The sequence below is a fragment of the Streptomyces rubiginosohelvolus genome (assembly GCF_014649875.1).
GTDB classification, from domain to species: domain Bacteria; phylum Actinomycetota; class Actinomycetes; order Streptomycetales; family Streptomycetaceae; genus Streptomyces; species Streptomyces rubiginosohelvolus.
In genome coordinates this window covers 1,413,460-1,527,819 of the sequence record NZ_BMTW01000001.1, presented here as the reverse complement: position 1 = coordinate 1,527,819, position 114,360 = coordinate 1,413,460, and the positions used below count along the sequence as shown (strand labels likewise).

General features: G+C 71.9%; 90 protein-coding genes, 9 tRNA genes, 1 other RNA gene, 1 pseudogene and 1 riboswitch (2 of these 102 cut by a window edge). Of the genes and pseudogenes, 51 read left to right on the top strand and 50 right to left on the bottom strand.

Annotation, left to right across the window (positions count from 1 at the left end):
- The 6 genes from IE134_RS07265 to IE134_RS07240 form a co-directional block, all read left to right on the top strand.
- Positions 1-648, top strand: partial view of a hypothetical protein gene (locus IE134_RS07265; protein ID WP_179887479.1) — the 3' portion only. 210 nt of this gene lie to the left of the window's left edge; 648 of the gene's 858 nt are visible here — the last part of the coding sequence; its start codon lies off the left edge, out of view; the stop codon is at positions 646-648.
- Positions 649-760: 112 nt separating this feature from the next.
- Positions 761-1,621 carry a SigB/SigF/SigG family RNA polymerase sigma factor gene (locus IE134_RS07260; RefSeq protein ID WP_030707701.1) on the top strand — a complete coding sequence of 287 codons (861 nt, stop codon included), beginning with the start codon at positions 761-763 and terminating at the stop codon, positions 1,619-1,621.
- A 204-nt stretch (positions 1,622-1,825) separates the two neighbouring features.
- On the top strand, positions 1,826-2,869 hold the full coding sequence (locus tag IE134_RS07255; RefSeq protein ID WP_010056493.1) for a fatty acid desaturase family protein: 1,044 nt from the start codon (positions 1,826-1,828) through the stop codon (positions 2,867-2,869).
- Between the two features lie 125 nt (positions 2,870-2,994).
- Entirely contained in the window at positions 2,995-3,804 is an 810-nt protein-coding gene (locus IE134_RS07250) for an alpha/beta fold hydrolase (protein WP_030707699.1), read from the top strand.
- Positions 3,804-5,063 (top strand): PP2C family protein-serine/threonine phosphatase, encoded by a 1,260-nt coding sequence (locus IE134_RS07245; RefSeq protein ID WP_030707697.1) that lies wholly within the window; start codon positions 3,804-3,806, stop codon positions 5,061-5,063. The genes IE134_RS07250 and IE134_RS07245 overlap by 1 nt, the downstream gene beginning before the upstream one ends.
- Positions 5,060-5,419 carry an STAS domain-containing protein gene (locus tag IE134_RS07240; protein ID WP_010056489.1) on the top strand — a complete coding sequence of 120 codons (360 nt, stop codon included), beginning with the start codon at positions 5,060-5,062 and terminating at the stop codon, positions 5,417-5,419. Before IE134_RS07245 ends, IE134_RS07240 begins: the two co-directional genes overlap by 4 nt.
- Before the next feature lie 160 nt (positions 5,420-5,579).
- On the opposite strand, the gene IE134_RS07235 is transcribed toward IE134_RS07240, so the two are convergent.
- From IE134_RS07235 to IE134_RS07210, 6 genes are all read right to left on the bottom strand, one after another.
- A tRNA-Lys gene (locus IE134_RS07235) sits at positions 5,580-5,653 on the bottom strand.
- Between the two features lie 230 nt (positions 5,654-5,883).
- Positions 5,884-8,184 (bottom strand): DEAD/DEAH box helicase, encoded by a 2,301-nt coding sequence (locus IE134_RS07230; protein ID WP_373301883.1) that lies wholly within the window; start codon positions 8,182-8,184, stop codon positions 5,884-5,886.
- 209 nt (positions 8,185-8,393) lie between these two features.
- The gene (locus IE134_RS07225) at positions 8,394-8,975 is read right to left on the bottom strand and encodes a hypothetical protein (RefSeq protein WP_189429882.1); all 582 of its coding nucleotides are present in this window, start codon (positions 8,973-8,975) and stop codon (positions 8,394-8,396) included.
- A 157-nt stretch (positions 8,976-9,132) separates the two neighbouring features.
- The gene (gene crcB / locus IE134_RS07220; RefSeq protein WP_098895231.1) at positions 9,133-9,507 is read right to left on the bottom strand and encodes a fluoride efflux transporter CrcB; all 375 of its coding nucleotides are present in this window, start codon (positions 9,505-9,507) and stop codon (positions 9,133-9,135) included.
- Entirely contained in the window at positions 9,504-9,983 is a 480-nt protein-coding gene (locus IE134_RS07215) for a FluC/FEX family fluoride channel (RefSeq protein ID WP_126932562.1), read from the bottom strand. The genes crcB and IE134_RS07215 overlap by 4 nt, the downstream gene beginning before the upstream one ends.
- Positions 9,980-10,330, bottom strand: a complete 351-nt coding sequence (locus IE134_RS07210) for a metallopeptidase family protein (protein ID WP_006125792.1) — start codon at positions 10,328-10,330, stop codon at positions 9,980-9,982. The genes IE134_RS07215 and IE134_RS07210 overlap by 4 nt, the downstream gene beginning before the upstream one ends.
- Before the next feature lie 136 nt (positions 10,331-10,466).
- Between IE134_RS07210 and IE134_RS07205 the strand changes: the two genes are divergently transcribed.
- The 4 genes from IE134_RS07205 (at position 10,467) to IE134_RS07190 (ending at position 12,514) form a co-directional block, all read left to right on the top strand.
- Positions 10,467-12,152: a metallophosphoesterase family protein gene (locus IE134_RS07205; RefSeq protein WP_189429880.1), complete on the top strand. Its 1,686-nt coding sequence runs from the start codon at positions 10,467-10,469 to the stop codon at positions 12,150-12,152.
- Positions 12,153-12,232: 80 nt separating this feature from the next.
- Positions 12,233-12,305, top strand: a tRNA-Glu gene (locus IE134_RS07200).
- Between the two features lie 38 nt (positions 12,306-12,343).
- Positions 12,344-12,418 (top strand) — tRNA-Asp (locus tag IE134_RS07195).
- A 22-nt stretch (positions 12,419-12,440) separates the two neighbouring features.
- Positions 12,441-12,514, top strand: a tRNA-Phe gene (locus IE134_RS07190).
- A 41-nt stretch (positions 12,515-12,555) separates the two neighbouring features.
- Here IE134_RS07190 and IE134_RS07185 read toward each other — a convergent pair.
- From IE134_RS07185 to IE134_RS07175, 3 genes are all read right to left on the bottom strand, one after another.
- Positions 12,556-13,437 carry a cytochrome c biogenesis CcdA family protein gene (locus IE134_RS07185; protein WP_189429879.1) on the bottom strand — a complete coding sequence of 294 codons (882 nt, stop codon included), beginning with the start codon at positions 13,435-13,437 and terminating at the stop codon, positions 12,556-12,558.
- Positions 13,434-14,219, bottom strand: coding sequence for a DsbA family protein (locus IE134_RS07180; protein ID WP_030707688.1), 786 nt, complete (start codon positions 14,217-14,219; stop codon positions 13,434-13,436). Before IE134_RS07180 ends, IE134_RS07185 begins: the two co-directional genes overlap by 4 nt.
- 73 nt (positions 14,220-14,292) lie before the next feature.
- Positions 14,293-14,757 carry a hypothetical protein gene (locus tag IE134_RS07175; RefSeq protein WP_189429878.1) on the bottom strand — a complete coding sequence of 155 codons (465 nt, stop codon included), beginning with the start codon at positions 14,755-14,757 and terminating at the stop codon, positions 14,293-14,295.
- A gap of 133 nt (positions 14,758-14,890) precedes the next feature.
- Here IE134_RS07175 and hrpA point away from each other — a divergent pair, with 133 nt between their 5' ends.
- From hrpA to IE134_RS07160, 3 genes are all read left to right on the top strand, one after another.
- Positions 14,891-18,823, top strand: coding sequence for an ATP-dependent RNA helicase HrpA (hrpA, locus tag IE134_RS07170; protein ID WP_189429877.1), 3,933 nt, complete (start codon positions 14,891-14,893; stop codon positions 18,821-18,823).
- A 128-nt stretch (positions 18,824-18,951) separates the two neighbouring features.
- Positions 18,952-19,026: transfer RNA gene (locus IE134_RS07165), tRNA-Asp, on the top strand.
- Positions 19,027-19,179: 153 nt separating this feature from the next.
- Positions 19,180-19,410: a DUF6274 family protein gene (locus IE134_RS07160; protein ID WP_189429876.1), complete on the top strand. Its 231-nt coding sequence runs from the start codon at positions 19,180-19,182 to the stop codon at positions 19,408-19,410.
- A 581-nt stretch (positions 19,411-19,991) separates the two neighbouring features.
- On the opposite strand, the gene bldC is transcribed toward IE134_RS07160, so the two are convergent.
- Together bldC and IE134_RS07150 are read right to left on the bottom strand one after the other, a co-directional pair.
- Positions 19,992-20,198 carry a developmental transcriptional regulator BldC gene (bldC, locus tag IE134_RS07155; protein ID WP_003949541.1) on the bottom strand — a complete coding sequence of 69 codons (207 nt, stop codon included), beginning with the start codon at positions 20,196-20,198 and terminating at the stop codon, positions 19,992-19,994.
- 656 nt (positions 20,199-20,854) lie between these two features.
- The gene (locus tag IE134_RS07150; protein ID WP_189429875.1) at positions 20,855-21,700 is read right to left on the bottom strand and encodes a DUF8083 family protein; all 846 of its coding nucleotides are present in this window, start codon (positions 21,698-21,700) and stop codon (positions 20,855-20,857) included.
- Between the two features lie 175 nt (positions 21,701-21,875).
- Here IE134_RS07150 and IE134_RS07145 point away from each other — a divergent pair, with 175 nt between their 5' ends.
- Positions 21,876-22,967, top strand: coding sequence for a Leu/Phe/Val dehydrogenase (locus IE134_RS07145; RefSeq protein WP_030707678.1), 1,092 nt, complete (start codon positions 21,876-21,878; stop codon positions 22,965-22,967).
- A 281-nt stretch (positions 22,968-23,248) separates the two neighbouring features.
- Positions 23,249-23,506 (top strand): DUF3073 domain-containing protein, encoded by a 258-nt coding sequence (locus IE134_RS07140; RefSeq protein WP_006125824.1) that lies wholly within the window; start codon positions 23,249-23,251, stop codon positions 23,504-23,506.
- A 138-nt stretch (positions 23,507-23,644) separates the two neighbouring features.
- On the opposite strand, the gene purM is transcribed toward IE134_RS07140, so the two are convergent.
- From purM to purS, 9 genes are all read right to left on the bottom strand, one after another.
- The gene (purM, locus tag IE134_RS07135; RefSeq protein WP_030707677.1) at positions 23,645-24,718 is read right to left on the bottom strand and encodes a phosphoribosylformylglycinamidine cyclo-ligase; all 1,074 of its coding nucleotides are present in this window, start codon (positions 24,716-24,718) and stop codon (positions 23,645-23,647) included.
- 60 nt (positions 24,719-24,778) lie between these two features.
- Positions 24,779-26,305, bottom strand: coding sequence for an amidophosphoribosyltransferase (gene purF, locus IE134_RS07130; RefSeq protein ID WP_030076797.1), 1,527 nt, complete (start codon positions 26,303-26,305; stop codon positions 24,779-24,781).
- A 331-nt stretch (positions 26,306-26,636) separates the two neighbouring features.
- Positions 26,637-27,476 carry an META domain-containing protein gene (locus tag IE134_RS07125; RefSeq protein ID WP_078614300.1) on the bottom strand — a complete coding sequence of 280 codons (840 nt, stop codon included), beginning with the start codon at positions 27,474-27,476 and terminating at the stop codon, positions 26,637-26,639.
- Between the two features lie 111 nt (positions 27,477-27,587).
- Positions 27,588-28,385, bottom strand: coding sequence for a maleylpyruvate isomerase family mycothiol-dependent enzyme (locus IE134_RS07120; protein ID WP_189429873.1), 798 nt, complete (start codon positions 28,383-28,385; stop codon positions 27,588-27,590).
- A 10-nt stretch (positions 28,386-28,395) separates the two neighbouring features.
- On the bottom strand, positions 28,396-29,346 hold the full coding sequence (locus IE134_RS07115) for a M23 family metallopeptidase (protein ID WP_098895235.1): 951 nt from the start codon (positions 29,344-29,346) through the stop codon (positions 28,396-28,398).
- A gap of 39 nt (positions 29,347-29,385) precedes the next feature.
- Positions 29,386-29,892 (bottom strand): ArsR/SmtB family transcription factor, encoded by a 507-nt coding sequence (locus IE134_RS07110; protein WP_030707670.1) that lies wholly within the window; start codon positions 29,890-29,892, stop codon positions 29,386-29,388.
- A gap of 112 nt (positions 29,893-30,004) precedes the next feature.
- Positions 30,005-32,254, bottom strand: a complete 2,250-nt coding sequence (gene purL, locus IE134_RS07105; RefSeq protein ID WP_189429870.1) for a phosphoribosylformylglycinamidine synthase subunit PurL — start codon at positions 32,252-32,254, stop codon at positions 30,005-30,007.
- The gene (gene purQ / locus IE134_RS07100) at positions 32,251-32,931 is read right to left on the bottom strand and encodes a phosphoribosylformylglycinamidine synthase subunit PurQ (RefSeq protein ID WP_030707667.1); all 681 of its coding nucleotides are present in this window, start codon (positions 32,929-32,931) and stop codon (positions 32,251-32,253) included. Before purQ ends, purL begins: the two co-directional genes overlap by 4 nt.
- The gene (gene purS, locus IE134_RS07095) at positions 32,928-33,179 is read right to left on the bottom strand and encodes a phosphoribosylformylglycinamidine synthase subunit PurS (protein ID WP_010056446.1); all 252 of its coding nucleotides are present in this window, start codon (positions 33,177-33,179) and stop codon (positions 32,928-32,930) included. The genes purQ and purS overlap by 4 nt, the downstream gene beginning before the upstream one ends.
- Before the next feature lie 420 nt (positions 33,180-33,599).
- Here purS and IE134_RS07090 point away from each other — a divergent pair, with 420 nt between their 5' ends.
- The 8 genes from IE134_RS07090 to IE134_RS07055 all read left to right on the top strand — a co-directional run bounded on the left by IE134_RS07090 (position 33,600) and on the right by IE134_RS07055 (position 38,415).
- Entirely contained in the window at positions 33,600-33,935 is a 336-nt protein-coding gene (locus tag IE134_RS07090; protein ID WP_030707665.1) for a histone-like nucleoid-structuring protein Lsr2, read from the top strand.
- Between the two features lie 183 nt (positions 33,936-34,118).
- Positions 34,119-34,190, top strand: a tRNA-Gly gene (locus IE134_RS07085).
- Between the two features lie 79 nt (positions 34,191-34,269).
- Positions 34,270-34,342 (top strand) — tRNA-Gly (locus tag IE134_RS07080).
- Positions 34,343-34,471: 129 nt separating this feature from the next.
- Positions 34,472-35,530 (top strand): ABC transporter ATP-binding protein, encoded by a 1,059-nt coding sequence (locus tag IE134_RS07075; protein ID WP_098017881.1) that lies wholly within the window; start codon positions 34,472-34,474, stop codon positions 35,528-35,530.
- Positions 35,527-36,357 (top strand): ABC transporter permease, encoded by an 831-nt coding sequence (locus IE134_RS07070; protein ID WP_030707662.1) that lies wholly within the window; start codon positions 35,527-35,529, stop codon positions 36,355-36,357. The genes IE134_RS07075 and IE134_RS07070 overlap by 4 nt, the downstream gene beginning before the upstream one ends.
- 1 nt (position 36,358) lies before the next feature.
- Positions 36,359-37,699 (top strand): sensor histidine kinase, encoded by a 1,341-nt coding sequence (locus tag IE134_RS07065; RefSeq protein ID WP_098895236.1) that lies wholly within the window; start codon positions 36,359-36,361, stop codon positions 37,697-37,699.
- Positions 37,696-38,316 carry a response regulator transcription factor gene (locus tag IE134_RS07060; protein ID WP_030707658.1) on the top strand — a complete coding sequence of 207 codons (621 nt, stop codon included), beginning with the start codon at positions 37,696-37,698 and terminating at the stop codon, positions 38,314-38,316. Before IE134_RS07065 ends, IE134_RS07060 begins: the two co-directional genes overlap by 4 nt.
- A gap of 23 nt (positions 38,317-38,339) precedes the next feature.
- A tRNA-Gly gene (locus IE134_RS07055) sits at positions 38,340-38,415 on the top strand.
- 55 nt (positions 38,416-38,470) lie between these two features.
- Here IE134_RS07055 and IE134_RS07050 read toward each other — a convergent pair.
- The 6 genes from IE134_RS07050 to ffs all read right to left on the bottom strand — a co-directional run bounded on the left by IE134_RS07050 (position 38,471) and on the right by ffs (position 47,111).
- Positions 38,471-39,385 (bottom strand): phosphoribosylaminoimidazolesuccinocarboxamide synthase, encoded by a 915-nt coding sequence (locus tag IE134_RS07050; protein WP_030707656.1) that lies wholly within the window; start codon positions 39,383-39,385, stop codon positions 38,471-38,473.
- An 84-nt stretch (positions 39,386-39,469) separates the two neighbouring features.
- The gene (locus IE134_RS07045; protein ID WP_030707653.1) at positions 39,470-40,924 is read right to left on the bottom strand and encodes a N,N-dimethylformamidase beta subunit family domain-containing protein; all 1,455 of its coding nucleotides are present in this window, start codon (positions 40,922-40,924) and stop codon (positions 39,470-39,472) included.
- A gap of 260 nt (positions 40,925-41,184) precedes the next feature.
- Complete coding sequence (locus IE134_RS07040; RefSeq protein WP_098017872.1) at positions 41,185-42,903, bottom strand: M48 family metalloprotease; 1,719 nt, start codon at positions 42,901-42,903, stop codon at positions 41,185-41,187.
- A gap of 372 nt (positions 42,904-43,275) precedes the next feature.
- Complete coding sequence (purD, locus tag IE134_RS07035) at positions 43,276-44,526, bottom strand: phosphoribosylamine--glycine ligase (protein ID WP_189429868.1); 1,251 nt, start codon at positions 44,524-44,526, stop codon at positions 43,276-43,278.
- Between the two features lie 135 nt (positions 44,527-44,661).
- On the bottom strand, positions 44,662-46,956 hold the full coding sequence (locus IE134_RS07030) for a DNA polymerase III subunit gamma and tau (RefSeq protein ID WP_189429866.1): 2,295 nt from the start codon (positions 46,954-46,956) through the stop codon (positions 44,662-44,664).
- A 58-nt stretch (positions 46,957-47,014) separates the two neighbouring features.
- Positions 47,015-47,111, bottom strand: an RNA gene (gene ffs, locus IE134_RS07025) — signal recognition particle sRNA small type.
- 132 nt (positions 47,112-47,243) lie between these two features.
- Between ffs and IE134_RS07020 the strand changes: the two genes are divergently transcribed.
- Positions 47,244-47,331: transfer RNA gene (locus IE134_RS07020), tRNA-Ser, on the top strand.
- Positions 47,332-47,424: 93 nt separating this feature from the next.
- On the opposite strand, the gene IE134_RS07015 is transcribed toward IE134_RS07020, so the two are convergent.
- From IE134_RS07015 to IE134_RS07005, 3 genes are all read right to left on the bottom strand, one after another.
- Entirely contained in the window at positions 47,425-48,678 is a 1,254-nt protein-coding gene (locus IE134_RS07015) for a damage-control phosphatase ARMT1 family protein (protein WP_189429864.1), read from the bottom strand.
- On the bottom strand, positions 48,675-48,941 hold the full coding sequence (locus IE134_RS07010) for a hypothetical protein (protein WP_030707643.1): 267 nt from the start codon (positions 48,939-48,941) through the stop codon (positions 48,675-48,677). Before IE134_RS07010 ends, IE134_RS07015 begins: the two co-directional genes overlap by 4 nt.
- 72 nt (positions 48,942-49,013) lie before the next feature.
- Positions 49,014-49,574 (bottom strand): hypothetical protein, encoded by a 561-nt coding sequence (locus tag IE134_RS07005; protein WP_030707640.1) that lies wholly within the window; start codon positions 49,572-49,574, stop codon positions 49,014-49,016.
- A 162-nt stretch (positions 49,575-49,736) separates the two neighbouring features.
- Between IE134_RS07005 and IE134_RS07000 the strand changes: the two genes are divergently transcribed.
- The 3 genes from IE134_RS07000 to IE134_RS06990 all read left to right on the top strand — a co-directional run bounded on the left by IE134_RS07000 (position 49,737) and on the right by IE134_RS06990 (position 53,958).
- On the top strand, positions 49,737-50,321 hold the full coding sequence (locus tag IE134_RS07000; RefSeq protein WP_189429861.1) for a TetR/AcrR family transcriptional regulator: 585 nt from the start codon (positions 49,737-49,739) through the stop codon (positions 50,319-50,321).
- A gap of 227 nt (positions 50,322-50,548) precedes the next feature.
- Positions 50,549-51,736 carry an outer membrane protein assembly factor BamB family protein gene (locus IE134_RS06995; RefSeq protein ID WP_229823359.1) on the top strand — a complete coding sequence of 396 codons (1,188 nt, stop codon included), beginning with the start codon at positions 50,549-50,551 and terminating at the stop codon, positions 51,734-51,736.
- A 404-nt stretch (positions 51,737-52,140) separates the two neighbouring features.
- Positions 52,141-53,958 carry a lysyl oxidase family protein gene (locus IE134_RS06990; protein ID WP_030707638.1) on the top strand — a complete coding sequence of 606 codons (1,818 nt, stop codon included), beginning with the start codon at positions 52,141-52,143 and terminating at the stop codon, positions 53,956-53,958.
- Between the two features lie 87 nt (positions 53,959-54,045).
- On the opposite strand, the gene IE134_RS06985 is transcribed toward IE134_RS06990, so the two are convergent.
- Both IE134_RS06985 and cobN read right to left on the bottom strand, forming a co-directional pair.
- The gene (locus tag IE134_RS06985; RefSeq protein ID WP_030707636.1) at positions 54,046-55,161 is read right to left on the bottom strand and encodes a DUF4037 domain-containing protein; all 1,116 of its coding nucleotides are present in this window, start codon (positions 55,159-55,161) and stop codon (positions 54,046-54,048) included.
- Between the two features lie 82 nt (positions 55,162-55,243).
- Positions 55,244-58,849: a cobaltochelatase subunit CobN gene (gene cobN, locus IE134_RS06980; protein ID WP_189429858.1), complete on the bottom strand. Its 3,606-nt coding sequence runs from the start codon at positions 58,847-58,849 to the stop codon at positions 55,244-55,246.
- Positions 58,850-58,943: 94 nt separating this feature from the next.
- A riboswitch (cobalamin riboswitch) is annotated at positions 58,944-59,029 on the bottom strand.
- A gap of 186 nt (positions 59,030-59,215) precedes the next feature.
- Between cobN and IE134_RS06975 the strand changes: the two genes are divergently transcribed.
- From IE134_RS06975 to IE134_RS06965, 3 genes are read left to right on the top strand one after another with little or no spacing between them, the layout of a single operon-like run.
- Positions 59,216-60,526: a ferredoxin-like domain-containing protein gene (locus tag IE134_RS06975; RefSeq protein ID WP_189429855.1), complete on the top strand. Its 1,311-nt coding sequence runs from the start codon at positions 59,216-59,218 to the stop codon at positions 60,524-60,526.
- Between the two features lie 28 nt (positions 60,527-60,554).
- Positions 60,555-61,181, top strand: coding sequence for a precorrin-8X methylmutase (locus IE134_RS06970; RefSeq protein WP_030707630.1), 627 nt, complete (start codon positions 60,555-60,557; stop codon positions 61,179-61,181).
- A 2-nt stretch (positions 61,182-61,183) separates the two neighbouring features.
- Complete coding sequence (locus tag IE134_RS06965) at positions 61,184-62,698, top strand: precorrin-2 C(20)-methyltransferase (RefSeq protein ID WP_189429853.1); 1,515 nt, start codon at positions 61,184-61,186, stop codon at positions 62,696-62,698.
- Between the two features lie 62 nt (positions 62,699-62,760).
- Here the strand turns inward: IE134_RS06965 and IE134_RS06960 are convergent, their stop codons facing one another.
- On the bottom strand, positions 62,761-63,531 hold the full coding sequence (locus tag IE134_RS06960; RefSeq protein WP_030707626.1) for a cobalt-precorrin-6A reductase: 771 nt from the start codon (positions 63,529-63,531) through the stop codon (positions 62,761-62,763).
- Positions 63,532-63,548: 17 nt separating this feature from the next.
- Here IE134_RS06960 and IE134_RS06955 point away from each other — a divergent pair, with 17 nt between their 5' ends.
- Positions 63,549-64,658, top strand: coding sequence for a cobalt-precorrin-5B (C(1))-methyltransferase (locus tag IE134_RS06955; protein WP_030707624.1), 1,110 nt, complete (start codon positions 63,549-63,551; stop codon positions 64,656-64,658).
- Positions 64,659-64,754: 96 nt separating this feature from the next.
- Here the strand turns inward: IE134_RS06955 and IE134_RS06950 are convergent, their stop codons facing one another.
- Positions 64,755-65,399 carry a dihydrofolate reductase family protein gene (locus IE134_RS06950; RefSeq protein ID WP_098016452.1) on the bottom strand — a complete coding sequence of 215 codons (645 nt, stop codon included), beginning with the start codon at positions 65,397-65,399 and terminating at the stop codon, positions 64,755-64,757.
- Between the two features lie 157 nt (positions 65,400-65,556).
- Between IE134_RS06950 and IE134_RS06945 the strand changes: the two genes are divergently transcribed.
- The 3 genes from IE134_RS06945 to IE134_RS06935 all read left to right on the top strand — a co-directional run bounded on the left by IE134_RS06945 (position 65,557) and on the right by IE134_RS06935 (position 67,950).
- A complete protein-coding gene (locus IE134_RS06945) occupies positions 65,557-66,123 on the top strand; it encodes a flavoprotein (RefSeq protein ID WP_189429851.1) in 567 nt (188 codons plus the stop codon).
- Positions 66,124-66,187: 64 nt separating this feature from the next.
- A complete protein-coding gene (locus IE134_RS06940) occupies positions 66,188-66,658 on the top strand; it encodes a cation:proton antiporter regulatory subunit (RefSeq protein ID WP_010056578.1) in 471 nt (156 codons plus the stop codon).
- A gap of 2 nt (positions 66,659-66,660) precedes the next feature.
- Positions 66,661-67,950, top strand: coding sequence for a cation:proton antiporter (locus IE134_RS06935; RefSeq protein ID WP_189429848.1), 1,290 nt, complete (start codon positions 66,661-66,663; stop codon positions 67,948-67,950).
- Positions 67,951-68,064: 114 nt separating this feature from the next.
- On the opposite strand, the gene hemC is transcribed toward IE134_RS06935, so the two are convergent.
- Positions 68,065-68,997 carry a hydroxymethylbilane synthase gene (gene hemC / locus IE134_RS06930; RefSeq protein ID WP_030707615.1) on the bottom strand — a complete coding sequence of 311 codons (933 nt, stop codon included), beginning with the start codon at positions 68,995-68,997 and terminating at the stop codon, positions 68,065-68,067.
- Between the two features lie 192 nt (positions 68,998-69,189).
- Here hemC and IE134_RS06925 point away from each other — a divergent pair, with 192 nt between their 5' ends.
- On the top strand, positions 69,190-69,645 hold the full coding sequence (locus IE134_RS06925) for a tellurite resistance TerB family protein (protein WP_030707613.1): 456 nt from the start codon (positions 69,190-69,192) through the stop codon (positions 69,643-69,645).
- A 63-nt stretch (positions 69,646-69,708) separates the two neighbouring features.
- Here IE134_RS06925 and IE134_RS06920 read toward each other — a convergent pair whose 3' ends face one another.
- Complete coding sequence (locus IE134_RS06920; protein ID WP_030707611.1) at positions 69,709-70,782, bottom strand: PucR family transcriptional regulator; 1,074 nt, start codon at positions 70,780-70,782, stop codon at positions 69,709-69,711.
- 404 nt (positions 70,783-71,186) lie between these two features.
- Here IE134_RS06920 and IE134_RS06915 point away from each other — a divergent pair, with 404 nt between their 5' ends.
- The 4 genes from IE134_RS06915 to IE134_RS06900 all read left to right on the top strand — a co-directional run bounded on the left by IE134_RS06915 (position 71,187) and on the right by IE134_RS06900 (position 81,502).
- Positions 71,187-71,840, top strand: a complete 654-nt coding sequence (locus tag IE134_RS06915; protein ID WP_189429846.1) for a hypothetical protein — start codon at positions 71,187-71,189, stop codon at positions 71,838-71,840.
- Between the two features lie 101 nt (positions 71,841-71,941).
- Positions 71,942-74,056 (top strand): hypothetical protein, encoded by a 2,115-nt coding sequence (locus IE134_RS06910; RefSeq protein WP_098016455.1) that lies wholly within the window; start codon positions 71,942-71,944, stop codon positions 74,054-74,056.
- A 401-nt stretch (positions 74,057-74,457) separates the two neighbouring features.
- Positions 74,458-79,458 carry a DNA repair ATPase gene (locus IE134_RS06905; protein ID WP_189429843.1) on the top strand — a complete coding sequence of 1,667 codons (5,001 nt, stop codon included), beginning with the start codon at positions 74,458-74,460 and terminating at the stop codon, positions 79,456-79,458.
- 40 nt (positions 79,459-79,498) lie between these two features.
- Positions 79,499-81,502, top strand: a complete 2,004-nt coding sequence (locus IE134_RS06900) for an NAD-binding protein (RefSeq protein ID WP_050513539.1) — start codon at positions 79,499-79,501, stop codon at positions 81,500-81,502.
- Positions 81,503-81,568: 66 nt separating this feature from the next.
- On the opposite strand, the gene trpS is transcribed toward IE134_RS06900, so the two are convergent.
- Positions 81,569-82,669: a tryptophan--tRNA ligase gene (gene trpS / locus IE134_RS06895; protein ID WP_098016458.1), complete on the bottom strand. Its 1,101-nt coding sequence runs from the start codon at positions 82,667-82,669 to the stop codon at positions 81,569-81,571.
- 369 nt (positions 82,670-83,038) lie between these two features.
- On the opposite strand from trpS, the gene IE134_RS06890 reads away from it, so the two are divergent.
- The 4 genes from IE134_RS06890 to IE134_RS06875 all read left to right on the top strand — a co-directional run bounded on the left by IE134_RS06890 (position 83,039) and on the right by IE134_RS06875 (position 88,983).
- Positions 83,039-84,130, top strand: a complete 1,092-nt coding sequence (locus IE134_RS06890) for an LLM class flavin-dependent oxidoreductase (protein WP_030707603.1) — start codon at positions 83,039-83,041, stop codon at positions 84,128-84,130.
- A 5-nt stretch (positions 84,131-84,135) separates the two neighbouring features.
- Entirely contained in the window at positions 84,136-84,813 is a 678-nt protein-coding gene (locus IE134_RS06885) for an FMN reductase (protein WP_189429841.1), read from the top strand.
- A gap of 111 nt (positions 84,814-84,924) precedes the next feature.
- Entirely contained in the window at positions 84,925-85,347 is a 423-nt protein-coding gene (locus IE134_RS06880) for a universal stress protein (RefSeq protein ID WP_030585746.1), read from the top strand.
- Between the two features lie 147 nt (positions 85,348-85,494).
- The gene (locus IE134_RS06875; RefSeq protein ID WP_189429839.1) at positions 85,495-88,983 is read left to right on the top strand and encodes an ATP-binding protein; all 3,489 of its coding nucleotides are present in this window, start codon (positions 85,495-85,497) and stop codon (positions 88,981-88,983) included.
- 197 nt (positions 88,984-89,180) lie between these two features.
- Here the strand turns inward: IE134_RS06875 and IE134_RS06870 are convergent, their stop codons facing one another.
- The 4 genes from IE134_RS06870 to IE134_RS06855 form a co-directional block, all read right to left on the bottom strand.
- Positions 89,181-90,038: an ABC transporter permease gene (locus IE134_RS06870; RefSeq protein WP_030707595.1), complete on the bottom strand. Its 858-nt coding sequence runs from the start codon at positions 90,036-90,038 to the stop codon at positions 89,181-89,183.
- A complete protein-coding gene (locus tag IE134_RS06865; protein ID WP_030707592.1) occupies positions 90,035-91,006 on the bottom strand; it encodes a daunorubicin resistance protein DrrA family ABC transporter ATP-binding protein in 972 nt (323 codons plus the stop codon). The genes IE134_RS06870 and IE134_RS06865 overlap by 4 nt, the downstream gene beginning before the upstream one ends.
- A gap of 143 nt (positions 91,007-91,149) precedes the next feature.
- Positions 91,150-91,719: an NADPH-dependent FMN reductase gene (locus IE134_RS06860; protein WP_030707590.1), complete on the bottom strand. Its 570-nt coding sequence runs from the start codon at positions 91,717-91,719 to the stop codon at positions 91,150-91,152.
- A gap of 115 nt (positions 91,720-91,834) precedes the next feature.
- Positions 91,835-92,242, bottom strand: coding sequence for a hypothetical protein (locus IE134_RS06855; protein ID WP_030707585.1), 408 nt, complete (start codon positions 92,240-92,242; stop codon positions 91,835-91,837).
- 131 nt (positions 92,243-92,373) lie between these two features.
- On the opposite strand from IE134_RS06855, the gene IE134_RS06850 reads away from it, so the two are divergent.
- Positions 92,374-93,303 (top strand): hypothetical protein, encoded by a 930-nt coding sequence (locus IE134_RS06850; RefSeq protein WP_189429837.1) that lies wholly within the window; start codon positions 92,374-92,376, stop codon positions 93,301-93,303.
- Between the two features lie 78 nt (positions 93,304-93,381).
- Positions 93,382-93,627, top strand: a complete 246-nt coding sequence (locus IE134_RS06845) for a DUF2630 family protein (RefSeq protein ID WP_030707581.1) — start codon at positions 93,382-93,384, stop codon at positions 93,625-93,627.
- A gap of 45 nt (positions 93,628-93,672) precedes the next feature.
- Here the strand turns inward: IE134_RS06845 and IE134_RS06840 are convergent, their stop codons facing one another.
- Together IE134_RS06840 and IE134_RS06835 are read right to left on the bottom strand one after the other, a co-directional pair.
- A complete protein-coding gene (locus tag IE134_RS06840; RefSeq protein ID WP_030707580.1) occupies positions 93,673-94,098 on the bottom strand; it encodes an RNA-binding S4 domain-containing protein in 426 nt (141 codons plus the stop codon).
- A gap of 93 nt (positions 94,099-94,191) precedes the next feature.
- Positions 94,192-96,261 carry a PhoX family protein gene (locus IE134_RS06835; protein WP_189429835.1) on the bottom strand — a complete coding sequence of 690 codons (2,070 nt, stop codon included), beginning with the start codon at positions 96,259-96,261 and terminating at the stop codon, positions 94,192-94,194.
- A 294-nt stretch (positions 96,262-96,555) separates the two neighbouring features.
- Here IE134_RS06835 and IE134_RS06830 point away from each other — a divergent pair, with 294 nt between their 5' ends.
- Entirely contained in the window at positions 96,556-98,124 is a 1,569-nt protein-coding gene (locus IE134_RS06830; protein ID WP_189429834.1) for a VWA domain-containing protein, read from the top strand.
- Here the strand turns inward: IE134_RS06830 and IE134_RS06825 are convergent.
- Positions 98,058-99,350 (bottom strand): sensor histidine kinase, encoded by a 1,293-nt coding sequence (locus IE134_RS06825; RefSeq protein ID WP_189429832.1) that lies wholly within the window; start codon positions 99,348-99,350, stop codon positions 98,058-98,060. The genes IE134_RS06830 and IE134_RS06825 overlap by 67 nt on opposite strands.
- The gene (locus tag IE134_RS06820; RefSeq protein WP_189429953.1) at positions 99,347-100,000 is read right to left on the bottom strand and encodes a response regulator transcription factor; all 654 of its coding nucleotides are present in this window, start codon (positions 99,998-100,000) and stop codon (positions 99,347-99,349) included. Before IE134_RS06820 ends, IE134_RS06825 begins: the two co-directional genes overlap by 4 nt.
- Positions 100,001-100,182: 182 nt before the next feature.
- On the opposite strand from IE134_RS06820, the gene metG reads away from it, so the two are divergent.
- A complete protein-coding gene (gene metG, locus IE134_RS06815) occupies positions 100,183-101,796 on the top strand; it encodes a methionine--tRNA ligase (protein ID WP_189429830.1) in 1,614 nt (537 codons plus the stop codon).
- 85 nt (positions 101,797-101,881) lie between these two features.
- Here metG and IE134_RS06810 read toward each other — a convergent pair whose 3' ends face one another.
- Positions 101,882-102,673: a L,D-transpeptidase family protein gene (locus IE134_RS06810; protein WP_189429828.1), complete on the bottom strand. Its 792-nt coding sequence runs from the start codon at positions 102,671-102,673 to the stop codon at positions 101,882-101,884.
- Between the two features lie 237 nt (positions 102,674-102,910).
- Positions 102,911-104,704 (bottom strand): aspartate--tRNA ligase, encoded by a 1,794-nt coding sequence (gene aspS, locus IE134_RS06805; RefSeq protein ID WP_030707571.1) that lies wholly within the window; start codon positions 104,702-104,704, stop codon positions 102,911-102,913.
- Positions 104,705-104,868: 164 nt separating this feature from the next.
- On the opposite strand from aspS, the gene IE134_RS06800 reads away from it, so the two are divergent.
- A complete protein-coding gene (locus IE134_RS06800) occupies positions 104,869-106,986 on the top strand; it encodes an ATP-binding SpoIIE family protein phosphatase (protein WP_098894030.1) in 2,118 nt (705 codons plus the stop codon).
- Positions 106,987-107,128: 142 nt separating this feature from the next.
- On the opposite strand, the gene IE134_RS06795 is transcribed toward IE134_RS06800, so the two are convergent.
- From IE134_RS06795 to IE134_RS06785, 3 genes and pseudogenes are all read right to left on the bottom strand, one after another.
- Entirely contained in the window at positions 107,129-108,241 is a 1,113-nt protein-coding gene (locus IE134_RS06795) for an AI-2E family transporter (protein ID WP_126932542.1), read from the bottom strand.
- 65 nt (positions 108,242-108,306) lie between these two features.
- Positions 108,307-109,069, bottom strand: a pseudogene (locus tag IE134_RS06790) (pirin family protein).
- Positions 109,070-109,247: 178 nt separating this feature from the next.
- On the bottom strand, positions 109,248-109,715 hold the full coding sequence (locus tag IE134_RS06785; protein ID WP_006125898.1) for an SseB family protein: 468 nt from the start codon (positions 109,713-109,715) through the stop codon (positions 109,248-109,250).
- 168 nt (positions 109,716-109,883) lie between these two features.
- Here IE134_RS06785 and IE134_RS06780 point away from each other — a divergent pair, with 168 nt between their 5' ends.
- The 3 genes from IE134_RS06780 (at position 109,884) to IE134_RS06770 (ending at position 113,489) form a co-directional block, all read left to right on the top strand.
- Positions 109,884-111,710, top strand: a complete 1,827-nt coding sequence (locus IE134_RS06780) for an acyl-CoA dehydrogenase (RefSeq protein ID WP_032781543.1) — start codon at positions 109,884-109,886, stop codon at positions 111,708-111,710.
- A 155-nt stretch (positions 111,711-111,865) separates the two neighbouring features.
- Positions 111,866-113,164 (top strand): M18 family aminopeptidase, encoded by a 1,299-nt coding sequence (locus IE134_RS06775; RefSeq protein WP_030707567.1) that lies wholly within the window; start codon positions 111,866-111,868, stop codon positions 113,162-113,164.
- Positions 113,165-113,267: 103 nt separating this feature from the next.
- Entirely contained in the window at positions 113,268-113,489 is a 222-nt protein-coding gene (locus IE134_RS06770; RefSeq protein ID WP_030707566.1) for a DUF6458 family protein, read from the top strand.
- A 49-nt stretch (positions 113,490-113,538) separates the two neighbouring features.
- Here IE134_RS06770 and IE134_RS06765 read toward each other — a convergent pair whose 3' ends face one another.
- A protein-coding gene (locus IE134_RS06765) for an NHL domain-containing thioredoxin family protein (protein ID WP_098894032.1) crosses the window boundary here: on the bottom strand, positions 113,539-114,360 show its final stretch. It continues 996 nt past the right edge of the window; 822 of the gene's 1,818 nt are visible here — the last part of the coding sequence; its start codon lies beyond the right edge, outside the window; its stop codon occupies positions 113,539-113,541.

The window sequence follows — 114,360 nt, the reverse complement described above, 5'->3', positions numbered from 1 at the left end:
ACCGTTCTCGGCGTGGCGTTCCGATCGCGGCTCCTCGTCCTGATCGCGGGGATCGTCACGCTCGGATTCGCCGTCCTCTGGATGGTCCGGCAGGCGCAGGCCCAGGGCAGCCTGACCGTCACGGGCGACAGCGACGGGCTCGGCAGCGGCGTGGGCCTGGCCCTCATCGGCGGTCTCCTCATGCTGATCGGCTCGGCCGTCATGAGCGGGCGGGAACGCAGGGCGGTACGAAACGCCCGCCATGAACAGGAGCAGCGGGGGCAGGACGCTCTGGACCGCGAGGAGGACGCGGAGCGACACCGCACCGGAGTCGAGCAGTCGTACGGCACGGCCGCCCGGGACGGGGCCGCCGGAGGCGGCACCGACCGAGCCGGCGCGACCGAGGCGCGCCCCGGTACCGACGCCGGGCCCGCTCGGGGCACGCCGGTCGAGGGCGAATCCCAGCGGCGCTTCCGCCGGTCTCAGCAGCAGACGTCGGCAGCACCGCGCGGCCGGCCGGTTCCGGCGCGGGACGCCGGCGGCGGGGAGCCCGGACGGAGGGACACGGACCGGACGCAGTACGAGCAGAGCGACCGGGACACGGGAGCCCGTCCGCCCGATCAGGGCTCGCCGGGCAGGAGGTACCCGGACCGCGGAGACCAGCAGTAAGCCGCGCTGGTGTTCCATCTGTCCAGATCTGCGTACTCCGTCCGGATCCGGGTACGTGACCCCTGTGCCGACGGGTCTCCGCGGCGCCTTCTGGGGCAGGGGAACCATCGCAATGCCGATATCCACGACGGCTCCGGCCTCGGCCACCGACGCGCCCCTGGTGGCGCTCCCGCAGATCCGCGACCCCAGCAAGGTGGCGCCGAAGGACGCCCGCGCCCTCAGCTCCGTCTTCTTCGAACGGCTGCGGGTGCTGGAAGAGGGAACGCACGAGTACCAGTACGCGCGGAACACCCTGATCGAGACGAATCTGTCTCTGGTCCACTTCGCCGCGCGCCGGTTCCGCAACCGCGGCAGCGGCGAGATGGAGGAGATCGTCCAGGTAGGAACGGTCGGCCTGATCAAGGCGATCGACCGGTTCGACCTCAGCCGGGAGGTGGAATTCACCTCCTTCGCCATCCCCTACATCGTCGGGGAGATCAAGCGGTTCTTCCGAGACGCCACCTGGGCGGTCCACGTACCACGCCGCCTGCAGGAGCTGCGCGTCACCCTTGCCAAGACCAAGGAAGAACTCGCCGGACGGCTGGACCGGGATCCCACCGTCCAGGAACTCGCCCGCCATCTGGAGCTCAGCGAGGACGAGATCATCGAGGGTCTCATCGCGTCGAACGGATACACCGCGGGGTCCTTGGACATGCCCGTCGGGAGCGAACGGGACAGCGGGTCGACCGTCACCTACGGCGACGTCGAAGGGGACATCGATCCCGCCATCGAGCGGGTCGAGGATCTCCACGCGCTGGCGCCCCTGCTCGAAGACCTGAACGACCGCGACCGGTCCATCGTGGCCATGCGCTTCGGCCAGGAGATGACCCAGTCCGAGATCGGCCGACAGCTCGGCATCTCCCAGATGCACGTCTCCCGGCTCCTGACCCACCTCCTCGGACGGCTCCGCACCGCGATGCTGACGCACGGATGAATCCCGCGGAGTGAGCCTCGCGTAGCCGCGGAAGGCCCGCCGCCACGCCGGGCGGCAGCTCCGATCCGGAGGAGGGCGGCCGAGGCCGCGCCCCTCCACCCATCAGTCCAGCGACAGCGGTCACGTCCTCGGCTGTTCCGTTCCCACCACATCGCGGTGACCGCCCAACGGCTGCCCGGTGTCGGCCACGAGAGGTTCGTACTCATGACCGCAGAAGTCTCCGTCCGCCCCGAGCGGACGACCGGGAGCGATTTCGCCCGGCTGTCCAAGAGGATCGCCGACCACGGCCTGATGGCCCGACGACCCCGCTACTACGCGGTCCGTATCGTGGCCGTGAGTGCCCTGTACGTCGCCGGCTGGACCGCTTTCGTCCTCGTCGGCGCCTCCTGGTGGAACCTGGCCGTCGCCGTCTTCCTGGCCGCGGTCTTCGGCCAGGTGGCCCTGCTGGCCCACGACATCGCCCACCGCCAGGTCTTCCGGCTGCGCAAGGCCAGCGAGAGGTCAGGGCGCATCACCGCGAACATCGGCATCGGCATGGGCTACGGCTGGTGGCAGGACAAGCACACCCGCCACCACGCCAACCCCAACCACGAGACCCTCGACCCCGACATCGAGCCCGATCTGCTGGTCTGGTCGCAGGACCAGGCCCGCTCGGCCAAGGGCCTGCCCCGGCTGATCGGCCGCTCGCAGGCGTACCTGTTCTTCCCTCTCCTCACCCTGGAAGCCATCAACCTGCACGTGTCGGGCCTGCGGGCGCTGGCCGACCGTTCGCTCAAGCACCGGATGCTGGAGGGGTCCCTGCTCGTCGCGCACTGCGCGGCCTACCTGACGGCGCTCTTCCTGGTGCTGCCGCCCGGCATGGCGATCGCCTTCCTCGCCGTCCACCAAGGCCTCTTCGGTCTGTACCTCGGCTCCGTCTTCGCCCCCAACCACAAGGGCATGCCGATCCGGACGGGCAACGACCGGCCGGACTTCCTGCGCCGCCAGGTCCTCACCTCACGCAACGTCAGCGGCAACTGGTTCACGGACATCGTCCTGGGCGGGCTGAACTACCAGATCGAGCACCACCTCTTCCCGAGCATGCCCAGCCCCAACCTGCGCAAGGCCCAGATCGTCGTCCGGCGCTACTGCGAAGAGCTGGATGTCGCCTACCTGGAGACCAGCCTGATCGCCTCCTACCGGCAAGCACTCCGCAGCCTCCACCAGGCAGGCGCTCCCCTGCGCCGGACAGAGGCACGCCCCGCGTGACCGGTGATCCCTCACCCCGCCGACGCGGCCGCAACCGCGCGACGCTCCCGCCGGGCTCGGCCGTCAGCCCCGGTTGCGAGCTACGGGAGAAGCCCTCGCGCCGGGAGTCTGCCACGATGGCGCGCATGGACGTGCGGAGCAGGAACCATGTCAGGGTGACCGGGCGGGCCGGTGCGCCGGTGGTGATGCTGGCGCACGGGTTCGGGTGCGACCAGAACATGTGGCGTCTGGTGGTGCCTGCGCTGGAGCGGCACTTCACCGTCGTCCTCTTCGACCACGTCGGCTCGGGAAACTCGCAGCTGTCTTCCTGGAGCCAGGACCGGTACGGATCGCTGGACGGTTACGTCGCCGATGTCCTGGAGGTCGTCGGGGAGCTGGCGCTGGGGCCGGTCATGTTCGTGGGGCATTCGGTGAGCGCGATGATGGGCGTGCTGGCCGCCGCGCGCGAGCCGGAGGCGTTCGCCGGACTGGTGCTGCTCGCACCGTCTCCCTGCTTCATCGACGATCCGGCCACGGGGTACCGGGGCGGCTTCAGCGCCGCCGACATCGATGAGCTGCTGGAGTCGCTGGACGCCAACTATCTCGGCTGGTCGGGCGCGATGGCACCGGTGATCATGGGCAACCCGGATCGGCCCGAGCTGGGCGAGGAGCTGACGAACAGCTTCTGCCGCACGGATCCGGAGATCGCGCGCGTCTTCGCCCGGGTGACGTTCCTGTCCGACAACCGCGCCGACCTCGCGGCAGTGCGGGTGCCCACGCTGGTCGCCCAGTGCTCCAGCGATGCGATCGCACCGCCGGAGGTCGGCGCGTTCGTCCACGCCCGGATACCGGGAAGCCGGCTGGTCACACTGAACGCGACGGGGCACTGCCCTCAGCTGGCTGCCCCGGAAGAGACCGCTGCGGCGATCGCCGCGTTCGCCGGGGCGGCGCGGTGATGTGCGAGACGGGCGACGCGGCGGACAGCAGGGACCCGGCACCCGTGGATGAGGAGGCCCGCTTCTCCGAACTGCTGGAGGACAGTGCCGAGGACCTCTACGAGCACGCCCCGTGCGGCTACCTCTCCACCCTGCTGGACGGCCGGATCGCCAAGGCCAACACGACCCTGCTGGACTGGCTCGGCTACCGGCGCGGCGATCTGGTGGGCCGCATGGCCTTCTCCGACCTTCTGACCGTCGGCGGCCGGCTCTATCACGAGACCCACTTCGCCCCGCTGCTGCGGATGCAGGGCGAGATCAGCGGCATCGCCCTGGAACTCAAGGCGGCCGACGGCTCCCACCTGCCGGTCATGGTCACCTCGACAGTCAAGACCGGCAGCGACGGGCAACCCCTGCTGATCCGCACCACCCTCTTCGACGCCCGCGACCGCCGCGCCTACGAGACGGAACTGCTGCGGGCCCGCCAGGAAGCCGACCAGGAACGCGACCGCCTCAAGCTCCTGAACACCACCCTGCAGAAGACACTGCTGCCGCCCACGCTGGCCAACGTGCCCGGCCTGGACGTCGCCGCGCACTACCACATCGCCTCCGTCGACGAGGTCGGCGGCGACTTCTACGACCTGTTCCCCCTGGCCGCCGGGACCTGGGGCCTGTTCCTGGGCGACGTGTGCGGCAAGGGCGCCGCCGCCGCGGCCGTCACCTCCCTGGCCCGCTACACCCTGCGCGCCGCCGCCGTCTACGACCCGGACCCGGCCGCCGTACTCGCCAACCTCAACACCGTCCTCAACCACGAGTACCAGGGCACCGACCCCCGCTTCTGCACCGTCGTCTTCGGCCTCCTCACCCCCGACCCCGACCGCGGCGGCTTCCGCATCACGCTGGCCAGCGGCGGCCACCCCCCAGCCCTGCTGATGCGCGCCGACGGCACCGCCGACTACCTGCCCACCCCCGGCGGGCAGCTCATCGGCGCCCTGCCCGACGCCCACATCGCCACCACCACCGTCCACCTCGCCCCCGGCGACACGCTGCTCCTGCACACCGACGGCCTCACCGAAGCCCACACCACCGCCGCCGGAGGCGAGGACCGCTACGGCGACGAGGCCTTCCTCGACTTCGGCCACGACCTCGCCCCCACCACCGCGTCGGACACCATCGGCGCAGTCCGCGACCTGCTCCGCACCTTCGGCACCGGCGTGGACGACGACACCGCCGTCCTCGCCATCCACGTGCCCCGATCCCTCAGTGAAGAGCAGCAGTGACCCAGCACTTGACCCTCAGCACCCGCACCACCGCTGCCGGCACGGTCATGGAACTCGCCGGGGAACTCGACCACCACACCGCACCCCAGGTCCGCGACGCCCTGCCCGGGCTCGCCCTGCGCCCGGGACAACAGCTCGTCATCGACCTCAAGGGCATCACCTTCTGCGACTCCAGCGGAATCACCGCCCTGATCGCCGCCCGCAACCACGCCCTGGCCGCCGACGCGACCATCGCACTGGCCGCCCTCCCCGAACACCTCGCCCGGATCATCCGCATCATCGGCCTGGACCAGGTCTTCCCCACCCACCCCACCGCACAGCACGCCGAGGACGCCTGGCGAACCGTCTCGGATTGATCCGCCGGATCTCCCGTCCGAGTCACGCAGTGGTCGGCGTACAGCACCGCAGGACGTGCGCCTGACGCGGGAACCACATGGCGAAGCGCCCCCACCCGGACGGGACCGGATGGAGGCGCTTCTTCGCAGATGGCGGGCTTGCGCCCTGTCCTGCTGTCGGTAGGCCGTGTGGGACTCGAACCCACAACCAACGGATTAAAAGTCCGCTGCTCTGACCAATTGAGCTAACGGCCCGTGCAACATCACCCCCCGAGCATAGCCCGCCCGGTCCCGGCAGCCGATCCGGTATCGGTCTTGGGCCCGTCGCGCGCGTTGCGGGAGCCCGGCGTGGGCTCAGGAACAGGTGGGACGAGGGGGTCGGGAACAGCAACAGGGCCCGTACGTCACCGAGTCGGTTCGGTGGCGTACGGGCCCTGCCGGTCTGTCAGGCGGACCTGCTCGGCCGGAGGCCGGCCGGGCTGGGGTCAGCCGTTGCGCTTCCAGCGCGGCTTGTCGTCGCGGCGGCCGAACGAACCGGTGTTGGTGCCGGTGTTGGCGCCACGGTGGTCGTCACGGCGGCCGGTCGGGCGGTCGCTGCCGCCGGAGCGGAAGCCACCCGACGGGCGGTCGTCACGACGGTCACGGTTGAACGGGCGGTCGCTGCCGCCGGAGCGGTAACCGCCGGAGGGGCGGTCGTCACGGCGGTCGCGGTTGAACGACGGGCGGTCGTTGTCGCGGCGCTCGAAGGAGCGGCCGCCACGGTCGTCGCGACGGTCGTTGCCACCGGAGCGGAAGCCACCCGACGGGCGGTCGTCACGACGGTCACGGTTGAACGAGGGGCGGTCGTCGCGGCGCTCGAAGGAGCGGCCGCCACGGTCGTCGCGACGGTCGTTGCCACCGGAGCGGAAGCCACCCGACGGGCGGTCGTCGCGACGGTCGTTGCCACCGGAGCGGAAGCCACCCGACGGGCGGTCGTCACGACGGTCACGGAACGACGGACGGTCGTTGTCGCGACGCTCGAAGGAGCGGCCACCACGGTCGTCCCGACGGTCGTTGCCACCGGAGCGGAAGCCACCCGACGGGCGGTCGTCACGACGGTCGTTGCCTCGGTAGCCGCCACGGTCGCCACCGCGGTTGTCGCGGCGCTCGTAGTTGCCCCGCTCGTCGCGGCGCTGCTCGTCGCGGGCGGCCGGCTGCTCGGGGACGGAGATGGCGGCCACGAGGGCGGCCTCCGCCTCAGCGGTGACCTCGGCGACCGCGGCCTCCGGGTCGTCGCCCCGCTCGCGGGCGGCACGGGCGACCAGGCGGTCGGCCTCCTCGCGGAGCTCGACGGCGCGGCGCTGGACGCGCTCCAGCTGCTTCGTCAGGTCGGCGGCCTCGCGCTCGGCCTGCTTGGCGGCGTTGTTCGCGGAGTCGGCCTGGACCTCGGTGAGCGAACGGGCGCCGGTGATCTCGGCGACCTCCGGCTCGAAGACGCCCGCGCCCTGGACGATGTGGCGCGAGGCGTCGACGCCCGCGTCCTCCATCAGGCGGAAGATCTGGCGGCGCTGGTGCGGGAGCGCCAGCGAGACGACGACACCGGACTTGCCGGCGCGGGCGGTACGGCCCGAGCGGTGCAGGTAGTCCTTGTGGTCTCCGGCCGGGTCCACGTTCAGGACCAGGTCGATGCCGTCGACGTGGATACCGCGGGCGGCGACGTCAGTCGCGACGAGGGCGTTGACGTAACCCTTCTTGAAGTCCTCCAGGACCCGCGTACGGGCGCCCTGGGTCATGCCGCCGTGCAGCGCGTCGGCCTTCACGCCGGACTCGATGAGCTGCTCGGCGATGCGGTCGGCGCCCAGCTGGGTGCGGACGAAGATGATGGTGCGGCCCTTGCGGGCGGCGATGGCGGCGGTGACCGGCGCCTTGTCCTTCGGCTTCACGACGAGGACGTGGTGCGACATGGTCGTGACGTTGCCCTGGGCGCTGTCGACCTCGTGCGTGACCGGGTTGGAGAGGTAGCGCTTGACCAGCGTGCCGATCTCGTTCTCCATGGTGGCGGAGAAGAGCATCCGCTGACCGCCGGCCGGGACCTGGTCGAGCAGCTCGGTGACCTCGGGCAGGAAGCCCAGGTCGGACATCTGGTCGGCCTCGTCGAGGACGGCGACCTGGACGTCCTCCAGGGAGCAGGCGCCGCGGTTGATGATGTCGCGCAGCCGGCCCGGGGTGGCGACGAGAACGTCGACGCCGCGCTCCAGGGCGTAGATCTGGTTGCCCATCGACGTACCGCCGCAGACGACCTTCATCTTCAGGCCGAGCACGTCGCCGTACGGCTGGAGGGCGTCCGCGACCTGCATCGCGAGCTCGCGGGTCGGGGTGAGGATGACGGCGCGGGGCTTCTTCTTCTCGGTGCGGCCACCGGCCAGCGCGGCCAGGGTGGGCAGACCGAAGGAGAGGGTCTTGCCGGAGCCCGTACGGCCACGGCCGAGGATGTCCTTGCCGGCCAGGGCGTCCGGGATGGTCGCCGCCTGGATCGGGAAGGGGGTGGTGACGCCGTTCTGCGCGAGCTTGCGGACGATGCCCTCGGGCAGGCCCAGGTCGCCGAAGGTGACAGTCGGCTCGGTGGAGGCCTCGGACGCCTCGGCCTCGGGGGCCTCAGCAGCCTCGGGGACCTCTTCGGTCTTCTCGGCGGCCGGGGCGGTCGCACCGGCCGGGGCCTCGGTCACGGCGGACTCGACCAGCTCGGCGAGCTCGGCGTTGTCGACGTTCTCGGGCATGACGGTGCGGTCAGAACTGGAAATTGACATGCGAAATGCGAAACCTTCCGGAGTCTCGGCACGCGCCCATAACTCCGTGATTCGCAATTTCGACCGCCTCAATGCGGTCCAGCCACGGCAAGGGAGAGTACGCGCCACACGGCGCTCTTCTGTGTCGGCGCCGGGCAATGGGATCAAACGATCTACCACCATACGCACCCTCACCCACCTTGCGCAAACCACCCTCGCAGTGACGCCGACTACACCGGCCCCACCTGCGGCGATGCCTCCGGCGTCCGCAGCGGACCGACCGGCTTCGGCCCGCCCGTCCCCTGGGCCCGGAACTGCGCGGCGGGCGACGCCGACGGGGGCGGCTCCGGCGGGTCGGTGGGCTGCGGCTCGGGGTCCGGGTCCGGGGCGGGCGTCGGCGGGGCCGGCGGCTCCGGAGTGACCGGCGGCGGCTCCCCCGGCCCCGGGGTCGAGGGCGTCGGCGTGGGCCGCACCCCTCCGCCGCCACGGGTGGGCTGCCCGGGGGCGGCCGGTTCCGGGCGGGCGTCCTTGGTGGTGGCCGACGGCTTCGCACCGGAGGCGTCGGGGCGTGGGCTGCTGCCGGGAACGCCCCGGTCGGAGTGGGGGTGGGCGCCCCCGCCGCGTCCTCCGGACTGCCCGGAGCCGGGAATCGTGTTCCCGGCCGGATCGGTCTGGGCGCCCTTCGGGCCTGCGGACCGCGAGGGCCCCGGCCCTCCGGCGCCGTCCTCGCCGACGCTCATGCAGCCGGTGGACGCGGCGATCGTCAACGCGGTGACGGCTGCCCAGCGGACAGGGGCGGGGAACTGGCGCACGAGGGGCACCTCCGGGGCGAGGGAGCGGGAGCGTGGCGAGGGGTGGAGCCCGCGACGCCGGAGCGAGGCTTCGCACCGTGCCCAACTCCCCCGACCCCGCCGGAGACACGCCCGAAACCGCAACGCCCCGCACGTGCCCTCACCGCACGAAGCCCCGCTACCCCCCGAACCCGCCCGCCAGCTTCGCCCCCAGGAACACCGCGCCCAGCCCCGCCAGCAGGGACGCCAGCACATTGGCCGCGGCCAGGAAGGCGCGGCCCGTCTCGGCCAGGCGGAGGGTCTCGTACGAGAACGTCGAGTACGTCGTCAGCGCCCCGCACAGGCCCGTCGCCAGCAGGGCGTGCACCGGGGAGGAGACCGCGGCGCCGGTCAGCACGCCGAGCAGCAGGCTGCCCGCGATGTTCGCCGTGAAGGTGCCCCACGGGAAGACGTACGGGACGCCCGGGCCCTGGTACGTCTGCACCGCACGGTCCGTCAGATAGCGCAGGGGCGCGCCCACCGCGCCGCCGATCGCCACCAGCAGCCAGGTCACGCCGTGCGCCCCTCGGCCCGCGCGCCGGGTCGCCCGCCCCGGTCCAGCCAGGCCCGTGTCGCCACGGCCGCCGCCCCCACCGATGCGAGCGCGGCCACCGCCGTCGCCACCGTGTACGCCATCGCCACCGCGACCTCCTGACGGACCAGCAGGCCCGAGACGTCCGCCGCGTACGTCGAGAAGGTCGTGTAGCCGCCGAGCACCCCGACGCCGAGGAAGGGCCGCACCAGCGGGCGGGTGATCCGGCCCCGCTCGACGGTCAGCACCATCAGGACGCCGATGAGGGCGCAGCCGGTCACGTTGACGGCGAACACCGTCCACGGGAAACCGTGACCGGGCGTCGGCCAGAGCACCAGCGCCCCGTACCGGGCGAGGGCTCCGAGCGCGCCGCCGGCCGCGACCGCCGCCAGCACCCGGCCCTGCGGTGCGGACGGCGGGCCGGGCTCCGGCAGCTCCCGCGGTTCCTGCTCGCTCATCCGTACCCCAGGGCGTGCAGCCGCTCGTCGTCGATGCCGAAGTGGTGGGCGATCTCGTGGACCACGGTGATCTCGGTCTCCGCGACGACGTCCTCCTGGGTCTCGCACATCCGCAGCGTCGGGCCCCGGTAGATGGTGATCCGGTCCGGCAGCACTCCGGCGTACCACTCGCCGCGGTCGGTGAGCGGGGTGCCCTCGTAGAGCCCGAGCAGGTCGGGGTCGCCGGGGTCCGGTTCGTCCTCGACGAACACCGCCACGTTGTCCATCAGCCGCGTCAGCTCCGGCGGAATCCGGTCCAGAGCCTGGCTCACCAGCTCCTCGAACTGTTCGCGCGTCATCTCCAGCACCCGGCCATTGTCCCGTACGGGGGCCGGGTACGGGCAGATGGCCACCGCCCGGCATCGCGGCGACCGGGTCCGTACGGACGCATGACCGGTGGAGCCGCCCGGCATGGTGAAGGCCGTACCGGGGCATACGGGCCCAATGGTCCGCGTCCCGTTCCGTGCCGCAGCCGACCGCGTCTGGCACCGCCTCAGCCAGCTCGTCCGCCCGGCGTCCCGGAGCCGTACCGCCGCCCCGAAAGCCTCCCGCGCGACGGACCGAACCGGCGCGACGGGCCCCGCCGGGCCGAAGGCACCCCGCCCGGCGGTCCCCGGCGACCTGGCGGCTCCCGCCCGCAGCCCCTGGCTCCGCGCGCTGGGCATGCTCGCCGTCGTCGTGCTGGGGGCCTGGCTGGGACTGCTCGCCGTGGGGTCCATCCGTACGCCGGTCGGCCCCATGGACACCAACATGACGCTCCGCCCCTCCCTCACCGGCGGCAGCAAGATCAACGTGGCCCCGCTCGGCGCCCTGGAGCTGGACTCGCACATCGCGCCGCTGCGGCTCGACGTGGACGTGGACCGCCTCGACCCCGAGCGCTCCCAGGCCCTGGTCGACCAGCCGGAACGGTTCTCCGGCCTCCAGGACGAGGTGACCCGGGACGTCGCCGCCGGGACCAGGGAGCTGGCCGTGCGCTCCTGCGTCGCCGTGATCTCCGGCGCCACCGCCCTCGGCCTCGTCGTCTACCGCCGCCCCCGCCGCGCCCTGGCCGCCGGCGGGCTCGCCCTCACCCTGCTGGCCGCGTCCGGCGTCAGCGCGTACGCCACCTGGAACCCGAAGTCCGTGCTGGAGCCGAAGTTCTCCGGGCTGCTCTCCAGCGCCCCGTCGCTGGTCGGCGACGCCCGCTCGATCGTCACCGAGTTCGACATGTACCAGCAGGAACTGGCCCGCCTGGTCACCAACGTCACCAAGCTGTACGACGCGACCTCCACGCTCCCCGTCTACCAGCCCGACCCCGGCACCATCCGGGCCCTGCACGTCTCCGACATCCACCTCAACCCGGCGGCCTGGCACATCATCGCCTCGCTCGTCGAGCAGTACGAGATCGACGTGATCATCGACTCCGGCGACACGATGGACCACGGCTCCGCCGCCGAGAACGGCTTCCTCGACCCGATCCGCGACCTCGGCGCGCCCTACGTCTGGGTGCGCGGCAACCACGACTCGACCGTCACCCAGGACTACCTGGAGAAGTTCCGGAACGTCCGCGTCCTCGACGACGGCAAGGCGGTGGACGTCGGCGGGCTGCGGATCGCGGGCACCGGCGACGCCTCCTTCACCCCGGACCGGACCGGCCCCGGCGGCAACAAGGCGGCCGCCCAGCTGGAGGGCGCACGCCTGGCCACCGCTCTGCGCGACCAGGAGCGGGCGGGCACCCCCGTCGACATCGCCGTCGCCCACGACCCGAACACCGCCCGGGCGACCGACGGCACGGTCCCGCTGGTGCTCTCCGGCCACCTCCACCGCCGGATCAACGAACAGCTGAAGCTCGGCACCCGGCTGAAGGTCGAGGGCTCCACGGGCGGCGGCGGGCTGCGCGCCGTGCAGAACGAGAAGCCCGAGAAGGTGCACGCGTCGGTGCTCTACCTGGACCGCTCCACCCGCCGGCTCCAGGCCTGGGACGAGATCACGCTCGGCGGTCTCGGGCTGACGACCGCCGAGGTCAGCCGCCATCTCCCGGAGGAGAACCTGAAGAAGGACTCCCCCGGCTCGCCCTCCCCGTCGCCGTCGTCCGCGTCCTCGTCGCCCTCCGCGACCCGCTCCCCGGGCCGCCCGACCCCATCGCCGTAAACCGTTTTGGCGATAGCTCCACCCATCCCATATGCTTCTCACGTCCCCGACGCGCTGCAAAGCGAACCGGCGGGCCAATAGCCCTCATCGTCTAGTGGCCCAGGACGCCGCCCTTTCAAGGCGGTAGCACGGGTTCGAATCCCGTTGGGGGCACGTTTCACCGTGTGCGAGACTTGTTTCGCACATTGCTTGGTCCTGTGGAGCAGTTTGGAGTGCTCGCCACCCTGTCAAGGTGGAGGCCGCGGGTTCAAATCCCGTCAGGACCGCTTGCAGCCCCAGCGGCTGCGTGGCTGGGTAGCTCAGTTGGTACGAGCGATCGCCTGAAAAGCGATAGGTCGCCGGTTCGATCCCGGCCCCAGCCACTTCACGAAGGCCCCGTCCACCGGACGGGGCCTTCGCCGTGTCACACCTTCTCGGTCCCGGCGTGCTCCTCCTGCTCCTTCTCCGCCGCCGCTACGTCGGCATCGCGCCGCCGCCAGGCCCGTACACCCAGGACCAGCAGCGCCACGAACACCACCGCGACCAGCGCCGCACCGTCCGGCACCCGTTCGCCGAGCTTCTGCGCCCACTGCTCGACCGCGAACGAGTCGTCGACCCCGAGCAGGCCGGGCAGCGCGGTCGTCCCGTCGTAGACGAGGAACAGCGCGCCGAGGCCGATGAAGAACAGGCCCGACAGCAGCGATGTGGTGTGCAGCTGGAACCGGCCGCCGAGCTGGACGGTCCGGCCGCGCAGCCAAGTGCGACGGCCCAGGTCGAACCGCTCCCAGAGCAGGGCGAGGACGAAGAGCGGTACGGCCATCCCGAGCGCGTACACCGCCAGCAGCAGCCCGCCGTAGACCGGGCTGCCGCTGACCGCCGCGACGGTCAGGACGCTGCCGAGGATCGGGCCCGCGCAGAATCCGGCCAGCCCGTAGACCGCGCCCAGCGCGTAGACGGAGAACACGGTGGTGGGGCGGATCCGGCCGCTGAGCTCGGCCATCCGCCGGGAGGCGAAGCCGAGGCCGACGATCTGCGCGACGCCGAGCACGATGATCAGCCAGCCCGCGCCGGTGACGAGGGCGTCGCGGTGGCCGTAGAACAGCCGCCCGGCGTACGAACCGGCCGCGCCGAGCGGGACGAGGGTGGTGGCGAGCCCGGCGTAGAAGATGCCGGTACGGGCCAGCAGCCGGGAGGTGGAGTCGATGGAGTACGCGAAGAACGCCGGAAGCAGCAGCGCGCTGCACGGGCTGACCAGGGCGAGCAGCCCGCCGAGGAAGGCCGCGAAGTAGCCGATGTCGGCCGTCACTTGGCGGGCTCCCCTGCCTTGCCTGCGGCCCCCGTGGTCTTCGCCTGCTCGGCGGCGGCCTCGATGGCCCGGGTGAACGTCTCGTCCGGCTGGGCGCCCGCGATCGGGCGGCCGTTGATCAGGAACGACGGGGTGGACGTGGCGCCGATCCCGTACGCCTGCTCCTGGTCCTTCTTGACCGACGCGCGGGCCGCGTCGCCGTCGAGGTCCTTCATGAACCGGTCCAGGTCCTTCACCCCGGCCTCCTCGGCGAGCGCCTTCACCCGGTCCTTGCCGAAGCCCTTCTCCTTCGCCCCCTCGGCGTAGGCGGCGCGGTGGAACTCCCAGAAGCGGTTCTGCTGCCCGGCGGCCCAGGCGCCGCGCGCGGCGTTCTCGGACTCCTCGCCGAAGATCGGGAAGTTGCGCCACTCGATGCGCAGCGTGCCGTCCTTCACGTACTTCTGGATCAGCTCCGGCTCGGTGTCCCGGGCGAACTTGCCGCAGTAGCCGCACTTGAAGTCGGCGTACTCGATCAGGACGACCGGGGCGTCGGCCGGGCCGATGGCCAGCTTGTCGTCCGCGTCCCGGCGGGCGAGCTTCGCCAGCTCCGGGTAGACGCCCTCGTTCGGGTCGGCGGAGACCTCGGCGGCGGGGCCGGTGGCGGTGGTGTCCTTCGCGGTGTCGTCGGGGGCGGTGGCCTTGTACGAGGCGAAGCCGAGGAGACCGGCCGCGACGACGACCACCGCGCCGTAGACGAGGGGCTTGCGCGCGTTCGCGGTCTTCGTGTTCTTGGGCGTGGGCATGCGGCACTCCGTGCTGGTGATGCGGGAGAAAGGGCGGACGGTGCGGGGCGGGCGGGTGCCCGCCGGACGCCTCCTACACCCGCAGCACGGAGAGTTCGACCGGGGTCGGGGTGTACGGGAGGGGGGCGCGGGCCCGTATCCCCGGCGGCGGCTCGGCCGGCAGCGCGCCCGTCGCGACGGGCAGCCCCCAGGGCGCGAGCCCCGGCGCGTGGTCGTGGGCGGACCGGGCGCGGGAGGGAACGGCGGGCTCACCGTCGTGATCACGGAGCTTCCCGCAGCCGGGGACCGGGGCACGCCCGCCGGAGGCCTCGGCCACGGGGGCTTGGGCCGGGGCTTGGGCCTGGTGCTGCGCCCGGTCCGGAGCCGAGCCCTCGGCCCTGGCCTGAGCCGGGCCGTCCGCCTGGGCCGGGCCCTGCACAACGTGCGCCACCGGCGCGGAGGCCCCCGGACCGGCGGCGGCGACCGCCCCCGGCCCGCACAACAGCCCCAGCAGCGCCGCGAGCAGCGCCGTAAGGCTCCACCACTGCGTACGGGACACGGGACCGGGCCTTTCTCGCGCGAGCGGTGGTGACGGGGGCGTTCGACTGCCCGAAATGGTACGTGCCGCGTGACGCAGCCCGCGCGAAATGAGGTCGCCACTGGCCGGGCCCGGGTGAGATCCTGGGATCCGTATGTCTACTTCCTTCGCCGATCTCCAGTCCCAGCTCGGTCAGCTCTCGCTCCGCGACGCGAACCGGCTCGGCCGGCGCCTCGAAGGAGCGCGCCGCATCCGCAAGCCCGAGGCCCGCCAGTCCGTGCTGGACGAGATCGCGGCCGAGGCGGGCAAGGCGGCCGAACGGCTCGCGGCGCGCGCGGCCCGGCTGCCCGCCCTGTCGTACCCGGAAGAGCTGCCGGTCAGCCAGAAGAAGGACGAGATCCTGGAGGCGATACGCGACCACCAGGTCGTGATCGTCGCCGGGGAGACCGGGTCCGGGAAGACCACGCAGATCCCCAAGATCTGTATGGAGCTGGGGCGCGGCGTCCGGGGCATGATCGGGCACACCCAGCCCCGCCGGATCGCAGCCCGTACGGTCGCGGAGCGCGTAGCGGACGAGCTGAAGACGCCGCTGGGCGAGACGGTCGGCTGGAAGGTCCGCTTCACCGATCAGGTGAACCCGGAGTCGACGTATCTGAAGCTGATGACGGACGGCATCCTGCTCGCCGAGATCCAGACGGACCGCGAGCTGCTGGCGTACGACACGATCATCATCGACGAGGCCCACGAGCGGTCGCTGAACATCGACTTCCTGCTCGGCTATCTGGCCCGGCTGCTGCCCCGCCGCCCCGATCTGAAGGTCGTCATCACCTCGGCGACCATCGACCCGGAGCGGTTCGCACGCCACTTCGGCGAGGCGCCGATCGTGGAGGTCAGCGGGCGGACGTATCCGGTCGAGGTGCGGTATCGCCCGTTGCTGGAGGAGGACAGCGAGGACTCCGACCGGGACCAGATCACCGCCATCTGCGACGCCGTCGACGAGCTGGGCCACGAGGCCCCCGGCGACGTCCTGGTCTTCCTCTCCGGTGAGCGCGAGATCCGGGACACGGCGGACGCGCTGAACAAGCGCAACCTCAGACATACCGAGGTGCTCCCCCTCTACGCGCGTCTCTCGCACGCCGAGCAGCACCGCGTGTTCCAGCGCCACACCGGACGCCGCATCGTGCTGGCGACCAACGTCGCCGAGACCTCGCTGACCGTCCCCGGCATCAAGTACGTGATCGACCCGGGCAACGCCCGCATCTCCCGCTACAGCCACCGCACCAAGGTCCAGCGGCTGCCGATCGAGCGGATCTCCCAGGCCAGCGCCAACCAGCGCAAGGGCCGCTGCGGCCGTACGTCGGACGGCATCTGCATCCGGCTGTACTCGGAGGACGACTTCGTCACCCGGCCGGAGTTCACCGACCCGGAGATCCTGCGGACCAACCTGGCCTCCGTCATCCTCCAGATGACCGCCGCCGGGCTGGGCGACATCGAGAAGTTCCCCTTCATCGACCCGCCGGACCACCGCAACATCCGCGACGGCGTGCAGCTCCTCCAGGAGCTGGGGGCTCTCGACCCCGCCGAGAAGGACCCGAAGAAGCGGCTGACCCCGCTCGGCCGCAAGCTCTCCCAGCTGCCCGTCGACCCGCGCCTGGCCCGCATGGTCATCGAGGCCGACAAGAACGGCTGCGCCCGCGAGGTCATGGTCATCGCCGCCGCGCTCTCCATCCAGGACCCGCGCGAGCGGCCGGCGGAGAAGCAGACGCAGGCCGACCAGAACCACGCCCGGTTCAAGGACGAGACCTCCGACTTCCTGGCGTATCTGAACCTCTGGGCCTATGTCCGCGAGCAGCAGAAGGAGCGAGGCTCGTCCTCGTTCCGCCGGATGTGCAAGCAGGAGTATCTGAACTTCCTGCGCATCCGCGAATGGCAGGACATCTACGCGCAGCTGCGGACGGTCGCCAAGCAGATGGGCATCACCGTCGAGGAGCCCAAGGCGGAGGCGTCCATCCCCGAGCAGGCGGTGCACACCTCGCTGCTGGCCGGGCTGCTGTCGCACATCGGGCTGAAGGACACCGAGAAGAACGAGTATCTGGGCGCGCGCAGCGCCAAGTTCGCGATCTTCCCCGGCTCGGCGCTGTTCAAGAAGCAGCCCCGGTTCCTGATGTCGGCGGAGCTGGTGGAGACCTCCCGGCTCTGGGCGCGGGTCAACGCCAAGGTCGAGCCCGAGTGGATCGAACCGCTGGCCGGGCACCTGCTGAAGCGGACCTACAGCGAGCCGCACTGGGAGAAGGACCAGGCGGCGGTGATGGCGTACGAGCGGGTCACCCTCTACGGCGTGCCGATCGTCGCCCAGCGCAAGGTCAATTTCGGACGAATCGACCAGGAGGCCTCGCGGGATCTGTTCATCCGCAACGCCCTGGTCGAGGGCGACTGGCGCACCCACCACCAGTTCTTCCACGACAACCGCAAACTGCTCGGCGAGGTCGAGGAGCTGGAGCACCGGGCCCGGCGCCGCGACATCCTCGTGGACGACGAGACCCTGTTCGACTTCTACGACCAGCGGATTCCCGAGCACATCGTGTCCGGGGCGCACTTCGACTCCTGGTGGAAGCACAAGAAGCGCGAGGAGCCGGACGCGCTCGACTTCGAGCGCTCCATGCTCATCAACGAGAAGGCCGGGGCCGTCACCAAGGACGACTACCCGGACTCCTGGCGGCAGGGGAAGCTCAAGTTCAAGGTGACGTACCAGTTCGAGCCCGGCGCGGACGCGGACGGTGTGACCGTGCACGTGCCGCTCCAGGTGCTCAACCAGGTCACCGCCGAGGGCTTCGACTGGCAGATCCCGGGGCTGCGCGAGGAGGTCGTCACCGAGCTGATCCGCTCGCTGCCGAAGCCGATCCGCCGGCACTACGTCCCCGCGCCGAACTACGCCGACAAGTTCCTCGACCGGGCGGTCCCGCTCCAGGAGCCGCTGCCGCAGACCCTGGCGCGGGAGCTCCAGCGGATGGTCGGGGTCCCGGTCACGGCGGACGACTTCGACCTCTCCCGGGTCCCGGACCACCTCAAGATCACGTTCCGGATCGTCGACGAGCGGCGGCGGAAGGTCGCCGAGGACAAGGACCTGGAGGCGCTGAAGCTCCAGCTGCGCCCGAAGGCCCGCCAGGCGCTCTCCAAGGCCGCCGCGGCGACCGCGGGGCCCTCGGGGGAGTCCATCGAGCGCTCGGGCCTCACGGACTGGACGATCGGCACGCTGAACAAGGTCTTCGAGACCCGGCGGGCCGGTCAGCCGGTCAAGGCGTATCCGGCGCTGGTCGACCAGGGCGAGAGCGTGGCGGTGCGGCTCTTCGACACCGAGGCCGAGCAGCAGCAGGCGATGTGGTGCGGTACCCGGCGGCTGATCATGCTGAACATCCCGGTGAACCCGGCGAAGTTCGCGTCCGACCGGCTGAGCAATCAGCAGAAGCTGGCGCTGTCCCGTAATCCGCACGGCTCGGTGCAGGCCCTCTTCGAGGACTGCGCGACCGCCGCGGCCGACCGGCTGATCGCCGCGCACGGCGGGCCCGCGTGGGACGAGAAGGCGTTCCGGACGCTGTACGACAAGGTGCGCGCGGACCTGGTGGACCTCACCGTCCGCACGATCGACCAGGTGCAGCAGATCCTGGCCGCGTGGCAGGCCTGCGAGCGCCGGCTGAAGTCGACGAACAGCCTGGCTCTGGTGGCCAACGTCACGGACGTACGGGAGCAGCTGGCCCGTCTCGTACCGCCCGGTTTCGTTACGGCCACCGGGCTGCGCCGGCTGCCGGACCTGATGCGCTACCTCGTGGCGGCCGACCGGCGGCTCCAGCAGATGCCGACGGCCGTTCAGCGGGACACCACGCGGATGGAGAAGGTCCACGAGATGCAGGACGAGTACGCCTGGCTCCTCGAACAGTTCCCGCAGGGCAGGCCGGTGCCGCAGGAGGCCCTGGACGTCCGCTGGATGATCGAGGAGCTGCGGGTCAGCTACTTCGCCCACGCGCTGGGGACCGCGTTCCCCGTCTCGGACAAGCGGATCGTGAAGGCGATCGACGCCCTCGCGCCCTGACGCGGGGCCGCCGGAGGAGGCCGGGAGGTGGGTGACGGAGTCACCACCAGGAGTGAAGTCGACCTGGACCTCCCACCTCCTGTACAGTCTGGTTTCGCAGCAAGCCGCACGGCAAGCAGCGAAAACCTGGTCCTGTGGAGCAGTTTGGAGTGCTCGCCACCCTGTCAAGGTGGAGGCCGCGGGTTCAAATCCCGTCAGGACCGCAGTAGGAGAAAGCCCGGATCGTTTCGATCCGGGCTTTCTCGCGTCTTGACGGCTTCATCCGCCGCGGGTACCCCGTAGAAGCAGAGGCCGTATCCGTACCTTCGGCGCTTCTCGCGGCGAGGGACGGCCGGGCCCACCGGGAGGTGGCTCGTATGTCCGCGTCCGCAGCACGACATGAGACCCGCGCGCTGCTGCGCGCCCACCTGGCGGCCGCTTCCGCCTATCGCCATCTCACCCGGCACTGCGCGGTCTGCCATCGCCTCCTGCGCCTCGCCATGGAGCCCGGGGCGACCGCGGAGCCCGAAGGGGCGGCCGAAGACCCTCAGGAGGCCGGCGGCAACGAGGACGAAAGACCCACGGCAACACGACCATCGGCCGGGTGACTGCGCGTTCGGACAGTGGCAGGCTCGTAGTTGGCAAGCATCAGGTGATGTGACGGTAGTCACCGAAAGAGTTTTCAGACCGGGGGATTTTACGCCTCCCCTACAACTGGTGAATTTAATATGTGCAATTGCACGGGGTCCGTGGAGTTGCGGGGACCGTTCCGTCCGGGGCTGTCCCGCCGCGTCCGGGACGCTCACCCACACTCCCGCACAGACCCGCCCACAGACCCACGAACGCCCCCGTCGGCCCCCTGAAGCCGACCGACCGCCCGGTTCTGACTCCGGGCCGGTACGGGCGCGGGAGCGGCTCGGAGAGCCCGTCCAGGGACCGTCCGGGCGGTCCGGGAGCCGGCCGGAGAGGCCCTGTCCGGGCACAAAAAGATCGCGCTGGACCCGGCGGAGTCCAGCGCGATCGATACGACGAAAACCCGTGGAACACAGGTATGACGCCCGTTGGGGCAGGCGTCCGTCGAGTGGAGCTATGGGTGGGCGACTGGGGTTGGGGGACCTGTCAGCTGCCCGGATGTTGTGCGGTACTGCGGTACTGCTGTGCTGCTGTTATCGCTGGTCGGCAGGGGTGTTCAGGCCTCGCTGCGCTGCTGCGGAATACCCGCAAGCAGTGCGCGGACCTCTGCCTCGCGGTACCGGCGATGTCCACCGAGCGTGCGGATGGACGTGAGCTTGCCAGCCTTGGCCCAACGGGTGACCGTCTTCGGGTCCACGCGGAACATCGTGGCAACCTCAGCCGGGGTCAGCAGCGGCTCGGCATCAGGGGTGCGAGCGGTCATGAGCGGCCTCCTCGGGAGAACCGAACCTTCTCGGTTCTTTCCTCTAAATTCTGCACCTTGACCCGCGTTGCCCGAAATGGCGGACGCGGGCCGAGTCGGTTATAGGACGAACGGCTTGTCCTCGGCACTACAACTACACCATCCGTCCAGCCACGTCGGCCAAACCGATGGAATTGCCCTCCCAGGTGTTCATCAGCGACGGAAGCCGATGGACCATGCCATAGCGGACAGTCACGCACCAGTGACGATCAGTCACAGAGCGATCAGGAGTCGTCAGACCCCCCATAGAGTGCAATGTCGAGCATTCTGCCCTTACTTGGACAGAAGGAGCCCTCCCCGGACTCCTTGTCCTATTTTGGCATGAGGGTTAGGGATAGGCGCAAGGGCCCCGTTAGTGCTGTCCATCACGGTTGAGGCAAAGGCCCGGTTCGGGACGTAGGTCCCGGACCCAGCGGCGTACGCCCCTGCCCCACCCGTCCCATGAGACCTCACGGGTCACACGGAACGCCGGTTCACCGAACACCGGTTCACGGATCGTCCGTCGGTTCACGGCCCGCCCGCTCCGCCTCCTCCCTCCTCCTCGCGTCCCGGCCCTTCGTCCTGGATGAAGGATGCCCCGGTTCCGTCACCTTGATGCCGCTGTGGGCCTTTTCACGTCAATTGGTGAACTGGAGGTCCCGGATCGCCCGCCAGCGCTCCGCGAGCCGCGCGTACGCCTCCCCCGCGCCCTCGCTGTCGCCGTCCCGCAGCGCGGCGAGCCCCTCCGCCACATCCGCCGCCGACCGGTCCCCGGCGAGCCGGTCCGCCGGCAGCGCGTGGACGAGGCCCCCGTAGTCCAGCTCGACCAGCGAGCGCGGATGGAACTCCTCCAGCCAGCGCCCCACGTCCACCAGCCCCTCGGTCAGCGGCCCTTCCGGAACGCTCTCCCGCAGCGTCCGCAGCGCCCGCGCCAGCCGGCGCCGGGCCTCGACCATCGGCGTGCGGTACCGCAGGAGGGGTCCCGCCCCCTCGCCGTCCGCCGCCGTGTACTCCCGCTCCTCGTCGTCGAAGAGGACGAACCAGCGCACCGGGACCTGCCACACCGTGGTGCGGATCCACGGCCGCGCGTCCGGGTGGAGCCGCCGCCAGCGCTCGTGGTCCGCCGCCACCTGGCCGCGCACCACCGCGGACAGCACGGCGTCGAGCACGTTGGCCGGAAACATGCCCCCCAGCTCCTCCAGGGCCAGCCAGCCCCGCAGCCGGGTCCGCCACGGACAGACGCACACCACCCCGTCCAGCTCCGCCACGAACGCGTCGCCGCTCTCGTGCACGGGCACCCCGACCGGCGGCGTCGCCACCAAGTCGGCCAGCGAGCGGCGCAGTTCGTCCTGGGCCGTGGGGAGCTCCTCGCGTTGCGCGTAGCGCGCCCAGTGGCTGCGCTCGGGCTCGGCGAAGGCGGCGAGCGGCTCGTAGATCCGGAGGTAGGACGTGTAAGGGACGAGCACCGAAGACACCACCGACATGGAGCGCATCGTGTCACGGCCGATGACCCCCGGAGGGTGATCCTTCGCGCGGGGGCAGATACGCGCCGCCTGAGGACTTACGCTCTTGCCCATCGGACCGGCCGTGCCGGTCGGTCCGGGGTCCTCCCCACCCCTAGGAGGGCCTCCGCCGCTTCGTTCTTTGGGAGTCACCACAGTGACCGATGTGACTAGCGGGCACGTAGACGTACTGCAGACCCTGTTCCACTCGGATCAGGGGGGCCACGAGCAAATCGTGATCTGCCAGGACCGTGCCAGCGGCCTCAAGGCCGTCATCGCCCTCCACTCCACCGCCCTGGGCCCGGCCCTCGGCGGCACCCGCTTCTACCCGTACGCATCCGAGGCCGACGCCGTCGCCGACGCGCTGAACCTGTCGCGCGGGATGTCGTACAAGAACGCCCTCGCCGGCCTCGACCACGGTGGCGGCAAGGCCGTCATCATCGGCGACCCGGAGAAGATCAAGAGCGAGGAACTCCTCCTCGCCTACGGCCGGTTCGTCGCCTCGCTCGGCGGCCGCTACGTCACCGCCTGCGACGTCGGCACCTATGTCGCCGACATGGACGTCGTCGCCCGGGAGTGCCGCTGGACCACCGGCCGCTCCCCCGAGAACGGCGGCGCGGGCGACTCCTCGGTGCTCACCGCGTTCGGCGTCTTCCAGGGCATGCGGGCCTCGGCCCAGCACCTCTGGGGCGACCCGACGCTGCGCGGCCGCAAGGTCGGCGTCGCCGGGGTCGGCAAGGTCGGCCGCCACCTCGTCGAGCACCTGCTCTCCGACGGGGCCGAGGTCGTGATCACCGACGTCCGCGCGGAGTCGCTGCGCACGATCACCGACCTGCACCCCGAGGTCACCGTGGCGGCGGACACCGACGCCCTGATCCGTACCGAGGGCCTGGACATCTACGCGCCGTGCGCGCTCGGCGGCGCGCTGAACGACGACACCGTCTCCGTGCTCACCGCGAAGGTGGTGTGCGGCGCGGCCAACAACCAGCTGGCGCACCCGGGTGTGGAGAAGGACCTGGCCGACCGGTCGGTTCTCTACGCGCCCGACTACGTGGTCAACGCCGGCGGCGTGATCCAGGTGGCCGACGAGCTGCACGGGTTCGACTTCGACCGGTGCAAGGCGAAGGCGACGAAGATCTTCGACACCACGCTGGAAATATTCGCACGTGCGAAGGCGGATGGGATTCCGCCGGCCGCGGCGGCCGACCGGCTCGCCGAACAGCGGATGGCGGAGGCGCGCTCCCGCTGACCGCCCGGCCGCCCGTGACCGCCGACCGGCGAGACAAGACTCACGCCGGTCGGCGGGTCGTACCTCCACAAGAGGTTAAAATCGCAGTTGACCAGCGAGGACGGGGCTCCTCGCCGGTCCTGTGCCGGGGACCGGAATGCGGGCGGCGTACCGTATGGCCACGGAAGCAGGTACCGTTAAAGCTCTACGGGCGCGGTCTCTCTGTCGAGAGTCCGTCCTGAAACATGAACGCGTGTCAAGACTCTGGGGCCGTCGAGCCCCGTCACCGAGGGGGTCGAGCCATGGGGCGCGGCCGGGCAAAGGCCAAGCAGACCAAGGTCGCCCGCCAGCTGAAGTACAGCAGCGGCGGGACGGACCTGTCGCGTCTGGCCAATGAGCTGGGCGCATCGCCTTCGAGTCAGCCACCGAACGCAGAGCCGTTCGAGGACGACGACGAGGAAGATGACCCGTACGCACAGTACGCGGATCGCTACAACCAGGACGATGACGACGATCAGGACGACCAGTCCGGTCCGTCGTCACAGCGCCGCGGCGCTTGACCTCGCGCTGACACTTCAACCCGGTCCGGGCTTGCCCCGGGCCGGGTTCTGTGTGTCCCGGTCCGGGTTGCCCGTGGTGCGATCCGGTTTCCGTGCCGTGTGCGGTGGTGCGCCCGGCGCACCACCGCGTGACGGTGACTAGCGTGCGTAGGCCCCGGTCAGCTCGGCGCCCGTCGCGTGGTCGCCGCGGTCGGTGATCTCACCGGCGACCCAGGAGTCGACCCCGCGGTCGGCCAGCGTCGTCAGGGCCGCGTCCACCGAGTCGGCCGGGACGATCGCGATCATGCCGACGCCCATGTTGAGCGTCTTCTCCAGCTCCAGCTGCTCCACGTTCCCGGCCTTGCCGACCAGGTCGAAGACCGCGCCGGGCGTCCACGTGGAGCGGTCCACGGTGGCGTGCAGGCCGTCCGGGATGACCCGGGCCAGGTTGTTGGCCAGGCCGCCGCCGGTGACGTGGCTGAAGCCGTGCACCTCGGTCGTACGGGTGAGGGCCAGGCAGTCCAGGGAGTAGATCCGGGTGGGCTCCAGGAGCTCCTCGCCGAGCGTGCGGCCGAACTCCTCGACCTCGCGGTCCAGGGTCCAGCCGGCCCGGTCGAAGACCACGTGGCGGACGAGCGAGTACCCGTTGGAGTGAAGACCGGAGGACGCCATGGCGATGACGGCGTCACCCTTGCGGATACGGTCCGGGCCGAGCAGGCGGTCGGCCTCGACCACGCCCGTACCGGCTCCGGCGACGTCGAAGTCGTCCGGGCCCAGCAGGCCCGGGTGCTCGGCCGTCTCGCCGCCGACCAGGGCGCAGCCCGCCAGGACGCAGCCTTCGGCGATGCCCTTCACGATGGCCGCGACACGCTCGGGGTGCACCTTGCCGACGCAGATGTAGTCGGTCATGAACAGCGGCTCGGCGCCGCAGACGACGAGGTCGTCCACGACCATGCCGACGAGGTCGTGGCCGATGGTGTCGTACACGCCCATCTGGCGGGCCAGGTCCACCTTGGTGCCCACACCGTCGGTGGCGGAGGCGAGGAGCGGACGCTCGTAGCGCTTGAGCGCCGAGGCGTCGAAGAGGCCGGCGAAGCCGCCGAGTCCGCCGAGACCGGCGACCTCGGGGCGCTGGGTCTTCTTCACCCACTCCTTCATCAGCTCGACGGCGCGGTCACCGGCTTCGATGTCGACGCCGGCCGCCGCGTAGGAAGCACCTGTTGTCTCAGACATGGCCTGGGATCTTTCGTGTGGAGATACGGGGCTGGTGGGAGGGGCCGCGGTGCGTCCGGGTCACGGACGGCGCAGCGCGTCGGCCGCGGCGGTCGCCGCGGGGCCCGCCGCCAGCTCGGTCTCCAGCAGCTGCTTGCCGAGCAGCTCCGGGTCCGGGAGGTCCATGGGGTACTCACCGTCGAAGCAGGCGCGGCAGAGGTTCGGCTTGTCGATCGTCGTCGCCTCGATCATCGAGTCGATCGAGATGTACGAGAGGGAGTCGGCGCCCATGGAGGTGCAGATCTCGTCGACCGTCATGCCGTTGGCGATCAGCTCGGCGCGGGTGGCGAAGTCGATCCCGAAGAAGCAGGGCCACTTCACCGGCGGCGAGGAGATCCGGATGTGGATCTCGGCGGCGCCGGCCTCGCGGAGCATCCGGACCAGGGCGCGCTGGGTGTTGCCGCGGACGATCGAGTCGTCGACGACCACCAGGCGCTTGCCCTTGATGACTTCCTTGAGCGGGTTCAGCTTGAGCCGGATGCCGAGCTGGCGGATGGTCTGCGAGGGCTGGATGAAGGTCCGGCCGACGTAGGCGTTCTTGACCAGTCCGGCGCCGAAGGGAATGCCGCTGGCTTCCGCGTACCCGATCGCGGCGGGGGTGCCGGATTCCGGGGTCGCTATGACGAGATCCGCCTCGACGGGGGCCTCGGCGGCCAGTTTGCGGCCCATCTCCACGCGGGAGAGGTAGACGTTCCGCCCGGCGATGTCGGTGTCGGGGCGGGCGAGGTAGACGTACTCGAAGACACAGCCCTTGGGCTTCGCTTCTGCGAATCGCGAGGTGCGGAGACCGTTCTCGTCGATGGCGACGAGCTCGCCCGGCTCGATCTCGCGTACGTAGCTGGCGCCGCAGATGTCGAGCGCGGCGGACTCCGAGGCGACGACCCAGCCGCGCTCCAGGCGGCCGAGGACCAGCGGGCGGATGCCCTGCGGGTCGCGGGCGGCGTAGAGCGTGTGCTCGTCCATGAAGACGAGCGAGAAGGCGCCCTTCACATCGGGGAGCACCTTGGCGGCGGCTTCCTCGATGGTGAGCGGCTTGTCGTCCTCGTCGCGCTGCCCGGCGAGCAGCGCGGTCACCAGGTCGGTGTCGTTGGTCGCGGCGACCTGGGTGGCGCGGCCGTCCTTGCGCGGGAGGTCGGCGACCATCTCCGCGAGCTGGGCGGTGTTGACCAGGTTCCCGTTGTGGCCGAGGGCGATCGAGCCGTGCGCGGTGGCACGGAACGTCGGCTGCGCGTTCTCCCACACCGAGGCACCGGTGGTGGAGTAGCGGGCATGACCGACCGCGATATGGCCCTGGAGGGAACCCAGAGACGTTTCGTCGAAGACCTGCGAGACCAGTCCCATGTCCTTGAAGACCAGGATCTGGGACCCGTTGCTCACTGCGATGCCCGCGGATTCCTGTCCGCGGTGCTGCAGGGCATACAGTCCGAAATAGGTGAGCTTGGCGACCTCTTCGCCCGGAGCCCAGACACCGAAGACGCCGCAAGCGTCCTGGGGGCCTTTCTCTCCGGGGAGCAGGTCGTGGTTGAGTCGTCCATCACCACGGGGCACGGCACCGAGTGTAGGCGAGGTCGGCCACTGGTCCGAATTGGGGACCGGGGGGCAAACGCGCGGTGGAGCACGGGGAACGGGCCCGCCCGCCACCCGGGGCGGGTGATTCGCGGGACTTCGGTCGGTGACCCTGCGTGACGCCCGCCCGGAGGGCGCGGAGCGCCCGGGACGGACGCGGCGCTCCCTTCCGGGCCGAGCGGCTGGTTACCGACGGGTAGCCGCGCTGGGCGGCGGGCGGGCGGCCGTGGCGCTCGGTGAACCCGGCCGATCTTCGCCCGGGCCGCTGGCCGAACGCTCGTTTCGTGGTGAGCCTCACACCGAGGGGCCGGGTTCAGCCGTGCTCGGAGCTGTTTTCGGCCCCGGCGGGTGCGGCTGTGGCACCGATCCCCTTGCCGTCGTCGGCGGCGAGGGTGAGGGTGCTGCCCTTGATCGTGTACGTCTTCGTGCCCTTGAGGGCGGCGAGCACGGCGCGCTCCGTCTCCATCTCGGCCTCCGGGCACATCTTGCGAGTGCTGACCGTGGGCCCGAAGACGATTCGGGAGTCCTTGACCGTGGCCTTGCCGCTGAAGGAGTTGCAGCCGGCGTTGCCGCGTACGGTGCCGTCCTCGGCGAAGGTCAGGTGCGGCGTCCGCTCCTTCGGCAGGTCCGCCGGCACGGTGGTGGCGGTCTTCCCGTCGAGCAGCGTGTTCACCGTCCACTTGGTGCCCACCAGGTCGGCGGGCTTCTCCTCGCTGAGCGCCATGGTGTTCCCGCCTTCCGTGGTGAGGGTCAGCTTGTCGCCGGAGAGCTTCGCGGTGTGCTCGCCGCCCATGGCGTCGATGGCGGCCTTCTCGAACCTCTCGATCTTCACGTCGCACGCCATCTGCGTGGTGACGGGCTTGCCCAGGGTGATCCGGTCGCCCTTCACCTGCGCGTCCACGCTGATGTGGTTGCAGCCGAAGTCCGCGGTGGCGCGGCCCTTCGGGTCGATCTCCAGGCGGGCCCCCTCCGGGGCCTCGGTCTTCTTCCCGCCGACGGTCACCGAGTCGACGCTCCACGCCACGCCGGTGACGGGGACATCGCTCTGCGCGGTGTCCCCGCCGTCGCCGGATCCCTTGCCGGAGCCGGAACCCGACTCCGTACCGCAGGCGGCGAGGGCGAGGAGGGCCAGGACACTGACGCTGAGGGTCATCCGTTGTGTGTGCATGGCGATGTGACGGTACGAGGGTCCGATCCGGTTCCGCCCGCTCCGCTTCGGGGCGTACGCAACCGGATCACCCGGCTTCGCCGTCGGGCGCCCGGCTCAGCGCAGCAGCGGGAGCAGCGCGGCCAGGTCGGCCCGCTCCCCACTGGCGCTGACCTCGGCTTCTTCCAGGGCCCGCGCCCACTCCGTACGCCCGGTGGCGAGCCGGATCCAGGTCAGCGGGGAGGTCTCCACGACATTGGGCGGGGTGCCCCGGGTGTGCTTGGGGCCGCCGATGCACTGGACCACCGCGAACGGCGGGACCCGCACCTCGACCGAGCCGCCCGGCGCCCGGTCCGCGAGGGTGTCCGCCAGCAGCCGGGTGCAGGCGGCCAGGGCCTGCCGGTCGTACGGGATCTCCAGCCCGAGCGCCTCGTTCAGGTCGTCCGTGTGGACGATCAGCTCGACGGTCCGGGTGACCAGGTAGTCGGTCAGCCGCATGGAGCCGACCCGGGTGGGCAGCAGCCGGTCCCCCGTGCCGGAGGAGGGGACGTCCGCGAGGAAGGCCGCCTCCACCTCCCCGTACAGCGCGAGGAGGTCGGGGCGGTCGGCCGCCGGGGCCGGGGCTTCGGGGTCCCTGACGACCGCCGCGACGGCCGGCGGCCACTCCAGGAGGGTGGTCGCGGGCTTGGGTCCGGGCGGCTCCCGCAGGGCCAGGTCCCGGCTGACCGAGCCGAGCCCCTGCGCGATGTGCGCGACCAGATCACGCACCGTCCAGTCGCCGAGCCGGGTCGGTGAGGCGAGCTGCTGCGGCGTCAGCGCGGCGACGGCGTCGCGCACATGGGCGTACTGGGCGAGGACCGCCGTCCGGGTCCTGAGGTGGTCGTAGGCGCGCGGGCGCTTCTTGGCCGGAGGCATGGGGCCGAGACTAACCGGCGCCACCGACATCGCCGGGCCGGGCCGGTGCGGCCTGTTCCCCGACCCCACCGGCATCGCCCGGCCGGGCTTCCGCGACCCGCTCCTCGGCTTCGTCGATCCGCTCCTCCACGGTGAACGTCTCGCCGTTCGCCGGGACTCCGACGCCCCGCCAGGTGAACGGGACACCCCGGGCGTCGTCGAGGTCCGGGCCGTCCATCAGGTGGACGTGGAGGTGCGGTTCGGAGCTGTTGCCGGAGTTGCCCACGCTGCCGATCCGCTGACCGGCCCGGACGGTGTCCCCGGCCTTCACCCGGAGCGATCCGCGCCGGGCGTGCGCGTAGACGGCGTACGTGCCGTCGCCGAGGTCGAGGACCACGTGGTTGCCGACGACCCGGTGCGCGCCGGCGATCGAGCGGACGTTGCCCTCGATGAGCATCAGGTAGACGAAACCGGCCAGCGACGTGCGGCTCAGGTGGTCGCGCTGGCCGTCGCTCGCCCGCACGACCGTGGCGTCGGCCACCGCGAGCAGGGGGGCGCCGAAGGCCGGGAAGGCCTGGTTGCGGCGGAAGAGCGGCCAGAGCCAGCGGAACGCGGGCCGGGCCGGCGGCTCGCCCTCCCCCGTCTCCGGGTCGGCCACGATGTCGATCGCGTACGTCTGCCCGTACACGTGCGTCCCGTGGCTCGGCACCTTGTCCGCCGGGCTGTTGAGGGCGCTCCAGCGACCGGTGACCGGCGGGTCGACCTCGACCGGGGGCCTCGGCTCACCCCGGGGCGCGGCGGCCCGGGCCTGCAGGGCCATCGTCGCCACCATGAGGGCGAGCACGACCAGCGCGGGCAGGAAGGTGGTCGCCCAGCCCGGCCCGGGCAGATCCGTGACGAACTCCCCGATCATCAGCGCGAACAGGACCAGCCAGGACAGCCGCATGGCGGCCGGGACGGCTTTGCGGACGGACTCGGACATGGTCGTTTCCCCCTGATGTCGCGGAGACTCTCGTCGGTTTCAGGGCCGCGCCGCCGTCAGCACCACCAGCAGCGGCACGACCCGGGCGGGCGGCACCTCGTACTTGCCGCGTCCCGCCGCGTGCAGCCAGCCCGCGCCGGTCAGTTGGCGCAGGTGGTGGTAGATCTGGCCGGTGGTGCCGGCACCGTCGAGGGCGGCCAGTTCGGCGGCCGTCCTGAGGCCGCCGAGGATCTCGCGGAGCAGGCGCAGCCGGACCGGGTGGCCCAGCGCGGCGAACGACTCGGCGGCATCCGCCCAGTCCCCGTCGAACAGGGCCTCGGTGAAGGCGCCGTACTGCCAGCCGTACTGCTCACCGGTGGGCAGCCGGACCGAGCCCGTGTAGAGCACTCCCCCGTCGGCCCCGGCCTCCCCGGCGTCGGCGAGCTGCTGCTTCAGCCCTTCCAGCGCCCAGAAGTCGCCGTCGCCCAGCCGGGGGGACTCGGGGTCCCGCCGCTCCAGCGCCGTGAGCCGCCTCTCCAGCTCGGCGACCCGCTGCTCCAGCTCCATGACACCAATCTTACGTAATTACGTAATTTCCATCAAGAGGGTTCGGGAGAAGGCCGAAGCCCCCGCCCGGACGGCCCGGGAGGGGGCTTCGTGAAACGCCGGTCGGCGCGGCTCAGGCGAGCAGCGCGGGGATCGTCGCCTCGTGCGCCGTACGGAGCTCGCTCAGCGGGATGCTGAACTCGCCCTGGATCTCGATCTCCTCGCCGTCCACGACACCGATGCGGGCGACGGGCAGACCGCGCGCCCCGCACATGTCGGTGAAGCGGAGCTCCTCGCTGCGCGGGACCGCGACGACCGCGCGGCCTGCCGACTCGGAGAAGAGGAACGTGAACGCGTCCAGGCCGTCCGGCACGACCAGCCGGGCGCCCTTCCCGCCGCGCAGGCAGGACTCGGTGACCGCCTGGATCAGGCCGCCGTCGGACAGGTCGTGCGCGGCGTCGATCATGCCGTCGCGCGAGCCCGAGATGAGGATCTCCGCGAGCAGCTTCTCGCGGGGCAGGTCCACCTTGGGCGGCAGGCCGCCGAGGTGCTGGTGGACGACCTCGGACCAGGCCGAGCCGCCGAACTCCTCGGCCGTGTCGCCCAGCAGGTAGAGGAGCTGGCCCTCTTCCGCGAAGGCGACGGGCGTACGCCGGTTCACGTCGTCGATCACACCGAGCACGGCCACGACCGGCGTCGGGTGGATCGCCGTCTCACCGGTCTGGTTGTACAGCGAGACGTTGCCGCCGGTGACCGGGGTGCCCAGCTCCAGGCAGCCGTCCGCGAGACCGCGCGTGGCCTCGGCGAACTGCCACATGACGTCCGGGTCCTCGGGAGAACCGAAGTTCAGGCAGTCCGAGATGGCCAGCGGCTTGGCGCCGGAGGCGGCGACGTTGCGGTACGACTCCGCCAGCGCGAGCTGCGCGCCGGTGTACGGGTCGAGCTTGGCGTACCGGCCGTTGCCGTCGGTCGCCAGCGCCACGCCCAGGTTCGACTCGGCGTCGATGCGGACCATGCCCGCGTCCTCGGGCATCGCGAGGACGGTGTTGCCCTGCACGAAGCGGTCGTACTGGTCGGTGATCCAGGACTTCGACGCCTGGTTCGGGGAAGCGACCAGCTTGAGGACCTGCTCGCGCAGCTCGGCGGCGTTCGCCGGGCGGGCGAGCTTGCCCGCGTCGTCCGCCTGGAGCGCGTCCTGCCAGGACGGCCGGGCGAACGGGCGGTGGTAGACCGGGCCGTCGTGGGCGACCGAGCGCGGCGGGACGTCGACGATCTGCTCGCCGTGCCAGAAGATCTCCAGCTGGGAACCGTCGGTCACCTCACCGATGACGGTGGCGATGACGTCCCACTTCTCGCAGATCTCCAGGAAGCGGTCCACGTGCTGCGGCTCGACGATCGCGCACATGCGCTCCTGCGACTCGCTCATGAGGATCTCCTCGGGCGAGAGGGAGGAGTCGCGCAGCGGCACGGTGTCCAGCTCGACGCGCATGCCACCGGAACCGGCGGAGGCCAGCTCGCTGGTGGCGCAGGAGAGCCCGGCGCCGCCGAGGTCCTGGATGCCCGCGACGAGCTTCTCCTTGAAGATCTCCAGGGTGCACTCGATGAGGAGCTTCTCCTGGAACGGGTCGCCGACCTGGACGGCGGGGCGCTTGGCGGGGCCCGTCGACTCGAAGGTCTCGCTCGCCAGCACGGAGACGCCGCCGATGCCGTCGCCGCCGGTGCGGGCGCCGTACAGGATGACCTTGTTGCCGGGGCCCGACGCCTGCGCGAGGTGGATGTCCTCGTGCTTCATCACGCCGATGCAGCCGGCGTTGACCAGCGGGTTGCCCTGGTAGCAGGAGTCGAAGACGACCTCGCCGCCGATGTTGGGCAGGCCGAGGCAGTTGCCGTAGCCGCCGATGCCCGCGACGACGCCCGGCAGGACGCGCTTGGTGTCGGGGTGGTCGGCCGCGCCGAAGCGCAGCGGGTCGACGACCGCGACCGGGCAGGCGCCCATCGCGAGGATGTCGCGGACGATGCCGCCGATGCCGGTGGCCGCGCCCTGGTAGGGCTCGATGTACGAGGGGTGGTTGTGCGACTCGACCTTGAAGGTGACCGCGTACCCCTGGCCGACGTCGACGACGCCCGCGTTCTCGCCGATGCCGACGAGCATCGCGTCGTTGGCGGGGACCTTCTCGCCGAACTGCTTGAGGTGGACCTTGCTGCTCTTGTACGAGCAGTGCTCGGACCACATCACGGAGTACATGGCGAGCTCGGCGCCGGTGGGACGGCGGCCCAGGATCTCGCGGATCCGGGCGTACTCGTCCTCCTTGAGGCCGAGCTCCTTCCAGGGCTGCGCGGCGTCCGGGGTCTCGGCCGCGTGCTTGACCGTATCCAGGCTCATGCGTTGACCAGCTTCTTGATGATCGAGGTGAAGAAACCGAGGCCGTCGGTGCGGCCGGTGCCGATGAGCGGCTCCACGGCGTGCTCCGGGTGCGGCATCAGGCCGACGATGTTGCCCGCGGCGTTGGTGATGCCCGCGATGTCGCGGAGCGAGCCGTTGGGGTTGCCGTGCAGGTAGCGGAAGGCGACGCGGCCCTCGGCCTCCAGCTCGTCGAGCGTGCGCTCGTCGGCGGTGTACCGGCCGTCCATGTTCTTGAGCGGGACCCTGATCTCCTGACCGGCGCTGTAGTCCGAGGTCCAGGCGGTCTCCGCGTTCTCCACCCGCAACGTCTGGTCGCGGCAGATGAAGTGGAGGTGGTTGTTGCGCAGCATCGCGCCGGGCAGCAGGTGCGCCTCGGTCAGGATCTGGAAACCGTTGCAGATGCCGAGGACCGGCATCCCGGCCTTCGCCTGCTCGATGAGGGTTTCCATCACCGGCGAGAAGCGGGAGATGGCACCGGCGCGGAGGTAGTCCCCGTAGGAGAAACCGCCGGCCAGGACGACCGCGTCGACCTGGTGCAGGTCCTTGTCGCGGTGCCACAGGGATACGGGCTCGGCGCCCGCGATACGGACGGCGCGCAGGGCGTCCTGATCGTCGAGGGTGCCGGGAAAAGTGACGACGCCGATACGGGTGGTCACTTCTCCTCCTCCACCTTCACGACGAAGTCCTCGATGACGGTGTTGGCGAGGAACGTCTCGGCCATCTCGTTAATACGGGCGAGGGCGGCGTCGTCGACCGGCCCCTCGACCTCCAGCTCGAAACGCTTTCCCTGACGAACGTCCGCGATTCCCTCGAAGCCGAGACGGGGCAGTGCGCGCTGCACCGCCTGTCCCTGCGGGTCGAGGATCTCGGGCTTGAGCATGACGTCGACTACGACGCGTGCCACTGGCACTCCCGGTGTGGTGGTGTGGTGCGGCTGTCTCTCCGGGGGGTTCCCCAGACCCCCGCGGGTCCACTCAGCGTACCTGGCCAAAATTTCTACGCGGGTAGATATCGGGCGGGACGGCCCTGGTGAGGGCGGTGCGTAGATCACGTCCGTATATCGGCCACGACACCGCACGGAAAAGCTCTGGAAAAAACCCGCCCGGATTGCACACGGATTGCACACGGACACGCGCACGTAATTGGCTGGGCTTCACAATGCGGTACCCGCCGCTGTACAAATGATTACCGGGGAAAGCACCATTGCCCCGGGGACAACGGAACAGTCGACATCTCGTCGATCCGCTTCCGCCCGCCCGGCAGCCGGAAGGCCGGCATCCGCGCACGCAGAACGCGCCGGTGCCGCAGGAAAGGACCGATATCCGTGGCTCAGCGCGTTGTGGTGACACTCTCCGACGACATCGACGGGGGAGCGGCGGCGGAAACGGTGGCCTTCGCCCTGGACGGGAAGACGTACGAGATCGACCTCAATCCCGCCAACGCGAAGAAACTGCGGAAGACCCTGGCGCCTTACGTGGCCGCCGGCCGAAAGCAGACAAATGCCAGTAAGCACGGCAGGACGCCCACGGCCTACCGCCACACCTCCCTCGCCCCGGACCCGGCGGCCGTCCGCGCCTGGGCCCGCTCGCACCGGATGGACGTGCCGGCCCGCGGCCGCATCCCGAAGAAGGTCTACGAGGCGTTCGCCGCGGCGGGTTGAGCCGACGCCGTACGACGCCCCGTCAGGCGGCCCCGGGCGGACCGCCGGACGGCTCGTCGGCCGTCCTCGCGGACCCGCCCACCGAGCTCCGCGGGGAGCCGACTTGCGCGACACCCCCGCAGGTCGGATAGAGTCTGGAACACGCCGAGGGGCGAGGCCGCAAAGCCGAATCCCACGCAGCGTGCGGGTGTAGTTCAGTAGTAGAACAGCCCCCTTCCAGGGGGAAGGCGCAGTGTGCAATTCCTGTCACCCGCTCTGCACGACTCTTCTGACCACTTCGTGGGATCAGGTAGAGTGGTGCTCGCTCCACCGGTGAAAGCCGAGTGGCTGCACTGCGGACGTAGCTCAGTTGGTAGAGCGCAACCTTGCCAAGGTTGAGGTCGCCAGTTCGAACCTGGTCGTCCGCTCAGAGGCAAAGGCCCCGATCGTTTTCGATCGGGGCCTTTGGCGTTCTTCCGCCACCCCATGACGTTTGTCATGAGCAGTGATGACAGCGCGCACTGCTCCCGGGCCCGATCCGGCGGAACTCTGGAAGCATGACCAGCGACGACATTCTCAGCGACCGACGCGACGGTGGCACGTTCCCGCTCGCGGGAGCCGTGACGACGGAGACGGTGATCGCGGTGGACGGGGTTCGCCGCAGCTACAAGGACGGCTTCGAGGCCGTCTCCGGCGTCTCCTTCTCCGTCGCCCGCGGCGAGCTGTTCGCCCTCCTCGGGACGAACGGCGCGGGCAAGACCTCCACCGTGGAACTCCTCGAAGGACTGGCCCTCCCGACCTCCGGGACCATCAAGGTCCTCGGCCACGACCCGTACCGCGAACGCGCCGCCGTCCGCCCCCGTACCGGCGTCATGCTCCAGGAGGGCGGCTTCCCCTCCGACCTCACCGTGCTGGAGACCGCGCGGATGTGGTCGGAGTGCACCACCGGCGCCCGCCCCGCCGCCGAGGCCCTGGAGATGGTCGGCCTCAGCAGCCGGGCCAAGGTGCGGGTCAAGCAGCTGTCCGGCGGCGAGAAGCGGCGCCTGGACCTGGCCCTGGCCCTCACCTCGCGGCCCGAGGTGCTCTTCCTCGACGAACCGACCACCGGACTGGACGCCGAGGGGCGGCGCGACACCTGGGACCTGATCCGGGCGCTCCGGGAGTCCGGCACGACCGTCCTGCTGACCACCCACTACCTGGAGGAAGCCGAGTCCCTCGCGGACCGGCTGGCGATCATGCACCAGGGACAGATCGTGACGACCGGGACGACGGCCGAGGTCACCGCCGCGCACCCGGCCCGGATCCGCTTCACCCTCCCCGACGGCGTACCGGCCGCCCACATTCCGCTCTCGCTCCAGGCCGGGGCGGACGGGCAGCGGGTGGAGATCCGCACCCCCACGCTCCAGGAGTCCCTGCACGAACTCCTCGGCTGGGCCAGGGAGTCGGGCGTGGAACTGCTCGGGCTCGACGCCCGCTCCGCCTCGCTGGAGGAGGCGTTCCTGCAGATCGCGAACACCCAGCTCCGCTCGCGGGCCGACGACCCGCGCAGGGTGGGACCCCGGCACGGGTCCGCCGACGGCAGCACCCCGAACGAGACGAAGAAGGTGACGGCATGACCACGCCCACCGCCCTCGCGGACGGCCGCACGGCACCCGAGCGGTCCCCCTCCCCCTCCGGCCGGTCCGCCTCCTTCCGGCGGCTGAACGCCCTCGCCCGTGCCGAGCTGATCCTGCTGATCCGCAACCGGTCCGCGATCTTCGTGGCCCTGGTGCTGCCGATCGTGATGATCTTCTCGATCCGGGCCTCGCTCGAACAGATCGACCTCGCCGGCACCGGACTCTCCGTCGCGGGCGCCGCCCTCACCGGCGGTATCGGCATCGTGCTGGTCCAGGTCGTCTACATGAACCTCGTCACCGGTTACGTCACCCGGCGCGAGGAACTCGTCCTCAAGCGGCTGCGCACCGGCGAGGTCACCGACCGGGAGATCCTGATCTCCACGGCGCTGCCCTCCGTCGCGCTGGCGGTCCTCCAGAGCGTGCTGCTCGTCGTGGCGGGCGCGATCGCCTTCGACCTGTCCGCGCCGAAGCGGCCGGAGCTGTTCCTGCTGGGCCTGCTCGTCGGCTTCGTGATGATGTCCGCGCTCGCCGCCGCGACCTCCGCGGTGACCCGGACGGTCCAGACCTCGCAGCTCACCACGCTGCCGCTGTTCTTCGTCTCGCTCTTCGCCTCCGGGATCTTCGTCCCGCTGGACGTCTTCCCGGACAAGCTGGCCGCCGTCTTCGAACTGCTGCCGCTGACCGGCGTGATGACCCTCGTACGGCACGGCTGGCTCGGCGGGGTGGAGGGCGGCGACCTGGTCACGGCCGTCGTGGCGGCGCTGGCCTGGACCGCGTTCGCGGTGTTTGCTGTGCGACGGTGGTTCCGCTGGGACCCGCGGGGCTGACATGAAGGGGCTGAGGGGCGTGATCGGTCGGGTTCGGGGCTGGCGGCGCGGCTGGCACGAGCGCAGCAAGCTCCAGCGCATCGACCTCTACACCCGGGGCACGCTCGCCGGGCTCCCCTGGGTCTTCCTCGTCTCGTGGGGCCTGCTGCCGCTCCTCCCCGTGCTGGGTCAGGGCCCGGTGCCGGCGGGCCTCGCCGTGGCGTTCTTCGCGGTGAACACCGCCCTGTGCGTCCTGAGCAACCGCCATCTGGGAGCCGCGTTCGCCCACCACCGGGGCACGGAGACCTTCCCGGTGCGGCGACTGCGGTTCCCGGCGGCGCTGCTCGCGCTGTTGACCGGCCTGATGGTGGCGCTCGCGGCGACGGCCGACCTCAAGGACGCGGGTCTCGCCCTGCTGGTGCTGGACATGCCGCTGGCGTTCGCCATCCCGTACGTCCTCCTCGTCCCCGTCCGCACCTACCTGGTGCACTGCGCGGTCTACGCGGTGGTCCTGGTGGGGCTGCTGGCGGCCGTCGGGGTGCCCGCGGGGCTGCTCTTCGGCGCGGTCCTCTCGATGCTCGTCGTGATCCTGCTCGTGCTCTCCTCGGTCCGGCCGAGCGCCTGGAGCATGTCCGTGATGTGGCAGGCGGAGGAGGCGCGGGACATGCAGGCCCGCCTCGCGGTGGCGGAGGAGCGGCTGCGGTTCGGCCGGGACATGCACGACGTGCTGGGCCGGAACCTGTCGGTGATCGCCCTGAAGAGCGAGCTGGCCGTGGAACTGGCCCAGCGCGGGAACCCGGCGGCGGTGGACCAGATGGTCGAGGTGCAGCGGATCGCCCGGGCGTCGCAGCAGGAGGTCCGCGATGTCGTGCGCGGCTACCGGGAGGCCGATCTGCCCACCGAACTCATGGGCGCGCGGGGCGTGTTGCAGGCCGCCGGGATCTCCGTCACCGTCGAGGGTGCGGACGGCCCGGCCGGTATCGGGGCTCCGGTCGCCGTCCAGGCGGCGCTCGGCTGGGTGGTGCGCGAGACCGCGACGAACGTCCTGCGCCACGGCGATCCGACCCACTGCTCGATCCGGCTCACCCGGACGCGGGACGCGGTGGTCCTGGAGGTCGAGAACGACGGGGCCGGCGCCACGGATCCGCTCGGCGGCGGGGGCGACGGCGGCGGTTCGGGCCTGGCCGGGCTGCGCGAACGGCTAGGGGCGCTCGGCGGCACCGTCACCGCGGGACCGGCCGGGGACGATCTGTTCCGGGTGACGGCGACGGTGCCGCTCACGGCCGGCCGGCCGGAGCCGGGCGGCCGCCCCTCCCTCTCTCCCCCTTCCGATGCCCCTTCCGCCCTCCCGGAGGAACGATGACCACCGAGCGGCCTCTGCGCGTACTGCTGGCCGACGACGAGCACCTGATCCGAGGGGCGCTGGCCGCGCTGCTCGCCCTGGAGGAGGACCTCGTCGTGGTCGCGGAGGCGGCGAGCGGTCCCGAGGCCCTGGCGATGGCTCTGGCGCACCGGCCCGACGTCGCCGTCCTGGATCTCCAGATGCCGGGCGCGGACGGTGTGAAGGTCGCCACATCGCTGCGGGCCGAACTGCCCCACTGCCGCACCATGATCGTGACCAGCCACGGCCGCCCCGGGCATCTGAAGCGGGCCCTGGCCGCCGGCGTACGCGGATTCGTCCCGAAGACGGTCAGCGCCCGCAGGCTCGCCGAGATCATCCGTACCGTCCACGCCGGAAACCGTTACGTCGATCCGGAGTTGGCGGCCGACGCGATCTCCGCCGGGGACTCCCCGCTGACCGCCCGGGAGGCCGAGGTGCTCGAACTGGCGGCGGACGGGGCGCCGGTCGCGGAGATCGCCGAGCGGGCCTCGCTGTCCCAGGGGACCGTACGCAACTACCTCTCCTCGGCCGCCTCCAAGATCGGTGCGGAGAACCGGCATACGGCAGTGCGTCTCGCACGCGAGCGAGGATGGGTATAGTAGGCATCGCGCTTCGGCGTACTGCGGACGTAGCTCAGTTGGTAGAGCGCAACCTTGCCAAGGTTGAGGTCGCCAGTTCGAACCTGGTCGTCCGCTCCACGAGATGAAGGCCCCGGACCTTTCGGTCCGGGGCCTTCTCCGTGTCCGCGGGTCGTTACGCCCAGCTGGTGCCGGTCAGCACCTCGAACGCCTCGATGTACTTGGCGCGGGTCGCGTCCACGATCTCCTGCGGCAGCGCCGGGGGCGGCTGCTCGCTCTTCCGGTCCCAGCCGGAGGCCGGCGAGGTCAGCCAGTCGCGCACGAACTGCTTGTCGTAGCTGGGCTGCGCGCGGCCGGGCTCGTAGGTGGCGGCGGGCCAGAAGCGGGAGGAGTCCGGGGTCAGCACCTCGTCGGCGATGATCAGCCGCTCGGTCCCGTCCTCGGTGGTCTCGAAGCCGAACTCGAACTTGGTGTCGGCCAGGATGATCCCGCGCTCGTGCGCGATGTCCCGGGCCCGGCGGTAGACGTCGAGCGTGGTGCGCCGCAGCTCCGCGGCGGTCTCCACACCGACCTCGCGGGCGACGTCCTCGTAACTGACGTTCTCGTCGTGGTCGCCGACGGCCGCCTTGGTGGCCGGGGTGAAGATCGCGCCGGGCAGCTCGGACCCGTTGACCAGGCCTTCGGGGAGACCGATGCCGCAGACCGTACGGGTGGCGTCGTACTCGACGAGCCCGGAGCCGGTCAGATAGCCGCGGGCCACGCACTCGACCTCGACCATGCGCAGCGACTTGCAGATGAGGGTGCGGCCCGCCCAGTCGGCCGGGGCGCCCGGGGGCAGCTCGGTCGAGATGACGTGGTTGGGGACGAGGTCGGCGAGCTGGTCGAACCACCAGAGCGAGAGCCGGGTGAGAACGCGGCCCTTGTCGGGGATCTCGGTCGGCAGGACCCAGTCGTACGCGGAGATACGGTCGCTGGCGACCATCACGAGGTCGCCCGCCTCGTTCCGGTACAGGTCACGCACCTTGCCGGTGTGCAGGTGGGTGAGGCCCGGAACCTGTACGGGCTCGGGCTTTTCTACAAAACCGGACACGGTGCCTCCGCGTAGATTGATCCAGGAGCGGTTCCGATTGTCCCGTATCCGCAGCCCGTTCTTCGCCCGGGGCCCGGCCTTCGGTCAGTCGCGCTTGCAGATCCGGTCGAGCAGGTTGGCGGTGGCCCGCTGGATCCGCGGGTCGGTGTGTCCGGGGCGGTCCAGGGCCGGGGACCAGGCGAAGGTGCCGGAGGCGAAGACGAGGGCGCCGGAAGGGGCCTGGTAGAGCGAGGTCTCCTGGTGGCGGGTCGCGCCCTCGGAGTCCTCGTACGGGGAGTGCGCGAGCAGGATCCTGGTGTCGTGCTCGGGCAGGCTGGTGCGCGGGAAGTAGCGGTCGGCCTCGCCGGCGACCAGGCCCGGGATCTCGTCGCCCTCGACCGCGCCCGTGGAGTCCCAGAGCCAGTGCTCGGCGTTGCGCACGACGAGCGGGCGGGGATCGGGGACCCGGCCCGCGTACTGGATGCCCAGGAGCTGCTGCTCGGGCCGGTCCACCTCGCGCCACAGGGCGGACTTCCCGGGCCCCCGGCGCTTGCGGCAGGTCAGCAGCCGGTCGGGCTCGTTGGACGCGGAGGGGGCGAGGCCCACCTGCCAGTACATGGTGTTGGCGGAGAGGAAGACGAGCGAGGTACCGGAGTCCCGGGCGCGCTCGGCGGCCCGGCGCATCGGCAGTGACCAGTACTCGTCGTGGCCGGGGAAGACCAGGCCCCGGTAGCGGCTGGGGTCGACGCGGCCCGCGTGCAGGTCGCGGGCGTCGGCGTAGGCGAGGTCGTAGCCGTACCGCTCGGCCCAGCGGATGAAGTCGTACGCGTGCCCCACGTGCAGCGGCAGGCCCGATCCGGCGTACGGGCGGTCGAAGGAGATCGTGACGGCGGCGTCCTCCTCGCCGAGCAGCCGGCCCCGCTCGTCCCACGCGTGGTAGAGGCTGGCGCCGGTGCGGCCGTCCTCCGGGTAGAGGTTGTACGCCTGCCAGGTGATGTCGGGCAGCAGGAGCAGCAGATCGGCGGGGTGGTCGTGGCGCACGGTGAAAGGGATGTGCGAGCGGTAGCCGTCGGCCGTGGTCAGGACGGCCACATACGCGCCGACCGACCAGTAGCTCGGGATCTGGAGCCGCCAGGACATCCACCAGTGGTGGCAGGAGACGGTCCGGTCGGCGGCGAGCGGCGGGGGCTGGACGATGCCGGAGAGCCGCGGGCTCGTGGTGATCTTGGACGCCCCGTCGCCGCCGTAATGACCGATCCGGTAGACGTCGACGGAGAACTGCTGGGGCGGGTCCACGGTGATGTGGAAGTCGATGGCCTCGCCGGGGGCCGCCGCGCCGGGCGAGACGAAGCCCTTGATCTGGCGGTGCACGTCGTCGGCGGTCCGGGTGCCGCCGCCGGTGGAGCGGGCGAGGTCGGCGTACCAGGGGACGACCTGGCCGGTGTCGTCGAAGTAGGTCTCACTGCCGCGCAGCCAGGGCAGCGGGCCCTGGCCGAAGGGATCGCTCACCGCGTGCGCGAGGGCACCCGACTCCCACCGGCGAATCTGCTCCGCCCCCATGCCGCGCCCCTCCCTCGGATCACCCGCACGACTCGGGCGACCCCCCGGACAACTCTGGTGCGCCGAATGTCAGCGCCGATCCCCAGCACATCACATAACGCACGCAGCCCGTCACCCTTCGTCGCGAATTGACGGGAACGGAACCATTCCTTCCGAACAGCGCACTCCGCACTCCGGACGCCCCCTGTTCGGGCTGTGGCTTCGGGTCCGGGGCACGGCCTCGGGGCGGCGCGCCCCGGACCTGTACATCCCGTACGCGGTCACACCAGCCGGACCGGCTTGTCGGAGCGCACCCCCACCTCGGCCAGCCAGGACAGCAGCGGGTCCGGATCGCCGTCCTCCACGAGGCTGAGGACCGGAGCCGCGAGGTCCGCCCGCCGCTCACCGCCGACGAGCAGCGCGGGGCCGTCCAGCCAGTCCAGGCCGGGGGCCGCGCCCGCCGTGTCGACGGCCGCGCAGCAGACCATGGCCGCGACGTGGTCGGCGAGCAGTTCTGTGCCCGTACGCGGCGGCTGGAGCGGGAAGAGGGGCAGCGGGCCAGGACCCCAGAGGTCGAGGGGGTCGTCGGCCGGGCCGCTCCCCGCGGCTCCTTGCACCTGTCCGCCCTGCCCCTGGCCTCCGCCGTGTCCCGGGGCTTCGGCCTCCTCCCGGGCGACCGCGGCGCCGATGCCCGCCGCGAGCGCCTCGCCCGGGCCCCCGGGCCCGCCGGCACCGGACAGGTGCTCCATCACCCGGGCCAGCGTGGGGACGGCCGGGTCGGCGGCGGAGGCCCGGGGGACACCCAGGGTGTCCAGGACGCGGTGCAGCCGGGCCGCCTCGCTGCGCCACTTCCGGTCGACGACCTCGTCGGGATACTGCTGCCAGTCCACCGGCGCCCAGCCCGGACCGCTCTCGGCGGGGCCGCCGTGGAAGAGCCGGGCGGCGAGCAGGGACGCGGCCTCGTCGGCCACCCCGGGCTCCTCCAGCAGATCGCACGCGGGCCGCTCGCCCAGGCGCAGGGCGAAGCCGTCCGCCAAGCGGTCCCGGCGGGAGAGCTCGGTGAGCGCGGAGACGACCCCGGCGTCCAGCCGGGAGGGCCAGCGGCCCATCCGCCAGGCGGGCAGCGCCACCCGGGTCAGCAGCCGGTCCCAGCCGGCGTAGGCGAGACCGACCTGTTCCTGGGCGGCGATGCGCAGCCCGTAGTCGACCGTCTGGGCCCGCATGGACGCGGCGGCCGCCACACACCGCTCCATCTCGGCGGCATGGCCCCGGCAGGCCCGCAGCAGCAGCCGGGCGACCCAGCCGGCGAAGGCGAGCGGCGCCCCGCGCACCGGGCCCCGCCCTGGAGCGGCGGCATCGGCGATCGCGGCGTCCAGACCGCGGACGAAGCGGCGGGCGGCGGCTATGTCGGGATGCGCGGACGGGCCCGTGCCCGCCACGACGGGGGCGAGGACCGCGCGGAGCTCGGCGACCCGCATCCACCACAGGAACGGCGAGCCGATGACCAGGACGGGGGCGGTGTCCGCGGCCTCCGCCGAGGCTCCCGGGCCCTTCCGGAGCGAGGCTCCCGGGCCCTTCCGGAGCGCGCGGTGCGTCCGGTCCTCCAGCCAGCTGTCGCAGTCCGGGGTCAGCGCTATGGCCGAGGGCGCGGGCACGTCGAGCCGGTCCGCCAGGTCGCGGACCAGGCGGTAGAGGTCGGGGGCGCCTTCCTCCGGCACGGGGACGGTCGGACTCATGGCGGGCCGCGCGCGGGCCACGGAGACGGCGACCAGGACGGTCACCAGCAGCACGACGACCGCGACGCCGAGGAGCGTCCAGCGCACGGCGTCCCAGGCCGGACCGGCCAGATGCCCCTGCGCGTCCGCCGCGAACAGCACGACGGCGACGGCCGCGGGCAGGATCGCCACGGCCAGGGCCCTGCTGCGGATCCGCAGCAGGGCGAGCGCCCGGGCCTGCGCGGCCCGCGCACCCAGCTCCTCACCCACGTCGATACCGGACACGGCCGGACGTCACCCCCTCTGCCCTCATCGCGGCCCTCTTGGCCCTCGCGGCGGTGTAGCTCACTCCCCCACTGTGGCACCCGTCACCGACATCGCAATGCCGGTGGGCCAAGTGCCGGAACGCTTGCGCCGCACCCTAGTTGGGGGTCCGGCGGCCGTCATCCGGATAGCCCAGTCGTCACCCGATGGAATGGCTTTGGGCAAAGCTGCTGACGTGTTCGCGCCCATGGGGCAGGCCGGGGAACGGGCTGGTGGCACGGGACAGCCCCTCGCGCCTGCCGCGTACGCCGGTGGCGTGCGGGGGGGGCGGGTGCGAGGGGCTGCGGGGCCCGGGGGCGTGTGCGGGCTGCGGGAGGGCGACCCGGGGTGCGGTCAGCCCTGAGAGGCCTTCAGAGCGATGTCCGTACGGTGCTGGGAGCCGTCCAGGCGGATCCGGCCGAGCGCGGTGTAGGCGCGCTCCCGGGCCGCCGTGAGGTCCTTGCCGGTCGCGGTCACCGAGAGCACCCGGCCGCCCGCGCTGAACACCGCGTCACCCTCGGCGCGGGTCCCGGCGTGCAGGACGTACGCGTCGGGCGCATCCTGTGCCGCGACGTCCGCGAGCCCGTCGATCGGGTCGCCGGTGCGCGGGGTGTCCGGGTAGTTGTGCGAGGCGATGACCACGGTGACGGCGGCGTCGTCGCGCCAGTTCAGCGGCGGGAGGACGTCGAGGGTGCCGTTGGCGGAGGCGAGCAGGACACCGGCCAGCGGGGTCTTCAGCCGGGCCAGGACGACCTGGGTCTCCGGGTCGCCGAAGCGGGCGTTGAACTCGATGACCCGGACGCCGCGCGAGGTGATCGCGAGGCCCGCGTAGAGCAGCCCGGAGAAGGGGGTGCCCCGGCGGCGCAGCTCGTCGACGGTCGGCTGGAGGACGGTTTCGAGGACCTCGTCGACCAGCTTGGGGTCGGCCCACGGGAGCGGCGAGTAGGCGCCCATGCCGCCGGTGTTCGGGCCCTCGTCGCCGTCCAGGGCGCGCTTGAAGTCCTGGGCGGGCTGGAGCGGCACGACGGTGGTGCCGTCGGTGATCGCGAAGAGGCTGACCTCGGGGCCGTCGAGGAACTCCTCGATGACCACGCGGTCGCAGGAGAGCGCGTGGGCGCGGGCCACGTCCACGTCCTCGGTGACGACGACGCCCTTGCCGGCCGCGAGGCCGTCGTCCTTGACGACGTAGGGGGCGCCGAAGGCGTCGAGGGCCTCGTCGATCTCGGCGGGGGTGGTGCAGACGTAGCTGCGGGCGGTGGGGACCCCGGCGCCCGCCATGATGTCCTTGGCGAACGCCTTGGAGCCTTCCAGTTGCGCTGCTTCGCCGGAGGGGCCGAAGCAGGGGATGCCGGCCGCGCGCACGGCGTCGGCGACCCCGGCGACGAGCGGCGCCTCCGGGCCGACGACCACCAGCCCGGCGCCCAGCTCGGTCGCGAGGCGCGCGACGGCGTCACCGTCGAGCGCGTCGACCGGGTGCAGTTCGGCCACCTCTGCGATGCCGGCGTTGCCGGGGGCGCAGTACAGAGCGGTGACGTCGGGGTCGAGGGACAGAGAGCGGCACAGGGCGTGTTCGCGGGCGCCGCCGCCGATGACGAGGACCTTCACGGGATGCAGCCTAGCCGCCGGGCAGGGGGAGCCCCGACGGCCGCCGGTGGGTGGACGCACCGCCGGGCGCGGCGAGCCCGGTCGGCCGCCGGTGGGTGGCCGGAGGACGGCCGGCGCCTGAGGGTGGGGGCTGCCTCACTGCTCGTTGGCGAACTCGTCGATCACCGTGGCGCCGAGCTCGCGGACGATCAGGTCGTGGCCGGAGAGCGCGGAGTCGACGAGATCCGGATCGTCGTCCTCCGGAACGTCGTCCTCAGGGGAGACGGAGCGTGGCGGCTCGGCCCCGTACGAACTGCGAGAAGCCTCGGGGGCGGGCGCGGCATCCCGGCCCTGCGGCGGCGCGGCGGGAGGCGGCTGCTGGGCCGACGGGGCGGGCTGCCCCTGCGGCGCGGGCGCGGACTGCTGCGGGGGCGCGTGCTGGGGCCGGGGCTCGTACGCGACCGGCGCGGCGGGGGCCGCCGGGGCGGGCTGGTACTGCGGGGCGGGACGTCCGCCACCGCCACCGGCCTGCGGGGGCATCCCGCCGCCACCGGAGGGGTCGATGACCGCTTCGATGCGCCACTGGGCGTTGAAGCGCTCGGCGAGGGCCTGCTTCAGGACCTCCTCGCTGCCGCTGCTGGCGAAGTTGTCGCGGGCGCCCGCGTTGAGGAAGCCGAGCTGGAGCGTCGTCCCGTCGAACCCGGCGACCTGGGCGTTCTGGCTGAGCAGGATCCAGGTGAAGCGGCGGCGGTTCTTGACCGCCTCCAGGATGTCGGGCCACATGTTCCGCACCTGGGCGGCGCCCTGGGCCATGTTCTGCCCGCCCTCGGGCGCGGCCGGTGCGGCGGGAGCCGCCGGAGCGACCGGAGCCGCGGCGGGCGGCGGGGTGGCGGCGGGGGCCGGTCCGCTGCCGGGGGCGGACGCGGTGGGCCAGCCACCGGGCCGACGGGCCTGCTCCCCGGCTCCGGCTCCGGATCCGGCCCCTGCGGCGGCGGGCCAGGAACCGGGCCGCTGGCCGGACTCGGGGGCAGGCGCCGGGGGGGCCTGCGGGGCGGGCTCGGCGGGGGGCGGTGCGTAGGCGGCCGGGGCGGGGGGCGGTGCGTAGGCCGCCGGAGCAGCGGGCGGCGCCTCGCCCCGCGCGGCGGCACGGGCGGCGTCCGGACCGGCGGGGGCCATGGGCGCGGGGCCTTGGGCGGCATGACCCTGCGGCACATGGGCGTCGGGGCCCGGCACGTACCCCATGGGCGCGGCACCGACGGGCGGGGCTGCGAACGCACCGGCAGCGGCGGCCGAGGCCCCGCGCTCCAGCCGGTCGAGCCGGGCCTGCAGCGACCGCTCGTCGTCGTAGGCGGCGGGCAGCAGGACCCGGGCGCAGATCAGCTCGACCTGGAGGCGCGGCGAGGTGGCGCCGCGCATCTCCGTGAGCCCGTCGTTGACGAGGTCGGCGGCGCGGCTGAGCTCGGCGGCGCCGAAGACGGAGGCCTGGGCCTGCATGCGCTCGACGACGTCGGCGGGGGCGTCGATGAGCCCCTTCTCCCCCGCATCGGGCACGGCGGCGAGGATCACCAGATCCCGCAGCCGCTCCAGGAGATCGGCCACGAACCGACGCGGATCGTTGCCGCCCTCGATGACCCGGTCCACGACCTCGAAGGCGGCGGCCCCGTCGCCGGCGGCGAAGGCGTCGACGATCGAGTCGAGGAGGGAGCCGTCGGTGTACCCGAGGAGCGAGGTGGCCATGGCATACGTCACACCGTCGTCGCCCGCCCCGGCCAGCAGCTGGTCCATGACGGACATCGAGTCACGCACGGACCCGGCCCCGGCGCGCACGACGAGCGGAAGGACGCCGTCCTCGACCGGGCTGTTCTCCCGCCCGCACACCTCGGCGAGATAGCTGCGCAGGGTGCCGGGCGGCACCAGCCGGAACGGATAGTGGTGCGTACGCGACCGGATCGTCCCGATGACCTTCTCGGGCTCGGTCGTCGCGAAGATGAACTTGAGGTGCTCCGGCGGCTCCTCGACCACCTTCAGCAGGGCGTTGAAGCCCGCCGGGGTGACCATGTGCGCCTCGTCGATGATGTAGATCTTGTAACGACTGGAGGCGGGCCCGAAGAACGCCTTCTCGCGCAGATCACGGGCGTCGTCCACACCACCGTGGGACGCGGCGTCGATCTCGATGACATCGATGGACCCCGGCCCGTTCCGCGCGAGGTCCTGGCAGGACTGGCACTCCCCGCACGGGGTCGGTGTGGGCCCCTGCTCGCAGTTCAGACAGCGGGCGAGGATGCGCGCGCTGGTCGTCTTTCCACAGCCGCGCGGCCCGCTGAACAGGTACGCGTGATTGACCCGGTTGTTCCGCAGGGCCTGCTGGAGCGGGTCAGTGACATGCTCCTGACCGATGACCTCGGCGAACGACTCGGGGCGGTAGCGGCGGTACAGCGCAAGGGACGACACACCTACGAGGTTATCGGGGCGGACTGACACCCGACCCCACAGGCACCTCGCGGTGAACGCAAAGGGCCCCCCACGCACCCGCCAGAGCCAACCTACCCTTGCTGCCTTCCGGCCCTGGGGGAGTTCAGTCAGATAGCGCCACGTGAGGGGCTGACGCCCACCTTAGCGGATCCCCACCCCCTCCGGTCCACCCGCCCGCCCCCGGCGAACGACCTGCGGACCGTCTCCGGACGATCTCCGGGGATCGTGTTCGCGAGCACCCTCAAACGTCTTGTATTGTTTGCGGCGGAGGATTCGCCTAGTGGCCTAGGGCGCACGCTTGGAAAGCGTGTTGGGGGCAACCCCTCACGAGTTCGAATCTCGTATCCTCCGCCATTGCTCTCACCGGGCAATACGTCGAAGGCCCCCGCAGCTTGCTGCGGGGGCCTTCGACGTTCAGCGTGGGTGGCTCGGCTCGGGAGACCGGATCTACCCGCGCACCTGGATCAAGGCATGCGTACCGCTCGTCCGCCAAGCCGCGCCGGACCGTTCCAGAGCGTCCAGCGTCTTCTGCTCCAGCCCCACCATCACGTCGGACTTCAGTGTGCGCAGCGCCGCCACCGCCCCGGGGAAGTACGCCGTGCGGTCGGCGAACGGGGCCGTCGCGTCCCACGTCCGATCGCCTACCAGACGGCGGTAGTTGAGGTCGCCCTTCAGGATCGTCACGGCGGCCGACGCGAACTCCGCCCGCAAGTCCGCCGGCATCTCCTCGTACGGCAGCGGGGCGCAGAAGAACGGATGGGCCCGGACCTCCAGGCGCCCCGTCGCCATGGCGTCCCAGAGGCGGCTTCCGATGCGGCCCGCCTCGCCGGGTGCCTCCACCAAGCGGCGCAGGCAGTCGACCACGTCGGCCGTCATCGCGTCGGAGACGTAGTACGGGTAGGGCTTCACGTGGAGCACGATCCGCTCGGCGTGGCGATGCAGGAGGAGGTGGTCGATGAGGATCAGGTCCGGGATCAGCTCCCGCCCCGCGTTGTCGGCCACCACGGCGACCGTGGCGTCGGCTCCGGCGGGCAGGAGGTGCCAGAGCAGAGCGCTGTCGTCGGCGACCAGGTCATCGACGGCAGCGTCGGGTGCCGCACCCTTCTCCGTGACGCGGAAGCCCAGGTCCGCTCGGTTGCCCCAGACCGAGGCGCGGAGCAGGGCCGTGGCTCGCTCGTCGGCCGGTACGTCGGCGAGCGCGTCCAGGGCGCGGAGCTCCTCGCCCACCGCCGTACCGCGAAGCTCGGCCTGCTTGAAGGGAGCGAAGGGGTCGACGCCCCGCCACGGGCCCGTACCGAAGTATCCGATGGCGTCGAGGAGCCTGCGGTAGAAGTAGCTCTCCGCCCAGAGGAACGGGGCGTCGAACCAGGATCGTCCGAAGAACTCCCGCCCCCAGGCCGACCACTGCTCGTGATCGGACTCCGAGGGGGCGAGCGGTTCGATCACTCCGTTGTTGTTCTGCTCCAGCAGGGCGTCGAGTGCCCGGTGCTGGCGGGGGCCATACGGAAAGGCGTCCCGTACCTGCTGGATCAACGCCGGATGGCGGTTGGCCAGGACGCTCCAGGCGAACGAGCCGGGCTCGTTGCTCAGGATGACCTGTGCGGACTGTCCGGGGGCCCGGCGTGGTCCGCTGCCGACGCCGTCATCCGTGGTGTGGAGCGTCTTCTCCGCCATGGTCCGGGCCTCTCGCTCGCCGCTCATGCGTCTTCGGCCTTCAGGGCCATCAAGCGGGTGGCCACCGCCTCGAGCTCCGACGGTATGGGGGTGAGGCCGAAGTGCTCCACCAGTTCGGTCCGCAGGAACGCGGCGATCTCCGCATGGTCCGCGCCACGGCGGAGCCTCCCGAGGAGAGGCGCGAGCATGCAGTCGTACTCGTCGGGCACTTCGTCGGCGACGCCGATCGGATCCCACTCGTTGAGAAGCCGCCGCAGGTTCTTCTCGGTCAGACCGGTTCCGGTTCGCATGGGTGCAGGATGCCACCCGGGGCGGGCCGGGGCCGCTCGCCCGGTTCCGGCCGTACCGCGCGGGTCGGCGGGCTACCGGCCGTGCTCATCGCGCAGGCGGAGTGCGGAGACGAGGAAGAAGACGCCGCCCAGGAAGGCGTAGCCGGCCAGACTGGTCAGGGAGGCGCCGTCCTGGCCCGCCTGGGCGATGAACGAGGCACCGGCGAGCGTGGAGATGCCGCCGCTGGCGATCATCGCCCACTGGCCGCCCAGGTGGCGTCGCGCGAGGCCGACGACGAGTTGGACCATGCCCGCGGCGATCGCCCAGGCGCCCCAGATCCGCAGGACGGCGGGGATGCCGGAGGTGGCCGCGACGGCAAGCCCGATGCCGGTGAGGGCGCTGAGCGCGATGTTCGCGTACAGGGCGCGGGCTGGTTGGCCGTTCGTCCGGGCAGACCGGGTGTCGACGACCGCGCAGGCCACGTCGAACAGGGGATAGATCACCAGCAGGGTGGCGGTGAGCGTGCCCAGCGTGTCGGCGGTCGCGAACAGCAGGGCGGCCCAGCCCGCCGCGAACCCGAAGCGCAGGAAGTACAGCTTGCGCAGGGTGGTGGGGACGCTGGTGGTGGGAGGGGTACCGACGAGGGTGTCCATGGAAGTTCCTTTCAGGAAAGCCGAGTTCACGGCGATCGGCTGGGCACCGGAGGCCACCCATGCGAGAGGGAGAACGTTCGGTCTTATTCACCATGAGAAGGGGGCGGGGGGCGCTCTGTCAAGACCGAACGTTCTCCTTCATCCTTGCGGTAATCTGGCCGCATGAGCGAAGGCACGGGAAGGGGCAGCACGTCGGCGGCGCGGGCCCGGCTGCTCGACACGGCGACGAGGATCTTCTACGCGGAGGGCATCCACTCCGTCGGCGTCGACCGGATCATCGCGGAGGCGCAGGTCACCCGCGCCACGCTGTACCGGCACTTCACCGGCAAGGAAGAGCTCGTCCTCGCCTACCTCGACCAGGCCGACCGCGGCATCCGGGCGGGCATCGAGGCCGCGCGGGCGGGCGAGGGGTCGGCGGCCGACGCGGTCCGGGCGGTCGCCCGGTTCATCACCGGAGGCATTCAGAGTCCCGGGTTCCGCGGCTGCGCCTTCCTCAACGCGGCGGCGGAATACGCCGACGCCGCCCACCCCATCCACCAGGCCGTCCTGGCCCACCGCCAGTGGTTCCTGGAGACCGTCACCGAACTGCTGGCGCAGGTCGGCGACGAGCCCGCCGAGGGAGCCGGCCGGCACCTCGTCATGCTCCGCGACGGCGCCATGGCCGCCGGCTGCCTCTCCGACCCGAAGCCGATCGCCGAGACCTTCCTCCTGGGCGTCGAGGGGATCCTGCGGACACGGGGCGCCTGAGCGTCTCCGGCTCCGTACCTCCGCGGTCTGCGTGACCGCCGGTCCGGCGATCGCCGGACAACCGGTCGACGTACCGGCCTGTCCGCTGACAATCAACTGGCCTTAAATCAGCGGCGGTTGACTCCTCGGTCGTGGACCATGGAGAACGGAGACGGGTCAGCGGATCCGCGTCTGGCCCGCCCGGTGCGCATCGCGCGTGGCGGTGCCGGATGATGGGGGACACCTGAGTGAAGCTTCGAAGAACCGTTGCCGTGCTGTTCGGTGCGGCGCTGGCGGCAGTCACCTTCGTGACGCCGGTCGGCGCGCAGTCGGCGCAGACCGGCTCCTCGACCACCTACCAGATCAACGCACGGCACGATGGAAGCCTCGTCGATTCCGGCGTGGGTGCTCCGCCGCTCAGCCGGAAATGGTCCCGTGACCTGGGCGGGAGCGTCTCCTATCCCGTCGTGGCGGGCGGTCGGGTCTTCGTGACCGTCGCCTCGCCGGACGGGTACGGCACCGTCCTGCACGCCCTCGACGCGGACACCGGCGAGAACGCCTGGGAGCCGGTCGACCTGGGCGGCACCTACTGGTGGTCCGCGCTCGCGTACGGGGGCGGGCGGCTCTACGCCCAGAACCCCGACGGTGTGCTGACGGCCTTCCATCCGGCCACCGGGGCAGTGCTCTGGACCGTCGCGCTGCCGGACCAGTGGTCCTTCACCTCCCCGCCCACCTTCTCCGGCGGTGTCGTGTACACCGGAGGGGCCGGTTCGGGCGGCACCCTGTACGCGGTGAACGCCGCCGACGGGACGGTGCGGTGGACGCGTCCCGTCCAGAACGGGGACATGAGCTCGCCCGCCGTCACGGCGAACGGGGTCTACGTCTCGTACGCCTGCAGTCGGACCTACGCCTTCGAACCGGCGTCGGGCGGTCCGGTCTGGGACCGCCGGACCGACTGCTCCGGCGGTGGTGGCCGCACCCCGGTCGTCGCCGACGGCGGTGTCTGGACCCGCGACGGCAGCGGCGACGCCCCTTCGGTGCTCAACGTCGCCGACGGGAAGGTCCGCGGCACCTATCCGGCCAACGGATGGTCGCCGGCGCCCGCCTTCGACGGACGCCAGGGCTACTTCGTCGATGACGGCGTGCTGCAGGAGCGGCACAGCCGCACCCTCGCCAGTCGCTGGACGTTCCAGGGCGACGGCCGGATCAGCACGGCGCCGATCGTCGTCAACGGCTACGTCTACGTCGGCTCGCTGAGCGGTCAGCTGTGGGCCCTCAACGGGGCCACCGGCCAGTCCGTCTGGTCCACCGATGTCGGCGCGCCGATCAACGAGCCCGACGAGCACAACGTTTCCCAGCCGCTGACCGGTCTCGGAGCCGGCGGCGGGCTCGTCGTGGTCCCGGCCACCAACCTGCTGGTCGCGTACGGGCAGTGAGCCCTGGGGGGTGGCTTCGGGGCACCACGGCCCGGACGCCACCCCCTTGCCCGTCCCGTGGCCGAACCTCCCGTGCGATACCTCCTCGTGCGATCCACCCACGGCTTTACGCCGCACGAGACGAGCCCGTCCGTTGCCGGCCCCTGGCCGAAAAGCGATGAGGGGCGCTGTCCGGCAGAGCCGCTGCGCAATGAAGGTGCCGGGGCTTCCCGCCCGGCTTCGGCGCGGAGGCTGGGGCGGTACTTTTCGGACGACCCTGCGCCAATCGGGGGACCGGAGACAACCCGAAGTACCCGAGTCCGCCTCTCATAGGCCGGACACAGCTTCGCCACAGGTGAGTTGAGTTGGGGCCGTGCTGCTCGTCCACGTTCCATCACGCACTCGGAAGTCCGGAAGTACGAGGAATGATGACCAGACCACAGCAGGGCCGCACACACCGCCTGACCCGCCCGTCGATCGCCATCGCCGCGGCCGTCGCCGTGACGGCGGGTGTCGTCGCCGCCGCGCCCGACGCCAAGACGGCCGAGCCGACGCCGAAGCTCAGCCTGATCGCCGCGTCCACGTCGGTGACGCTCGACTCGTGGAAGGACGATCCCGGTGTCTATCTCGACCTCGGGACCTATCTGACCTCGGAGAACGGCGCCTTCGAGCTCAAGGTGACCCGTAAGTCGTACAAGGATCCGGTCGTCGCCACGCAGGTGCTCCGGAACGGGAAGAAGACCACGACCAAGGCGCTTCCCGCCGGGCTCGTGAAGGACTTCTCCGGGCTGCCGGGCTTCGCGCAGGTCTCCGTCACCGACGCGGCCGGCAAGACCGTGCTGAAGCAGACCGAGGCCTTCTGCCCCAACAACGCCTCCGGGCGGATCCGGCCGGACGCTCCCGCCCAGTCGAAGTATCCGCAGAGCTGCCCGGTGAACCCCTTCACCCTCGGCTCGGTGTGGGGCGTGGAGAACGGCTGGGCGTCCAACACCTACGCCGGGTACTACGCCAAGCCGGTCCAGCTGGCCGCCGGGACCTACACCGCCAAGATCTCCGTGACGAAGAAGTACCGCGACCTCTTCGGCATCGCCAACAAGCCGCAGACCGTCAAGGTGACCGTCCGCGAGCGCAGTTGGGAAGAGGAGGAGGGCTCGGGCTCCGCACCCCGCAGCGCCGCTCCCCAGTCCGCCAAGTCCGCTGCCGGAACCCAAGGGCACGCAGGGCACGCAGGCCATGGCGGCCATGAAGGCCACCAGCAGGCCGCCGACGCGCCCGCCGCCTCCGCCCACGCCGCGCACGGCGCTCCCGCCCGGCCCGAGGCCCCCGCCGGCCGGACCACCGGCGCCACCCCCACGTTCAACGTCGGTCACGGGCCCTACCCGCCCGCTCCGCCCGCCCTGCCCTGGGCGCTGAAGAAGGAGTCCCTCCAGCGGCAGGCCTTCTCGGCCGCCAAGGTCGGCGACCGCCCCGGGCAGACCGACGGGTCGCGACAGGCACCGGGGGCCAAGCCCAACGCCAAGCGGCCCACCGGCAAGGCCACCGTCCCCGACGTGCCCAAGCCGGACCTGCGCTCGCTGCCCGCGTACGGCATCACCGTCAGCGACGGCTACGAGGACGTGCCCGGCAAGGACTACCTCGCCTTCAGCGCCAACGTGTGGAACGCGGGCCCGGCCAAGCTCGTCGTGGACGGCTTCCGCTCCCCGGGCAAGGAGCTGATGGACGCGTACCAGTACTTCTACGACGCCAAGGGCAAGCAGGTCGGCTACACCCCGACCGGCACCATGGAGTGGGACCCGCGTCCCGGCCACGAGCACTGGCACTTCACGGACTTCGCCAGCTACCGGCTGCTGAAGGCCGACAAGAAGGAGTCGGTGCGCAGCGGCAAGGAGGCGTTCTGCCTGGCCAACACCGACGCCGTCGACTACACGGTGAAGAACGCCAACTGGCACCCGGGCAACACCGACCTGTCCACGGCGTGCGGCCAGGAGAACTCGATCTCCGTCCGCGAGGTGCTCGACATCGGCTCCGGTGACACCTACACCCAGGATCTGCCCGGCCAGTCCTTCGACATCACGGGCCTGCCGAACGGCACGTACTACATCCAGGTCCTCGCCAACCCGGAGAACCGGCTCAAGGAGACCAACCACAAGAACAACAGCGCCCTGCGCAAGGTCGTCCTCGGCGGCAAGAAGGGCGCCCGGACCGTGAAGGTCCCCGCGCATGAACTGGTGAACGCCAACTAGTCCCCTTCAGGGGTGCGTTGATTCGCCCATGTGTACGCTCCGTCGGCCCCGGGAAATCCTCCCGGGGCCGACTGCGTGCGCGCCGCCTCAGCCCAGCGCGTCCACCGCCGCCCGCACAGCCTCCGGCCGCCCCAGGAAGTCCGTGTTGTCCGCCCACTGGTCCACGCCCCCGGTCAGCGGCAGGTCCCGCAGGTCCGGGTCGGTGACGGTGCGGGCCAGCGCGTGGGCGAAGCGTTCGGCGTGCAGCACCTGGAACGGGCGGCTGTGGTACGGCCGCCGCGTCGGGTCCACCTCCTCGGCGAGGCCCGTGCGGTTCTGCGCCGCGGCCACACGCTCGTACGCGTCGCAGAGGTGCCGCTCACGGGTCGCGCAGTCGCCTGCCGTCACGGCTCCCCGCAGCGAGGGCAGCAGGTCATCAGCCCCGGGAAGCCGGGCGAAAGCGCTCCCCAGCCACTTGCCGTACGGCGCGTACTCCCGCTCCAGGAGCAGGCACAGGCGCATCAGGTCACGCACCAGCCGTCCCGCGACGACCGCGGATCCCAGGTCGTCCCCCACCTCGGCGCAGCGTCCGACGAACGCCTCCTCCTGGGAGATCCGCTGCCACTGGCAGGCCAGCAGATAGCGCCACACCTGCTCCGGGTACCAGGCCAGTTCCCGCCGTGCCCGGGTCAGCGCGCCCACCCCGTCGTGGAACACCGCGCCGCCCGTCACCTCCGCCAGCTTCTGCTGCGGCATGGCCAGCCAGTCCCGGACCGTCGGTTCCCCGGGCTCCCCGCCGGGGCCGGGCGGGTGCAGGCCCAGTCGGCCGTGCAGCCAGCCGCCTACGTCGTCGACCGAGACACGGTGGTCGACCGGGCCGGCGGTCAGCTCCATGTGCCCGACCGGGTCCGTCGGCTCGGGGTGCCGGAAGTGCGTCGGCCAGCCGCGTACCTGCTTGGGCAGCCGTTCGGCGAGCAAGCGGTGGATCCGCTTCCCGTGGGCGTCCCCGTCCGCCGGTCGCAGGAACAGATCCAGGCGCGGGCCCCACTCATGGTCCGCCGACCGGGCGGTGTCGAAGCCGAGCACCTCGGAGCCCGGGCCGACCCGGGCCGCGGCGTACCGCAGCCCGGGGAACTCCGCGTCGAGGATCGGCCGCACCGCTTCCTCGTAGAGGATCCGGGACAGTTCGAGGCCGGGCAGGAAGGCGCGGGCGGGGGTCGTCATGCGCCCACTGTGCTGGGAGGGCGCGGCGGGGGCCACTGCATATCCGCCGCGCCACACCGGTCGGTTGCCGGGGCCCGCCCCGTCAGTCCTCGCCCTCCAGGTTGCCCTCCGTCTCCAGGTACACCTGGCGCAGCGCTGCCAGGACCGCCGGGTCCGGCTTGGCCCACATGCCGCGGGACTCGGCCTCCAGCAGGCGTTCCGCGATGCCGTGCAGGGCCCAGGGGTTGGCCTCCTGGAGGAACTGCTTGTTCTCCGGGTCCAGGACGTAGGTCTGGGTGAGCTTGTCGTACATCCAGTCGGCGACCACGCCGGTCGTGGCGTCGTAGCCGAAGAGGTAGTCGACGGTGGCCGCCAGCTCGAACGCGCCCTTGTAGCCGTGGCGGCGCATCGCCTCGATCCACTTCGGGTTGACCACGCGGGCGCGGAAGACGCGGGACGTCTCCTCGACGAGCGTGCGCGTGCGGACCGTCTCGGGGCGGGTGGAGTCGCCGATGTACGCCTCCGGGGCCGTGCCCTTCAGCGCACGCACGGTGGCCACCATGCCGCCGTGGTACTGGAAGTAGTCGTCGGAGTCCGCGATGTCGTGCTCGCGGGTGTCGGTGTTCTTCGCGGCGACCTCGATGCGCTTGTAGGCGCTCTCCATCTCCTCGCGGGCCGGACGGCCGTCGAGTTCGCGGCCGTAGGCGTAGCCGCCCCACACGGTGTAGACCTCGGCGAGGTCGGCGTCGGTGCGCCAGTCGCGGGAGTCGATGAGCTGGAGGAGGCCGGCACCGTACGTGCCGGGGCGCGAGCCGAAGATCCGTGTGGTGGCCCGGCGTTCGTCGCCGTGCTCCGCCAGGTCGGCCTGGGTGTGCGCCCGTACGTAGTTGCGCTCGGCCGGTTCGTCGAGGGATGCCGCCAGGCGTACGGCGTCGTCGAGCAGCCCGACCGTGTGCGGGAACGCGTCGCGGAAGAAGCCCGAGATGCGGAGCGTGACGTCGATGCGGGGGCGGCCCAACTCCTCGTACGGGATGGGCTCCAGGCCCGTCACCCGGCGCGAGGCGTCGTCCCAGACGGGGCGGATGCCGAGCAGCGCGAACGCCTCCGCGATGTCGTCGCCCGCCGTGCGCATCGCGCTGGTGCCCCAGAGGGAGAGGCCGACCGAGGTGGGCCAGTCGCCGTTGTCGGTGCGGTAGCGGGTCAACAGCGATTCCGCCAAGGCCTGGCCCGTCTCCCAGGCCAGCTTGGACGGGACTGCCTTCGGGTCGACCGAGTAGAAGTTGCGGCCTGTCGGGAGCACGTTGACCAGGCCGCGGAGCGGGGAGCCCGACGGGCCCGCCGGGACGAAGCCGCCGTTCAACGCGTGGACGGCGTGGGTGAGTTCGTCGGTCGTGGCCGCCATGCGCGGGACCACCTCGGTGGCCGCGAAGGTGAGGATGTCGGCCACGGCGTCCGGGAGGCCTGCGGCGACCCCGGCCACTGCCTCCGGGTTCCAGTCCGCGTCGTCCATCGCCTGGACCAGGGCGCGCGCCTGATCCTCGATCTCGTCGGCCGCGGTGCGGGTGGCCGCCGACTCGTCGAGGCCTAGCGCCTCGCGCAGGCCGGGGAGGGAGGCGGTGCCGCCCCAGATCTGGCGGGCGCGGAGCACGGCGAGGACCAGGTTGACCCGGTCGTTCCCGGCGGGCGGGTTGCCCAGGACGTGCAGGCCGTCGCGGATCTGGACGTCCTTGATCTCGCAGAGCCAGCCGTCGAGATGCATGATGAAGTCGTCGAAGCCCTCGTCCTCCGGGCGGTCCTCCACCCCGAGGTCGTGGTCGAGCTTCGCCGCCTGGATCAGCGTCCAGATCTGAGCGCGGATCGCGGGCAGCTTCGCCGGGTCCATCGCGGCGATCTGCGCGTGCTCGTCGAGGAGTTGCTCCAGGCGCGCGATGTCGCCGTAGCTGTCGGCGCGGGCCATCGGGGGGACGAGGTGGTCGATCAGGGTGGCGTGGACCCGCCGCTTCGCCTGCGTGCCCTCGCCCGGGTCGTTCACCAGGAACGGGTAGACCAGGGGGAGGTCGCCGAGGGCGGCGTCGGGGCCGCAGGCGGCGGAGAGGCCCGCGTTCTTGCCGGGCAGCCACTCCAGGTTGCCGTGCTTGCCCAGGTGGATCATCGCGTCCGCGCCGAAACCGTTGTCCTCGGCGGAGGCGGCGATCCAGCGGTAGGCGGCCAAGTAGTGGTGGGACGGCGGGAGATCGGGGTCGTGGTAGATCGCGATCGGGTTCTCGCCGAAGCCGCGCGGCGGCTGGATGAGGATGAGGAGGTTCCCGCGCCGCAGGGCCGCGAGGACGATGTCGCCCTCCGGGTTGGCGGAGCGGTCGACGAACATCTCGCCGGGGGCCGGGCCCCAGTGCTCCTCCACCGCCTCCCGCAGCTCCTGCGGGAGTTCGGCGAACCAGCGGCGGTAGTCGGCGGCCGGGATGCGGACCGGGTTCTTCGCCAACTGCTCCTCGGTCAGCCACTCCTGGTCGTGGCCGCCCGCGTCGATGAGGGCATAGATCAGCTCGTCTCCCTCGCCGGAGACCAGACCCGGGATGTCCTCCTCGGGGCCGAAGTCGTACCCCTCGGCGCGCAGCCGGCGCAGCAGGGCCACGGCGCTGGCGGGGGTGTCGAGGCCGACCGCGTTCCCGATGCGGGAGTGCTTCGTCGGGTAGGCGGACAGCACCAGCGCGATGCGCTTCTCCGCGTTCGGGATGTTCCGCAGCTTCGCGTGGCGTACGGCGATCCCGGCGACCCGGGCCGCGCGCTCGGCGTCGGGGACGTACGCCGGGAGCCCGTCCTCGTCGATCTCCTTGAAGGAGAACGGGACCGTGATCAGACGGCCGTCGAACTCCGGCACCGCGATCTGGGTGGCCGCGTCCAGCGGGGAGACGCCCTCGTCGTTCTCCTCCCAGGCGGTACGCGGACTGGTGAGGCAGAGCGCCTGGAGGATCGGCACGTCGAGCTGGGTGAGCGCGCCCGCGTCCCACGACTCGTCGTCGCCGCCGGCCGAGGCCTCGGCGGGCTTGGTGCCGCCCGCGGCGAGGACCGTGGTCACGATGGCGTCGGCGGTGCGGAGCCGGTCGATGAGGTCGGTCTCCGGAGTACGGAGAGACGCGACGTACAGCGGGAGCGGGCGGGCCCCGGCGTCCTCCACGGCCGTGCACAGCGCGTCCACGAACGCGGTGTTCCCGCTCATGTGGTGGGCGCGGTAGTAGAGGACGGCGACGGTCGGCGCGCCCTCGGGCACCGCGCGGGCCTCCCGCTCCAGCGGGCCCCACGCGGGGGCCGGGGCGGGCGGCTCGAAGCCGTGGCCGGTCAGCAGCACGGTGTCGGAGAGGAACCGGGCCAGCTGCTCCAGGTTGGCGGGCCCGCCGTGCGCGAGGTAGGCGTGCGCCTCGGCGGCGATGCCGATCGGCACGGTGGACGCGGCCATCAGCTGGGCGTCGGGGGCCTGCTCACCGGTCAGCACGACGACCGGGCGGCCGGTGGCCAGCACCGCGTCGAGGCCCTCCTGCCAGGCCCGTACGCCACCGAGCAGCCGGACGACGACGAGGTCGACGCCGTCCAGCAGTTCCGGCAGTCCGCCGAGGTCGACGCGGGAGGGGTTGGCGTACCGGTAGCTGACGGGCCCCTCGGAAGCGCGGGCGCTCAGGAGGTCGGTGTCGGACGTCGACAGGAGCAGGATCATGCTGCGTCAGGCCTTCCTCGGGGTGTCCACGCCCCGGGCGGGTGTCGGAGGGTCTCCCCGGGCGGTCCGGTGGCTACCGGGCACGCGGGGAAGGGAGTTCCTGACTCGTCCGGCAGCCGGTGGTGGCGGCGGCCGGACTCACAGTGGCGGGACCGCGCCGGAATCTCACCGGGCTTCCTCCCCTGTCGCCGTCTGGCGATGGCGGCCTGAACGGACCACCGCCAGCATCCTAAGCGGCGGGGGTGGGGGCGGGGCAGGGGGCGTGGGTGCGGTGGTGATCACTGTTTCCGGCGACCACCACCGGTACACCGCCGCTGTCCCGCAGGTCACAGCGGCGGGCCCCTAGCCGGGAGCGGCCCGGTCGGTATGCTCGCCGCCATGCCCGATTCCGCCCCCTCGCCCCTTTCCACGGGCGGCCCAGCCCTCCGCGGCAGCGGCGACGCCTGCCCGGGGACACTGCGCCTGCACCGGGCCGACGACGGTGCGCTGGCCCGGGTCCGGGTGCCCGGCGGGGTGCTGAGCGCGGACCGGGCGGACGCGCTGCTCGCGGCGGCCGAACGGTTCGGGGACGGTGAGCTGCATCTCACCTCGCGGGGCAACGTCCAGCTGCGCGGCCTCGACGCGGCGTGCGGCGGCGCCCTCGCCGAGCTGCTCACCGCCGCCGGGCTGCTGCCGTCCGCCGCGCACGAGCGGGCCCGCAACATCGTGGCCTCGCCGCTCGCCGGTCTCGACGGATCGCCCCCGGTCAGCGGCTGGTTGTCCGGGCTGGACGCCCTGGTCTGCGGATCGGCCGCCGCCGCCTCGCTCTCCGGCCGCTTCCTGTTCGCCCTGGACGACGGCCGCGGTGACGTGGACGCGCTGGGCGCGGACGTGACCCTGATCGCGGCGGGCGACAGCTGTCTCCTGCGGGTCGGGGCCGAGGACGAGGTGTTCCGGGTACCGGCCGGGGAAGGGCCGCGCGCCGCGCTCCTGGCCGCCGAGATCTTCCTGCGGGCCGCCCGCGAGACGGGGGCGTGGCGCGTGAAGGGCCTGCCCGACGACGTACGGGCGGGAGTGCGCACCGACGTACGGGCCGAGCTGCTCCGGACCGTCGGGGCGGCGGCCGGTCCGGCTGTGCACCGGCCCCGCCCGCGTACGGCCACTCCCCCCGCCCCGGGCGCGCACGGTTCCCCGGACGCGATCAGCGTCGACGTACCCCTGGGGCGGCTCACCTCCACCCAGTGGCGGCTGCTCACCGGAACGGCCCGCCGGTACGGCGACGAACTGCGGCTCACCCCGTGGCGCGGGATCGTCGTCCCCGGGCCGTTCGGACGGCCGGAGGACGCTACGACGGCGCTCGACGCCTTGGCGGCGGCCGGGCTGATCACCGCCTCCGACTCCCCGTGGACCGGGGTCGGCGCGTGCATCGGCCACCCCGGCTGCGCGAAGTCCCTGTCCGACGTACGGGCCGAGGCGGGGGCCGCCGTCGGACCGGTCGGGCGGCTCCCTGTGTACTGGTCCGGGTGCGAACGCCGCTGCGGCCACCCCCACGGGGAGTGGATCGACGTGGTGGCCACCCCCGACGGGCACCGGATCTCGCACGTACGCGGAGAGCGGCGGGACCCCCCGCGGACGGTCCGGGACGACCCGGCCGCGCTGGCGGCGGCGGTCGCCGCGGCCCGCGCCCGATCCCTCTGATCCATCAGCTGAAGAAAGCGACAGCACTGTGCACCAGTACGAGAAGGACGGACCGGCGATCTACCGCCAGTCCTTCGCCACCATCCGCGCGGAGGCGGATCTCGCCGGGCTGCCCGCCGACATCAGCCAGGTCGCCGTCCGGATGATCCACGCCTGCGGCATGGTCGATCTCGTGGCGGACCTCGCCTTCTCGCCGAACGCCGTGGCCGACGCCCGCGCCGCTCTGCGCGCGGGCGCACCGATCCTCTGCGACGTGGCGATGGTGGCCAGCGGGGTCACCCGCAAGCGGCTGCCCGCGGACAACGACGTGGTGTGCACGCTGTCCGACCCGTCCGTGCCCGAGCTGGCCGCGAAGATGGGGACGACGCGCAGTGCGGCGGCCCTGGAGCTGTGGCGGGACCGGATGGAGGGGGCGGTGGTCGCGGTCGGCAACGCCCCGACGGCCCTGTTCCGGCTGCTGGAGATGATCGAGGAGGGCGCCCCGCGTCCGGCCGCCGTGATCGGCGTCCCGGTCGGCTTCGTCGGCGCGATGGAGTCCAAGGAGGCCCTGGCCGAGCACCCGTCGGGCCTGGAACACCTGATCGTCCGGGGCCGGCGCGGCGGCAGCGCGATAGCGGCGGCGGCACTGAACGCCATCGCGAGCGAGGAAGAGTAGTGATGAGCGAGTCCAGCGGCAGCACGGGCCGTCTCTACGGTGTCGGGCTCGGCCCCGGCGACCCGAACCTGATGACCCTGCGGGCCGTCCAGGCCATCGGCGACGCGGACGTCGTCGCGTACCACAGCGCCCGGCACGGCCGCTCGATCGCGCGCTCCATCGCCGCCGCGCACCTGCGGCCGGACCATATCGAGGAGGCCCTGGTCTACCCCGTCACGACGGAGACCACGGACCACCCGGGCGGCTACCGGGGCGCGTTGGAGGAGTTCTACGAGAAGGCCGCGGCCCGTCTCGCGGCACATCTGGACGCGGGCCGCACGGTCGCGGTGCTCGCCGAGGGCGACCCGATGTTCTACGGCTCGTACATGCACATGCACAAGCGCCTGGCGGACCGCTACCCCACCGAGGTCATCCCGGGCGTCACGTCCGTCAGCGCCGCCGCCGCCCGGCTCGGCACCCCCCTCGTCGAGGGCGAGGAGATCCTCACGATCCTGCCCGGCACGCTGCCGGAGGAGGAGCTGACGGCCCGTCTCGCCGCCACGGACACGGCGGTCGTGATGAAGCTGGGGCGGACGTTCCCCGCGGTGCGCGGGGCGTTTGCGGCGTCGGGCCGGCTGCCGGAGGCGCGGTACGTGGAGCGGGCCACGATGGCCGGGGAGCGTACGGGCGAACTGGCGGACATCGACCCGGAGTCGGTCCCGTACTTCTCGGTGGCGGTGCTGCCGAGCCGGGTCGACGCGCCGCGCCCTGCGCCTTCGGCCTCCGGAGAAGTGGTCGTGGTCGGCACCGGCCCGGCGGGCCCGCTGTGGCTGACGCCGGAGACGCGGGGCGCGCTGGCGGCGGCGGACGACGTGGTCGGCTACACCACCTATCTGGACCGGGTGCCGGTCCGCCCGGGCCAGGCGCGGCACGGCTCGGACAACAAGGTGGAGTCGGAGCGGGCGGAGTTCGCGCTCGATCTGGCGCGGCGGGGCCACCGGGTCGCGGTGGTCTCGGGCGGCGACCCCGGGGTCTTCGCGATGGCGACGGCGGTCCTGGAGGTGGCCTCGCAGGACGACTACGCGGACATCCCCGTCCGTGTGCTGCCCGGCGTCACCGCGGCGAACGCCGCCGCCGCCCGCGCGGGTGCGCCGCTCGGCCACGACTACGCCACGATCTCCCTCTCGGACCGGCTCAAGCCGTGGGAGGTCATCGCGGAGCGGCTGCGCGCGGCGGCCTCGGCGGACCTGGTGCTGGCCCTGTACAACCCGGGCTCCAAGTCCCGTACGTGGCAGGTCGGCAAGGCCCGCGACCTGCTCCTGGAACACCGCTCGCCGGACACCCCGGTCGTTCTGGCACGGGACGTGGGCGGCCCGACGGAGAGCGTCCGTACGGTACGGCTGGCCGACGTCGACCCGGCGGAGGTGGACATGCGGACGCTGCTGATCGTGGGCTCGTCGCAGACGCGGTGGGTGCAGCGGGGCGAGGACGACGGCCGGGACATCGTCTGGACGCCGCGCCGCTACCCGGAGGCGTAGAGCCGATGCCCGGCGGGCCGCCTCCGGGAGGCGCGGAGCCGCGGATCGGAGGCGCGGGCCCGCTACCCGGAGGCGTGGAGCCGCGCCACCCAGCGGGCGGCCTCGTCGGGCGTACGGGCCACCGGCACACCTTCCGGTACCGGTGGCCGCCGGACGACCACGACGGGAACCCCGGCCTCGCGGGCGGCGGTGAGCTTGGGGGCGGTGGCGTCGCCGCCGCTGTCCTTGGTGACGAGGACGTCGATGCGGTGACGCCGGAGGAGCTCCCGCTCGCCGTCGAGGTCGAACGGCCCCCGGTCGAGCAGCACCTCCATCCGGGCCGGGAACGGCGGCTCCGGCGCGTCGACGGACCGCACGAGGAACCACAGCGCGTCGAGTCCCGCCCCCGCGAAGGCGGCGAGCCCCATCCGCCCGGTGGTGAGGAAGACCCGCTCGCCGAGTGCGGGCAGCAGCCCGGCGGCCTCGGCCAGCGATCCGGTGGAGTGCCAGCGGTCACCGTCCTGGGCGACCCAGCCGGGCCGGCGGAGGGCGAGGAGGGGAACATGGGCCAGGGCGGCGGCCTCGGCCGCGTTCCGGCTCATGGCGGCGGCGAAGGGGTGGGTGGCGTCGATGAGGGCGTCGACGCGGTGCTCACGTACCCACTCCGCGAGCCCGCCGGGCCCCCCGAAACCACCGACGCGCACGTCGCCGGGAGGCAGCCGGGGGGCGGCGACACGACCGGCGAGCGAGCTGGTGACCCGGACGCTCCGGTCACCGGCCAGGCTCTCGGCGAGCCGGCGCGCCTCGGTCGTACCGCCCAGAACGAGAACATGCACGGCAGCAGGCACAGGCATCGGAACGGACTCTTCTCATGAACGCTGAGGCGCAGGGCGGTCGCAGTGCCCAACTCAAGCACACCGGTCTGCGCCCCGGCTGGACGACCGGTGCCTGTGCGACGGCGGCGACGACCGCCGCGTACACGGCGCTGCTGACCGGCGACTTCCCGGACCCGGTGAGCATCACGCTGCCGAAGGGCCAGACCCCGGCGTTCGCGCTGGCGGTGGAGGAGCTGACGACGGAGGGCGCGAGCGCCGGGGTGGTGAAGGACGCGGGCGACGACCCGGACGTGACGCACGGGGCGCTCGTGCGGTCGACCGTACGGAAGCTGCCGCCCGGCTCCGGTGTGGTGTTCCGGGCGGGCCCGGGCGTGGGTACGGTGACGCTCCCCGGTCTGCCGCTGGACGTCGGGGAGCCCGCGGTGAACCCGGTGCCGCGCCGGCTGATGCGGGAGCACGTGGAGCGGGTGGCGGCGGAGCACGGTGCGGCGGGCGACGTGGAGATCACGGTGTCGGTCGACCACGGCGAGGAGATCGCCCGCTCGACGTGGAACGGCCGCCTGGGCATCCTGGGCGGCCTGTCGATCCTCGGCACGACGGGCGTGGTCGTCCCCTACTCCTGCTCGGCCTGGATCGACTCGATCCGCCGGGGCGTGGACGTGGCCCGGGCGGCGGGCCTGACGCATGTGGCGGGCTGCACGGGTTCGACGTCGGAACGGACGGTGCGCGCGGAGTACGAGCTGCCGGACATCGCGCTGCTGGACATGGGGGACTTCGCGGGCGCGGTGCTGAAGTATGTACGCCGGCACCCGGTCGACCGCCTCACGATCTGCGGCGGCTTCGCCAAGCTCTCCAAGCTCGCGGCGGGCCACCTGGACCTCCACTCGGCCCGCTCCCAGGTGGACAAGGCCTTCCTGGCCGACCTGGCCCGTCTGGGCGGCGCGGACGAAGACCTGGCCGCCCGGATCACCACCGCCAACACGGGCCTGGAGGCACTGCGCCTGTGCGAGGCGGCGGGCGTCCCCCTGGGCGACCTGGTGGCGGCCCGCGCCCGCGAGGAAGCTCTGGCGGTGCTGCGGGGCGCGCCGGTCGCGGTGGACGTGCTGTGCATCGACCGGGCGGGGGTGGTGGTGGGGCGGGGGTAGTCGGCCCCCGCCCCACCACGGCTACTGGACGCCGCTCCAGATGACCGAGCAGATGACCGGCCGCCCCCCCCTCCCTCGCCCCGGCCACCCCCTACGTCACTTCCGCCAGAACAGGTGGTGTGTCATCCCGCTCGGGCTCGGCACGACATCCAGGTGGTACCGGTCGCGCAGGTCGTCCGGCGAGTCCCACAGGCTCAGGCCCGTGCCCAGTTTCACCGGGGCGACCGCCACGTGCAGCGTGTCGATCAGGCCGGCGTCGAGGAACTCGCGGATCGTGGTGACGCCGCCGCCCAGCCGGACGTCCTTGCCGTCCGCCGCTTCCCGCGCCCGGTCCAGCGCCGTCGCCGGGTCGGCGTCGACGAAGTGGAACGTGGTGTCGGAGAGCGTGAACGAAGGGCGCGTGTGGTGGGTCATCACGAACACCGGGGTGTGGAACGGAGGTTCGTCGCCCCACCAGCCCTGCCACTCGTGGCTCTCCCACGGGCCGCGCTGCGGGCCGAACTTGTTGCGGCCCATGATCTCCGCCCCGATGTTGTGGGAGAAGTCCCGCGTGAAGTAGTCGTCCAGGCCCCGGCTCCCCCCGGGGTCCGTGCGGTTCGGCCAGCTTGCCGTGGCGCCCGCCCAGGAGAAGAGGCGGCCCGGGTCGACGTGGCCGAACGGCCGCTCCAGCGTCTGGTCCTCCCCGGCGGCGATGCCGTCACTCGACACCGTGAAGTTCTGCACTCGCAGCAGTTGAGCCATGCCGTCCTCCTGATGTTCCTGCGTTCTCCTCGGGTAGACCGGGGGCGCCGCCTCAACTCATCGGTCCGGTCGCACCCGCAGGCCTCTCCCCCACTATCGCCGTCCGCCCCCCGTACGCTGCTGAGCCGCACCGCCTCAGCGATCACCAGGGGAGCCCATGAGCCAGCAGTCGGACCAGCCGGACCAGCCCGGCCGGACGCCGTTCCTGTACGTCGTCGTCTGCGCGGCTGGCGTTGCCCGGGACGTCGACCGGCTCCTCGTCGCGGCACAGGACGCCGGCTGGGACGTCGGCGTCGTCGCCACCCCGCAGGGGCTCGGCTTCCTCGACGCGGCGGCCGTCGAGGCGCGGACCGGGTATCCGATCCGCTCCGGCTGGCGCGCCCCGGGCGACCCCCGCCCGTTCCCGGACCCGGACGCCATCGCCGTCGCGCCCGCCACGTTCAACACCATCAACAAGTGGGCGGCCGGGATCGCGGACACCCTGGCCCTCGGCGTCCTCTGCGAGGCGTACGGAGCCGGCGTCCCCACCGTCGTACTCCCGGCCGTGAACTCCCTCCTCGCCCAGCACCCGGCATACGCCGAGAGCCTGGCCAGGCTGCGGAGCATGGGGGTCCGGGTCAGCACCCGCGCGCCGCACACCCCCAAGTCCGGTGAGACCGCCGCCTTCCCCTGGGAAGAGGCCCTGGAGCTGCTCGCCCAGGGACCGGATTCGGCCGCCCGATAAGGTAATGGCCGGATAAAGAGATCACCAAGTGCGCGTCCGCTGCCGCACGTCCCGGGAGGAAGCCATGGGAACCCGCCGTACATCACTGCCCGGAGTGGGTGCTCAGTACGACTTCACGACCGAGACGGGTCAGCACATCTCGGTCGTCGTCCACCACGACGGACGCCGGTTCATCGGGTTCTACGAACAGGACGATCCTGATGCGTGCCAACTCTCCGTCCCCCTGACGACGACCGAGGCCACCGCCCTCGCGCACCTCATCGACCCGGCGCCCATCGACGCCGTACGGACCGAGGGCATCGACCTCGTCACCGAGCACATCCCGCTCGGGTCCCGCTCCCCGTACGGCGGGCGGCTGCTGGGGGAGACGCGGGCACGGACCCGGACCGGGGCGTCCATCGTCGCGGTGCTGCGCACCCACAGCGCGCACCCGTCGCCGGAACCGGATTTTCGACTGGCCATCGGGGACACACTCGTCGCCGTCGGTACGCGTGAGGGCGTCGACGCGCTCTCCGAGATCATTGCGGAGGGCTGACCGTGCATGACACGACTGCATTGCTGGTGGAGCTGGGGGCCGTCATCCTCGGTCTCGGCCTCGTGGGACGGTTCGCCGGGCGGATAGGGCTGTCGCCGATCCCGCTGTATCTGCTCGCGGGGCTCGCCTTCGGGCACGGCGGGCTCATCCCGCTCGACGCCAGCGAGGAATTCACCATGGTGGGCGCCGAGATCGGCGTCATCCTGCTGCTTCTGCTGCTGGGCCTCGAATACAGCGCGTCCGAGCTGGTCACCAGCCTCAAGACGCAATACCCCTCCGGCGCCGTGGACTTCGTCCTCAACGCGACGCCCGGCGCCGTCGCCGCCCTGATCCTCGGCTGGGGGCCCGTGGGCGCCGTCGCGCTCGCCGGTGTCACCTGGATCTCCTCGTCCGGCGTGATCGCCAAGGTCATGACCGACCTCGGCCGGCTCGGTAACCGCGAGACCCCCGTCATCCTCGGCGTCCTCGTCATGGAGGACCTGGCGATGGCGATCTACCTGCCGCTGCTCACCGCCATGCTCGCCGGGGTCAGCCTGGCCGGCGGCAGCCTCGCGCTCGTCATCGCGCTCGGGGCCGTCGGGCTCGTCCTCTACCTGGCACTCCGCCACGGCCGCCTGATCAGCCGCGCGGTCTCCTCCGACAACCCGGAGATGCTGCTCCTGGTCGTCCTCGGCCTCACCGTCCTGGTCGCCGGTGTCGCCCAGCAGCTCCAGGTGTCCGCCGCCGTCGGCGCGTTCCTCGTCGGCATCGCGCTCTCCGGTGAGGTCGCCGAGGGCGCCCGCAAGCTGCTCACCCCGCTGCGGGACCTGTTCGCCGCCGTGTTCTTCGTCTTCTTCGGGCTCTCCACGAACCCGGCCGACATCCCGCCGGTGCTGCTGCCCGCGGCCCTGCTGGCCATCATCACCACCTTCACCAAGATCGGCACCGGCTACTACGCGGCCCGCCGCGCCGGAGTCGGCCCGCGCGGTCGCTGGCGTGCGGGCGGCACCCTCGTGGCGCGCGGTGAGTTCTCCATCGTCATCGCCGGTCTGGCCGTGGCCACCGAGCCGCGCATCGGCCCCATCGCCACCGCGTACGTCCTGATCCTGGTCATCGTCGGCCCGCTCACCGCCCGGTGGACACAGCCCATCGCGGCGAAGATCGAGGCCCGTCGCGGCGGTGGCGGCGGCGACGACAAGGCCGTGGGCGTGAGCGGCGCGGAGGCCGAGCCCGTCGCCAAGTCCGCTCCCGAGCGCCGGCTGGGCTCGCACGACGACCTCACCCCGGAACCGGCGGGCGAGAAGCACGAGTAGGCGCCCGCCCTGACGCCGATATCCGCGGACCACGCCGAGCCCCCGGACACGTACCTCGTGTCCGGGGGCTTCGTCGTCGTCGCAGTCGGCTGATCGGTCCTGCGTGCGTTCGTCTCAGTGGGCGATGCCGTCGATCAGGTCCCGTGCCCCCTGCCGCAGCAGCGCCACCGCCACGGACGTGCCCAGGGTCGCCGGGTCCAGCGCGCCCGCCCATTCGTGCGCGTTCAGCACGGTCTTGCCGTCGGGCGTGAACACCTTCGCCCGCAGCGAGAGGTCGCCGTTCCGTTCGACCTGCGCGTACCCGGCGATCGGGCTGTTGCAGTGGCCCTGCAGCACATGCAGGAACATCCGCTCGGCGGTCGTCTCGCGGTACGCCGCCGGGTCGCCGAGTCCGCTCACGATGTCGATGACCGCGTCGTCGCCCTCGCGGCACTGGAGGGCGAGGACCCCCGCACCGATCGGCGGGCACATCACCTCGGGCGACAGGACCTCGCTGATCACGTCCGTACGGTCGATGCGTTCCAGACCCGACACCGCCAGCAGCAACGCGTCGGCGTCGCCGCCCGCCAGCTTCTCAAGACGGCGGTTGGCGTTGCCGCGCATCGGTACGCAGTCGAGGTGCGGGTGCGACGCGGCGAGCTGCGCGGAGCGGCGTACGGACGAGGTCCCGATCCGGGTTCCGGCGGGGAGTTCGTCGAGGGTCAGACCGCCGGGGTGGATCAGGGCGTCGCGGATGTCGTCGCGCCGGAGGAAGGCGGCGAAGACCGTGCCCGCGGGCAGGGGCCGGTCGGCCGGGATGTCCTTGACGCAGTGCACCGCCAGATCCGCGTCCCCGGCGAGGAGCGCCTGGTCGACCTCCTTGGTGAAGGCGCCCTTGCCCTCGACCGCGCTGAGGTCGCCCATCCACTTGTCGCCGGTCGTCCGGACCGGAACGACCTCGGTGCGGATGCCGGGGTGGGCGGCCGCCAACTCCGCTTTTACGCGCTCCACTTGAGCGAGCGCCATCGGGGAGTCACGGGACACGATGCGGATCAGATCGGCGGGCATGGCGCCCACGATAGAGGGTCGGCCGCCCATCCCATCGACCGGACTCGGCCGTCATCTCCCCTTTCCGTGCGCCGTGTTGAGTGTCGGCCAGATGTGCGAGAGCACATCGGGCCGGCGTTCGCCAGTATTCTCTACACGTCTGTAGAGTTGCTTTCTCAGTCCCGGCCTCGCACCGCAACGTAGGGAGATGTCATGGCTCTGTGGGATCGCATCAAGGAATCCGCGTCGTCGATGCAGACGCAGCTGGAGGCGAAGAAGAACGAGCTGAAGTCGGGGTCGTTCCGGGACGCGAGCATGGCCATGTGCGCCCTGGTCGCCGCCGCCGACGGTTCCGTCGACCCCTCCGAGCGCCAGCGCGTCGCGGCGCTCATCGCCTCCAACGACGTCCTGCGGAACTTCCCCGCCGACGACCTGCAGCGGCGCTTCAACGCGTACGTCGACCAGCTCACCGCCGACTTCGCCCTCGGCAAGGTCGGTGTGGTCCAGGAGATCGCCAAGGCGAAGAAGAAGCCGGCCGAGGCCCGCGCCGTGATCCAGATCGGCATCGTCATCGGCGGCGCCGACGGTGACTTCGACGCGACCGAGCAGGCCGTGGTGCGGGAGGCGTGCTTCGCGCTCGACCTGCCGCCGCACGAGTTCGACCTGTAGGGATCATTCGATCCGTCTGCAGGGATCATTCGATCCGTGCGTGCGTCGGCGGCCGGTCGAGGTTCACAGCTCCTTGGCCGGCCAGTCCAGCAGCCGGGCGCCGATGACCGCCGTCTGCAGGCTGTAGCGGTGCATCGGGTCCGAGGGGTCCGACCCGGTCAACTGGTGGATGCGCTCCAGGCGGTACGTCAGCGCCCGCACGCTCAGCGCCAGCCTGCGGGCGGTCTCGGCGGCGACGCAGCCCGCGTCGAAGTAGACCGCCAGCGTGTTCAGCAGCGGTTCCGCGCCGCCCCTCGCCTTCTGGAGCGGGCCCAGTTCGCTGCGCACCAGGTCCGCCATCGCCTGCCGGTCCCGGGTCAGCACCGGGTAGACCATGAGGTCCGAGGCGTACAGCACGGGGTCCTCCATCCCCATCCGGTCCGCCAGATCGAGGGCTTCGAGCGCCTCGTCGTAACTGTGGACCACCCCGCCGGGGCCCTTGTGCGGGCGGCCGACCGCCACCTGCCCGCCGTCCGTCGCAGCGTGCGCCTGCTTGGCGAAGTACCGCAGGACGTCGGGCTGGCTGCCCGGCGCGATGCAGACGATCCGGCCGTCCTTCGTCGTCAGCAGGATCTTGCGCCCGCTGAACCGCGTGAGCAGCGCCGCCTCCACACTGCGCGGCACCGCGTCCGTCTCCGTGTACGCCTCCGGGCCCGACGCCACCGCGACCGCGTGCGCCCGGGAGAGCCGCAGGCCGAAGCGGGTCGCCCGCTCCGCGAGCCGGACCAGGTCGCTGCGCCCGTAGAGCAGGTCGTCGATGAACTCCCGGCGCGCCGCCTCCTCCCGCCGTACGGTGAGGCGTTGGGCCCGCTCGAAGCCCTCGGCGAACGCGTCGACCGCCTGCTCCACCGCGGCCAGGACGGCATCGGTGACGGCGGGGGAGTTTCCGGCAGCGGCCCGGGGCCAGGCTTCACGGGTCTGCGCCAGATGCATGGTCACCAGGGCGCGCAACTGATGGCCCGCGTCCGCCGCTGCCCGGCCCAGGGCGCGTCGTTCCTCCAGTTCGTCACGGGTCAGACGTCGGCCGGTGAGGGCGACTTCACCCAGAATGCGGGCATAATCTCCCAGCATTTCCTCGGGAATCCTCGGCTCGGCCACTCGCTCCCCTTCAGCCTTGCAACAGTCCTGTCACTTCCCCAACGCGTGCGGGGCGGTGCCGGTGCCCGGCATTAGCAAAGCGTAAAGATTGCCGGGATCCGGCAATGCGTCGGGCCGGTCCCGGATGACAGGATCAGGTCAGCAACAACACGGGGGAAGCACGCGGGGGAGATACCCGGGGGAAGTACCGGGGGGTACGGGGGAAGCACGGGGGAAGCGGGGGAAAGACCCGGCCGCCGCGGCAGGTCACGACGACCACGCCGCGGTTGCCGGGCCCGTCGCCCGCGAACCGGCCGACCGCCCGCGAACCGGGCACTCATCGGCCGGCCGCTCGCCTTCCCCGTACCGGATCACGGCAGCGCACGCCTCAGGGCCCGTGCGCCGAACCGCAGGGGGTGGGATCGATGGACGAGTTCCTGAGCGCGGCGATCGGATTCCCCGCCGTCATCTTCGGCGCCGCTCTGGTGGTCATCGTCTGCTTCTGGCTTCTGGTGCTCTTCGGGGCCGCCGGCCACGACTCCTTCGACGCCGACCTCGACACCGGTCCGGTCGGCCTCGGCGGTGTCCCGGTCGCCGTCTCCGTCTCCCTGCTGATCGTCTTCGCCTGGTTCGGGAGCCTGACCGGTACGGTCCTGCTCCGCCAGAGCGACACCGGCAGCGCCACCCGCGCCCTGCTCGCGGTCGCCGTGCTCGCCGGGTCGCTGCTGCTCGCCTGGGGGGCCGTCCGCCTCCTCGTACACCGCTTCCGCCGGTTCTTCCCGGCGGAACCTCCGCCATCCCGGCTGGACTTCGTCGGGAGCGTCTGCACGATCCGCACCGGCACCGTCACCGCGACGTTCGGCCAGGCCGAGGTCGTCTCGCGCGACGGGTCGACGGCCATCGTGCAGGTCCGCCGGGCCGAGGCCCTCCCGTCCCCCTCCCGGCTTTCGAGGCCGGGTGCCGAGGACGCGCCGCTCGTCATGGGCGGCACCGGGCTCCTCTACGCGTACGACGAGGACGGCGAGTTCTTCTGGGTCGCGTCCTACGACGCCGCGCTCGATCCGGGCCCGAGCGCCTGACGTCCGTCCGGCTCGTCCCCGCCCCGTCCCCGTGACCGCCGGCGGCCTCGCCGCTCCGCTGTGCCACTTCCGCGTACCAACCAGCCGCCAAGGACTCTTCTATGGATGCCATCTCCTTGGGCATCGGCGTGCTCGTCGCCGTTGTCCTGATCATCGTCATCGCCATCGCCTTCGTCATCACCCGGCTGTTCCGCAAGGTCGAGCAGGGCAAGGCGCTGATCATCTCCAAGACCAAGAAGGTCGACGTGACCTTCACCGGTGCGGTCGTCCTGCCCGTGCTCCACAAGGCCGAGACGATGGACATCTCGGTGAAGAAGATCGAGATCCACCGCGCCGGGCGCGAGGGACTGATCTGCCAGGACAACATCCGCGCCGACATCCAGATCACCTTCTTCGTCCGGGTCAACAAGACCGTCGAGGACGTCATCAAGGTCGCGCAGTCCATCGGCACGCAGCGGGCCAGTGACAAGGCCGCCATCCAGGAGTTCTTCGCGGCGAAGTTCTCCGAGGCCCTCAAGACGGTCGGCAAGCAGCTCGACTTCGTCGACCTGTACACCAAGCGCGAGGAGTTCCGGGACCGGATCATCCAGGTCATCGGCACCGACCTGAACGGCTACCACCTCGACGACGCCGCGATCGACTTCCTCGAGCAGACCCCGATGTCGCAGCTCGACGGCTCCAACATCCTGGACGCGCAGGGCATCCGGAAGATCACCGAGCTGACCGCGATCGAGCACGTGCGCACGAACGAGTTCCAGCGCACCGAGCAGAAGGAGATCACCCGGCAGGACGTCGACGCCCGCGAGACGATCCTGGAGCTGGAACGCCGGCAGGCCGAGGCGGAGATCAAGCAGCGCCGCGAGGTCGAGAGCCTGCGGGCCCGCGAGGAGGCGGCCACCGCCCGGGTGCAGGAGGAGGAGCGGCTGGGCGCGCAGACCGCGTTCATCAGGACGGAGGAGCAGCTCGGCATCCAGCGCGAGAACCAGGCGCGGGAGATCGCCGTCGCGCAGAAGAACCGCGAGCGGGTCATCGCCGTCGAGAGCGAGCGCATCGAGAAGGACCGGATGCTGGAGGTCATCGGGCGCGAGCGCGAGACCGAGCTGAACCGGATCGCCGCCACGAAGGAGGTCGAGGCCGAGCGCCGCGAGGTCGCCGACGTCATCCGGGAGCGGATCGCGGTGGACCGCACGGTCGCCGAGCAGGAGGAGTCGATCCTCACCCTGCGCGCCGTCGAGGACGCCGAGCGGGCCCGCAGGTCGGTCATCATCGCGGCCGAGGCGGAGGCCCAGGAGAAGCTGGTCAAGGACATCAAGGCGGCCGAGGCTGCGGAGGCGGCGTCCGCGCACCTGGCGGCCGAGCAGCTCACGCTCGCCGAGGCGCGGCTCAAGACGGCCGACCTGGACGCGCAGGCCAAGCTGCGGCTGGCGGAGGGCGTCCAGGCCGAGACGGCCGCGCCCGGTCTCGCGGCGGTGCAGGTGCGGGACGCGGAGGCGGACGTCACCGAGAAGGCCGGTCTCGCGGAGGCCGAGGCGACGGCGGCCCGGCTCAAGGCCGAGGCGGAGGGCGCGCGGCTCAAGGCGCTCGCGGAGGCCGAGGGTACGCAGGCCCGCGCCACGGCGGACGCGGCGGTCATCGGCGAGAAGCTGAAGGCGGAGGCCGCGGGGCTCACGGAGAAGGCGGCCGCGATGGCGGCGCTGGACGAGGCGTCCCGTACGCATGAGGAGTACCGCCTGCGGCTCGACGCCGAGAAGGAGATCCGGCTGGCGGGTCTCGAGGTGCAGCGGCAGGTCGCCGAGGCGCAGGCGACGGTGCTCGCGACGGGCCTGGAGAACGCCGACATCGACATCGTCGGCGGGGAGTCCGTCTTCTTCGACCGGCTCGTGTCGTCGGTCTCGCTCGGCAAGGCGGTCGACGGGTTCGTCGACAACTCGCAGACGGCGCAGGCGTTGGCGGGATCGTGGCTGGACGGTTCGTCGTCCTTCACGGACGACCTGAGCCGGGTGCTGGGGTCGGTCTCCACGGGTGATGTGCGGGACCTGACGGTGTCGGCGCTGCTGATGCGGCTGATGGGGTCGCCGGGGGCGGCGTCGGGCCAGGTGGAGCAGTTGCTGGCGGCGGCGAAGGAGCTGGGGCTGGCGGATCTGCCGGTGGGGGCGGTGGCCGGCGGTACGAAGGTGGCTCCTGCGGCGGTGTCGCTGAACGGGGCCAAGGGGTAGCTCCAGGCAGCTTGGCGGGCCGCCGTCTCCAGCCCGTCCGACGTTTGAGATCCGCCCTCGGCCGGGGGGACGGGCGGGCCGCCATTTCAAGCCCGTCCGGCGTTTGAGGACGGAACCCTTGGCCCGGGGGGCCGGAAGGTCTGGGTGTGCGTCCCACGGGGGTGGGCGCACCAAGGCCTGGTCCGCCCGGCAGGGCGGGGCCCTCCGGGTCAGGGGTTCCGTCCTCAAACGCCGGACAGGCTGGATCTCCGGGCCCGCCCCCACGCCGGAAGCAGGCCCAACAGCCCGACGGTTCCGTCCTCAAACGCCGGACAGGCTGGACCTCCGCGCCCACGCCACACGCCGGACAGGCTGGAGTTCGGGCCCACGGCACATGACGAAGCACAGAGGGAGCCGTACGCATGGACAGCGACATCACCGACACCGCCACCACGCCCCGGGACGGCCGGGCCGATGTGGACGCCGGTGCCTACGACGTGCTGCGGCGGCGGCTCTCCGCGCAGGCCGGGGAGCTCGTGCGGCGGGCCGAGGTCCTCAACGCCCGGCGGACCGAGGAGTTCGGGTCGACCGGGCTGCGGCTCCTGGCCACCGAGCAGGTGCGCACCGAGCACGCCTCCGTGCCCCGTGACCTCGTCGCCGTGGGCGGGCAGTTGCTGTTCGGGTTCGAGCGGGGACCGGGCGCGCGCGGTGAAGCCGGCGTCGAGGACGTACTCCTCGTACGCGACGCCGGGCCCGAAGACGACGCCCAGGCAGCGCAGCCCACCCTCCTCGACGACGACGGGTTCCGCCGCGAGTTCTCCTCCCTCCACCGGTACTTCCGCGACGCTCGCCTCCTGCGCCTGCGCCGGGCCGGCGGCAAGCTCCTCGCCGTCTTCCGTACGGGCGAGAACGCCGAGGACCTCCGCGTCCTGCGCTGGGCGCTCGGCCCGGACGGGTCCCCCGGGGCGTTCCTGGACGCGCAGGGCGAGCGTGATCATGTCTTCCCCGCCTCGCACGACTTCGAGTGGACCGTGGCGGGACGGGACGCCCACGTCCCGGGGCGGCACCCGCACATCGCCATCGGCAAGGGCGGCGGCCTCTTCGTCGACACGCTCGGCGGCACCCTCACCGTCAAGGTCACGGACGACACCGAGGCGCCGGACGGGATCTACGAGGAGCCCGTCGACGAGCCGTTGCAGTCGCTGGCGGACGCGGACGTGGAGTACGCGGAGACCGGGCCGCTGACGCTGCTGCGCGTGCGGCCGTACAAGGAGACCGACTGGCGGTATCTGGTCTTCAACTCCCTGCTCTCCAGCGTCCAGCGGCTCGACTCCATCGGACCGTCCTGCCACCGCCTCCCCGAGGACCAGGGGATCATCTTCCCCGGCGGCTACTACCTCACCACCGGCACCGCGAAGACCTTCGACACCGCCGAGGAGCTGACCGAGCCGGTCTTCGAGGGCGCGGTCCGCTCGCCCAACGGGGAGGACGTGCTGTACGTCTTCCGCTCGCGCGACGGCCTCCGCAGCCTGCTCCTCCCCTACAACCTGATCCGCCAGGAGGTCGCCACCCCGCTCACCGGGCGCGGCCACGCGCTGCTGGACGACGGGACGCTGATCCTGCTCCGGGACACCCCGGACGGGCCGGCCCGCGTGCACCCGTTGCAGCGCTGGCAGACCCCGTACGTCTCCGACACCTACGCCGCCGCCCGGCCCGCCGGGACCGGGCCGCTCGCCCGGACCGGCAACGCCGATCTCGTACGCGGGATCTCGGACTGCCTCGCGCTCGCGCACGGGGTGCGGGACATGACGCCGACGACCGCCGTGTACGGGCGGCTCGCCGCCGACTGCGCCCGCGCCCAGGACCGCTACCACTGGCTGTCCGACCCGGAACTGGGCGCGCTCGGCCAGCCGTTGGGTGAACTGCGGGCCACCGCGCAGCAGGTGCTGGCCGAGTTCACCGCCGTACAGGATCTGACCCGGCGAGCCGCCGACGCACTGGAGGAGACCGCCGGGCGCATCACCGCGCTGGTGCGGCGGGTGCGCGGCGAGGTACCCGGGTCGGCGTCCGCGTGGGTCGAGCGGCTGGCCGAACTGCGGCAGGCGCACGGGCACTTGGCGACGGTAGGCGAGATGCGCTACGCCGACGTCGAGCGGATCGCGGAGCTGTCGGCCCGGACCGAGGACGACATCGACTCCGCCGCCCAGCGGGCCGTCTCCTTCCTCGCCCGCGAGGACGCCTTCGACGGGTATCACGCGGACATCGCGGGGCTCGTGGCCGACGCGGCGGCGCTGGAGACCGTACGGGACGCTTCCGCCGTGACGGACCGGCTGGCGGCGATGACGGAGGGGCTCGCCACCGTCACGGACGTCGTCGCCGGTCTCGACATCGGCGACGCCACCGTGCGCACCTCGATCCTGGAGCGGATCGCGGAGGTGCTGGGCGGGGCGAACCGGGCCCGCGCCACCTTGGACGCGCGCCGCCGGGAGCTGCTGTCGAAGGAGGGGCGGGCCGAGTTCGCCGCCGAGTTCGCGCTGCTCGGCCAGGCGGTGACGGGCGCGCTGGCCGCAGCCGATTCGCCGGAGGCGTGCGACGACCAACTGGCGCGTCTGCTGATCCAGTTGGAGAACCTGGAGTCGCGGTTCGCGGAGTTCGACAACTTCCTCGCGGAGCTGGCCGAGCGCCGCACCGAGGTGTACGAGGCGTTCTCGGCGCGCAAGCAGACCCTCCAGGACGAGCGGGCGCGGCGCGCGGAGCGGCTGGCCGGGTCGGCGGACCGGGTGCTGGAGACCATCGCCCGGCGGGTGGCCGCGCTGGACGACCTCGACGCCGTCCACACCTACTTCGCCTCCGACCCGATGGTCGCCAAGATCCGGCGGACCGCCGACGAGCTGCGCGAACTCGGCGACCCGGTACGGGCCGAGGAGCTGGACGGGCGGCTGAAGGCGGCCCGGCAGGAGGCGGGCCGCGCCCTGCGCGACCGCACCGAGCTGTACGCGGACGGCGGGTCCGTGATCAAGCTGGGCCGCCACCGGTTCGCGGTGAACACCCAGCCGTTCGACCTGACGCTCGTGCCCTCCGGGGAGAGCCTCGTCTTCGCGCTGACCGGGACGGACTACCGGGCCCCGGTCACCGACCCGGCGTTCACGGCGGCCCGGCCGTACTGGGAGCAGCTGCTCCCCTCGGAGAACGCCGCCGTCTACCGCGCCGAGCACCTCGCCGCCCGTCTCCTCGACGAGCACGGGGCGAGCCGTCTGGCCGCGCTGCCCGAGGCTGAACTGGCCCGTCTCGTACGGGAGTCGGCCGCCGAGGCGTACGACGAGGGGTACACGCGGGGCGTCCACGACGAGGACGCCACGGCGATCCTGGCCGCCCTGCTGCGCCTGCACGCGGATGCCGGGCTGCTGCGCCACGAGCCGGCCGTCCGCGCGGCGGCCCAGCTCTTCTGGGCGTACGGGACCGAGGAAGCGCAGCGCGCCTCCTGGACCCGGCGCGCGGCCTCCCTGGCCCGGGCCCGCGACACCTTCGGGCTGGCCCCGGCCATCGCAGTGCTCCAGGAGGAGTGGGCGTCGGTGATCGGCTCCCCGTCCCCCTCCGCACCGGGCCACGCCGTCGCCGCGTACCTCTTCGAGGAGCTGACCACCGGACCCGCCGGGTTCGTCACGGGCTCCCCGATCCGGACCTTCCTGGAAGCGTTCCACCGCGCGGCGGGCCCCGACGCGTACGGGGACGACCTCGCGGCCCTCGGCGACGACCTGGCCGCCCGCAAGCAGCTCGTGCAGGGCTGGCTCGTGCCGTACGCCGAGTCCACCGGGGCGGACCTCGGCGGCGGCGACCTGGCGGAGGCGGTCGCGGTGGAGCTCTGCCCGGAGCTGGAGCGGTACGCGTGCGACGCGCCGCTCACCGAGCGTCTTGAGGGCCTCCTCGGCGACCACCCGCGCATCGCGGGCGGCGGGGCCCTCACCGTACGGATCGACGAACTCCTCGCCCGTACCGCCGAGTTCCGTACCGTCACCGTGCCCGGGTTCCGCGCCTACCAGCGGCTGCGCACCTCCCTGGTGACCGGCGAGCGCGGCCGGCTGCGGCTGGAGGACCACCGGCCGCGCGTGATGTCGGCGTTCGTCCGCAACCGGCTGCTCGACGAGGTGTACCTGCCGCTGATCGGCGACAGCCTGGCCAAGCAGCTCGGCACCGCCGACGCCGACCGGCGCACCGACTCGCAGGGCCTGCTCCTGCTCGTCTCGCCGCCCGGCTACGGCAAGACGACGCTGATGGAGTACGTCGCCGACCGGCTCGGCATGGTCCTCGTCAAGATCAGCGGACCGAACCTGGGCCACGACGTGACCTCCCTCGACCCGGACCGGGCTCCGAGCGCCACCGCCCGGCAGGAGATCGAGAAGATCAACTTCGCGCTGGAGGCGGGCAACAACACGCTCCTCTACCTCGACGACATCCAGCACACCTCGCCCGAACTGCTCCAGAAGTTCATCCCGTTGTGCGACGCCACGCGCCGCATCGACGGGGTGCGGGACGGTGAGCCGCGCAGCTACGACCTGCGGGGCAAACGGTTCGCGGTGTGCATGGCGGGCAACCCGTACACCGAGTCCGGAGAGCAGTTCCGGATCCCCGACATGCTCGCCAACCGGGCCGACGTGTGGAACCTGGGCGAGGTGCTGAGCGGGCGCGAGGACGTCTTCGCGCTGAGCTTCGTGGAGAACGCGCTGACCGCCAACCCGGTCCTCGCCCCGCTGGCCGGGCGCTCCCGGGACGATCTGGCGCTGCTGGTGCGACTGGCGGGCGGAAGTGACCCTTCGGCGCGCGCCGAGCACCTGGAACACCCGTATAGCGCAGCCGAGTTGGACCGCATCATGGCGGCGCTTCGGCATCTCCTCACGGCCCGGGACACCGTACTCGCGGTGAACGCCGCGTACATCGCATCGGCCGCACAGACGGACGCCACCCGCACCGAGCCGCCGTTCCGGCTCCAGGGCTCGTACCGCAACATGAACAAGATCGCGGAGCGGATCGTGCCCGTCATGAACGACGAGGAACTGTCCGCCGTGATCGACGACCACTACGCGGGCGAGGCACAGACGCTCACCACCGGGGCCGAGGCGAATCTGCTGAAGCTGGCCGCCCTGCGGGGCACGCTCACCGCCGGACAGGCGGAGCGGTGGGCGGCGATCAGCGGTTCCTACGTCCGTACGCAGGCGCTCGGCGGGCCGGAGGGCGATCCGATGACCCGTGCGGTGGCCGCGCTCGGGCTGCTCGCGGACCGGATCGCGGCGGTCGAGACGGCGATCCAGCGGGCGGCGGATCCTCGGCATCTGCTCGCGGGCACCCAGGAAGGCGCCAACGGCGGAACGGTCAACGACCGGCCCGCCCCCGGCCGTCATGCGAAGATCACGAACGCTCCACACTGATCGGGCCTGATCGGGAAGACCGAGCCGGAAGGATCACGGCATGCTGGGTTTCGTGCCCCCACTTCCTCAGCAGCCGGGACGGCCGCCGTCCTCCGGCCACATGATCGTCTGCGGTGACGACGCCCTGGCGCGGCGGCTCGCGGTGGAGCTGCGCTTCATCTACGGCGAACGGGTCACGCTGCTCCTCCCGCCGGGCCGGGACGCGAACAACCCCGAGACCCCGCTGACCCAACGGGGGCGGGCGGCAGCCCTGTTCGGCCGGATGTCGGCGGCGATGAACCGCGCGGGCAACGGCAGCGGGACCACCGGCGGCAACGGCGACACGAACGCCGGGGTCGAGGCCGTCCGCATCATGGAGGCCCCCGAGCCCTCCGACGACGTCCTGGAGGAGGCGGGCATCGACCGGGCCGCCGCCCTCGCGCTCGTCTACGACGACGACGAGCGCAACATCCGCGCCGCCCTTACCGCCCGCCGCCTCAACCCCCGTCTGCGGCTGGTGATCCGGCTCTACAACCGCAAGCTCGGCCAGCACCTGGAGGAGCTGCTCGACCAGGCGGCGGCCGTCGCCATGCCCGGCATCGACCCGGCGTTACTGGACGCCTCCACCACCGTCCTGTCCGACGCCGACACCGCGGCCCCGGCCCTCGCCGCCACCGCCCTGACCGGCAGCAACAAGATCATCCAGGCGGAGGGGCTGCTCCTGCGCGCCGCCGAACGCCCGCCGCCGCGCCCCGGCGAGCACGCCGACCCCGGGCTGTGCACCCTCGCCCTGCTCTCCTCCACCACCAACGACCCGGCGGGCGCGGAGGGTTCGGACAGCAGCGGCGACGAGGCCCCGCAGCTCCTGCCCGACGAACGCGCCGTCGCCGACGCGACCGGCCGGGGCACGGTGGTCCTCGAAGCGATCAGCCGCGCCGACCCCGCCCGGCCCGCGACCCGGATGGGCGGCAGGGGCGCACCGCTCGCCCAGATCTTCTCGCGCCGGCTGCGCTGGTCGGCCCTCGGCTTCGCCCTCGCCGCGGTCGCGCTGGTGATCGCCTCGCTGCTGACCACGAAGGACACCGCGCTCCACTCCGCCTATCTCACCGTCCTCGACCTGCTGGGCATGAACGACCCGGCCGAGGGCGCGTCGGCGGCCCGGCAGATCATCCAGATCCTCTCCGGCATCGCCGGTCTGCTCCTGCTGCCGCTGCTGATCGCCGCCGTCCTGGAGGCGTTCGGCACCCTGCGCACCGCCTCCTCGCTGCGCCGCCCGCCCCGCGGCCTCGGGGGGCACGTGGTGCTGCTGGGGCTCGGCAAGATCGGTACCCGTGTCCTCGTACGCCTGCGGGAACTCGACATCCCCGTGGTCGTCGTCGAGGAGGACCCCGAAGCGCGCGGCATCCCGCTGGCCCGCTCCCTGCATGTGCCGACCGTCATCGGCGACGTCACCCAGGAGGGCGTCCTCGAAGCAGCCAAGATCTACCGTGCCCGCGCCCTCCTCGCGCTCACCAGCATCGACACGACGAACCTCGAAGCGGCGCTGTACGCCCGCTCGGTGAAGCCGGACCTGAGGGTCGCGCTGCGGCTGTACGACGACGAGTTCGCCACCGCCGTCTACCGCACCCTGCGCACCGCGCACCCCCAGGCCCTGACCCGCTCCCGCTCGGTCTCCCATCTGGCCGCGCCCTCCTTCGCGGTCGCCATGATGGGCCGCCAGATCCTCGGTGCGGTCCCGGTCGAGCGCAAGGTGATGCTGTTCGCCGCCCTGGAGGTCGCGGGGCACCCGCAGTTGGAGGGTCACACGGTCGAACAGGCCTTCCGGGCGGGCGCCTGGCGGGTCCTGGCCATCGACGCCACCCCGCCCGCCGACCGCAACCCGGACCTCGCCGCCCTGCCCCCGTTCGACCCGGAGGGCGACGCGACACCGCCGCCCTCCGGCCTGGTCTGGGACCTGCACCCCGGCTACGTGCTGCGCGCCCAGGACCGGGTGGTGATCGCCGCCACCCGCCGGGGCCTCGCGGAGCTGCTGCGCCGGCAGCGGTCGGCGGTGCCGGGGCGGTAGGGGCGGTCCGGTTCTCGGGCGGCGGATCGCGGGCCGGTTCGCGGGCGGGCGGTTTCGCCCGCCCGGCTACCGGAACGCGCCCATCGCCTCGCGCACCTCCCCCAGCGTGGCCTCCGCCAGCGCGTTCGCCCGCTCGTTGCCCGCCCGGAGCACCGACCGTACGTACGTCAGGTCCTTCGCGTACTCCGCCCGCCGGGCCCGGAAGGGGGCCAGGTGGCTGTTGACCGCGTCGGTCACCGTCCGCTTCAGAGCCGCAGCCCCGCCGTCGCCGATCTCCGCCGCGACCTCGTGCGGGTCCCGGTCGAGGCAGAGGGCCGCCAGCAGCACCAGGGAGGAGACGTTGGGGCGGGTGCCGGGGTCGTAGGTGATGTGCCGGTCGGCGTCCGTGGTCGCGCCCTTGAGGAGGCGGGCGGTCTCGTCGGCGGTGGCGGAGAGCGGGACGGAATTGGCCCGGCTCTTGCTCATCTTCGTCCCGTCCGTGCCGAGCAGCAGGGGCGCGGCGGAGAGCAGGATGTCCGGTTCCGGGAAGACCTGGCCGTACCGCTCGTTGAAGCGGCGGGCGATCGTCCGGGTGACCTCCAGGTGGGGCGCCTGGTCCCGGCCGACCGGGACCAGGTTGCCCTTGCAGGACAGGATGTCGGCGGCCTGGTGGACCGGATAGGTGAGCATCAGCCCGCTGACCGTGGACTGCCGGGAGTGCGCGATCTCGTCCTTGACCGTGGGGTTCCGGTTCAGCTCCGCGACCGAGACCAGGCTCAGGAAGGGCAGCATGAGCTGGTTGAGCGCGGGGACGGCGCTGTGGCAGAAGACGGTGGACCGGGCGGGGTCGATACCGAGGGCCAGGTAGTCCAGGAGCAGCCCGTCGGTGTACTCCCCCAGCCGCTCCGCGGTGTCCCGGTCGGTGATGACCTGGTAGTCGGGGATGAGGACGATGACGTCCACGCCGAGATCCTGGAGGCGGACCCGGTTGCGCAGGGAGCCGAAGTAGTGGCCGAGGTGAAGGGCGCCGGTGGGGCGGTCCCCGGTGAGGACCCGGAAGCCGCCGGGGTTCTGGGCGATGCGGCGTTCCAGGTCGGCGGTGCGGCTGTCGGTGATGCCGTTCTCGGTGGTGCGGTTGTCGTCGGCCTGGGGGTCGGTGCTTCGGGGCCCGGCGGTGGTCGTGGTCATGGTGGGTGCCTCTCCTCGCGTGAGTGATACGTGAGGGACGGCCCCGCCGGTGAGCGCCGCTGCGCTCCGTCTTCCGTCTCCGCGCCGTACGAGGGCAGCGAAAAGGGCCGTCCATGTCGAACGGCCCTGGTTCCGTGCAGATGCTGTGGCCGCTCCTATGAGGAGCGCCACCAGTTTCGGCACGGGACGGAGGTCATGGGCCGAGTGTAGCGGCCCCGTGCCCGGCGGTCAGGTGCCCGGAAAGCAGACGTGGAATAGGTCGGAGGGGGGTCCCGTTGTAGGGTGTAGTTCAACGTTCAACCAAATCGGTCAGGGCCTCCGGATCTCCGCATCTCCGGACCCCGGCCAGGGCTCAGGAAGGCGGACGCCATGCAGTTCGGGATCTTCACCGTCGGGGACGTCACGACCGACCCGACCACCGGCCGGACCCCCACCGAGAACGAGCGGATCAAGGCGACCCTGGCCATCGCGCAGAAGGCCGAGGAAGTCGGCCTGGACGTCTTCGCGACCGGCGAGCACCACAACCCGCCGTTCGTCCCGTCCTCCCCGACGACGACGCTCGGCTACATCGCCGCCCGCACCGAGAACCTGATCCTGTCCACGTCCACGACGCTGATCACCACCAACGACCCGGTGAAGATCGCCGAGGACTACGCCACCCTCCAGCACCTCGCCGACGGCCGCGTCGACCTGATGATGGGCCGGGGCAACACCGGACCGGTCTACCCCTGGTTCGGCAAGGACATCCGCCAGGGCATCCCGATGGCGATCGAGAACTACGCCCTGCTGCACAAGCTGTGGCGCGAGGACGTCGTGGACTGGGAGGGCAAGTTCCGTACGCCGCTCCAGTCCTTCACCGCCACCCCGCGCCCGCTGGACGGCGTCCCGCCGTTCGTCTGGCACGGCTCCATCCGCTCGCCGGAGATCGCCGAGCAGGCCGCCTACTACGGTGACGGCTTCTTCCACAACAACATCTTTTGGCCCATGGAGCACACCAGGAAGATGGTCGACCTCTACCGGCGGCGGTACGCCCACTACGGCCACGGCACCGCCGAACAGGCCATCGTCGGGCTCGGCGGCCAGGTGTTCATGCGGAAGAACTCGCAGGACGCGGTACGGGAGTTCCGCCCGTACTTCGACAACGCGCCGGTCTACGGCCACGGCCCGTCCCTGGAGGACTTCACCCGCGAGACCCCGCTGACCGTGGGCTCCCCGCAGGAGGTCATCGAGCGGACGCTGACGTTCCGGGACGCGGTCGGCGACTACCAGCGCCAGCTGTTCCTGATGGACCACGCGGGGCTCCCGCTGAAGACGGTGCTGGAACAGCTCGACATCCTCGGCGAGGAGGTCGTGCCCGTGCTGCGCAAGGAGTTCGCCAACCTGCGGCCGGCCGGTGTGCCGGAGTCCGCTCCCGTCCACCCGGCGGTCGCCGCCGCCCGAGTCTCCGGAAAGGAGAGCTGACCCCGATGTTCGCCACCACCCCGCTGCGCGTCGTCGCCGTATCGGCCGGGCTCAGCCAGCCGTCCTCCACCCGGCTGCTGGCCGACCGGCTGGCCGCCGCCACCCGTGAGCGCCTCACGGCCGAGCAGGACAGGGCCGGCAGGGACGACAGGGACGTCGAGGTGCGTGTCATCGAGCTGCGCGATCTCGCCGTGGACATCGCGAACCACCTGGTCAGCGGGTTTCCGTCGGCCGGACTGCGCGAGGCGATCGACGCGGTGACGGAGGCCGACGGGCTGATCGCCGTGACGCCCGTGTTCACCGCCTCGTACAGCGGCCTGTTCAAGTCGTTCTTCGACCTGATCGACCACACCGCGCTGACCGGCAAGCCCGTCGTGATCGCCGCGACGGGCGGCACGGCCCGGCACTCGCTGGTCCTGGAGCACGCGCTGCGCCCGCTCTTCGCCTATCTGCGGGCCGTCACCGTGCCCACCTCCGTCTACGCGGCCTCGGAGGACTGGGGTTCCTCGGGCGACGAGTACACCGAGGGCCTGCCGTCCCGGATCCGGCGCGCGGGCGGCGAGCTGGCCTCCGCGGTCCTGGGCCGTACGGTCTCCGGGGCCTCGCGGGCCCCGGGCCTGGACGACGGGGAGGACGCGGTCGTCCCCTTCGAGCAGCAGCTCGCGGACCTGCGGCTGGACTGAGGCACCGGGCTGACCGCAAGAGGGGCGGGCCACATTGACCCGCCCCTCTTGTCCTATTTGATTACAGTGAGACCGGATGCTGTACCGAGCGCGACCGAGCTGGAGGCAGATATGGGCAGGATCGTTGTGGGCGTCGACGGCTCCGACTCCTCGATCAAGGCACTGCACTGGGCCGTACGCCAGGCCGAGCTGACCGGCGCCACGGTGGAGGCCGTGAACAGCTGGGAGTACCCCGCCACCAGCTGGGCGTCCATGATGCCGGGCATGCCGGAGGACTTCGATCCGCAGGCCCTGGCCACCGTCTCCCTCAACGAGGCGCTGGAGGAGGCCCTCGGCGCCGCGGGGGCCGCCGCGGTCAGCAAGGTCGTGGTCATCGGCAATCCGGCCCAGGCTCTGCTGGACCGCGCCCAGGGCGCCGACCTGCTCGTCGTGGGAGCCCGCGGCCACACCGGTTTCAAAGCCACCCTGCTCGGCTCGGTCAGCCTCCACGTCACCCAGCACGCGCCGTGCCCGGTGACGGTCGTCCGCGACTGAGGCGGGAGTGGGGCGGCTGAGGCGGGAGTGGGGCGCTGAGGCAGGAGTGGGCGGCTGAGGCGGGAGTGGGCGGCTGATGCAGGGTGGGGGCGGCCCGCCCCGGCGAAACGAGGGGCCGTTGTCAGTGGGTGCTCCTATCGTGTGGTCATGACCCCTGCTCTCTTCGGGCGCGACCACCCCGCGGGCGTTCTCCGCTCGGAGATCGCCCGGGCCACGGACAGTCACGGCGGTCTCGTGCTGGTCACCGGCGAGGCCGGGATCGGCAAGAGCACCCTCGTCACCGACGCCGCGCACGAGGCGCGGCGGCGCGGGGCGCTGGTGGTCGGGGGTTCCTGCTGGGACTCGGACAACACCCCGGGCTACTGGCCCTGGGTCCAGATCCTGCGCGGCCTGCGCCGGTCCGCCACGGCGACGGAGTGGGCGGCGGCCCAGGAGGCGTCGGACGGCCGGCTCGCCGTGCTCCTCGGCGACCCGGCCGCCGTCGCCACGGGCGGCGCCCACGGGGGCGAGCCCGGGGCTGAAGCAGGTGCGCAGGGCGACACGGGCCCGCCCGGCGATGACTGGCCGGGCGGGGGACCGTCGGAGGGCGCCGAGACCTTCGGGCTCTTCGACGCGGTGACCACGGCCCTCGTCACGGTCTCCCAGAGCCGGCCGCTGGTGGTCGTCCTCGACGATCTGCACAGCTCCGACCCGGCCTCGCTGCGGCTGCTCGAATTCGCCGCCCAGCACGCCTGGTTCGAGCGGCTGCTGCTCATCGGCACCTACCGGGACGTCGAGGTGGAGGCCCCCGGGCACCCGCTCCAGCAGCTGATCCTGCCGCTGGTCTCGCGCGCCGCCGCGACCCTCACCCTGACCGGCCTCGGCCGGGACGAGGTGGGCGCGCTGATGACGGTGACGACAGGCCGTGAGCCCGCACCGCAGCTCGTCGACGAGGTCCACCGGCGTACCGGCGGCAACCCCTTCTTCGTCGAGCAGACCGCCCGGCTCTGGCACAGCGGATCCCCGGTCTCCACCATCCCGCCCGGCGTGCGGGAGGCGGTCCGCCAGCGGCTCGCCCTGCTGCCGGAACCGGTCGTCTCGCTGCTGACCAGCGCCGCCCTGCTCGGCCGGGAGTTCCGCCGGCAGGTACTGGCCGTCGTGCACGGGGCGCCGGTCCCCCACGTGGACCGGCTGCTGGAGTCGGCCGTCGCGGCCCGGGTCGTCGTTCCCCGCCCGTCCGGCCAGTACGCCTTCGCCCACGACCTCCTGCGCGAGACGCTGTACGCCTCGCTGGACGACGCGGAGGCCCGCGAACGCCATGCCGCCGCCGTACGGGCCCTGGACGCACACGGCGGCCTCGGCGACGCGGTGCCGCCGGGCGCCCTGGCCCGCCACGCTCACCTCGCCGGCGACGCCCTGGAGCGCGAACGCCGCCTCGACCTCCTGCTGACGGCCGCCCGGGACGCCTCGGGGCGCCTGGCCGACGAGGAGGCCGTCGGCCACTACCGGCGCGCGCTCGCCGTGGCCTCGGGCGAGGACCCGGACCTCCGGCGGGCCGTGCTGATCGGTCTCGATCTGGCCGGACAGCTCCGGCACGCGGGGGAGACCGCCGAGGCGCAGCGCCTGCTGGACCGGTCGGTCGCCCGGGCCCGGGAGCTGGACGACCCGGAGCTGATGGGCCGGGTCGCGATCACCCTCCACCACGACGGTTCCCTGGGCGGCCTCGGCATGTCCACGAAGGGGCTCCTCGCCGAGGCGCACCGCAGGATCACCGGTAAGGAGGGGCAGGAGACCCTCTCCGACGACCGGCTCGCCCAGGAGCTGGCCATCAACTTCATGGCGCTGGCCCGGAGCGGCTCGGACGACGAGGCGCTCGCCTTCTCGCTCTGGGCGCGCCACGACTCCGTGTGGGGTCTCGGCTCGGCGGTGGAACGGCTCGGGCTGACCGACGAGATGACCGTCGTCGGCCGGCGCACCCAGCACCAGGACATGGAGCTGCACGCGGCGTCCATGCGCTGGGTGGCCCTGCTGGAGCTGGGCGATCCGGCCTTCCTCGACCAGTTCCGTACGTTCGTCCGGCTCGCCGAGCTGACCGCGCTGCCCCGGTTCGCCCTGGGGATCGCCGTCGACACCAGCCTGATCGCCGCGCTGCAGGGCCGGTTCGCCGAGGCGTCCACCGCGCTGGCGGACGACGCCCTCGCCCCGGAGAACAACGACCACGCGGCCTTCGGCTTCATGGGGCACCACCTGCGCTGGGCGCTGCACCTGCTCCAGGGCCACTTCGCAGAGGCCGAGGAGGTCCTCGCCGAGCTTCCGGCCTCCGGGTATCCCTATCCCGGGCTGCTGGAGGCGTTCACCGCGGTGGAGCAGGGCGACGCCACGCCGGCGCTGCGCCTGATCGCCGAGCACGCGGACCGCGCCGCCCCCTACCCCCGGGCGTTCATGCCTCTCTGGCTCAGGCTGCTCGCCCAGACGGCCTCGGTGACGGGCGACCCGCGCCTCATCGCCCGCGCGGAGGACGAGCTGACCCCCTACACGGGCCAGTGGGTCGTCTCGCTGTACGGATGCGACATCGGCGGCCCCGTCGACCTCTGGCTCGGGATGCTCGCCGCCGCACGCGACGACCAGGACGCGGCGGTGGCGGCGCTCACCGAGGCCGTCTCCTCCTCGGACCGCCTCGGCGCCCGCCCCTGGGCCGTACGCGCCCGGCTGAACCTGGCCCGTTCCCTGCTCGCCCGCTCCGGTGCGGGGGGAAGTTCCGGCACGGGCGACGCGGGCCGGGCCCGGCAGCTGCTCGACGAAGTGGCTCGGGAGGCCGGTGAGTTGACTCTGCACCACGTGGCGGCGGAGGCCGTCGCCCTCCGTGCGGCCCCGCCCCTGACGGCCTCCGTCACCGCGACCGCCGCCCTCGCCCCGGCCACCGCGGCGGCAGATGCCTCCGCGGCCACCTCCGTCTCACGGACGCAGGGCCCGGCTCCCGACCCGCACCGGGGCGGGGGAGAGGCCGGGGCCGGGGTGGCGGCGGACCAGGACACGGCAGCGGCGGAACCGGACCGGAACACGGCCCCAGCGGCGCCGGGCCGGGAGAAGGCTGCCGCGCCGGACGGGGCGTCCGCCGAATTCCGGCGGAACGGGCCGGTGTGGCAGCTGCGGTGGGACGGGGTGACCGTGCATGTCCCGGACGCCAAGGGCCTGCGGGACCTGCACAGCCTGCTGGGGCTGCCCGGCGCCGACGTCCCGGCCGTCCGGCTCCTCGCTCCCGAGGGCGGGGACCTCGTCGTCGCCGCCGGGCAGCTCGGCGGCGACCCGGTGCTCGACGAGGAGGCGAAGCGCCGCTACAAGGAACACCTGGACCGGCTGGACGCCGAGATAGACCGAGCAGCCGCCCGGGACGACACGCAGCAGGTGGAGAAGTACGACCGGGAGCGGCAGTCCCTCCTCGACGAGCTGCGCACCGCGGCCGGCCTCGGCGGCCGGACCCGTAGGCTGGGCGACCAGACCGAGCGGGCCCGCAAGACGGTCACCGCCCGGATCCGCGACACCCTGCGCAAGCTGGACACCCTGCACCCCGCGCTGGCCGCCCACCTCAGGGCCTCGGTGACGACCGGGACCACCTGCGCCTACCGCCCCGAGCACTCCCCCGACTGGCGGCTCTGACCCACCTGGTCCCGGGCCTCGGGGCGGGCGGCGATCCTGCCGTTCGCCCGGCGCCGTCCGGCCCCGGTCCGCAGCCGCCCGGCCCCACCGATGCTGGGGCTTCCCCCGCGGGGAAGGTCAAGGATGCCGGGGCGAACGCTGCCCGGGCACACCGGCGGGCGCGCCCGGAATCCCCTGGTGGGCGCGCCCGCCGTCGGTCACTTGCGGTTGTACAGCCGCATCGTCACCGCACCGAAGACCGCCATGAGCACCCCGGACCAACCCAGCGTCCAGAGGATGTCGGCGGCCGGCCAGTTGCCCGCGATCAACTCGCGTACCGCCGTGGCGAGGTGGGTGACCGGGCTGTTGTTCACGAAGGCCTGGAGCCAGCCCGGCATCGTCTTCGGGTCGACGAAGACGTTGCTGAGGAAGGTCAGCGGGAAGATCACCATCATGCTGACGCCCATCACCGACTTCTCGGAGCGCAGCAGCAGACCGAACATCGTCCAGATCCAGGAGAACGCGAACGAGAACACGATCAGCAGAGCGATGCCCGCCAGCACTCCGAGCACCCCGCCCTCCGGCCGGAACCCGATGATCATGCCGACGCCGAGCATCACCACCGCTGCCAGCAGATAGCGCAGGACGTCGCCGAGCAGATAGCCGACCATCGGGGCAGGCCGCCAGATCGGCAGCGTGCGGAACCGGTCGAAGACTCCCTTGGCGATGTCCGTGTTCACCGCGATACCCGAGTACATCGTGATCATCACGACGCTCATCACCATGATGCCGGGCAGCAGGAACTGGATGTACTCCTCCGTGGAGCCGGCCAGCGCCCCTCCGAAGAGGTACGTGTACATCAGGACCAGCATGATCGGGAAAGCCGTCACATCGAACAGCTGCTCCGGCACATGCTTGATCTTCAGCATGGCGCGCCAGCCGAAGGCCATCGATGCCGACAGGGCGCTGGGCCTCGGGGGCCGCTCCTGGCCCACCAGGAGCGCCGAGAGGCGTTCCTGGTCGGGCGCGGCGAGCTGGACGTCCTCAGGCTCCGTCTTGGCGGTCGCGGTGCTCATGCCGCCACTCCCTTCTTGTCCGTGAGTGCGAGGAAGACCTCGTCGAGGCTGGGCTGTCCCAGCGAGAAGTTGTCGACCGTGATGCCGCACCGGGCCAGCTCGGCCAGGGCACGCCCCGCCTGCTCCGCCGCTCCCTGCTCGGTGCTCTGCCCGTCGACCCGGGCGGTCAGCGCCACCGGGTCCGCGTCCAGCTGGACGTCCGCGTTCAGCGCGAGCGCCAGCACCTGCTGCGCCTCGGCCCTCTGGTCGGCGTCCCGCAGCCGCAGATGGACGGTGCCGGCGCCGACGGAGGCCTTGAGCTCGCCCTTGGTGCCCTCGGCGATGACCTTGCCCTGGTCGATCACGGCGATACGGGAGGCCAGTTGGTCGGCCTCGTCCAGATACTGGGTGGTCAGCAGGACCGTGGTGCCGTGGGCGACGACCGCCCGCACGATGTCCCACACCTGGTTGCGGCTGCGGGGGTCGAGTCCGGTGGTCGGCTCGTCCAGGAACAGCACGTCCGGGGTGTTCAGGATGGACGCGGCGATGTCGATGCGCCGCCGCATGCCTCCCGAGTAGTTCTTGACCTGCTTTCCCGCCGCCTCGCTCAGCCCGAACCCGTCGAGCAGCTGCTCCGCCCGGTCCCGGGCCGCCGGCTTGGCGTGGCCCAGCAGCCGACCGAGCAGGACGAGGTTCTCCGCGCCGGTCAGGTCCTCGTCCACCGAGGCGTACTGGCCGGTCAGGCTGACCCGGCTGCGGACCGCGTCGGCGTCCTTCACGACGTCCTTGCCGAAGATCCGGGCCGAGCCGCCGTCGGGGCGCAGCAGGGTCGCGAGCATGCGGACGGCGGTGGTCTTGCCGGCGCCGTTGGGTCCGAGGACGCCGTAGACGGTGCCGGTGGGGACCGCGAGGTCGATGCCGTCCACCGCGCGGTTGTCGCCGAAGACCTTCACCAGCCCCGTGGTCTCGATGGCCAGTTCAGTACTCATGATCCATTCCTTGGTGGTTGTCGGGGGAAGTCGCTGATCCGGGTCTGAGATCCGGGTCTGAGATCCGTGTCTGAGATCCGGGTCTGAGATCCGCGCCCTGCTCCGGCTGTTCGTGAGACGGAGCCGCTCGTGAGACGCAGGACTCATGAGACGTAGGGGCGGACGGCGCGCGCCTCGCGCAGGGCCCAGCCCCACCAGCCGAGCTGGTCGAGCATGAGACCCACGGACCGGTCCCGTCCGGTGTCGCCGGGGTGCTCCTCCAGCGACTGCTGGAGGATGTCGAGCGCGACCCCGTTCCTCAGGGTCACGGTGTGCAGCTCGGTGAAGACCGAACGCAGCTGCTCCACGGCGTACAGCCCGGCGGAGCCGTGTCCGTAGCTCACGAAGGCGACCGGTTTGGTCTGCCACTCGTCGTAGGCGAAGTCGATGGCCTGCTTCAGGGAGGCGGGGAACGAGCGGTTGTACTCCGGGGTGACCACGACGAAGGCCTCGGCCCTGGCGATCTCCTCGGTGAACTCCGTCATCTGGTCGGTCGCCCGCCCCGGGTAGTGCACGGGGAAGTCGAAATCGGCGAGGTCGAGGACGGCGAGGTCCAGCTCGCTCCGGTGCCGGGCCCGCTCCATGAACCAGCGGCCGACCGCATCGCCGATGCGGCCCTCACGGGTACTGCCGATGATCACCGCCACCCGCAGCGGAGCGCTGTCCGTCGTCATCGCTCGTTCCTCCTCCCGGTCTCACCTCTTGGGCGCGAGACGGAGAAGCGCGGCCGCCAGATTGAATCTGGCGGCCGCGCGCACGGTCGGAGGAGCCCGGAACGCCCGACGGGCTTCAGGTCTCCCGCGAGTAGAGGTAGTAGTACGACACGACGAGGACGCCCGCCCCGACGGCCAGCCCCAGGCCGGTCGACCGCAGCACGCTGGTATCGGTGAGGCTCACCAGGAAGCCGATCGCACACGCGGTCAGCGCGCCGTAGGCGGCGGCCCGCAGTTCGCGGGGCAGCGAGCGCTGGATCCGGCCCAGCGCGAAGCAGAGGGCCGCCAGAGCGACCCCGGAGACGAGACCGAGCAGGACCTGCCCGCCGGTGCTGGGACCGCCGTCGCGGCGGATGAACGCCGCGTAGAACCCGTAGATCACGCCGAGCACCAGAGGCAGTGCCCAGGCGAGCGGGGTGTGATGACGGGTCCGCGCATGGGCGCGGGCCCCCCTTCGGCCGGGCATGGCTGCGTGTGTGGCCATCGCGGACAGCTCCTTCCGTCGCCCCCGTCGCACGCCCCCGTTTCTCCAGAGCACACCCGACCGCGCCGCCCGGCAACTCGAATGGCGTACGGTCCGGAGCGGCCCGGCTCCGGAAGGGATTGTCTGGAGGAGTGCGGACCTCTTCCTCGGCAACCTCCCCGCCCCCGTCGCCCGCCCCGGCTTCGGCGATCTCGGCGGTCCCGGCGGCACTCTCGGCGGTCCTGCTCGTCCTGCTCGCCGTCCTCGTGCCGCTGAGCGCGCTCTCCGCCTGGGTCGACCTGGAGATCGACGACACCGACCGGTACGTGGCCGCCGTGTCCCCGCTCTCCTCCGACCCGGCGGTCCAGGCCACCGTCACGGACCTGGTCACCGAGGAGGCGATGCGGCGGATCGATCTCGGCCCGCTCCAGGACACGGTCCGGGAGTTCCTGCACGAGACCGTGCGGTCGTTCACCACCACCGAGGCCTTCCGCGACGCCTGGGACACCGCGAACCGTGTCGCCCACCAGGCGGTGAAGGCCGCACTGGACGGCGACAGCGGTCAGGCCGTCACGATCGATCTGGCCCCGGTGATCGACCAGGTCAAACAGGACCTGGTGCGTGACGGGGTGCCGTTCGCGGACCAGATCCCGGTCGAGCGGACGGAGATCACGCTGCTCGGCCCCGGTCAGGCCGACGAACTCCGGGACTCGTTCCGCTGGCTCCGCTACTGCAGCATCTGGCCGGCCGTCGCCACGCTGGTGCTCCTCGTCCTGGTCGTGGGCATCGCGACCGTACGGGGCGGGCTGCGGGCCGGATTGTGGGCCACCGCGATCGTGGGCGCGGGGTTCGTGCTCGGTGCGATCGTGCTCCGGGTGCTGGTCACGGTCGGCCGCGGCCGGGTGCTGGACGAGGTGCCGAGCGGTGACCGGGACGCGGCCGCCGCGGTCGTCGACGCCTTGACCGCCTCGCTGCGGACCACGGTGTGGTGGGTGCTGGCGGTCGGTGCGGTCCTGCTCGTGGGGGCGGTGCTGGCCCGGGTGCTCCTGCGGCGCGGGAAGGCCCGGGCCGACGTGCGATGAGGCGATGCCCGGGTGAGAGTGGGACCCGGGAGGGCCACCGAGCGACGACCGCCGCCGAACGAACCCGAAAGAGGCGTCATGGCCGACAGCGACATCTTCGAGAACATCGACGAACTGGTCTCCGAGGAACGCGACCTGCGCGACCGCTCCGTGGCGAAGATGGGCCTGTCCACGGACGAGAAGGCCCGGCTGCGGGCGGTGGAGGTCCAACTCGACCAGTGCTGGGACCTGCTGCGCCGGAGGCGGGCGCTCAGCGAGTACGGCGAGGACCCCTCGACGGCGAAGGTCCGCCCCGCCGACGAGGTGGAGGGGTACCAGAGCTGACCCGGTGTTTCACGTGAAACACCGGACCGGGGGTCCGCCGTGGGCTCAGTTCTCCGGCGAGCGGCCCGGAAGGTTCTCCGGCGAGCGGCCCTGAAGCCGTTCCATCTCCCGGCGGTCGCGCTTGGTCGGGCGGCCCGCGCCCCGGTCCCGTACGGGCACCTGGATCGCGATCTCGCGGGGCGGCGGGGGCGGGCTGTTGTCGACGAAGCACTCCACGGCCACCGGCGGTCCGACCCGCTTCTTCACGATCTTCGAGACGACGACCACCCGGTCCCGTCCCGCGTGCCGGAGCCGCACCTCGTCGCCGACGCGTACGGCCTGTGCGGGCTTGGCCCGGTCGCCGCCGACCTTCACATGTCCCGCCCGGCAGGCGGCGGCCGCCTGGGCACGGGTCTTCGTCAGCCGGACCGACCAGATCCACACGTCGACCCGGACGCTTCCCTCCGCCTGCGGCGCGTCACCCGAAACCATGCCTCCGACTCTAATGCGGACCGGGCGGCGGGCGAGAGCCGATAAAGCCCCCGCCTGCCGCCCGGTCTCCTGCTTCCTGCGTCCTTCTGGACCTCACACGCCGATGTCGCGCCCGTCCTTGCGCCAGACGGCGACGACCGAGGGGCGGACGATCTTGCCCGGTCCGTCGGGCCAGGTGCTCGCCGGCTTCTCCACGGAGGCCCCGTCGATCTCGCCCGGGTGCTGGACCGCCACCAGGACCCGGCGGTCCTGGATGACCGGGCCGCAGGTCTCGGCCCCGGTCGGAACGGTGAGGAACTGCTTCAACTCGCCGCGCCGGTCACCGTGGGTGGCCACGCCGAACAGCCCGTCGTGCGAGCCGAGCGCGTTGCCGTCCGTGGAGATCCACAGGTTGCCGTGGGCGTCGAACGCCACGTTGTCCGGGCAGGAGATGGGGCTGACGCTCGACTTGGGGAAGCCGGCGAAGTACGTCGCCGGGTCGTCCGGGTCGCCCGCCACCAGGAACAACCGCCAGGCGAAGCCGTCGCTCGTCGGGTCGTCCCAGTTCTCCGCGAGCTCCAGGATCTGGCCGTGCTTGTTGGCGTTGCGCGGGTTCGCCTCGTCCGTGCCGGGCTTGCCCTCCTTGCCGCGGTCCGAGTTGTTGGTGAGCGCCACGTAGACCCGGCCGGTGCGCGGCGAGGGCTCGACGTCCTCGGGGCGGTCCATCTTGGTCGCGCCGACCTTGTCACCGGCGAGGCGCGTGTAGACGTACACCTCCTCGGCGGTCATGCCGGGGACGTGCGAGGTGGTGCCGGTGGCCAGCGGGATCCAGACGCCGCTGCCGTCGAACTCCCCGTCGTTGGGGAGCTTTCCGGTGCCGTCGATCTCGTTGACCGGCGAGTCGCCGGTGAGCTTGGCGACGTACAGCGTGCCCTCGTCCAGCAGCGTCAGGTTGTGCTCGCGGGCAGCACGCGAGTTCCCCTTCTTCATGCGCTTGCTGGAGACGAACTTGTAGAGGTAGTCGAACTTCTCGTCGTCGCCCATGTAGACGACCGGGCGGCCGTCGGAGGTGAGCCGGGGCTGCGCGGCCTCGTGCTTGAACCGGCCCAGCGCGGTCCGCTTGCGCGGGGTGGAGTCCGGGTCGTACGGGTCGAGTTCGACGACCCAGCCGAAGCGGTTGGCCTCGTTGGGCTCCTTCGCCAGGTCGAACCGCCGGTCGAAACGCTCCCACTTGCGCTCGGAGGCGCTCGTGCCGATCCCGTACCGCTTGTGCATGGCGGTCGTGCCGTTGGCGAAGTACTGGTTGAAGTTCTCCTCGCCGTGCAGCGTGGTGCCCCACGGAGTGGTGCCGCCCGCGCAGTTGTTGAGGGTGCCGAGCACCTTGCGGCCGGTGCGGTCGGCGGACGTGCGCAGCAGGGTGCTCCCGGCGGCCGGGCCCGTCATACGGAACTCGCTGGTCGCGGTCAGCCGGCGGTTGAGCGGGTGCCGGTTGACCGGGCCCAGCTTCCCGGTGCGGTGCTCCTCCTGGACGACGACCACGGAGAGTCCGTGCGCCGCCCAGGCGATCTCCACCTGCTCGCGGGTCGGGTTGGCCGGATCGTAACCGCGGAACATGAGGATCTCGTCCGTGTACTCATGGTTCGCGACCATGACCTGACGGCCGCGCTCGCCGCGCAGAGGGAGCAGGGAGAGGAAGTCGTTGTTGTAACCGAACTGGCCCGCCTGCGCCTTCGCCGTCTGCTTGTCCGGGTCGAAGGCGGGAGCGCCGCGCAGGATCGGCTCGCCCCAGCGGATCACCACGTTCTGGGCGTACCCGTCGGGGACCGTGACCTTGTCGTCCTTGTTGGGCGCGACCGGCGAGAACCGCAGGCCACGCGCGCCGGACGCCCCCGGTTTCTGGGGACGGCCCGGTTTGCCGCCGTGCCCGGCGAGCGCGGCGGCCTCGGCCTGCGGGGCGCTCGGGCCGGTCAGCGCGGCGGTCCCGGCGGCGGTGGCGACGGTGACCACGGCGGCGGCGCGCATCATCGAGCGGCGCGACACGGCGCTGGCGATGATGTCGCCCGCGTACTCGTTGTCGCTGGTGTTGGGCGTCTCCTTGAAGCAGGCGTCTCCGCAGCGGAAGCGGCAGGTCAGCGCGGAACGCCCGCCGGGATGCGAGCTGATGAACGGCAGCAGATTGCGCACGTGGATTCCCTCCGTCTGGTGTCGTGCGTGACGGTAGGTGCGCCTCCACCCGGTCCGAGGGACTCCCGGTGAACGGCGGGTGAAGTCCGGGCCACCGCTGTTCCTTTGAGGGCCGGTGGTGGACACCGCGGCGGACTCGGTCCGGGAACGGTTTCGGCTCGGTTGACGCAGGGGTGGGCCGCACCGGCGAACGGCCGGATCCGGCCGCTAACCTTACGTATCCGTCCTGGCGAGGGATGAATTCGCCCCAGGTCGGACATTCCCCGCACCCAACTCATGCGAAAGGCCTCGCCCATGGGCATTCGGAGCTTGCTGCGTAAGGTGTTCGGCCGCACGGAGCAGGACGAGCCGACCACGGCCACCGTCCCGCCCCAGGCCGAGCGCACTCAGCCCAAGGAGACGGAGCCGGAGACCACTTCGGCGGCCGAGCCCGCGGCGGAGCCGAAGGCGTCGATCCCGGCCCCGGCCTCGCCCTCGTCCCCCGTCGCCGGATCCGCGGACCGTGACGGCTCGCCGGCCGCCGACCTGGTGGCGGCGGCCTTCGACAAGGCGGCCGCCGCGCCGGTGTCCCCGACCGTCCCCGCGCAGGGGACGGCTCCCGAGGACACCCTCGACGACGCTCCGGCAGACGCCCCGAAGGACTCCCCGAAGGCGGAGAAGCCCGAGGAGCCGGTGGCAGCCGAGAAGGCCGGCGAACCGCTGGCCGCCGAGGAGCCCGTCAAGGCCGAGGCTCCCGCGTCGACGCCGGAGCCGATCACGATCGACCTCGACCTCGACGAGGCCGCGAAGGCCGCACCGGCTCAGGAGTCCACGCCCGATCCGGCACCGGCGGAGGCGGAAGCACCGGCAGAGGCCCCGGAGAGCACCCCCGAGGCGCCCCAGGCCGCCGCCGAGGCCCCCAAGGCCACCGAGGCGCCCGAGACCCCCAAGGCCTCCGAAGCCGCGACGGCACCGGAGCCCGAGGAGGCCCCGGCCGTCGCGGAGGCCCCGGCCGTCTTGGAGATCCCGGAGCCCGTGGAGCCCCCGACCGTCGTGGCAACCCCGGAGCCCGCAGAGGCCCCGGCGGTCGTGGAGACCCCTGCCGCCGCAGAAGCCCCGGCCGTCGTGGAGCCCCCGGTGGCACCCGCCGCAGCGGCGGAGCCGGTCCCGGCCGCGTCGGAGCCCGCCCCCGGCAAGCCCGCCACCACGCTCGCTCGGGTCAAGTCGCGTGCTCCGCAGCTCGCCGACCCGTACAAGGCGGCGCAGGCGGCGCTCAGGGCGCACGGGCTGACCGGGCTCCGCGCCCGCGTCTACCTGGTGCTCGACCGCTCCGGCTCCATGCGGCCGTTCTACAAGGACGGCAGTGCCCAGCACCTGGGCGACCGGACGCTCGCGCTCGCCGCGCACCTCGACGAGGACGCCACCGTGCAGGTCGTCTTCTTCTCGACGGACATCGACGGCACCGGCTCCCTGGAGCTCTCCGGCCACGAGGGCCGCGTCGACGAGCTGCACGCGGGCCTCGGCCGACTGGGCCGGACGCACTACCACCGCGCGGTCGAGGAGGTCGTCGCGGACTACGAGAAGGCGGAGGCCACCGGTCCGGCTCTCGTGATCTTCCAGACGGACGGTCCGCCGGACGCCAAGCAGGCCGCCCGGCAGGCCCTCACGGAGGCGGCGCGGCTGCCGCTGTTCTTCCAGTTCGTCGCCTTCGGCGAGCAGGACGCGAAGGGCTTCGACTTCCTGCGGAAGCTCGGCGCGCCGAACGCCGGGTTCTTCCACGCCGGACCGGCCCCCCGCGAGATCGCGGACGCCGAACTCTACCGGGAGATCCTCGCCGGGCTGCCGGACTGGACCGCCGCGCGCGAGGCCGGCTCCGGGGACTGATCGACCGGCAGTCGTACGGTCACGGCGAGACCGCCGCCCTCCGGGCCCGGGACCGCCGTGACCGTACCGCCGTGGGCCATCGCGATCGACCGGACGATCGACAGGCCGAGGCCCGACCCCGGGCCCATCCGGTCCCGGCCCTCGCCCCGCCGGAACGGTTCGAAGAACCCCGCGACGTCGGCCTCGGAGACCACCGGCCCGGTATTGCGCACCAGCAGGCCCCCCTCGTCGCTCAGCGCGACCTCCACCGAGCCGCCCGGCACGTTGTACGTGACCGCGTTGGCCAGCAGGTTCGCCACCAGCTGGGCGAGCAGCAGCCGGTTGCCGCGCACGGAACAGGCGGCCACCGCGACGTTCACCACCGGGCCCGCACCGCCCGCGCCCCGGCCCTCCGGGCTGTCGCCCCCGCCCCGTACCGCCGGATACCGGGCCGTCTCCTCCCTGACCACGTGGTCGAGGCGGACCACCTCGCGCTCGTCCGTGGCCAGGCCCCGTTCGCTGCGGGCCAGCACGAGCAGCCCCTCGATGAGGCGCTCGCTGCGCCGGTTGGTGTCCAGCAGGGTCTGCCGGGTACGGACGAGGTCCTCGGGGGACGGGTCGTCCAGGCCGATCTGGATCGCGGCACGCTGCGTGGCCAGCGGGGTCCGCAGCTCGTGCGAGGCGTTCGCGATGAATCTCCGCTGGCTGTCGAACGCCTTCTCCAGACGGCCCAGCAGCGCGTCCAGCGTCTCGCCCAGCTCCTTCAGCTCGTCGTCCGGTCCGCTGGACGCGATCCGCTCGTGCAGGGTCTTCTCGGAGAGCCGGCGGGCCTTCGCGGTCATCGCGTGGACGGGCCGCAGGACCCGGCCCGCTATCCACCAGCCCACCCCGACCGCGCCCGCCGTCATCACGAGCAGCGCGGCGAACGACCAGTTCAGGAGCTGCTTGCCCGCCGCGTCGCTGACATGGTCGGTGAGTTCGTAGGCGGTGGGCGATCCGGTGGAGCTGCGGGCGATGAAGGGTCCCTTCACGGCGTACCCGGGCGGGACGACGACCACCGCCGTGGAGGCGATGGCCCGCGCCTCGGTCTCCGTACCGGCGCGGGAGGCCAGGTTGACGGTGGCCAGCAGGGCCGTGCCGAGCACCAGGAAGACACCGCCGTACACGAGGGCGATACGGGTGCGGATCGTCGAGTGCGGCAGCTTCGAGGCGTCCGCGAGCCGCCGCAACGGGGACGGCCGCTTCACAGGGCGTACCCGACGCCCTGCACGGTGCGGATCAGCGCGGGCTCGCCGAGCTTGGCCCGGAGCTTGCTCATGCAGACGCGCACGGCACCGGTGAACGGGTCGGCGTTGGCGTCCCAGGCCCGCTCCAGCAGCTCTTCCGCGCTGACCGTTCCGCCGTCGGCCTCCAGCAGCAGTTGCAGCACGGTGAACTCCTTCGGGGAGAGATCCAGGTCCCGGCCGTCGCGGAGCGCCGAGCGCCGTACGGGGTCGAGCCGGATGCCATGCCGTTCCAGCTGGGGCGGTACGGGCCGGGCGCTGCGTCGGCGCAGGGCGCGTACCCGGGAGACCAGCTCGGGGAACTCGAACGGCTTGGCCACGTAGTCGTCGGCCCCCAGGTCGAGCCCGGCGACCCGGTCCTCCATGGCTCCGGAGGCGGTGAGCATCAGGATCCGGGTGCGGGAGCCGGAGGCGACGAGCCGGCGGGCCACGTCGTCGCCGTGGACCCGGGGGAGGTCGCGGTCGAGGACGACGACGTCGTAGTCGTGGAGGCCCAGATAGGCGAGGGCCGCGTCCCCGCTGTACACGGTGTCGACGGCGAATCCGGCCCGGCGCAGTCCGGTGGCGACCAGCTCCGCGAGGATCTCCTCGTCCTCGGCGACCAGTACCCGCATCGTGATGTCCCCTGCCTCGTGCACGCTTGTCCGCTCCCTCCCAGGATGCGACTTTCCTACGGGAACCATTACGTGAGGGGATGTTTCGCAAAGCTCTCCACCGGAGGGCCTTCCTCCGTCCGCGCACCGGCCGCCGTTTATCGATGTGAGTGGATCTTGATCGGGCCGTTAGGATTTCGACCATGGCGGCCACTGGATCCGAGAAGCAGGGGGCGACGGCGTACTACGTCTCGACCCCCATTTACTACGTCAACGACGCTCCTCACCTGGGCCACGCCTACACGACCGTCGCAGGCGACGTGCTCACGCGCTGGCACCGCCAGCGCGGCGAGAAGGTGTGGTACCTCACCGGCACGGACGAGCACGGTCAGAAGATCATGCGCACGGCCGAGGCGAACGACGTGACTCCGCAGGCCTGGGCGGACAAGCTCGTCGAGGAGGCGTGGAAGCCCCTCTGGGAGCACCTCAACATCGCGAACGACGACTTCATCCGGACGACGGAGAAGCGGCACACCGACCGGGTGCAGGAGTTCGTGCAGGACCTGTACGACAAGGACGAGATCTACAAGGGCGGGTACGAGGGCCCGTACTGCGTGGGCTGCGAGGAGTACAAGCTCCCCGGCGATCTGGTCGACGGCGAGGGCGAGTTCGCCGGGCAGAAGCTCTGCCCGATCCACAAGAAGCCGGTGGAGCTCCTCAAGGAGGAGAACTACTTCTTCAAGCTCAGCGAGTACGGCCCGAAGCTGCTGGAGTTCTACGCGGCGAACCCGGACTTCATCCAGCCCGAGTCGGCGCGCAACGAGGTCGTGAACTTCGTCGAGCAGGGTCTGCAGGACCTGTCGATCTCGCGCTCGACGTTCGACTGGGGCGTCCCGGTGCCGTGGGACGACAAGCACGTCATCTACGTGTGGGTCGACGCGCTGCTCAACTACGCGACGGCGGTCGGCTACGGCGCCAACCAGGAGAAGTTCGACGGTACGTTCCCGGCGAACGTGCACCTGATCGGCAAGGACATCCTCCGCTTCCACTCGGTGATCTGGCCGGCGATGCTGATGGCGCAGGGTCTGCCGCTGCCGGGCAAGGTCGTCGCCAACGGCTGGCTGATGGTCGGCGGCGAGAAGATGTCCAAGTCGAACCTGACCGGCATCAAGCCGCAGGACCTGACCTCGCACTTCGGCGTGGACGCGTACCGCTGGTACTTCCTGCGGGCCATCTCCTACGGCAGCGACGGGTCGTTCTCCTGGGAGGACTTCTCCGCCCGCTACACCTCCGAGCTGGCCAACGACTACGGCAACCTCGCCTCGCGCGTGGCGGCGATGGTCGGCAAGTACTTCGGCGGTGCGCTGCCGGAGGACACGGCCGCCGGTGACGCCGAGCAGGCCGTGCGGGACGGCCTGGCGAAGGCCGCGGCGACGGCCGACCGGAAGATCGGCGAGGAGCTGGACTTCCAGGGCGGCATCCTGGCGACCTTCGACTTCGTGAAGCAGGTCAACGGCTACATCACGGAGCAGGAGCCGTGGAAGGTGGCCAAGGACACCACCCCGGAGGGCCAGGCCCGTCTGGCGACCATCCTCTACACGGCCGCCGAGTCGCTGCGCGGGGTCGCGGTGCTGCTCAACTCCGTGATGCCGGAGACCTCGCAGAAGCTCTGGGAGTCCCTGGGCGCCGAGGAGTCCCTGGGTGCCCTGGCCGACCAGAAGGTCCAGGACGCGGGCGTCTGGGGCACCCTGCCCGCGGGGGCGACGGTGACGAAGGGCGCGGTGCTGTTCCCGCGCCTGGAGGAGAAGCCGGCGTAACGCCTCCGTACGTACGCCGGGAGCCTGGGACCGCTGATCGCGGTCCCGGGCTCCTCGCGTTCCTCCCCCTGCTCACCGGCTTCCTTCACCGCCTCAGCGTCTCCGCGTCGCCCATCACGATGACCGGGTTCATCGCCGGGTCCAGGGTGCGCAGGAGCTCCTCCATGCGCTCCTCGGGGACGGAGACGCAGCCCTGGGTCGGGCCGTCGTGGTCGACGTGGATCCAGATGCCGCCGCCGCGTTCGAGGCCGAGCGGGCGGGTGCGGTTGAGGGGGCTGACGCCCTCCTTGCGGTTGTAGTTGATCGCGACGACGTAGTCGAAGGAGCCCTCCAGGGGCTCGCCGAAGAAGCCCTCCCCGTCCACCGCGAACCGGGGGTGCTCGTCGTACGGCAGCAGCGCCCCGGGGTCGGGGAGCCGGCCGCCCGCGTCGGTGAGGGAGTAGACGCCCGTGGGCGATCTCCGGTCGCCCGCCACGTGGTAGTCCGTCCAGCCATCCATGCCGTTGTGCGCCGGCCAGGGCCCCGCCACCGGCTCCCAGCCCTGTGCCGGGTCCGCGCGGCTGTACAGGACCGCACTGGAGCGGTAGGAGTCGGCCTCCTCGCCGGTGACCACGAATGCCTGCTGGGCCTCGGCGGGGATCTGGGCCAGGGTCTCCGGTCCCAGGTCCGGAATCTCGGTGGGGCTCGGGGCGGGCGTCGGTCCGGCGGAGGACCGGAGGGCGGACGCGGCGTCGGACTGCGGGCCCGCGGCGCCCTGCCCCGGAACGCCGACCGGGGCTTTCTCCGGAGCGGCGCCGGAGGAGCAGCCGGCGAGCAGCAGGGCCAGGGCGAAGAGCGGTGCGGCGAGCAGGGCGGGTGGGCGGCGGGGGAGGGACACGGCGGTGGGCTCCTCGGATGGCGGCGGGCGGCGCGACGCGGCAGGACGGGCTGCGAGAGGGGTGTCTCGGTGCCAGTCTTTGCCGGGCCCGCACCGGCCGAACCCGAACCGGGGCCATCCGGCTGTACCACGTCGCCCGGCCGTCACCGGCGCTCGCGGGTATGCAACGAAACAGCCCCCGATCGGGTGATCGGGGGCTGTTTCACGTGAAACATCCGCAGAGCGGGACCGTACGAACTACTGGTCGGAGGGCTTCTCCGACGCACCCTTCGCGGCGACCGGCTTGCGCAGCTGGATGTTCAGCTCGCGCAGACGGGTCTCGTCCAGCTCGGTCGGGGCGCCCATCATCAGGTCCTGGGCGTTGCCGTTGAGCGGGAAGGCGATGGTCTCGCGGATGTTCGGCTCGTCCGCGAGCAGCATGACGATGCGGTCGACGCCGGGGGCGATGCCACCGTGCGGCGGGGCGCCGAGGCGGAACGCGCGGAGCATGCCCGCGAACTCGTGCTCGACGGTCTCGCGGTCGTAGCCGGCGATCTCGAAGGCCTTGAGCATCAGCTCGGGCTCGTGGTTACGGATGGCGCCCGAGGACAGCTCGATGCCGTTGCAGACGATGTCGTACTGCCAGGCGAGGATGTCCAGCGGGTCCTTCTCCTCCAGGTCGGCGAGGCCGCCCTGAGGCATCGAGAAGGGGTTGTGCGAGAAGTCGATCTTGCCGGTCTCCTCGTCCCGCTCGTACATCGGGAAGTCGACGATCCAGCAGAACCGGAAGACGCCCTCCTCGAAGTGGCCGGCACGCTTGGCGGCCTCGACCCGGACCGCCGACATGATCTTGGAGACCTCGTCGAACTCGCCCGCGCCGAAGAAGACGGCGTGGCCCGGGACCAGCGAGAGGCGCTCGGTGAGCGTCTTGACGTCGGTCTCGGTGAGGAACTTGGCGATCGGTCCGGCCAGCGTGCCGTCCTCGCCCACGCGCACCCAGGCCAGGCCCTTGGCGCCGTGCTCGACGGCGTACTCACCGAGACCGTCGAAGAACTTCCGGGACTGGCCCGCGGTGTCCGGGACCGGCAGCGCGCGGACGTGCTTGCCGGCGAACGCCTTGAAGCCGGAGTCGGCGAAGACGTCGGAGATGTCGACGAGCTCCAGCTTGGCGCGCAGGTCCGGCTTGTCGTTGCCGTACTTCAGCATCGACTCGCGGAACGGGATGCGCGGGAACGGCGAGGTGACCTCGCGGCCGTTGCCGAACTCGGTGAAGAGCTCGGTCATCAGCTTCTCGATCGGCTGGAAGACGTCCTCCTGCTCGACGAAGGACATCTCGACGTCGAGCTGGTAGAACTCGCCCGGCGAGCGGTCCGCGCGGGCGTCCTCGTCACGGAAGCAGGGCGCGATCTGGAAGTAGCGGTCGAAGCCCGAGATCATCAGCAGCTGCTTGAACTGCTGCGGGGCCTGCGGCAGCGCGTAGAACTTGCCGGGGTTCAGCCGGGACGGGACGACGAAGTCACGAGCGCCCTCGGGGGAGGTCGCGGTGAGGATCGGGGTCGCCATCTCGTTGAAGCCGAGGGCCACCATCTTGGAGCGGATGGAGGCGATCACGGCCGAGCGCAGCATGATGTTGCGGTGCATGCGCTCGCGCCGCAGGTCGAGGAAGCGGTACTCCAGGCGGCGCTCCTCGTTGACGCCGTCCTCGGTGTTGATCGTGAAGGGCAGCGGGGCGGCCTCGCCGAGCACCTCGACCTCGGAGACCTCGATCTCGATCTCGCCGGTCGGGAGCTCCGGGTTGACGTTGTCCGCGCCACGCGCGGAGACCTTGCCGTCGATCCGGACGACGGTCTCCTTGGTGAGCTTCGCCAGGGCCTCGTTGCCGGGGGTGCCGGGGCGGGCGACGAGCTGCACCAGACCGTAGTGGTCGCGCAGATCGATGAAGAGGATGCCGCCCAGGTCTCGGCGATTGTGCAGCCAGCCGCTCAGCCGGACGTCGGTGCCGACGTCAGAGGCGCGGAGCTCGCCGCAGGTGTGGGACCTGTACCGATGCATCGTCGTTCATCCAGTCTTCGCGGTTAGGTGGGGATTGAGCCTACCCAGGCTACCGCCCGGGGCCGGGGGGCTTCATTTCCCTTTGTCCGCCGCACCCGCCGCCCCCTGGGCAGGTGGCCGCCTCTCGGTGGCGTCCACCGAGCACATCTTCCTAAAGTGGGGCAATGCGCACCGAGGAAGTCCTGGCCGCGATCGCGACGGGCCTGTGGCGCTGGGACAACGCAGCCGGCACGGTCACGCTCGACGCGGAGGCGGCCCGGCTCCTCGGCCTGCCTCCCGAGCCCGGCAGCTACCGGGAGGCGGCGGTGCGCTCCCGTTTCCACCCGGTCGACTGGAACGAGATCTACGGGGTGGTGAACCTCGCGGTCGCCGAGGGCAGCCTCGCCGAGGCGCGGCTGCGGATCGTGGACGAGCGCGGGCAGGTCCTGCGTACCGTGCGCAGCCGCTCCAAGCCGGTCTTCCGGACGGACGAGGACGCCGACAGCGAGGCCTATGTCCTCTACGGCACGCTCCAGGAGGTCGCCGAGCCGCAGCCCGGCGCCACCGACGCCGCCCACACGCCGATCACCGGGGACTGGCGGCGGTCCCGGGAGGCGTTCCTGCTGGACGCCGGGCGGGCGCTGGCCGAGGCCCGGTCCACCGCGGAGGTGCTGCGGGTCGCCGGGTCCCTGTCCATGCCGGGCTTCTCCCCGGACGGCCTCGCGGTCTTCGGCTCCGCCGGGGAGCGGCTGACGATCATCGGGCACCACGGGCACAACATCGGGGACGAGGAACCCTTCACCGACATGCCCCTGGACACCGACTACCCGGCCGCCGAGGTCGTCCGCACCGGCCGCGCGATCTACCTGCCCTCCCCCGACGAGTACCGCCGCCGCTATCCGGCCACCTGGCCGCTCGCCAGGCGCTTCGGGCGGCAGTCCTGGGCCTTCCTGCCCCTGGTGTCGTCCGGTCGCACGATGGGCGCCTGGATGGCCGGGTTCCAGCACCCGGTGGGGTTCTCCCCCGACGAGCGCGCGGTGCTCTCGACGGTCGCCCGGATGCTCGCCCAGGCCCTGGCCCGCGCCGGGGTAGCCGAGACGGAACGCGAACTGTCGCTGGGGCTCCAGCGCTCGATGATGCCGACCCTGGGCCCGGAGATCCCCGGGATGACGGTGGCCGCGCGGTACGTGCCGACCGGCGGCGGGCTCCAGGTGGGCGGCGACTGGTACGACATGATCCCGCTGCCCAACGGCCGTATCGCCCTGGTCATCGGCGACGTCCAGGGCCATGACGTACGGGCCGCCGGACTGATGGGCCAGCTCCGCATCGCCCTGCGCGCCTACGCGTCCGAGGGGCACCGCCCGGACGCCGTGCTCGCCCGGGCCTCGCGCTTCCTTTCCGGGCTCACCGACGCGTACGAGAGCGTCGAGGGCGACGAGGAACCCCCGGCTCCGCGCTTCGCCACCTGCCTGTACGCCGAGGTCGACCCGGAGGCCGGGACCCTGGACATCGCCCGCGCGGGCCACCCCGACCCGGTGGTGATCAGCGCCGACGGGACCGCGGTGATCCGGCAGACGGCCGGGGGGCTGCCGCTCGGGATCGAGACGGACTCCGACTACCCCACCACCCGGGTGGTCCTGGAACCCGGCGAGACGATCATGCTGTGCACGGACGGCCTCATCGAGACCGGCGGGCACGACATGGCGACCGGCTGGACCCGGCTGCGCCCGGTCCTGGAGAAGCCGGTGGAGGACCTGGAACAGCTCGCCGACTCCCTGGTCCAAGCCGTGCACGGGCCGACCTCGCACTACACGACGGGACCGCTCGCGGACCGGCGGGAGGACGACATCGCGGTCCTGGTGCTGCGGCGTGAGAGCGCCCCGGCCCCGGAAACGGCGGCGCGCCGGAGTGTCCTGACCATCGCGCAGGCCGAGCCGGAGCGGATCTCGGTGGGGCGGCAGCTGGTGCGGGAGCTGCTGCACGACTGGAGCGACCCCGAGCAGGTCGACTCGGCGGTCCTGATGGTCTCCGAGATGGCCACCAACGTGCTCGTCCACACGGACGGGGACGCGCTGATGGTGGCGGAGGTCTCCGGCGAGCAGGGTGAACGGCGGCTGCGGGTCGAGGTCGCCGACGCCAGCGACGAGCTGCCGCACAAGCGGCGGCCGGGGGAGATGGCGTCCAGCGGGCGGGGTCTGCTGCTGATGGAGATGCTGGCGGACGCGTGGGGGGTGGATCCGCGGGGGGAGGGCAAGTCGATCTGGTTCGAGCTGTACGAGTCGGATGAGCCGGGGGTTCTTTGAGCGGGTGAGGGCCCCGGGCCGTGGCTCTCCGGGAGCTCGGGCTCGTCTCCGTGACGGTTCCGTCCTCAAGCGCCGGACGGTCTGGGTCTGCCGGGCCCCGGCCCACAGCAAGCGCGGGCCCACGGGCGCGACGGTTCCGTCCTCAAGCGCCGGACGGGCTAGGAGGGGTGCCCGACGGGCCGGGGCCGGTCTCCGGCGGGGCGGGGTTCTCGGGGCCCCCGGACCTCCCGCGCAGTTCGCCCAGGACTCCGAAAGCCGCCGCGCACAGCGGGACCGCCAGCAGCATCCCCATCAGCCCGGCCACGCTCGCTCCCGCCGTCAGGGCGATCATGATCATCGCGGGGTGCATCTGGACCGTACGGCTCTGGATCATCGGCTGGAGCACATGGCCCTCCAGCACCTGGACCGCGAGCACCACCCCCAGCGCCCACAGGGCGATCACGAACCCCCGGTCCGCCAGCGCGACCAGCACCGCCACCGCGCCGGAGAGGAACGCCCCCAGGTACGGGATGTACGCGCCGACGAAGACCAGCGCGCCGAGCCCCACCGCCCCCGGCACGTCCAGGATCAGCAGGCCCACCGTGATGCACACGGCGTCGATCAGGGCGATGAACGTGGTGCCGCGCATGAAGCCCTCGACGGCCTCGAACGCCCGCCGCCCCATGGCCTCCACCAGGTCACCCGTGCCGCGCGGGGCCACCGTGTGCGCCAGGTTCACGGCCCGGTCCGAATCGCGCAGGAAGAAGAACGTCAGCAGCAGGGCCAGCACGCTGGTCGCCACCAGCGAACCGATCAGGCTGATGCCACTGAGCAGCCCGCCCGCCGCGCTCGCCCCGAACTTCTCGACCAGGCCCTTCGCGTTGTCGGCCAGATCGTCGACGTCCGTGGCCCCGGCGATCTCCAGGTGGTCGACGACCCACTGGCCCGCGTCCTTCAGCGAGGCGACGATCTGGTCGCCGGAGTCGACGAGGGCGGTGACGACGATGTACCCGGCGCCGCCGACCACCGCGACGAGTGCGGCGCAGGTCAGCCCCGCGGCCAGCGAACGGTTGAGGCGGCGCGCGATGAGCCAGCGGTGGACGGGGCCGAGCAGGGCGGTGCCGAGGAGGGCCAGCAGCACCGGGGTGACCGCGGTCTTGAGGGCGACGACCAGCCAGATCGCGACGGCGGCGACGCCCGCGACGAGCAGGACCACCCCGCACCAGGCGGCGGCGCGGCGGGCGCTGTCGGGCAGGAGGGGCTTGGATGCGGGCACCCTCCCAGCCGATCACGGGGTGCGTCGGCGGGCCCGCCGACGCACCCCGTACGGGTGACGGAGCGTCACATACCGTGGACTGCGGGGACCGTGCCCAGGCGGCCGGCCTGGAAGTCCTCGAAGGCCTGCTTCAGTTCGGCCTGACTGTTCATCACGAACGGTCCGTAGTGGGCCATCGGCTCCCGGATCGGGCGTCCGCCGAGGAGGACCACCTCCAGGTCCGGGGTGTGGCCGTCCTGCCGCTCGTCCGCGCGGACGGTCAGCGAACCGCCGGCCCCGAACACCGCGGTCTGGCCCATCGCGACCGGACGGCGCTCCGCACCGACCGTGCCGCGCCCGGCCAGGACGTACGCGAGGCCGTTGAAGTCCTCGCGCCACGGCAGGGTCACCTCGGCGCCGGGCCGGACGGTGGCGTGGATCATCGTGATCGGGGTGTGGGTGATGCCCGGGCCCTGGTGGCCGTCGAGTTCACCGGCGATGACGCGGAGCAGCGCGCCGCCGTCCGGGGAGGCGAGGAGCTGGACCTCGCCACCGCGGATGTCCTGGTAGCGCGGGTTCATCATCTTGTCGGCCTTGGGCAGGTTCACCCAGAGCTGGAGGCCGTGGAAGAGGCCGCCGGACTGGACGAGCGACTCCGGCGGGGCCTCGATGTGCAGCAGGCCCGAGCCGGCGGTCATCCACTGGGTGTCGCCGTTCTCGATGGTGCCGCCGCCACCGTTGGAGTCCTGGTGGATGAAGGTCCCGTCGATCAGGTACGTGGGCCACGGCGTCACCCGAAGCCGCCACCTTGGGCAGGGTCAGCGGGTTGTCGACAGTCACTGCGGGCATGGGAGCCACCTCCGGGCGAGTGTTCTGAAATCAATTTAGTTGAATGGTGAACATCCTGCAAGGCGTCGCGCATTCCCGGAGGGCGGCCGCGACAGACCGAGGGCCCGCGCCGAGTCGGCGCGGGCCCTCGCCCGACAGAAGAAACCGCAGGTCAGAAACCCACGGACACCCCGAACCCCTAGCCGTACATACGGCGCATCGCGAAGTCGACCATCTGCTCGACGGCCTTGGCGTCGAAGACCATCCGGTGGTCGCCCTCCATGTCCAGGACGAAGCCGTACCCCGTCGGCAGCAGGTCGATCACCTCGGCCCCGGTGATCACGAAGTACTTCGACTCCTTGCCCGCGTACCGCCGCAGCTCCTTGAGCGTGGTGAACATCGGGATCACCGGCTGCTGCGTGTTGTGCAGCGCCAGGAAGCCGGGGTTGTCGCCGCGCGGGCAGTAGACCTTCGACGTCGCGAAGATCTGCTGGAAGTCCTCGGCGGAGAGGGAGCCGGTGGTGAAGGCCCGGACCGCGTCGGCCAGGGAGGGCGGCGACGGTTCGGGATACAGCGGCTGCTCCCCGTAGCCGCCGCCCATCTGACCCATCTGGCCCATCTGACCCATCTGCTGCTGAGCACCAGGGTTCTGGTCGTAGCCGTACATGCTGCAAAGAGTAATCGGACACATCTCCGGCTTGAGGGGTTGCGCCTTATTACTGACGGGTAGCATCATCGGAGAGGTCAGCTGATAGACCCACGCCTGCCTGTCGCCCGACCCGCATCACTCCCCGGGGCGCTGTGGCGCCACTGCTATTGATTACGGAGCCTTCCCATGGGGCACTACAAGTCGAATCTCCGCGACATCGAGTTCAACCTCTTCGAGGTCCTCGGGCGCGACAAGGTGTACGGCACCGGTCCGTTCGGTGAGATGGACGTCGACACCGCGAAGAGCATCCTGGACGAGATCGCCCGCCTCGCGGAGAACGAGCTCGCCGACTCCTTCGCCGACGCCGACCGCAACCCGCCGGTCTTCGACCCGGAGACCAAGACCGCCCCGGTCCCGGCGAGCTTCAGGAAGTCGTACCAGGCCTTCATGGACTCCGAGTACTGGCGTCTGGGCCTGCCCGAGGAGATCGGCGGCACCACCTCTCCCCGCTCCCTGATCTGGGGCTACGCGGAGCTGCTGCTCGGCTCGAACCCGGCCGTGTGGATGTACTCCTCCGGCCCGGCCTTCGCCGGCATCCTCTTCGACGAGGGCAACGAGGAGCAGAAGAAGATCGCGGAGATCGCCGTCGAGAAGCAGTGGGGCTCGACGATGGTGCTGACCGAGCCGGACGCCGGCTCGGACGTGGGCGCCGGCCGGACGAAGGCCGTGCAGCAGGAGGACGGCTCCTGGCACATCGAGGGTGTGAAGCGCTTCATCACCTCGGGCGAGCACGACATGTCCGAGAACATCATCCACTACGTACTGGCCCGCCCCGAGGGCGCAGGACCGGGCACCAAGGGCCTCTCGCTCTTCATGGTCCCGAAGTTCCACTTCGACTGGACGACCGGCGAGCTGGGCGAGCGCAACGGCGTGTACGCGACGAACGTCGAGCACAAGATGGGCCTCAAGGCGTCCAACACCTGCGAGATGACGTTCGGCGACCAGCACCCCGCCAAGGGCTGGCTGATCGGTGACAAGCACGACGGCATCCGCCAGATGTTCCGCATCATCGAGTTCGCCCGCATGATGGTCGGCACGAAGGCCATCGCCACCCTCTCCACGGGCTACCTGAACGCCCTGGAGTACGCCAAGGAGCGCGTCCAGGGTCCGGACCTGGCGAACTTCATGGACAAGACGGCGCCCAAGGTCACCATCACGCACCACCCCGACGTGCGCCGCTCGCTCATGACGCAGAAGGCGTACGCCGAGGGCATGCGCTCCCTCGTGCTGTACACCGCCACCGTCCAGGACGCGATCCAGGAGCAGGAGGCCGCGGGCGAGGACGCCAAGGCGCTGAACGGCCTCAACGACCTGCTGCTGCCGATCGTGAAGGGCTACGGCTCCGAGAAGTCCTACGAGCAGCTCGCGCAGTCGCTCCAGACCTTCGGCGGCTCCGGCTACCTCCAGGAGTACCCGGTCGAGCAGTACATCCGGGACGCCAAGATCGACACCCTCTACGAGGGCACGACCGCGATCCAGGGCCAGGACTTCTTCTTCCGGAAGATCGTCCGCGACCAGGGCGCCTCGCTCAACACGCTCTCCGAGGAGATCAAGAAGTTCCTCGCGGGCGCCCAGGGCAACGAGGAGCTGGCCCCCGCGCTGGACTCCCTCGCCAAGGCCGCCGTGGACCTGGAGGCGATCGTCGGCACGATGATCACCGACCTCACCGCGACCGGCGAGGACGTCAAGAACATCTACAAGGTCGGCCTCAACACGACCCGCCTGCTGATGGCCTCCGGCGATGTCGTCGTCGGCTACCTGCTGCTCAAGGGCGCGGCCGTGGCGGCCGAGAAGCTGCCGACCGCCTCCGCGAAGGACGTGCCCTTCTACCAGGGCAAGATCGCCGCCGCGAAGTTCTTCGCCGCGAACGTCCTGCCGGGCGTCTCGACCGAGCGCGCGCTCGCCGAGTCGATCGACAACTCGCTGATGGAGCTGGACGAGGCCGCCTTCTAGGACCTCCCAGCAACTCAGCACATCCGACAGCGCCGCCGCCCGGAGACCGTCCGGGCGGCGGCGCTGTCGCACGATCGGCGGACCGGGGAGCGAGGGCGCCGCCGATCTCGCGGTCACCGGATACCGGACCCCGGGTCCTCGTTACAGTGAAGAACATGAGTTCCCCTCTCCGGTTCGACCGTGCGCACACCGATGACCTGATGACCTTCCTGGCGGCCAGCCCGTCCCCGTACCACGCCGTGGCCAACGCCGCCGCCCGGCTGGCGGAGGCCGGCTTCCGGCAGGTCGAGGAGACCGCCGCCTGGGACGGCTCGGCGGGCGGGAAGTACGTGCTGCGCGGCGGGGCGATCGTCGCCTGGTACGTGCCGGAGGGCGCCGAGGCGCACACCCCGTTCCGGATCGCGGGGGCGCACACCGACTCCCCGAACCTCCGGGTGAAGCCGCTGCCCGACACCGGGGCGCACGGCTGGCGCCAGATCGCCGTCGAGGTCTACGGCGGCACCCTACTCAACACCTGGCTCGACCGGGATCTGGGCCTGGCCGGGCGGATCTCGCTGCGCGACGGCACGCACCGGCTGGTCAACATCGACCGGGCGCTGCTGCGGGTGCCGCAGCTGGCCGTCCACCTGGACCGGTCGGCCAACACCGAGGGGCTCAAGCTCGACCGCCAGAAGCACATGCAGCCGATCTGGGGACTCGGCGATGTGGAAGAGGGCGACCTGATCCGCTTCGTCGCGGAGGAGGCGGGGGTCGACGCGGAGGACGTCACCGGCTGGGACCTGATGCCGCACGCCATCGAGCCGCCCTCCTACCTGGGCCGGGACCGGGAGCTGGTGGCCGGGCCCCGGATGGACAACCTCCTCTCGGTGCACGCCGCGACCGCCGCCCTGGCCGCCGTCGCCGGGCAGAGCGACGCCGACATCCCGTACATCCCGGTGTTCGCGGCGTTCGACCACGAGGAGAACGGCTCGCAGTCCGACACCGGCGCCGACGGGCCGCTGCTGGGCTCGGTGCTGGAGCGCTCGGTGTTCGCGCGCGGCGGCACGTACGAGGACCGCGCCCGCGCCTTCGCCGGAACCGTCTGTCTCTCCTCCGACACCGGCCACGCCGTGCACCCCAACTACGCGGAGCGGCACGACCCGACGCACCACCCGGTCGCCAACGGCGGGCCGATCCTGAAGGTCAACGTCAACATGCGGTACGCCACCGACGGCAGCGGCCGGGCGGTGTTCGCCGCGGCCTGCGAGAAGGCGGGCGTGCCGTGGCAGAGCTTCGTGTCCAACAACGCGATGCCCTGCGGCACGACCATCGGGCCGATCACCGCGGCCCGGCACGGCATCCAGACCGTGGACATCGGCGTGGCGATCCTCTCGATGCACAGCGCCCGTGAGCTGTGCGGGGCCGACGACCCGTATCTGCTGGCGAACGCGCTCACGGCGTTCCTGGCCGGCTGACCGGATTACGCCCAACCGCCTCCGCGCACATGGTTGTTGCCGGGCCGGGTACGCGAGTCGTACACCGGCCCGGACTCACCGGGCGGTCGAGGAGGCGGAATTCATGGGACTCGGAGGATGCATTCTCCTGATCGGTGCGGGCGCGATCCTGGCGTTCGCCACCGACTGGAAGATGGACACCGTGAACGTCGACCTGGTCGGCTGGATCATGATGCTCGTCGGCCTCGTGGGGGTCTTCGTCTACATGAGCATCGCGCGGCGCCGCCGGATGGTCGTGCCGCCCACCACCACGGTCGTCCAGGACGACCAGCAGCGCTACCAGTAACGGCAGGCGCTCCGGGTCGCCCCGCGCAGGGGCGACCCGGTCCGGCGCGTCAGCCCTGCTCGTCCATCCCGGCGAGCACCAGCGCCAGCCGTGATACGCCCGCCGCGGTGACGCGGACCGGCACCCCCCAGTCCTGCTGGTGCACATGGCAGGCCGGGTACTCGTTGGCCGGGTCGTCGTCGCAGGACGCCGCCATCGCGGAGACGTGCAACACGCCCTCGGCCACCCCGTCGGCGAGAACCAGATCGCGCCCGAGGTCCGTCCCCGCGCCGGAGCCGTCCGCCAGCAACTCGGGCGGGGTGGCGGAGACCAGGAGCCGGGTCGAGGGCCCGTAGCGGGTGTCCAGCTTCTGCCCGGCGGGCGCCTGGAAGACCACGTCGAGGCGGAGGGTGCCCGGGGCGATCTCGGTGGTGGCCCGCTGGGTGCGGTGCGCCTGATCGGCGACCTGGACCGCCTCCTCGGGCAGCCGGAGGCGGGTCAGCCGGTGGCGGGCCGACTCGACGACGACGAGATCGCCGTCGGCCAGCACCGCGTCGCTGGGCTCGCGGACATCGGTGGCCAGCGTGGTGACCTCGCCGGACGCCGGGTCGTACCGGCGCAGGGCGTGGTTGTACGTGTCGCTGATCGCGACGGACCCGTCGGGCAGCGCGGTCACGCCGATCGGGTGCTGCAGGAGCGCCTGGCCGGCCGCCCCGTCACGGTGGCCGAAGTCGAAGAGGCCGGTGCCGACGGCGGTGTGGACGTGCTCGTCGCGGTCGACCCAGCGCAGTGCGGAGGTCTCCGAGTCGGCGACCCAGAGCCGCTCCCCGTCGGCGGAGACGGCGAGCCCGGACGGCTGGGCGAACCAGGCCTCGGCGGCCGGCCCGTCGAC

Excerpts from the sequence above, each read along its gene's own strand:
- IE134_RS07260 (WP_030707701.1), top strand. The coding sequence starts at position 761 with ATGCCGATATCCACGACGGCTCCGGCCTCGGCCACCGACGCGCCCCTG.
- IE134_RS07255 (WP_010056493.1), top strand. The coding sequence starts at position 1,826 with ATGACCGCAGAAGTCTCCGTCCGCCCCGAGCGGACGACCGGGAGCGAT.
- IE134_RS07250 (WP_030707699.1), top strand. The coding sequence starts at position 2,995 with ATGGACGTGCGGAGCAGGAACCATGTCAGGGTGACCGGGCGGGCCGGT.
- IE134_RS07245 (WP_030707697.1), top strand. The coding sequence starts at position 3,804 with ATGTGCGAGACGGGCGACGCGGCGGACAGCAGGGACCCGGCACCCGTG.
- IE134_RS07230 (WP_373301883.1), bottom strand. The coding sequence starts at position 8,184 with ATGTCAATTTCCAGTTCTGACCGCACCGTCATGCCCGAGAACGTCGAC.
- IE134_RS07215 (WP_126932562.1), bottom strand. The coding sequence starts at position 9,983 with ATGAGCGAGCAGGAACCGCGGGAGCTGCCGGAGCCCGGCCCGCCGTCC.
- IE134_RS07205 (WP_189429880.1), top strand. The coding sequence starts at position 10,467 with ATGGTCCGCGTCCCGTTCCGTGCCGCAGCCGACCGCGTCTGGCACCGC.
- IE134_RS07180 (WP_030707688.1), bottom strand. The coding sequence starts at position 14,219 with ATGCCCACGCCCAAGAACACGAAGACCGCGAACGCGCGCAAGCCCCTC.
- hrpA (WP_189429877.1), top strand. The coding sequence starts at position 14,891 with ATGTCTACTTCCTTCGCCGATCTCCAGTCCCAGCTCGGTCAGCTCTCG.
- IE134_RS07160 (WP_189429876.1), top strand. The coding sequence starts at position 19,180 with ATGTCCGCGTCCGCAGCACGACATGAGACCCGCGCGCTGCTGCGCGCC.
- bldC (WP_003949541.1), bottom strand. The coding sequence starts at position 20,198 with ATGACCGCTCGCACCCCTGATGCCGAGCCGCTGCTGACCCCGGCTGAG.
- IE134_RS07150 (WP_189429875.1), bottom strand. The coding sequence starts at position 21,700 with ATGTCGGTGGTGTCTTCGGTGCTCGTCCCTTACACGTCCTACCTCCGG.
- IE134_RS07140 (WP_006125824.1), top strand. The coding sequence starts at position 23,249 with ATGGGGCGCGGCCGGGCAAAGGCCAAGCAGACCAAGGTCGCCCGCCAG.
- purM (WP_030707677.1), bottom strand. The coding sequence starts at position 24,718 with ATGTCTGAGACAACAGGTGCTTCCTACGCGGCGGCCGGCGTCGACATC.
- IE134_RS07125 (WP_078614300.1), bottom strand. The coding sequence starts at position 27,476 with ATGACCCTCAGCGTCAGTGTCCTGGCCCTCCTCGCCCTCGCCGCCTGC.
- IE134_RS07120 (WP_189429873.1), bottom strand. The coding sequence starts at position 28,385 with ATGCCTCCGGCCAAGAAGCGCCCGCGCGCCTACGACCACCTCAGGACC.
- IE134_RS07115 (WP_098895235.1), bottom strand. The coding sequence starts at position 29,346 with ATGTCCGAGTCCGTCCGCAAAGCCGTCCCGGCCGCCATGCGGCTGTCC.
- IE134_RS07110 (WP_030707670.1), bottom strand. The coding sequence starts at position 29,892 with ATGGAGCTGGAGCAGCGGGTCGCCGAGCTGGAGAGGCGGCTCACGGCG.
- purL (WP_189429870.1), bottom strand. The coding sequence starts at position 32,254 with ATGAGCCTGGATACGGTCAAGCACGCGGCCGAGACCCCGGACGCCGCG.
- IE134_RS07075 (WP_098017881.1), top strand. The coding sequence starts at position 34,472 with ATGACCAGCGACGACATTCTCAGCGACCGACGCGACGGTGGCACGTTC.
- IE134_RS07070 (WP_030707662.1), top strand. The coding sequence starts at position 35,527 with ATGACCACGCCCACCGCCCTCGCGGACGGCCGCACGGCACCCGAGCGG.
- IE134_RS07065 (WP_098895236.1), top strand. The coding sequence starts at position 36,359 with ATGAAGGGGCTGAGGGGCGTGATCGGTCGGGTTCGGGGCTGGCGGCGC.
- IE134_RS07060 (WP_030707658.1), top strand. The coding sequence starts at position 37,696 with ATGACCACCGAGCGGCCTCTGCGCGTACTGCTGGCCGACGACGAGCAC.
- IE134_RS07045 (WP_030707653.1), bottom strand. The coding sequence starts at position 40,924 with ATGGGGGCGGAGCAGATTCGCCGGTGGGAGTCGGGTGCCCTCGCGCAC.
- IE134_RS07015 (WP_189429864.1), bottom strand. The coding sequence starts at position 48,678 with ATGAGCGGCGAGCGAGAGGCCCGGACCATGGCGGAGAAGACGCTCCAC.
- IE134_RS07010 (WP_030707643.1), bottom strand. The coding sequence starts at position 48,941 with ATGCGAACCGGAACCGGTCTGACCGAGAAGAACCTGCGGCGGCTTCTC.
- IE134_RS07005 (WP_030707640.1), bottom strand. The coding sequence starts at position 49,574 with ATGGACACCCTCGTCGGTACCCCTCCCACCACCAGCGTCCCCACCACC.
- IE134_RS07000 (WP_189429861.1), top strand. The coding sequence starts at position 49,737 with ATGAGCGAAGGCACGGGAAGGGGCAGCACGTCGGCGGCGCGGGCCCGG.
- IE134_RS06990 (WP_030707638.1), top strand. The coding sequence starts at position 52,141 with ATGATGACCAGACCACAGCAGGGCCGCACACACCGCCTGACCCGCCCG.
- IE134_RS06985 (WP_030707636.1), bottom strand. The coding sequence starts at position 55,161 with ATGACGACCCCCGCCCGCGCCTTCCTGCCCGGCCTCGAACTGTCCCGG.
- cobN (WP_189429858.1), bottom strand. The coding sequence starts at position 58,849 with ATGATCCTGCTCCTGTCGACGTCCGACACCGACCTCCTGAGCGCCCGC.
- IE134_RS06975 (WP_189429855.1), top strand. The coding sequence starts at position 59,216 with ATGCTCGCCGCCATGCCCGATTCCGCCCCCTCGCCCCTTTCCACGGGC.
- IE134_RS06965 (WP_189429853.1), top strand. The coding sequence starts at position 61,184 with ATGAGCGAGTCCAGCGGCAGCACGGGCCGTCTCTACGGTGTCGGGCTC.
- IE134_RS06960 (WP_030707626.1), bottom strand. The coding sequence starts at position 63,531 with ATGCCTGTGCCTGCTGCCGTGCATGTTCTCGTTCTGGGCGGTACGACC.
- IE134_RS06955 (WP_030707624.1), top strand. The coding sequence starts at position 63,549 with ATGAACGCTGAGGCGCAGGGCGGTCGCAGTGCCCAACTCAAGCACACC.
- IE134_RS06950 (WP_098016452.1), bottom strand. The coding sequence starts at position 65,399 with ATGGCTCAACTGCTGCGAGTGCAGAACTTCACGGTGTCGAGTGACGGC.
- IE134_RS06945 (WP_189429851.1), top strand. The coding sequence starts at position 65,557 with ATGAGCCAGCAGTCGGACCAGCCGGACCAGCCCGGCCGGACGCCGTTC.
- IE134_RS06940 (WP_010056578.1), top strand. The coding sequence starts at position 66,188 with ATGGGAACCCGCCGTACATCACTGCCCGGAGTGGGTGCTCAGTACGAC.
- hemC (WP_030707615.1), bottom strand. The coding sequence starts at position 68,997 with ATGCCCGCCGATCTGATCCGCATCGTGTCCCGTGACTCCCCGATGGCG.
- IE134_RS06925 (WP_030707613.1), top strand. The coding sequence starts at position 69,190 with ATGGCTCTGTGGGATCGCATCAAGGAATCCGCGTCGTCGATGCAGACG.
- IE134_RS06915 (WP_189429846.1), top strand. The coding sequence starts at position 71,187 with ATGGACGAGTTCCTGAGCGCGGCGATCGGATTCCCCGCCGTCATCTTC.
- IE134_RS06910 (WP_098016455.1), top strand. The coding sequence starts at position 71,942 with ATGGATGCCATCTCCTTGGGCATCGGCGTGCTCGTCGCCGTTGTCCTG.
- IE134_RS06905 (WP_189429843.1), top strand. The coding sequence starts at position 74,458 with ATGGACAGCGACATCACCGACACCGCCACCACGCCCCGGGACGGCCGG.
- IE134_RS06900 (WP_050513539.1), top strand. The coding sequence starts at position 79,499 with ATGCTGGGTTTCGTGCCCCCACTTCCTCAGCAGCCGGGACGGCCGCCG.
- trpS (WP_098016458.1), bottom strand. The coding sequence starts at position 82,669 with ATGACCACGACCACCGCCGGGCCCCGAAGCACCGACCCCCAGGCCGAC.
- IE134_RS06890 (WP_030707603.1), top strand. The coding sequence starts at position 83,039 with ATGCAGTTCGGGATCTTCACCGTCGGGGACGTCACGACCGACCCGACC.
- IE134_RS06885 (WP_189429841.1), top strand. The coding sequence starts at position 84,136 with ATGTTCGCCACCACCCCGCTGCGCGTCGTCGCCGTATCGGCCGGGCTC.
- IE134_RS06880 (WP_030585746.1), top strand. The coding sequence starts at position 84,925 with ATGGGCAGGATCGTTGTGGGCGTCGACGGCTCCGACTCCTCGATCAAG.
- IE134_RS06875 (WP_189429839.1), top strand. The coding sequence starts at position 85,495 with ATGACCCCTGCTCTCTTCGGGCGCGACCACCCCGCGGGCGTTCTCCGC.
- IE134_RS06870 (WP_030707595.1), bottom strand. The coding sequence starts at position 90,038 with ATGAGCACCGCGACCGCCAAGACGGAGCCTGAGGACGTCCAGCTCGCC.
- IE134_RS06865 (WP_030707592.1), bottom strand. The coding sequence starts at position 91,006 with ATGAGTACTGAACTGGCCATCGAGACCACGGGGCTGGTGAAGGTCTTC.
- IE134_RS06860 (WP_030707590.1), bottom strand. The coding sequence starts at position 91,719 with ATGACGACGGACAGCGCTCCGCTGCGGGTGGCGGTGATCATCGGCAGT.
- IE134_RS06855 (WP_030707585.1), bottom strand. The coding sequence starts at position 92,242 with ATGGCCACACACGCAGCCATGCCCGGCCGAAGGGGGGCCCGCGCCCAT.
- IE134_RS06845 (WP_030707581.1), top strand. The coding sequence starts at position 93,382 with ATGGCCGACAGCGACATCTTCGAGAACATCGACGAACTGGTCTCCGAG.
- IE134_RS06840 (WP_030707580.1), bottom strand. The coding sequence starts at position 94,098 with ATGGTTTCGGGTGACGCGCCGCAGGCGGAGGGAAGCGTCCGGGTCGAC.
- IE134_RS06830 (WP_189429834.1), top strand. The coding sequence starts at position 96,556 with ATGGGCATTCGGAGCTTGCTGCGTAAGGTGTTCGGCCGCACGGAGCAG.
- IE134_RS06820 (WP_189429953.1), bottom strand. The coding sequence starts at position 100,000 with ATGCGGGTACTGGTCGCCGAGGACGAGGAGATCCTCGCGGAGCTGGTC.
- metG (WP_189429830.1), top strand. The coding sequence starts at position 100,183 with ATGGCGGCCACTGGATCCGAGAAGCAGGGGGCGACGGCGTACTACGTC.
- aspS (WP_030707571.1), bottom strand. The coding sequence starts at position 104,704 with ATGCATCGGTACAGGTCCCACACCTGCGGCGAGCTCCGCGCCTCTGAC.
- IE134_RS06800 (WP_098894030.1), top strand. The coding sequence starts at position 104,869 with ATGCGCACCGAGGAAGTCCTGGCCGCGATCGCGACGGGCCTGTGGCGC.
- IE134_RS06785 (WP_006125898.1), bottom strand. The coding sequence starts at position 109,715 with ATGTACGGCTACGACCAGAACCCTGGTGCTCAGCAGCAGATGGGTCAG.
- IE134_RS06780 (WP_032781543.1), top strand. The coding sequence starts at position 109,884 with ATGGGGCACTACAAGTCGAATCTCCGCGACATCGAGTTCAACCTCTTC.
- IE134_RS06775 (WP_030707567.1), top strand. The coding sequence starts at position 111,866 with ATGAGTTCCCCTCTCCGGTTCGACCGTGCGCACACCGATGACCTGATG.
- IE134_RS06770 (WP_030707566.1), top strand. The coding sequence starts at position 113,268 with ATGGGACTCGGAGGATGCATTCTCCTGATCGGTGCGGGCGCGATCCTG.